The 115,343-nt window shown below is 69.6% G+C and carries 104 protein-coding genes and 1 tRNA gene (2 of these 105 cut by a window edge); 44 read left to right on the top strand and 61 right to left on the bottom strand.

The genetic code is table 11. The annotated features are described in order from the left end of the window. The 4 genes in view from INT51_RS07245 to INT51_RS07230 are tightly spaced (at most 37 nt apart) and all read left to right on the top strand, a layout consistent with a single transcriptional unit that may run on beyond the window. On the top strand, positions 1–25 hold the 3' end of the coding sequence (locus INT51_RS07245) for a hypothetical protein (protein WP_226832069.1). It extends 788 nt beyond the left edge of the window; 25 of the gene's 813 nt are visible here — the last part of the coding sequence; its start codon lies beyond the left edge, outside the window; it ends in the stop codon at positions 23–25. Beyond that, positions 22–1,635, top strand: a complete 1,614-nt coding sequence (lnt, locus tag INT51_RS07240) for an apolipoprotein N-acyltransferase (protein ID WP_193104535.1) — start codon at positions 22–24, stop codon at positions 1,633–1,635. Before INT51_RS07245 ends, lnt begins: the two co-directional genes overlap by 4 nt. A 2-nt stretch (positions 1,636–1,637) precedes the next feature. Next, entirely contained in the window at positions 1,638–2,393 is a 756-nt protein-coding gene (locus INT51_RS07235; protein ID WP_193104534.1) for a polyprenol monophosphomannose synthase, read from the top strand. A gap of 37 nt (positions 2,394–2,430) precedes the next feature. After that, entirely contained in the window at positions 2,431–2,988 is a 558-nt protein-coding gene (locus INT51_RS07230) for an FxsA family protein (RefSeq protein ID WP_193104533.1), read from the top strand. Between the two features lie 88 nt (positions 2,989–3,076). Here INT51_RS07230 and INT51_RS07225 read toward each other — a convergent pair whose 3' ends face one another. The 5 genes from INT51_RS07225 to INT51_RS07205 form a co-directional block, all read right to left on the bottom strand. Then, the gene (locus tag INT51_RS07225) at positions 3,077–3,427 is read right to left on the bottom strand and encodes an RNA polymerase-binding protein RbpA (protein WP_193104532.1); all 351 of its coding nucleotides are present in this window, start codon (positions 3,425–3,427) and stop codon (positions 3,077–3,079) included. A 146-nt stretch (positions 3,428–3,573) separates the two neighbouring features. Then, entirely contained in the window at positions 3,574–4,386 is an 813-nt protein-coding gene (locus tag INT51_RS07220; protein WP_193104531.1) for a glycerophosphodiester phosphodiesterase family protein, read from the bottom strand. Continuing rightward, positions 4,358–5,269, bottom strand: coding sequence for an SURF1 family protein (locus tag INT51_RS07215; RefSeq protein ID WP_193104530.1), 912 nt, complete (start codon positions 5,267–5,269; stop codon positions 4,358–4,360). The genes INT51_RS07220 and INT51_RS07215 overlap by 29 nt, the downstream gene beginning before the upstream one ends. Further along, the gene (locus tag INT51_RS07210) at positions 5,266–5,781 is read right to left on the bottom strand and encodes a hypothetical protein (RefSeq protein ID WP_193104529.1); all 516 of its coding nucleotides are present in this window, start codon (positions 5,779–5,781) and stop codon (positions 5,266–5,268) included. Before INT51_RS07210 ends, INT51_RS07215 begins: the two co-directional genes overlap by 4 nt. Then, positions 5,778–7,244, bottom strand: a complete 1,467-nt coding sequence (locus INT51_RS07205; RefSeq protein WP_193104528.1) for a hypothetical protein — start codon at positions 7,242–7,244, stop codon at positions 5,778–5,780. The genes INT51_RS07210 and INT51_RS07205 overlap by 4 nt, the downstream gene beginning before the upstream one ends. A gap of 128 nt (positions 7,245–7,372) precedes the next feature. On the opposite strand from INT51_RS07205, the gene INT51_RS07200 reads away from it, so the two are divergent. Continuing rightward, positions 7,373–8,098, top strand: a complete 726-nt coding sequence (locus INT51_RS07200; RefSeq protein WP_193104527.1) for a beta-ketoacyl-ACP reductase — start codon at positions 7,373–7,375, stop codon at positions 8,096–8,098. 54 nt (positions 8,099–8,152) lie between these two features. Beyond that, positions 8,153–8,680 (top strand): histidine phosphatase family protein, encoded by a 528-nt coding sequence (locus INT51_RS07195; protein WP_193104526.1) that lies wholly within the window; start codon positions 8,153–8,155, stop codon positions 8,678–8,680. Between the two features lie 4 nt (positions 8,681–8,684). On the opposite strand, the gene serB is transcribed toward INT51_RS07195, so the two are convergent. Next, complete coding sequence (serB, locus tag INT51_RS07190) at positions 8,685–9,347, bottom strand: phosphoserine phosphatase SerB (RefSeq protein ID WP_193104525.1); 663 nt, start codon at positions 9,345–9,347, stop codon at positions 8,685–8,687. Beyond that, the gene (gene glgC, locus INT51_RS07185; RefSeq protein WP_193104524.1) at positions 9,344–10,585 is read right to left on the bottom strand and encodes a glucose-1-phosphate adenylyltransferase; all 1,242 of its coding nucleotides are present in this window, start codon (positions 10,583–10,585) and stop codon (positions 9,344–9,346) included. Before glgC ends, serB begins: the two co-directional genes overlap by 4 nt. Positions 10,586–10,676: 91 nt before the next feature. Here glgC and glgA point away from each other — a divergent pair, with 91 nt between their 5' ends. Beyond that, complete coding sequence (gene glgA, locus INT51_RS07180; protein ID WP_193104523.1) at positions 10,677–11,870, top strand: glycogen synthase; 1,194 nt, start codon at positions 10,677–10,679, stop codon at positions 11,868–11,870. 2 nt (positions 11,871–11,872) lie between these two features. Here glgA and INT51_RS07175 read toward each other — a convergent pair whose 3' ends face one another. Both INT51_RS07175 and INT51_RS07170 read right to left on the bottom strand, forming a co-directional pair. Continuing rightward, a complete protein-coding gene (locus INT51_RS07175; RefSeq protein ID WP_193104522.1) occupies positions 11,873–12,658 on the bottom strand; it encodes a hypothetical protein in 786 nt (261 codons plus the stop codon). Then, complete coding sequence (locus INT51_RS07170) at positions 12,655–14,130, bottom strand: RNB domain-containing ribonuclease (protein ID WP_193104521.1); 1,476 nt, start codon at positions 14,128–14,130, stop codon at positions 12,655–12,657. Before INT51_RS07170 ends, INT51_RS07175 begins: the two co-directional genes overlap by 4 nt. A gap of 192 nt (positions 14,131–14,322) precedes the next feature. Between INT51_RS07170 and INT51_RS07165 the strand changes: the two genes are divergently transcribed. From INT51_RS07165 to INT51_RS07155, 3 genes are all read left to right on the top strand, one after another. After that, positions 14,323–16,506 (top strand): DUF6351 family protein, encoded by a 2,184-nt coding sequence (locus tag INT51_RS07165; RefSeq protein ID WP_226832067.1) that lies wholly within the window; start codon positions 14,323–14,325, stop codon positions 16,504–16,506. Between the two features lie 39 nt (positions 16,507–16,545). Further along, positions 16,546–17,340 (top strand): ABC transporter ATP-binding protein, encoded by a 795-nt coding sequence (locus INT51_RS07160; protein ID WP_193104520.1) that lies wholly within the window; start codon positions 16,546–16,548, stop codon positions 17,338–17,340. Positions 17,341–17,413: 73 nt separating this feature from the next. Then, on the top strand, positions 17,414–18,193 hold the full coding sequence (locus tag INT51_RS07155) for an RNA methyltransferase (protein ID WP_193104737.1): 780 nt from the start codon (positions 17,414–17,416) through the stop codon (positions 18,191–18,193). Positions 18,194–18,205: 12 nt separating this feature from the next. Here the strand turns inward: INT51_RS07155 and INT51_RS07150 are convergent, their stop codons facing one another. The 3 genes from INT51_RS07150 to INT51_RS07140 are packed head-to-tail and all read right to left on the bottom strand — an operon-like array spanning position 18,206 to position 19,089. Beyond that, the gene (locus INT51_RS07150) at positions 18,206–18,559 is read right to left on the bottom strand and encodes a DoxX family protein (RefSeq protein WP_193104519.1); all 354 of its coding nucleotides are present in this window, start codon (positions 18,557–18,559) and stop codon (positions 18,206–18,208) included. Positions 18,560–18,568: 9 nt separating this feature from the next. Further along, entirely contained in the window at positions 18,569–18,778 is a 210-nt protein-coding gene (locus INT51_RS07145) for a hypothetical protein (RefSeq protein ID WP_193104518.1), read from the bottom strand. An 8-nt stretch (positions 18,779–18,786) separates the two neighbouring features. Continuing rightward, the gene (locus INT51_RS07140; protein WP_193104517.1) at positions 18,787–19,089 is read right to left on the bottom strand and encodes an antibiotic biosynthesis monooxygenase; all 303 of its coding nucleotides are present in this window, start codon (positions 19,087–19,089) and stop codon (positions 18,787–18,789) included. Between the two features lie 144 nt (positions 19,090–19,233). On the opposite strand from INT51_RS07140, the gene INT51_RS22130 reads away from it, so the two are divergent. Both INT51_RS22130 and INT51_RS22125 read left to right on the top strand, forming a co-directional pair. Beyond that, positions 19,234–19,491 (top strand): sigma factor, encoded by a 258-nt coding sequence (locus INT51_RS22130; RefSeq protein WP_226832066.1) that lies wholly within the window; start codon positions 19,234–19,236, stop codon positions 19,489–19,491. 105 nt (positions 19,492–19,596) lie between these two features. Further along, positions 19,597–20,187, top strand: coding sequence for a sigma factor-like helix-turn-helix DNA-binding protein (locus INT51_RS22125; RefSeq protein ID WP_226832065.1), 591 nt, complete (start codon positions 19,597–19,599; stop codon positions 20,185–20,187). Here INT51_RS22125 and INT51_RS07130 read toward each other — a convergent pair. The 5 genes from INT51_RS07130 to INT51_RS07110 all read right to left on the bottom strand — a co-directional run bounded on the left by INT51_RS07130 (position 20,159) and on the right by INT51_RS07110 (position 24,801). Then, positions 20,159–20,905 carry a bifunctional 2-polyprenyl-6-hydroxyphenol methylase/3-demethylubiquinol 3-O-methyltransferase UbiG gene (locus INT51_RS07130; protein WP_193104516.1) on the bottom strand — a complete coding sequence of 249 codons (747 nt, stop codon included), beginning with the start codon at positions 20,903–20,905 and terminating at the stop codon, positions 20,159–20,161. The genes INT51_RS22125 and INT51_RS07130 overlap by 29 nt on opposite strands. Continuing rightward, on the bottom strand, positions 20,902–21,480 hold the full coding sequence (locus INT51_RS07125) for a 2'-5' RNA ligase family protein (protein WP_193104515.1): 579 nt from the start codon (positions 21,478–21,480) through the stop codon (positions 20,902–20,904). The genes INT51_RS07130 and INT51_RS07125 overlap by 4 nt, the downstream gene beginning before the upstream one ends. Positions 21,481–21,517: 37 nt before the next feature. Further along, positions 21,518–22,003 (bottom strand): histidine phosphatase family protein, encoded by a 486-nt coding sequence (locus INT51_RS07120; RefSeq protein ID WP_193104514.1) that lies wholly within the window; start codon positions 22,001–22,003, stop codon positions 21,518–21,520. Between the two features lie 65 nt (positions 22,004–22,068). Next, positions 22,069–23,100: an NAD(P)-dependent alcohol dehydrogenase gene (locus INT51_RS07115; RefSeq protein WP_193104513.1), complete on the bottom strand. Its 1,032-nt coding sequence runs from the start codon at positions 23,098–23,100 to the stop codon at positions 22,069–22,071. 87 nt (positions 23,101–23,187) lie between these two features. Then, positions 23,188–24,801, bottom strand: coding sequence for an HNH endonuclease signature motif containing protein (locus INT51_RS07110; RefSeq protein ID WP_193104512.1), 1,614 nt, complete (start codon positions 24,799–24,801; stop codon positions 23,188–23,190). A 999-nt stretch (positions 24,802–25,800) separates the two neighbouring features. Here INT51_RS07110 and INT51_RS07105 point away from each other — a divergent pair. The 3 genes from INT51_RS07105 to INT51_RS07095 are packed head-to-tail and all read left to right on the top strand — an operon-like array spanning position 25,801 to position 31,775. Then, the gene (locus INT51_RS07105; protein WP_226832064.1) at positions 25,801–26,619 is read left to right on the top strand and encodes a hypothetical protein; all 819 of its coding nucleotides are present in this window, start codon (positions 25,801–25,803) and stop codon (positions 26,617–26,619) included. Beyond that, positions 26,619–28,319: a DNA polymerase Y family protein gene (locus INT51_RS07100; protein ID WP_226832063.1), complete on the top strand. Its 1,701-nt coding sequence runs from the start codon at positions 26,619–26,621 to the stop codon at positions 28,317–28,319. Before INT51_RS07105 ends, INT51_RS07100 begins: the two co-directional genes overlap by 1 nt. Before the next feature lie 30 nt (positions 28,320–28,349). Beyond that, complete coding sequence (locus INT51_RS07095) at positions 28,350–31,775, top strand: error-prone DNA polymerase (protein ID WP_193104510.1); 3,426 nt, start codon at positions 28,350–28,352, stop codon at positions 31,773–31,775. A gap of 1 nt (position 31,776) precedes the next feature. On the opposite strand, the gene INT51_RS07090 is transcribed toward INT51_RS07095, so the two are convergent. Then, positions 31,777–34,602 (bottom strand): YhgE/Pip domain-containing protein, encoded by a 2,826-nt coding sequence (locus tag INT51_RS07090; protein ID WP_193104509.1) that lies wholly within the window; start codon positions 34,600–34,602, stop codon positions 31,777–31,779. Further along, positions 34,599–37,364, bottom strand: coding sequence for an MMPL family transporter (locus tag INT51_RS07085; RefSeq protein ID WP_193104508.1), 2,766 nt, complete (start codon positions 37,362–37,364; stop codon positions 34,599–34,601). The genes INT51_RS07090 and INT51_RS07085 overlap by 4 nt, the downstream gene beginning before the upstream one ends. Positions 37,365–37,573: 209 nt before the next feature. Between INT51_RS07085 and INT51_RS07080 the strand changes: the two genes are divergently transcribed. The 8 genes from INT51_RS07080 (at position 37,574) to INT51_RS07045 (ending at position 45,051) form a co-directional block, all read left to right on the top strand. Next, complete coding sequence (locus INT51_RS07080; RefSeq protein WP_193104507.1) at positions 37,574–38,245, top strand: TetR/AcrR family transcriptional regulator; 672 nt, start codon at positions 37,574–37,576, stop codon at positions 38,243–38,245. Positions 38,246–38,384: 139 nt separating this feature from the next. Beyond that, complete coding sequence (locus tag INT51_RS07075) at positions 38,385–39,185, top strand: GH25 family lysozyme (protein ID WP_193104506.1); 801 nt, start codon at positions 38,385–38,387, stop codon at positions 39,183–39,185. A gap of 82 nt (positions 39,186–39,267) precedes the next feature. Continuing rightward, on the top strand, positions 39,268–40,023 hold the full coding sequence (locus INT51_RS07070; RefSeq protein ID WP_193104505.1) for a queuosine precursor transporter: 756 nt from the start codon (positions 39,268–39,270) through the stop codon (positions 40,021–40,023). 97 nt (positions 40,024–40,120) lie between these two features. Next, positions 40,121–41,347, top strand: coding sequence for an acyltransferase family protein (locus INT51_RS07065; protein WP_226832062.1), 1,227 nt, complete (start codon positions 40,121–40,123; stop codon positions 41,345–41,347). 164 nt (positions 41,348–41,511) lie between these two features. After that, complete coding sequence (locus INT51_RS07060) at positions 41,512–42,903, top strand: multidrug effflux MFS transporter (RefSeq protein ID WP_304502104.1); 1,392 nt, start codon at positions 41,512–41,514, stop codon at positions 42,901–42,903. A gap of 32 nt (positions 42,904–42,935) precedes the next feature. Then, positions 42,936–43,868 carry a phosphotransferase family protein gene (locus INT51_RS07055; protein WP_193104504.1) on the top strand — a complete coding sequence of 311 codons (933 nt, stop codon included), beginning with the start codon at positions 42,936–42,938 and terminating at the stop codon, positions 43,866–43,868. A 123-nt stretch (positions 43,869–43,991) separates the two neighbouring features. Further along, the gene (locus INT51_RS07050) at positions 43,992–44,486 is read left to right on the top strand and encodes an HIT family protein (RefSeq protein ID WP_193104503.1); all 495 of its coding nucleotides are present in this window, start codon (positions 43,992–43,994) and stop codon (positions 44,484–44,486) included. Between the two features lie 271 nt (positions 44,487–44,757). Beyond that, complete coding sequence (locus INT51_RS07045; protein WP_226832061.1) at positions 44,758–45,051, top strand: hypothetical protein; 294 nt, start codon at positions 44,758–44,760, stop codon at positions 45,049–45,051. A gap of 14 nt (positions 45,052–45,065) precedes the next feature. Here the strand turns inward: INT51_RS07045 and INT51_RS07040 are convergent, their stop codons facing one another. The 5 genes from INT51_RS07040 to INT51_RS07020 form a co-directional block, all read right to left on the bottom strand. Next, complete coding sequence (locus INT51_RS07040; protein ID WP_193104502.1) at positions 45,066–45,893, bottom strand: hypothetical protein; 828 nt, start codon at positions 45,891–45,893, stop codon at positions 45,066–45,068. A gap of 145 nt (positions 45,894–46,038) precedes the next feature. Further along, entirely contained in the window at positions 46,039–46,608 is a 570-nt protein-coding gene (locus INT51_RS07035) for a hypothetical protein (RefSeq protein ID WP_193104501.1), read from the bottom strand. A 49-nt stretch (positions 46,609–46,657) separates the two neighbouring features. Then, on the bottom strand, positions 46,658–47,335 hold the full coding sequence (locus INT51_RS07030) for an ABC transporter ATP-binding protein (RefSeq protein ID WP_193104500.1): 678 nt from the start codon (positions 47,333–47,335) through the stop codon (positions 46,658–46,660). Next, the gene (locus tag INT51_RS07025; protein ID WP_193104499.1) at positions 47,332–49,710 is read right to left on the bottom strand and encodes an FtsX-like permease family protein; all 2,379 of its coding nucleotides are present in this window, start codon (positions 49,708–49,710) and stop codon (positions 47,332–47,334) included. The genes INT51_RS07030 and INT51_RS07025 overlap by 4 nt, the downstream gene beginning before the upstream one ends. Positions 49,711–49,899: 189 nt before the next feature. Then, on the bottom strand, positions 49,900–50,520 hold the full coding sequence (locus INT51_RS07020; RefSeq protein WP_193104498.1) for an HAD-IA family hydrolase: 621 nt from the start codon (positions 50,518–50,520) through the stop codon (positions 49,900–49,902). A 66-nt stretch (positions 50,521–50,586) separates the two neighbouring features. On the opposite strand from INT51_RS07020, the gene INT51_RS07015 reads away from it, so the two are divergent. Together INT51_RS07015 and INT51_RS07010 are read left to right on the top strand one after the other, a co-directional pair. Beyond that, a complete protein-coding gene (locus tag INT51_RS07015; protein ID WP_193104497.1) occupies positions 50,587–51,390 on the top strand; it encodes a TSUP family transporter in 804 nt (267 codons plus the stop codon). 97 nt (positions 51,391–51,487) lie between these two features. After that, complete coding sequence (locus tag INT51_RS07010; RefSeq protein WP_193104496.1) at positions 51,488–52,417, top strand: PAC2 family protein; 930 nt, start codon at positions 51,488–51,490, stop codon at positions 52,415–52,417. 4 nt (positions 52,418–52,421) lie between these two features. Here INT51_RS07010 and INT51_RS07005 read toward each other — a convergent pair whose 3' ends face one another. After that, complete coding sequence (locus tag INT51_RS07005; RefSeq protein ID WP_304502103.1) at positions 52,422–53,219, bottom strand: transglutaminase family protein; 798 nt, start codon at positions 53,217–53,219, stop codon at positions 52,422–52,424. 111 nt (positions 53,220–53,330) lie between these two features. On the opposite strand from INT51_RS07005, the gene INT51_RS07000 reads away from it, so the two are divergent. The 5 genes from INT51_RS07000 (at position 53,331) to INT51_RS06980 (ending at position 58,056) form a co-directional block, all read left to right on the top strand. Beyond that, on the top strand, positions 53,331–54,080 hold the full coding sequence (locus INT51_RS07000) for a sugar phosphate isomerase/epimerase (protein ID WP_193104495.1): 750 nt from the start codon (positions 53,331–53,333) through the stop codon (positions 54,078–54,080). Beyond that, positions 54,077–55,186: a Gfo/Idh/MocA family protein gene (locus tag INT51_RS06995; protein ID WP_193104494.1), complete on the top strand. Its 1,110-nt coding sequence runs from the start codon at positions 54,077–54,079 to the stop codon at positions 55,184–55,186. Before INT51_RS07000 ends, INT51_RS06995 begins: the two co-directional genes overlap by 4 nt. Before the next feature lie 74 nt (positions 55,187–55,260). After that, positions 55,261–56,379, top strand: coding sequence for a Gfo/Idh/MocA family protein (locus INT51_RS06990; protein WP_193104728.1), 1,119 nt, complete (start codon positions 55,261–55,263; stop codon positions 56,377–56,379). 38 nt (positions 56,380–56,417) lie between these two features. Then, positions 56,418–57,419: a sugar phosphate isomerase/epimerase gene (locus tag INT51_RS06985; RefSeq protein ID WP_193104493.1), complete on the top strand. Its 1,002-nt coding sequence runs from the start codon at positions 56,418–56,420 to the stop codon at positions 57,417–57,419. A gap of 7 nt (positions 57,420–57,426) precedes the next feature. Then, entirely contained in the window at positions 57,427–58,056 is a 630-nt protein-coding gene (locus INT51_RS06980; RefSeq protein ID WP_193104492.1) for a TIGR03085 family metal-binding protein, read from the top strand. A gap of 9 nt (positions 58,057–58,065) precedes the next feature. Here the strand turns inward: INT51_RS06980 and INT51_RS06975 are convergent, their stop codons facing one another. Next, positions 58,066–59,085: a methyltransferase gene (locus INT51_RS06975; protein WP_193104491.1), complete on the bottom strand. Its 1,020-nt coding sequence runs from the start codon at positions 59,083–59,085 to the stop codon at positions 58,066–58,068. A gap of 95 nt (positions 59,086–59,180) precedes the next feature. Here INT51_RS06975 and INT51_RS06970 point away from each other — a divergent pair, with 95 nt between their 5' ends. Further along, positions 59,181–59,972, top strand: a complete 792-nt coding sequence (locus INT51_RS06970) for a ParA family protein (protein WP_193104490.1) — start codon at positions 59,181–59,183, stop codon at positions 59,970–59,972. A gap of 108 nt (positions 59,973–60,080) precedes the next feature. Here INT51_RS06970 and INT51_RS06965 read toward each other — a convergent pair whose 3' ends face one another. The 6 genes from INT51_RS06965 to INT51_RS06940 all read right to left on the bottom strand — a co-directional run bounded on the left by INT51_RS06965 (position 60,081) and on the right by INT51_RS06940 (position 64,105). Continuing rightward, positions 60,081–60,665 carry a MerR family transcriptional regulator gene (locus INT51_RS06965; RefSeq protein WP_193104489.1) on the bottom strand — a complete coding sequence of 195 codons (585 nt, stop codon included), beginning with the start codon at positions 60,663–60,665 and terminating at the stop codon, positions 60,081–60,083. Between the two features lie 151 nt (positions 60,666–60,816). Next, entirely contained in the window at positions 60,817–61,446 is a 630-nt protein-coding gene (locus tag INT51_RS06960; RefSeq protein WP_304502102.1) for a MerR family transcriptional regulator, read from the bottom strand. Between the two features lie 67 nt (positions 61,447–61,513). Then, positions 61,514–61,957 carry an FHA domain-containing protein gene (locus tag INT51_RS06955; RefSeq protein WP_193104487.1) on the bottom strand — a complete coding sequence of 148 codons (444 nt, stop codon included), beginning with the start codon at positions 61,955–61,957 and terminating at the stop codon, positions 61,514–61,516. A 125-nt stretch (positions 61,958–62,082) separates the two neighbouring features. Further along, positions 62,083–62,835, bottom strand: coding sequence for a DUF881 domain-containing protein (locus INT51_RS06950; protein ID WP_193104486.1), 753 nt, complete (start codon positions 62,833–62,835; stop codon positions 62,083–62,085). Beyond that, positions 62,832–63,164 carry a small basic family protein gene (locus INT51_RS06945; protein WP_193104485.1) on the bottom strand — a complete coding sequence of 111 codons (333 nt, stop codon included), beginning with the start codon at positions 63,162–63,164 and terminating at the stop codon, positions 62,832–62,834. Before INT51_RS06945 ends, INT51_RS06950 begins: the two co-directional genes overlap by 4 nt. Next, positions 63,161–64,105 carry a DUF881 domain-containing protein gene (locus INT51_RS06940; RefSeq protein ID WP_193104484.1) on the bottom strand — a complete coding sequence of 315 codons (945 nt, stop codon included), beginning with the start codon at positions 64,103–64,105 and terminating at the stop codon, positions 63,161–63,163. Before INT51_RS06940 ends, INT51_RS06945 begins: the two co-directional genes overlap by 4 nt. Before the next feature lie 379 nt (positions 64,106–64,484). On the opposite strand from INT51_RS06940, the gene INT51_RS06935 reads away from it, so the two are divergent. Together INT51_RS06935 and INT51_RS06930 are read left to right on the top strand one after the other, a co-directional pair. After that, positions 64,485–64,558, top strand: a tRNA-Pro gene (locus tag INT51_RS06935). Between the two features lie 513 nt (positions 64,559–65,071). Then, positions 65,072–66,145: an LLM class flavin-dependent oxidoreductase gene (locus INT51_RS06930; protein WP_304502101.1), complete on the top strand. Its 1,074-nt coding sequence runs from the start codon at positions 65,072–65,074 to the stop codon at positions 66,143–66,145. A gap of 82 nt (positions 66,146–66,227) precedes the next feature. On the opposite strand, the gene INT51_RS06925 is transcribed toward INT51_RS06930, so the two are convergent. The 4 genes from INT51_RS06925 to INT51_RS06910 form a co-directional block, all read right to left on the bottom strand. Continuing rightward, positions 66,228–67,598, bottom strand: a complete 1,371-nt coding sequence (locus INT51_RS06925; RefSeq protein WP_193104483.1) for an NAD-dependent succinate-semialdehyde dehydrogenase — start codon at positions 67,596–67,598, stop codon at positions 66,228–66,230. Between the two features lie 18 nt (positions 67,599–67,616). Then, complete coding sequence (gene doeA, locus INT51_RS06920; RefSeq protein ID WP_193104482.1) at positions 67,617–68,825, bottom strand: ectoine hydrolase; 1,209 nt, start codon at positions 68,823–68,825, stop codon at positions 67,617–67,619. After that, entirely contained in the window at positions 68,825–70,084 is a 1,260-nt protein-coding gene (locus INT51_RS06915; RefSeq protein ID WP_193104481.1) for an aspartate aminotransferase family protein, read from the bottom strand. Before INT51_RS06915 ends, doeA begins: the two co-directional genes overlap by 1 nt. A 197-nt stretch (positions 70,085–70,281) precedes the next feature. Continuing rightward, entirely contained in the window at positions 70,282–71,277 is a 996-nt protein-coding gene (locus INT51_RS06910; RefSeq protein WP_226832059.1) for a LysR family transcriptional regulator, read from the bottom strand. 131 nt (positions 71,278–71,408) lie between these two features. On the opposite strand from INT51_RS06910, the gene INT51_RS06905 reads away from it, so the two are divergent. Further along, positions 71,409–72,488 carry an NADH:flavin oxidoreductase/NADH oxidase gene (locus tag INT51_RS06905; protein WP_193104480.1) on the top strand — a complete coding sequence of 360 codons (1,080 nt, stop codon included), beginning with the start codon at positions 71,409–71,411 and terminating at the stop codon, positions 72,486–72,488. A gap of 17 nt (positions 72,489–72,505) precedes the next feature. On the opposite strand, the gene INT51_RS06900 is transcribed toward INT51_RS06905, so the two are convergent. Next, a complete protein-coding gene (locus INT51_RS06900) occupies positions 72,506–73,105 on the bottom strand; it encodes a MarR family winged helix-turn-helix transcriptional regulator (protein ID WP_193104479.1) in 600 nt (199 codons plus the stop codon). A gap of 104 nt (positions 73,106–73,209) precedes the next feature. On the opposite strand from INT51_RS06900, the gene INT51_RS06895 reads away from it, so the two are divergent. Together INT51_RS06895 and INT51_RS06890 are read left to right on the top strand one after the other, a co-directional pair. After that, positions 73,210–75,405 carry an MMPL family transporter gene (locus tag INT51_RS06895; protein WP_193104478.1) on the top strand — a complete coding sequence of 732 codons (2,196 nt, stop codon included), beginning with the start codon at positions 73,210–73,212 and terminating at the stop codon, positions 75,403–75,405. Positions 75,406–75,519: 114 nt separating this feature from the next. Continuing rightward, a complete protein-coding gene (locus INT51_RS06890) occupies positions 75,520–76,404 on the top strand; it encodes a formyltetrahydrofolate deformylase (protein ID WP_193104477.1) in 885 nt (294 codons plus the stop codon). A gap of 27 nt (positions 76,405–76,431) precedes the next feature. On the opposite strand, the gene INT51_RS06885 is transcribed toward INT51_RS06890, so the two are convergent. From INT51_RS06885 to INT51_RS06875, 3 genes are all read right to left on the bottom strand, one after another. Then, positions 76,432–77,370 (bottom strand): SDR family oxidoreductase, encoded by a 939-nt coding sequence (locus INT51_RS06885; RefSeq protein WP_226832058.1) that lies wholly within the window; start codon positions 77,368–77,370, stop codon positions 76,432–76,434. An 80-nt stretch (positions 77,371–77,450) separates the two neighbouring features. After that, a complete protein-coding gene (locus INT51_RS06880) occupies positions 77,451–78,071 on the bottom strand; it encodes a response regulator transcription factor (protein ID WP_226832057.1) in 621 nt (206 codons plus the stop codon). After that, complete coding sequence (locus INT51_RS06875; protein ID WP_193104474.1) at positions 78,068–79,315, bottom strand: sensor histidine kinase; 1,248 nt, start codon at positions 79,313–79,315, stop codon at positions 78,068–78,070. Before INT51_RS06875 ends, INT51_RS06880 begins: the two co-directional genes overlap by 4 nt. A gap of 121 nt (positions 79,316–79,436) precedes the next feature. On the opposite strand from INT51_RS06875, the gene INT51_RS06870 reads away from it, so the two are divergent. After that, positions 79,437–80,672: an acyltransferase family protein gene (locus INT51_RS06870; protein WP_193104473.1), complete on the top strand. Its 1,236-nt coding sequence runs from the start codon at positions 79,437–79,439 to the stop codon at positions 80,670–80,672. 186 nt (positions 80,673–80,858) lie between these two features. Here INT51_RS06870 and INT51_RS06865 read toward each other — a convergent pair whose 3' ends face one another. The 12 genes from INT51_RS06865 to INT51_RS06810 all read right to left on the bottom strand — a co-directional run bounded on the left by INT51_RS06865 (position 80,859) and on the right by INT51_RS06810 (position 93,113). Next, entirely contained in the window at positions 80,859–81,773 is a 915-nt protein-coding gene (locus INT51_RS06865; protein ID WP_370540786.1) for a carbohydrate ABC transporter permease, read from the bottom strand. Further along, complete coding sequence (locus tag INT51_RS06860) at positions 81,770–82,711, bottom strand: carbohydrate ABC transporter permease (protein ID WP_193104472.1); 942 nt, start codon at positions 82,709–82,711, stop codon at positions 81,770–81,772. Before INT51_RS06860 ends, INT51_RS06865 begins: the two co-directional genes overlap by 4 nt. Then, positions 82,708–84,135: a substrate-binding domain-containing protein gene (locus tag INT51_RS06855; protein WP_370540785.1), complete on the bottom strand. Its 1,428-nt coding sequence runs from the start codon at positions 84,133–84,135 to the stop codon at positions 82,708–82,710. The genes INT51_RS06860 and INT51_RS06855 overlap by 4 nt, the downstream gene beginning before the upstream one ends. 74 nt (positions 84,136–84,209) lie before the next feature. Beyond that, on the bottom strand, positions 84,210–84,857 hold the full coding sequence (locus INT51_RS06850; protein WP_193104471.1) for a hypothetical protein: 648 nt from the start codon (positions 84,855–84,857) through the stop codon (positions 84,210–84,212). Beyond that, positions 84,854–85,327, bottom strand: a complete 474-nt coding sequence (locus INT51_RS06845; protein ID WP_193104470.1) for an NUDIX domain-containing protein — start codon at positions 85,325–85,327, stop codon at positions 84,854–84,856. The genes INT51_RS06850 and INT51_RS06845 overlap by 4 nt, the downstream gene beginning before the upstream one ends. A gap of 35 nt (positions 85,328–85,362) precedes the next feature. Continuing rightward, complete coding sequence (locus INT51_RS06840) at positions 85,363–85,692, bottom strand: hypothetical protein (protein ID WP_226832056.1); 330 nt, start codon at positions 85,690–85,692, stop codon at positions 85,363–85,365. A gap of 166 nt (positions 85,693–85,858) precedes the next feature. After that, positions 85,859–88,114 carry a bifunctional cytidylate kinase/GTPase Der gene (gene der / locus INT51_RS06835; protein ID WP_193104469.1) on the bottom strand — a complete coding sequence of 752 codons (2,256 nt, stop codon included), beginning with the start codon at positions 88,112–88,114 and terminating at the stop codon, positions 85,859–85,861. Between the two features lie 20 nt (positions 88,115–88,134). After that, positions 88,135–89,244 carry a prephenate dehydrogenase gene (locus INT51_RS06830; protein ID WP_193104468.1) on the bottom strand — a complete coding sequence of 370 codons (1,110 nt, stop codon included), beginning with the start codon at positions 89,242–89,244 and terminating at the stop codon, positions 88,135–88,137. Next, a complete protein-coding gene (locus tag INT51_RS06825; protein WP_193104467.1) occupies positions 89,241–90,119 on the bottom strand; it encodes a pseudouridine synthase in 879 nt (292 codons plus the stop codon). Before INT51_RS06825 ends, INT51_RS06830 begins: the two co-directional genes overlap by 4 nt. Continuing rightward, positions 90,119–90,991, bottom strand: a complete 873-nt coding sequence (locus INT51_RS06820; protein WP_193104466.1) for a ParA family protein — start codon at positions 90,989–90,991, stop codon at positions 90,119–90,121. Before INT51_RS06820 ends, INT51_RS06825 begins: the two co-directional genes overlap by 1 nt. A gap of 173 nt (positions 90,992–91,164) precedes the next feature. Next, entirely contained in the window at positions 91,165–92,154 is a 990-nt protein-coding gene (locus INT51_RS06815; protein WP_304502100.1) for a site-specific tyrosine recombinase XerD, read from the bottom strand. Further along, complete coding sequence (locus tag INT51_RS06810) at positions 92,151–93,113, bottom strand: heme o synthase (RefSeq protein WP_193104465.1); 963 nt, start codon at positions 93,111–93,113, stop codon at positions 92,151–92,153. The genes INT51_RS06815 and INT51_RS06810 overlap by 4 nt, the downstream gene beginning before the upstream one ends. A gap of 294 nt (positions 93,114–93,407) precedes the next feature. Between INT51_RS06810 and tkt the strand changes: the two genes are divergently transcribed. The 4 genes from tkt to pgl all read left to right on the top strand — a co-directional run bounded on the left by tkt (position 93,408) and on the right by pgl (position 100,143). Beyond that, entirely contained in the window at positions 93,408–95,513 is a 2,106-nt protein-coding gene (gene tkt / locus INT51_RS06805; RefSeq protein WP_193104464.1) for a transketolase, read from the top strand. A gap of 167 nt (positions 95,514–95,680) precedes the next feature. After that, positions 95,681–96,793 carry a transaldolase gene (tal, locus tag INT51_RS06800; protein ID WP_193104463.1) on the top strand — a complete coding sequence of 371 codons (1,113 nt, stop codon included), beginning with the start codon at positions 95,681–95,683 and terminating at the stop codon, positions 96,791–96,793. A 75-nt stretch (positions 96,794–96,868) separates the two neighbouring features. Further along, a complete protein-coding gene (gene zwf, locus INT51_RS06795; RefSeq protein WP_193104462.1) occupies positions 96,869–98,431 on the top strand; it encodes a glucose-6-phosphate dehydrogenase in 1,563 nt (520 codons plus the stop codon). Beyond that, the gene (gene pgl / locus INT51_RS06790; RefSeq protein ID WP_193104461.1) at positions 98,428–100,143 is read left to right on the top strand and encodes a 6-phosphogluconolactonase; all 1,716 of its coding nucleotides are present in this window, start codon (positions 98,428–98,430) and stop codon (positions 100,141–100,143) included. The genes zwf and pgl overlap by 4 nt, the downstream gene beginning before the upstream one ends. Positions 100,144–100,303: 160 nt before the next feature. On the opposite strand, the gene secG is transcribed toward pgl, so the two are convergent. The 9 genes from secG to uvrA form a co-directional block, all read right to left on the bottom strand. Next, positions 100,304–100,546, bottom strand: a complete 243-nt coding sequence (gene secG, locus INT51_RS06785) for a preprotein translocase subunit SecG (RefSeq protein ID WP_193104716.1) — start codon at positions 100,544–100,546, stop codon at positions 100,304–100,306. 134 nt (positions 100,547–100,680) lie between these two features. Continuing rightward, positions 100,681–101,454, bottom strand: a complete 774-nt coding sequence (tpiA, locus tag INT51_RS06780; RefSeq protein ID WP_193104460.1) for a triose-phosphate isomerase — start codon at positions 101,452–101,454, stop codon at positions 100,681–100,683. Next, positions 101,451–102,653: a phosphoglycerate kinase gene (pgk, locus tag INT51_RS06775; protein ID WP_304502099.1), complete on the bottom strand. Its 1,203-nt coding sequence runs from the start codon at positions 102,651–102,653 to the stop codon at positions 101,451–101,453. The genes tpiA and pgk overlap by 4 nt, the downstream gene beginning before the upstream one ends. 148 nt (positions 102,654–102,801) lie before the next feature. Beyond that, a complete protein-coding gene (gene gap, locus INT51_RS06770; protein ID WP_193104459.1) occupies positions 102,802–103,806 on the bottom strand; it encodes a type I glyceraldehyde-3-phosphate dehydrogenase in 1,005 nt (334 codons plus the stop codon). 135 nt (positions 103,807–103,941) lie between these two features. Next, positions 103,942–104,940: a DNA-binding protein WhiA gene (gene whiA, locus INT51_RS06765; protein ID WP_193104458.1), complete on the bottom strand. Its 999-nt coding sequence runs from the start codon at positions 104,938–104,940 to the stop codon at positions 103,942–103,944. Further along, positions 104,924–106,063: a gluconeogenesis factor YvcK family protein gene (yvcK, locus tag INT51_RS06760; protein ID WP_193104457.1), complete on the bottom strand. Its 1,140-nt coding sequence runs from the start codon at positions 106,061–106,063 to the stop codon at positions 104,924–104,926. The genes whiA and yvcK overlap by 17 nt, the downstream gene beginning before the upstream one ends. Then, the gene (gene rapZ / locus INT51_RS06755) at positions 106,060–106,956 is read right to left on the bottom strand and encodes an RNase adapter RapZ (protein ID WP_193104456.1); all 897 of its coding nucleotides are present in this window, start codon (positions 106,954–106,956) and stop codon (positions 106,060–106,062) included. The genes yvcK and rapZ overlap by 4 nt, the downstream gene beginning before the upstream one ends. A 41-nt stretch (positions 106,957–106,997) precedes the next feature. After that, positions 106,998–108,938, bottom strand: coding sequence for an excinuclease ABC subunit UvrC (gene uvrC, locus INT51_RS06750; RefSeq protein WP_193104455.1), 1,941 nt, complete (start codon positions 108,936–108,938; stop codon positions 106,998–107,000). 2 nt (positions 108,939–108,940) lie between these two features. Continuing rightward, positions 108,941–111,808 (bottom strand): excinuclease ABC subunit UvrA, encoded by a 2,868-nt coding sequence (gene uvrA, locus INT51_RS06745; protein ID WP_193104454.1) that lies wholly within the window; start codon positions 111,806–111,808, stop codon positions 108,941–108,943. A gap of 72 nt (positions 111,809–111,880) precedes the next feature. On the opposite strand from uvrA, the gene INT51_RS06740 reads away from it, so the two are divergent. The 3 genes from INT51_RS06740 to INT51_RS06730 all read left to right on the top strand — a co-directional run. Next, the gene (locus INT51_RS06740) at positions 111,881–112,585 is read left to right on the top strand and encodes an MBL fold metallo-hydrolase (RefSeq protein WP_193104453.1); all 705 of its coding nucleotides are present in this window, start codon (positions 111,881–111,883) and stop codon (positions 112,583–112,585) included. Continuing rightward, positions 112,582–114,318 carry a bifunctional 3'-5' exonuclease/DNA polymerase gene (locus INT51_RS06735; protein ID WP_193104452.1) on the top strand — a complete coding sequence of 579 codons (1,737 nt, stop codon included), beginning with the start codon at positions 112,582–112,584 and terminating at the stop codon, positions 114,316–114,318. The genes INT51_RS06740 and INT51_RS06735 overlap by 4 nt, the downstream gene beginning before the upstream one ends. A gap of 259 nt (positions 114,319–114,577) precedes the next feature. Then, positions 114,578–115,343: the 5' portion of an HNH endonuclease signature motif containing protein gene (locus INT51_RS06730; protein ID WP_193104451.1), read on the top strand. Its footprint extends 740 nt past the window's final position; 766 of the gene's 1,506 nt are visible here — the first part of the coding sequence; its start codon is at positions 114,578–114,580; its stop codon lies beyond the right edge, outside the window.

Here is a 115,343-nt window from a genome sequence, read left to right as displayed (position 1 = left end):
TCGGCTCGGGCGGGGCCACGGATGACGGCGGCCACCCGGCGGCGTCGCGACGAGTTCGACCCCACCGCCTGGCCCCTCGCGCTGCTGTGCGGCCTCGCCGGCGGGTTCACCGCGCTCCTCGCCTTCCCGCCCTACGGGATGTGGATGCTGCTGCCGGTCTCCCTCGCGCTCCTTCTGGCCGGGCTGCTCGCGCGCAACGTCTGGGTGTCGATCCTGGTGTCGCTGGCCTGGGGCGCGGCGTTCTTCATCCCCCTGACCGCCTGGGCGAACACCTACGCCGGCACCCTGCCGTGGCTCGCGCTGGGCGTCTTCGAGGCGCTGTACATCGTCCTGTTCGGGCTGCTGGCGCGCACCGTGATGCTCCGCCGCGGCCTGTGCCCCACCTCGACGCTCGTGGTCTCGGCGCTCTGGGTCGGGGTCGAGACGCTGCGCAGCCACGCCCCCTGGGGTGGCCTGCCCTGGGGTGCGACCGCCTTCGCCCTGGAAGACTCTCCGCTGCTGAACCTCGGCCCGTGGATCGGGATGGCCGGGCTCGCCTTCGTCGTCGCGCTGCTGGGCCAGATGCTCCTGCACGGCGCGCTCTCGCTCCTGGGGCGTCGTCATCGCGGGCTCATCGGCTTCGCCGGCGTCTGGCCGCTCGCGGTCGCGGTCGCCGCGATCCTGGCTACGGTGGTCGTCCCCTCGCCGGTCAACCGCGCTCCCGCCGATCGCCCGACGATGACCGTCGCCGGCATCCAGGGCTCGATGGAGAAGATCGACCCGGCCGCGCTCACCATGCCGGAGGGCGTGTTCGACAACCATCTCGACGTCACCCGGTCCACGATCGAGCAGGCCAGCAGCGAGGGCCGGCAGCTGGATCTGATCGTCTGGCCCGAGGACTCCACCGGCTACGACCCGCGCCAGGATCCCTGGTTGGCCCAACAGCTGACCGCGGCGTCCACGGACGCTGATGCACCGATCCTCATCGGTACCCAGATTGCGGTGGGGGAGACCCAGCGACTGAACCAGTCGGTGCTGTACACCCCCGACGGATCCACCCCATACGTCTATTCGAAGCGGCACCCGGTGCCCTTCGGCGAGTTCATCCCGTTCCGGGGCTTCTTCGGCGCGCTCAGCGACAAGGTCGACCTGATCTCACGGGACATGATCCCCGGCGAGGACGTCGGGGTGATGGACATGAACTCACTCGGGCAGGGCGAGGACTCCGTCGGCGTGCTGATCTGCTTCGAGATCGCGTACGACAATCTCGTCGGCGACGTCGTCCGGGACGGCGCCGAGGTGATCGTGGTGCAGTCCAACAATGCGCTGTTCGGGGATTCCGACGAGGCCATCCAGCAGCTCGCGGAGGCGAGAGTCATGGCCGTCGTCTCGGGTCGCAGCGTCGTGCACGTCTCGACGGTCGGCCATTCGGCGATCTTCACTCCCGAGGGTCGCCGGCTCGACTTCGTCGACCACTGGGAGCAGGGCTCGGTCCTCGCCGAGGTGCCGCTGCGCACCGGGATCACCCCGGCTGTCGCCGCGGGACCGTGGATCCCACTCGGCATCTCCGCCGTCGGCCTGGCAGGATTCCTCGCCGCCCTGGCCAGCAGCCGGCGCGCGCTCACCCCGACCCCGCGCCGTCGGAAGACGGACTGATCATGCATCCCTCCATCGCCCCGCTCCCGCCGACCCTCGTCGTGATCCCCACCTACGACGAACGAGAGGCGCTCCCGGGCACGCTTGCCCGGGTGCGAACCGCCGTCCCTGCGGCGCATGTCCTGGTGGTCGACGATTCCTCGCCGGATGGCACCGGGCAGTGGGCAGAGGCGGTCGCCGCGCGCGATCAGAACGTCCATGTCCTGCACCGTGCGGGCAAAGAAGGACTCGGCCCCGCCTACCTGGCGGGATTCGCGTGGGGACTCGCCCGCGACTACGAGCAGCTGGTGGAGATGGACGCCGACGCCTCCCATCGCCCCGAGCAGCTGCCCTCGCTGCTGGAGGCCGTGCGCCGCGGCGCTGATCTCGCGATCGGTTCTCGCTGGGTGCCAGGAGGTCGTGTGCACGACTGGCCGGTGACGCGTCAGGTCCTCTCCCGCGGCGCCAACCTCTACGTGCGCGCGCTGATGGGGCTCGGGGTGCAGGATGCGACGGCGGGCTACCGGGTCTTCCGTGCTGCTCTGCTGCGTCGACTGATCACCGGTGACATCGCCTCGCAGGGGTACTGCTTCCAAGTCGACATGACTCGGCGGGCCCGCGACGAGGGTGCCGTGATCACCGAGGTACCGATCGATTTCGACGAGCGCACGGAAGGGGTCAGCAAGATGTCCCCGCGCATCGTGCGAGAAGCACTCGTGCTGGTGACGCTCTGGGGACTCTCACGCCGCACCCAGCAGCTTCTCGACCGGCTGCGTTAGTCTGGCGACCTTCGAGGGCCACAGGAAGGGATCTCGCATGAGCACAGCACCGGGCACCGACCCGCGCCCCACCCCGGGCACCTCCTCACCGAAACAGTCGCCGTCGCGATGGGGCACGCTGATCCCGCTCGCGATCGTCGTCCTCGGCCTCCTCGAGCTCGCGATCCTCGTGCTCATCGGCGTCAACACCAGTCTGTGGTGGTCGGTGCTGATCATCGTCGTGGGCTGGATCATCGCCGTCGCCCTGGTCGTCACCGCCGGACAGCAGTCCTTCGTGCGGCTGCGCTCCCTGGTCCATGCCATGCGCGGTCGCGGAGACATCAAGGACCACCTCTCGCGTCCCGCCTTCACGCTGATGTCGGCCGTGCTCTTCTTCTTCCCGGGTCTGCTCACCGATCTCCTCGGGCTCGTCCTGCTGCTGACCCCCGTGCAGCGCAAGTCCGTGCAGGCGATGGGGCTGGGCGATGGATCGGCCGGTGCCCGTCGGGTCCTCTACCGCCGTACGAACAGCGGAGTCATCGACGGAGAGATCATCCTGGAGGCCGAGAAGCCCTCGCACGAGGGCAGGACTCCTCCCACCCTGTCCCAGGATTGAGAACCGGCGGCACCTGCCGCACCGACGAGAACGCCCCCGCTCCGCCGATCGGCGGGACGGGGGCGTTCTCGTCGGTGGACGCGTCGGATCAGAGGTTACGACGCTGGTGCAGCTTGCCCGCGCGCAGCAGCGCGAGACGCTGGTCGAGAAGGACCTGGAGATCCTCCTCGCTGCGACGCTCCAGGAGCATGTCCCAGTGGGTGCGCACCGGCTTGCCGGGCTTCATCTCCGGTCGCTCGTGGTCGCGCAGCAGCGCGGACGCGCCGCAACGGCACTCCCACACGGCCGGGACATCGGCCTCCACCGAGAAGGGGAGCACGATGTGGTGGCCGTTGGGGCAGTCGTAGATGGACTCTTGACGGGGTGCGGCGAGGACGCCTTCGTCGGTCTCCATGGAGAGGGAGCCCAATCGGGTGCCTCGCAGGCTTCGGCTGCTCATACGGTTCTCGCTTCCTGCCAGGGGATAGAGGGCGGGCGGAATCCCGCCCGGTGAGGTCTATGAGATGGCAACGCTCGGGGGACCGGATTTGTTCCGGACTCTCACGCCTCCGCCGTGTGCGGGCCGCGACAGCGCGTGAGGTCTTCTCATGCGCCGTCGAGCAGCTCGGAGAGCAGATCGACGCGATTGGTGATGATACCATCTGCGCCCTTGACCAGGAGATTCTGCATGGTCAGGGGGCTGTCGACAGTCCACACGTGCACTTCGCAGCCTGCGCGGTGCGCCGCGGCGATGTTCGCGTCGGTGACGACCGGGTAGCCCTGGTAGCTCTCGGGGACCTGGAGGGCGCCGTAGGGGGCGAGGAGCCTGCGGATCGCGGCGTCGGGCGCCTCGACCGCGCGCGCCGCCAGGAAAGCGGCCATCACGCCGCGCGAGGCGCTGCGCACCGGCAGGATGCCGGTCGCCGCGTGCACCGTCCGGACCGTCTTGCGCACGACGGCGCCGTCGAAGCCTCCCACGCAGACACGGTCGGCGCTGCGGGTACGGGCGATCGCCGCGACAGCCGGCCCGATCGCGGAGGGCGCCTTGACATCGATGTTGACCGGGACGTCTCGGAACGTGTCCAGGACGTCCTCCAGCATCGCCAAGGGCTCATCGCCGGCCAGCCGCACCGACCCGGCCTCTGCGGCCGTCAGCTCGCCGATCCGCCGGCGATCGCCGGCGAGACGCCACAGGTCCTCGTCGTGCACGGCGAGAGCCAACCCGTCGACGGTGGCGTGGGTGTCCGTCTCCAGCATGTCCGCCCCGGCGGTGATGGCCGCCTCGAAGGCGCGCATCGTGTTCTCGGCTCCGTCGAGCGCGAGCCCGCGGTGGGCGATACGGCGCGGGCGCGGCCCCGGCAGGAATCGGGACGTGGGGGCCCCGCTGCGGTCAGTGGCCCTGGTGATCGATGAGGGCATCCTCTTCCTCCTCGTCCTGGCTGCGACGCCGGGAATGGGTTGCCCGGCGCGGTCGATGTGCGGTGGTGTCATGCGAAGCGCTGCGGCGCTCCTCGTCGTCCGGGTCGTGGTACGGGTCGTCGTCCGTGTCGAGGTCCTGGAGAGTACGACGGGTGCGATATATCCAGGCGACCGGGAAGAACAGCGCGAAGACCCACCACTGGAAAGCGTAGGACAGGTGCGGGCCGAGCGAGGTGTCCGGTTCCGGCAGCGCCGCCGGGCGCGGCGAGGCGGGATCCTCCTCGGCGAGATCACCGTACGCGCCGTCGACCAGGACGGAGTCGTCCTCGGGCAGCAGCTCAGCGATCTGCGGGGGGTTCACGGAGTGGACCTGACCGGGCGGGTTCTCCCGATCGAGCATCGGCTCGGCAGGACGCAGCCGTACGGTGATCGCCAACTCCCCCTCGGGGACCGGAGGCGGATCCGCGGGGGCCGAGGTCGTGCCCTGCGAACCCACCCAGCCGCGCACCACGAGCACCGTGGTGCCCTCGTCGGCTCGGAAGGGCACCAACTGCCAGAAGCCGACCTGGCCGGAGACCTGTCGGTTGCGCACGTACAGCACGCACTCCGGATCGGTGCAGTACCTGCCGTCCAGCGCGACCGGGGTCCAGTCGTCGGTGGCGGCGAGGGGTGCGTCGGGGGAGGGGAGCACCTCCGAGAGAGCGACCGGAGGGGCATCGTGGTTCGCGTCGATCACGGCCGCGGAGTCCCGCCTGTCCTCGAAACGTCCGAACTGCCAGAAGCCCAGTCCGACGCAGAGGGCGAAGGCCAGCGTCACCCCGAGCAGGCCCAGAAGCGAGTCGCGGCCGAGCAGGGCACTCCGACGAGACGAACCAGCGGTCATGGAAGAACCGGCGCGGACGCCACGGGTGCTGCTCCCGCCGTCGGGACGCCGTGCACGGACCCGGCGGAGCCGGAGAGCATGCCGGGGAGGTCCTCCACGGCGAAGTCCACCAGCAGCACGAACGTCACGGCGGTCAGCGCTGCCAGGACGAAGCCGAGCACGGTGACGGTGATCGTCATCCCCAGTCGCAGCCGCGGGCGGTTCTTGACCGGCTTGGCGGGCGGGAATCCGTAGTCCTCGTCCTCCAGGTGGTTCTGGGACCACATGCCGGGGTTGAGCACGGCGACCGGGTACGACTCCACCCGCTTGCGCGGGCGAGCACCGCTGGCGGGTACGCCCTCGGAGTCCTGCAGCGGCGCTTCACCGCGACCGATGGGCTCCTGCGGCAACCACAGCCGCCACCCCGCCGGAACCGGCCCCCAGGAGTACTGGGGGCGGAGATCCGCCGGCGGGATCCAGCCGTCGTGCGGTGGCTCCGGCCAGTTCGGTGGAGGATTGAAACGCGTGGTCACGCAGGAACGTCCCAGGTGTACACGTCGACGTAGTTGTCGTACTGGAGCGTCATGCCCGCGGCACGCTTGGGTGCGAAGAGCTTCGTGATCGTGTAACTCTCGCCCTTCGTGAACTCGTAGGACGAGTCGTAGTCGAGCCCTGAATCGGCGAGTGCGTAGGTCTCGGTCGCGTCCTCGACCGCGCCGCCGTACGGCGTCATGACCTCGAAGTAGAAGGAGGGGAAGTCCATCTGGCCCTCGGTGACCGTCATCTCCGCGGTCATGACCAGGTACTCGCCGTTCGGACTGGGCTCGACGGTGCCGCCGTACATGCTGGGCAGCTCCTCGGCAGGAACCCAGGCCATGTGGACGGCGACCGTGCCGGCACCGTTCTCGCCGATGACGTCCTTCGCCTCGGCGGACGGGTCGATGGTCGGCAGCGCGGTGGTCGGGTCGGGGGACTCGGCTCCTTCGGTAGCTTCCTCCTCCTGCGTCGTCTCCTCCTCGTCGGCCGACTCCTCCTGGGTGGTGGTCTGGCCTTCTCCACCGGCAGTCTCGTCGTTGCCGCCGAAGAGGAGGATGCCACCGATCACAGCGATGACCAGCGCCCCGACGAGGAACAGCACGATGCAGCCGACCCACCAGAATCGCGCGATCACGCCCTTCTTCGGGGCCTCGCCCGGGGCCGTGGTCGCGGTCCACCCGTTCGCGGAATCCTGGCCGTATCCCGGAGGGGCCGGGTAGTCGGACGCCGAACCCTGGCCGTACCCCGGAGCCGGAGACTGCTGGCCGTACCCCGGAGCCGGGGACGCCTGGCCATACCCCTGATCGCCGGCGCTCACGGCACCGTACCCCGCAGCGCCTGCGGCACCAGCACCAGCCGCAGCTCCGTATCCCGCGTCCGGCTGGGGCGCCTCGGCGCCCGCGCCGCCGTAGGGGTCGGACTGCACAGGCTCGACCGTCTCATAGGGAGCCTGCTCGTAGGGGGCCTGCTGCGCGAGCCCTGCCTCGAGATCAGGGCCCTGGTACTCGGCGGTCTCGGAGGACGTCCCCTCGGAGACGTCACCATCGGTCGCGGACTCGCCGCTGCTCTGCGCCGGCTCGTTCTGCTCATCGGTATCGGCCACATGTGTGGAATCGTCGGCCCGGCCCTCGGTCACGTCCTCACCGCCGGCGGTGACGGGAGCGGCAGCACCCATGGCGCCCTGCTCGTCCGTCCTGCCGACCCGGGTCGCGTCGTCGTCGGAGGGCTGCTGCGGATCGGTCGGGACGAGTCGGGTGCCATCATCCGCGTCAGGCTCCTGCGGAGCCGCAGATTCCTCAGGTGCGGTGCTCTCCGCCGCAGCGGGCGCGTCGCCCTCGATCCAGAAGTTCCATCCTTCGGGAGCGGGGCCCCATGACGAATCCGGCTGCCAGCCGGGAGGCGGGCTCCAGTTCGGGTCATCGATCGGCCAGTTCGGCGGAGGGTTGAAGCGGTATGCCATCTCAGTAGCACCTTCCCGAGGCTGAAGTTCGTGGACGGGCTTCCCCCAAGAATCCCGACACTGTCTCGCCCCGTATCGTAGAGCACGCAGGTCCGTTGTCCCCACAGTCCCACCAGCAAGGAGCTCAGATGTCCGACGCCACCCCCGAGCCGCGCAGTGTCCTGATCACCGGAGGGAATCGCGGGATCGGTCGCTCCATCGCCGAGGAGTTCCTCCGTCGCGGAGACAAGGTGTCCGTGACCAGCAGGTCCGGCCAGGGAGGGCCCGAGGGCGCGCTCACCGTCGCCGCCGACGTCACCGACGGGGACAGCCTCGATGCCGCGATCAGGACGGCCGAGGAGGCGCACGGACCGATCGACGTCCTGGTGGCCAACGCCGGCGTCACCGATGACCAGCTGCTGCTGCGGATGAGCGACGACTCCTTCGAGACCGTCCTGGACACGAACCTCACCGGGTCCTTCCGCACCATCAAGCGCGTCATCAAGTCCATGATGCGCAAGAAGAAGGGCCGCATCGTGCTGATCAGCTCGGTGGTCGGTCTCTACGGCTCCCCCGGACAGGTCAACTACGCGGCCTCGAAGTCCGGCCTCATCGGCATCGCCCGCGCCATCACCCGCGAGCTCGGCTCGCGCGGCATCACCGCGAACGTCGTCGCCCCGGGGTACATCGACACCGAGATGACGCAGTCGCTGTCCGAGGATCTGCAGGCGAGCTACCGCAAGGCGATCCCTGCCGGGCGTTTCGCCGATCCCGAGGAGGTCGCTCGGGTGGTGGCGTTCGTCGCCAGCGACGACGCGGCCTACATCTCCGGCGCCGTCATCCCCGTCGACGGCGGCCTGGGCATGGGACACTGATCCGGATCCTGGATCGACGAGACCATCCCCGAACGAAGGCGTGAACGCAGCCCCATGTCATCTTCCGACCCCGACAGTCGCCTCCTGCTCCTGATGCGTCACGGCAAGGCGGACAGCGGCTCCGGACAGCCGGACCATGAGCGCCACCTCGCCGAGCGAGGAATCACGCAGGCCCGCCTGGTGGGCGAGTACCTCGACTCCCAGTCGGTGCACCCGGCCCGGGTGCTCGTCTCCGACGCGCTGAGGACCACTCAGACCTGGGACGCGGTGTCCTCCGCGATGCCGGGCTTCGACGGCGTGGTCACGTTCCACGAGGACATCTACAGCGGGGGGATCGGTGAGCTGATCACGGCGCTGCGCGAGGTCCAGGACGAGCACGCGGTGGTCATGGTCATCGGCCACGAGCCGACCATGGCGTCCATGTTGGCGCTGCTCGGGGACGACGAGTCGGATCCGGGCTCGATCGCGCAGGCTCGCCTCGGCCTGCCCACCGGCGCCATGGGCGTCCTGTCCGGGGGATTGGCGCACTGGGCGGACCTCCACGAGGACTCCCTGACGCTGCACACGATCGTGCGCCCGTAGCGTCTCAGCGGGCGGCGGCCGCCTGCAGGTGCGGCCAAGCCTCCAGCAGCGAGTCCCCGTCGAGGATCACGTCGGCCACCTCGCGCAGCGCCGGCTTGGCGTGGAAGGCGATCCCGGTCCCGGCGGCCCGCAGCATCTCCCGGTCGTTAGCGCCGTCGCCCATGGCGACGATCCTCGCAGCGGGCACCTCGTAGGTCTGCGCCAGCTCGTCGAGGGTGCGACGCTTCGCCGCCCCGTCGATGATCGGACCGGAGACCTTCCCGGTGAAGCGGCCCTCGCGGATCTCGAAGCGGTTGGCGAGCACGTGGTCGATGCCGGACTGCGCGGCCAGCTCGTCGATCACCTCATGGAAACCGCCGGAGACCAGGGCGACGATCCATCCGTCGGCCTTCGCGCGGCGCACCAGCTCGAGCACCCCGGGCGTCGGTGCCAGCACGGTGCGCACCTGCGCGAGGACGGACTCCGGAAGCCCCTCGAGCAGGGCCACCCGCGCGCGCAGGGACTGCGCGAAGTCGAGCTCCCCGCGCATCGCGGAGGTGGTGATCTCCTCGACCTCCTCGCGCACCCCGGCATGGTCGGCGACGAGCTCGATGACCTCCTGCGTCAGGAACGTCGAGTCGACATCGGAGATCAGCAACCCGGCAACCTGTCGTGCTGACGCGGTCACGGTTCGATGACCGTGCCCTTGCCGATCACCGTGATGCCGGATTCGGTGACGATCCACCCGCGAGCACGGTCCGCATCAGCATCCAGGCCGATCTGGGTGCGCGGCGGCACCACGACGTTCTTGTCGATGATCGCCCGGTGGATCTGGCAGTGACGGCCGACGGAGACGCCGTCCATCACCACCGAGTCCGAGATGCTCGACCACGAGTTCATGCGCACTCCGGGAGAGATCACCGAGTTCGAGACCTGGGCCCCGGAGATGACGACGCCCGGAGAGATGAGGGAATCCACCGCGGTGCCCACGCGGCCCGGACCGGCGTGCACGAACTTCGCCGGCGGCTCATTGCGATGCCCGGTGAAGGTGGGCCAGTCGTAGTTGTACAGGTTGAACACCGGGTGGATCGCGATGAGGTCCATGTGGGCGTCGTAGAAGGCGTCCAGGGTGCCGACGTCCCGCCAGTAGTCGCGGTCGCGATCCGTGGAGCCCGGCACCACGTTGTGGATGAAGTCGTAGACGCCGGCGGCGCCCTGGTCCACGAAGTAGGGCACGATGTCGCCGCCCATGTCGTGGTTGCTGGAGTCGTCCTGCGCATCGCGGGTGACCGCCTCGACGAGGGCGTCGGTGGTGAAGACGTAGTTGCCCATCGAAGCGAGGATCGATCCGGGATCGTCGGCGAGCCCCTGGGTGGTGCTCGGCTTCTCGACGAAGGCCTTGATCGTGGTGGGGTCCGCAGAATCCGTCTCGATGACGCCGAACTGGTCGGACTGGTCGAGGGGCTGGCGGATCGCCGCGACCGTGCAGTCCTTGCCGGACTCGACGTGCGCATCGACCATCTGGGAGAAGTCCATGCGGTAGACGTTGTCGGCGCCGACGACGACCACGTAGTCAGGCTTCTCCTCGTGGATGAGGTTCATGGACTGGTAGATCGCGTCCGAGGAGCCGCGGAACCAGTGCTTGCCCATGCGCTGCTGCGCGGGCACGGGTGCGACGTAGTTGCCCAGCAGGGAGCTCATGCGCCAGGTCTGCGCGATGTGCTTGTCCAGCGAATGGGACTTGTACTGCGTCAGCACGACCACGCGCAGGAAGCCGGAGTTCACGATGTTCGACAGCGCGAAGTCGATGAGGCGGTAGATACCGCCGAACGGGACGGCCGGCTTGGCCCGGTCGAGGGTCAGCGGCATCAGCCGCTTCCCCTCACCGCCGGCGAGGACGATGGCGAGGACCTTTTTCGAGGGCATAATGCGAGGATAGACCAGACGTGGCACTGGTCACGCCGAGTTCGGCCCATGTGGACGCACCGGATGAGCCGTAGTTGAGAAGGAGTCGCACATGCGCGTGGATCTGCTCACCAAGGAGTACCCGCCGGAGGTCTACGGAGGGGCCGGAGTGCACGTCGCCGAGCTCACCCGCGTGCTCCGCCCCCACATCGATGTCCAGGTCCGGGCATTCGGCGCCGAGCGCGACGAGGAAAGAACCTCCTCCTACAGCACCCCGGCCGAGCTCGAGGGCACCAACGCCGCCCTCAGCACGATGGGTACAGATCTGCTGATCGCCGCGGACTGCGCCGGCGCGGACCTCGTCCATTCCCACACCTGGTACGCCAATTTCGCCGGCCATATGGCCTCGCTGCTGCACGGCATCCCGCATGTGCTGTCCGCGCACTCGCTCGAACCGCTGCGCCCCTGGAAGGCCGAGCAGCTCGGCGGTGGGTATCGGGTCAGCTCCTTCGCCGAGCGCACGGCGTATGAGGGCGCGGCCGGGGTCATCGCCGTCTCCGCCGGGATGCGCGCGGACATACTGCGGGCCTACCCCTCCGTCGACCCCACGAAGGTCCACGTGGTCCACAACGGGATCGACATCGAGCAGTGGTCCCCGAACCCCGAGACCTCTGCGCTGACCGCCCGCGGCATCGATCCGGAGGCGCCGACGATCGTCTTCGTCGGCCGCATCACCCGCCAGAAGGGTCTGCCGTACTTCCTGCGCGCCGTGCGCGATCTGCCCGCCGACTACCAGGTGGTGCTGTGCGCCGGCGCCCCGGACACCCCGGAGATCGCCCACGAGGTCGACACGCTGGTGGGCGAGCTCGCTGCGGAGCGCGGCAACGTGCACCTGATCACCGAGATGCTGCCGCGCCACGAGCTCACCCAGATCCTCAGTCACGCCACCACCTTCGTGTGCCCGAGCGTGTACGAGCCGCTGGGCATCGTGAACCTCGAGGCGATGGCCTGCGGCATCCCGGTGGTGGCCTCCGCGACCGGCGGGATCCCCGAGGTCGTCGCCGATGGGGAGACCGGCTACCTGGTGCAGCTCGAGCAGCTCACCGATGGCACCGGCACCCCCGTCGACCCGGACCGCTACGTCGCGGACCTCACCGCGGCCCTGGTGCGGATGGTCTCCGATCCTCAGCGGGCGAAGGAGATGGGTGAGGCCTCCCGGCGCCGGGCCGCGGAGCACTTCTCCTGGACCTCGATCGCGGAGCGCACCCTCGAGGTGTACCGCAGGGTGATCGCGCAGGGCACCTGAGCTCAGCCGGTCTCGGCGGAGACGATCCGTTCGACGGCCTCGACGAGGGCGCCGCGGGCGACGTCGTGCAGCTCGTCGAGCAGCCCGCGCCTCGTGAGCGCTTCGGCGAGGTGGATGGTGTGGCCATGGCCCTCGTCGATCTCGGAGCGCGTCAGCAGCACGGTGCGCGCCGCCAGGACCAGCAGGTGCGCAGAACTGGCCTCGACATGCCGGGGCAGAGCGGTCGAGATCCAGGTGGAGGGGATCCGGGCTGGCTCGACGGGCTCGTCGGGCACCAGGTCCAGGTCGATGCTGCCGTCGGCCGCGCGACGCAGCGCCCGCAGCAGCTCCTCGCGCGCGTGCCCGGAGCTCGCCGCCGGAGGCACGTGAGTACCGAGCGGGGCATCGAGCCTGATCCAGCTCACGGCGTTCACGCCGCCGCTGGGATGCTCGACCGGGGTGATGACCGGGATCAGCGTGTGGTCGGCGATCCCGGCCGCGGTGACCACGATCGCCTGCTCCGCCTCGAGCGCCGCCGGCAGGGCCGCAGGGGGCCCGACCATGCCGGCGATACGGCCGGGCCGGGGCAGGACCAGGCGGAGCTGGGCCAAGGGCAGCCGGCGCAGCGCCGTCATCCACGAGAAGAGATCCTCGCCCTCACCGCTGGGGCCACTGCGGCCGACGCCGAAGCTCATCTCGGCGGCGTCGTCGGGACCGAGATCTCCCCGCAGATAGGTCGATGCCCACAGCATCAGCACGGCGGCGCGGGGGAGCGCGACGAGGTCCCGGCCGGCAGCGGCCTCGCTCACGCCGCCTCCTCGTTCGCCGGCACGAACACGGCTCGTCGCTGAACAGGATCCACGGACTCCAGGCGCACGTCGACGACGGCCCCGATCGCGGCATCCATCGGCACCCACGCCGTGACGGGCGGATCGGTCAGCTGGACCTCGACGCGGGTCCCCTCCTTCGACTCCCGGCGTTCGATCACGGTCGCGGCGAAGGTCTCGCCCTCCCAGGCGGCCAGTGCCGCCGTCTCCACGAGTTCGACCGCGCGCCGCTCCAGGTCCCCAGCTCTGGCGCCGGTGGACGTCATGGCGTCGGGGATCTCCCCGAGAGCGGCCAGCAGCTCCGGATCGGGGCGCCTGCCCTCGACGTGCGCGTGGCACACCAGCAGCACGAAGCGATCCACGAGGCGGCGCAACGGCGCCGTCGTGTGGGCGTACGGCGCGGCGATCGCGGCCTGCTCCGGGTCGCTCGGCACCTCCTCCGGGCTCGTGAACGACGCATAGGAGGCACCGCGGAAGAGCGCGGTGGCGTGGTTGAGCAGAGCCAGATGGGCCGGCTCGTGCCAATCCAGGGAGCGCAGGAACTCGCCATAGGCCTGCCCGCTCGGCCAGGGGATCCCGAGCACCTCGGCCTGCCGGCGGAAACGGTCGATCGCACGGTCCTGCGCCGGGGGCATGGTGCGCAGGATCCCGGCGCCGTGCTGGAGCATGAGCTGGGCGGCCGCCATCCCCGTCATCAGCGAGATCTGCGCGTTGGCGTCCTCTATCGGGTTGGGTCGCCGCCAGGTCAGACGAATCAGGTCACCATCCTCGACGACCTCCTGCTCCGGAACATTCAGGCTCGCCCCGCCGCGGGCGCTCTCGTGAGCGGCTCGCAGCGCACCGATCTCCTGCAGCAGGAGCATCATCGGATGCGCCCCGCCGTTGTCGAGATCCTCCTGCACCTGGTCGTAGCCGAGCTTCTCGATCGATCGCACCAGGGAGCGCTCCAGGCCGATCTCGCGGATCTCACCGGTGGAATCGAGATCCAGGACCCACACGAAGGCTGGCGTGGACTGTTCCGGCAGCAGGGAGGCGACGCCCTCGGACAGCACCTCCGGGTGCAGGGGGATCCGACGGTCGGGGAGGTACAGGGTCTCGCCGCGACGTCGTGCCTCGTGGTCCAGACTGCTGCCCAGGTCCACGAACCAGGGCACGTCGGCGATCGCGTAGAGCACGCGGAAACCGTCGTCGGTGCGCTCGAGGTGCATGGCCTGGTCGAGGTCCGTGGAGCTGGCGGGGTCCAGCGTCACGAAGGGCACCGTGGTGAGATCCGTGCGTTCGGCGGCTGCGACCCCACGCGCCGCGGCCTGCTGCGCTGCGGTGAGGACCTCGGCGGGGAACTGCAGGGGCATGTCCTTCGCGTACGTCACCAGGAGGGCATCGATGCCCTCGCGGATCACGTCGGCCGCGACCGATCCTCGGGGGGCGTGCAGGGAGACGGGACGGTGTGGCACATCGACCTCCTGGAACGGCGGTTCGGGCGCGCTCAGTCTAAAGGGGATCGGATCTCAGCGGCCGACGACGACGGGGAGGTTACGGCTGAGCAAAGACTGCGGATTTCCTGAGTCCCAGCTCAATGCGCCCGATAGCGTGCTCGCAGCGATCGCCCGAGCACCTCTGACCTCACCGCCCCGAAGGATTCCACGATGCCGACCGCACCCAGGTCCCGCGCCCGCATGCTCCTTTCCCTGGCCACAGCACTCTGGCTGCTGGTCGCCGGTCAGGCCCTGGCTGACGTCCCCGAGGCACGCGAGTCCAGCGGGCTGCGGTTGAGCACCGTCTCGAGCGCACCGGACCTGGTGACAGGGGGAGATGCGCTGGTCGAGATCTCCTCCGGGCACAATGTCCCGCACGACCGGGTGGAGGTGACGCTCAACGGTGTCGATGTCACGGATGCCTTCGACGGGGATCAGGAGCGCGAGGTGCTCGTCGGTCTGGTCGAGGGCATGGTGATCGGTGAGAACCGGATCGAGGCATCGTTGCCGGGGCAGGCGCGCGGCGACGCGGAGCTCATCGTGGTCAACCATGCGGACGAGGGCCCGCTGCTGAGCGGACCCCATCAGCAGCCCTTCTACTGCCAGACCCAGGACTTCCTCATCCCGGGCCTGGAGGAATCGCTCGGCCAGCCGCTCGATGAGAACTGCTCGATCGATGACCGCGTCGACCACGTCTATTACACGAGCGCGGGGGAGTGGGCCGCGTTCCCCGAGGACGCCTCGGACTACCCCGCCGACCTCGCGCACACCACCACGTCCGACGGGATCGAGGTGCCTTTCATCGTCCGTATCGCGCACGGCACCGCGAATCGTGGGATCTTCCAGCACACCGCGCTCCACGATCCGCTGACCGAAGCGCCCGTGAGCCCGGTCGACAGTCCGGCCGGCTGGAACGGCAAGGTGGTCTACACCCTCGGCGGAGGATGCACCGGCGGCTGGTATCGCCAGGGCTCGGGCACCGGCGGGGTGCTCGATGCGAACCTGCTCGGCACGGGCTACGCGATGGTCTCCTCCTCGCTGAACGTCTTCGGGAACAACTGCAACGACCTTCTGACCTCCGAGACCGCGCAGATGACGAAGGAGGAGTTCCTCGAGACCTACGGCAGGGACACCTTCACCATCGGTTTCGGCGCCTCAGGTGGCGCGTACCAGGCGCATCAGGCGGCTGACAACTATCCCGGGCTCTTCGACGGCATCGTCGTCGGCGCGTCGTTCCCGGAGGTCGGCTTCGGCACGATCGACTTCATCACCGATGCTCGGCTGCTCCAGCACTACTTCGCCGGCGTCCCCGACATGGAGTGGACCGAGGAGCAGAAGCGGCAGGTGACCGGGTTCGAGACCCTCGCGACCATGGACAACGTCGCCGTCGGCGCCCGGCGCATCGATCCGCGGGCCTTCTGCCCGGGCGTGCTGCCGCAGGCCGAACGCTATGACCCCGACACCAACCCGGCCGGGGTGCGCTGCGACGTCTACGACCACACCAAGAACATCTACGGCACCGATCCGGAGACCGGCTTCGCGCTGCGACCGCTCGACAACGTCGGGATCCAGTACGGGCTGGGGGCTCTGGCGGACGGGACCATCAGCCCCGAGCAGTTCCTCGACCTCAACGAGAACATCGGCGGCTACGACCACGACGCGAACTTCCGTGCCGAACGATCCGTGGCGGATCTCCCGGCGGTCGAGGCGGCCTACCGGACGGGTCGTCTGACCGACGGCGGCCAGGGCATGGCGAGCACGCCGATCATCGACTACCGCGCCTACGTCGACGACAAGGAGAACGGAGACATCCACGTCCGGTACCACACCACGTCCATGCGCGAGCGGTTGCGGGAGGCCAACGGCTCCGCCGTGAACCACGTGAGCCTGCTCGAGGACCACCGCTACGGAGGGCTGAGCACGAACAGCCCGCTGCTCATGCACGGCATCGACCAGATGGATGCGTGGCTGTCCACGCTGGAGCTGTCGGACGATCCTTCACGGCGGCCCACGCTCGAGCAGATCGGTGCCGCTCGACCCGAGGCGCTCGTCGAGGGGTGCATGACCCGGGGGGAGGACCCGGAGTTCCTGCCCATGGAGCTGGATCGCGGTCCGGAGTCCGACTGCGAGCGGCTCTACCCCTCGGCGAGCTTTCCGCGCGAGGTGGCGGGGGAGTCGGTGAGAGCCGATGTCATCGCCTGCACCACGACGGACCCGGAGCGCTCGCAGTACCCGGTGGAGTTCACCGATGCGCAGTGGCAGCGGCTGCGGGAGTCGTTCCCGCAGGGCGTGTGCGACTACGCGGTGCCGGGTCGAGGTCAGGTCGATCACGCCGGAGCCTGGCAGCGGTTCTGAGGCGTCCCGGCACGGCGGGGCGGACGATAGGCTCGGCTCATGGCCGTTGCAGCAGCTTCCCTGACCGATGTCGTCGTCCGCCGCAGCGGGCGCAACATTCTCGATTCCGTGTCCCTCGAGATCTCCGAGGGCGAGCGGTGGGCGGTCCTGGGACCGAACGGCGCCGGCAAGTCGACCCTGATGCGCCTGCTGTCGGCTCGGATGCACCCCACCAGCGGAACCGTCGAGATCATCGGCGAGCAGCTCGGCAAGGTCGACATCTTCGAACTGCGCCCCATGATCGGGCTGGCCAGCCAGGAGCTCGCTGAGACCATCCCCGTGCAGGAGACCGCCGAGAACGTCGTGGTCACCGCCGGGTACGGCGTCATCGGGCGGTGGCGCGAGAACTATGACGAGCTCGACCTCGACCGGGCGCGCACCCTGCTCGCAGCCTTCGGCGTCGGGGATCTGTCCGGCCGCATGTTCGGCACCCTGTCCACCGGTGAGCGCAAGCGCGTGCTCGCCGCCCGCGCCCTCATGACCGACCCCGAGTTGCTGCTGCTCGACGAGCCCGCCGCCGGCCTGGACCTGGGCGGCCGCGAGTCGCTCGTGCGCACACTGGGCCGTCTCGCGAAGGACCCCGCGACCCCGGTGACCGTGCTGGTCACCCACCATGTCGAGGAGATCCCGCCGGGCTACACCCACGTGGCTCTGCTGCGCGAAGGGGGACTCGTCGCGGCAGGCCCGATCGCGGAGACGCTCACCTCGCAGAACCTCACCCGCACCTTCGGGCTGCCCCTGGTGGCAGAGCAGCGCGGGGGCCGCTACACGGCGCGTTCCCTCTCGCTGGACTGATCCCGAGGTGGCCGACTCACAGCTGCACCGGATCACCGAGCTCTCGGACCCGGCGCTGGACGACTACCTGCGTATGACCGATGTGCGCCTGCGAGCGCGGGTCGAGGTCGAGCGCGGCCTGTTCATGGCCGAGAGCTACGAGGTCATCTCCCGGGCGGTCGACGCCGGGATGGCGCCGCGCTCCTTCCTCATGGCCGAGAAGTGGAAGGAGAAGTTCGCGCCGCTGTACGAGCAGTTCCCCGACGTTCCCGTGTACGTCGGGGAAGGGGAGCTCATCGAGCAGCTCACCGGCTTCCACCTCCACCGCGGCGCGCTGGCCGCGATGCAGCGCCCGGCGCTTCCCGAGGTGGCGGAGGTGCTGCGCGATACTGGCGTGCACGAGGCGGGCGCGGGCTCGCCACGCCGGTCCCGCATCGCGATCCTCGAGGATCTGGTCGATCACACCAACGTGGGTGCGTGCTTCCGATCAGCCGCGGCCATGGGAGTGGATGCCGTGCTGGTGACTCCGCGCTGCGCCGACCCGCTCTATCGACGTGCGATCCGGGTGTCCATGGGCACGGTCTTCCAGGTCCCCTGGACACGCGTCGAGTCGTGGCCGGCCGGTATCGACCTGCTCAGGGACGCCGGCTACGTCGTGGCCGGCATGACGCTGGGGGAGGGAGCGATCGGTCTCGACGAGCTCGTCGCCGAGGACCATCAGCACCTGGCGCTGGTCTTCGGGACCGAAGGCCATGGCCTGACGCCAGGCGCTGATCGACGACTCGACAGGCGCGTGACCATCCCGATGATGCACGGCGTCGACTCGCTGAACGTGGCCGCGTCCTCAGCGGTCGCGTTCTACGCGACGAGGTGACCTCTCGGCCCCTCAGCTCGCAGCGACGATCAGGCACAGGGATGCGATCGCGAGAGTGAGGTAGACCCCCGGGAATCCGATGTTGTGGAACACGCGGGCGCGGACGTGCGCGGCGTTCGCGACCAGGAAGAAGCACACCAGGCCCGCTGCCGCGAGCACGGGGAGCACGGTGACGTCGGCGAACCAGAGGAGCAGTCCGGCACCGCCCGTTCCTTTGAGCACCGCCAGCGGTGGCAGCCACCGTTCCGGCACGCCGACCTCGGCCGAGTTGGCCAGGACGAATTCGGCTCGCGCCAGGTCTGCGATCGCGATGGCGATGTTCGCCGCTGCCGTGACGACCAGGACGATCGAGGTTGCCGTCTCCATCAGCGTCGGTCACCGCATCTGGGCCGCGAGGGAGAGCACATCGGGAGCCGGGGGGCCGGTGGCCGCTGCCCGCGCGACATATCGCGCGATCTCCGGATCATCTCGGGTCCCGGCTGCGGAGTCGTCGGCCTCCCAGCCGGCGACGTCGCTCAGCCGACGGCCCGCCTGAGCACCGGAGAAGGAGAACCCGAGGAGGACGAAAGCGGTTGTCAGTCCCATCGGCGCCGTCACCGGATATCGGCGGCGAGGGAGAACACGCCGGGCACCGGGGAGCCGAGGGCCGCCGCCCGCGCGGAGTACGTCGCGGCGTCCGGATCGTCCCGGGTCGCGGCTGCGGCGTCGGCGGTCTCCCAGCGTGCGACGTTGATGATTCGCCGACCGTCCTGACTGGCGAAGAGGGAGATCCCGATGAAGCCGGGGCGGTGACGGATCACCTGGTCCGCCCCTTCCTGCAGGACGTCCAGGAGATCATGCTGTCGCTCGGGATCCACGTCGAAGACGGTGATGAAGGCTGTCGGCTGCGTGTCCATGGTGAGGCTCCTCCGCTCGGGCGGCACTCTCTGCCGCGCTCTGAGGGCTCGACGAGGTGGACGGCGCAGATGTCAGGGCGGGTCCGCAGCACGGCATGCACCTGACATCCTGGCGGCGTGACTCGTCGGAAAGGTGTGCATCAGATGAGCGGAACGTCAGAACCTCTCGTCGAGGAGGCCGTGCGCCGGCATCTCCTCGGCGCCGCCTATCGCCTGCTGGGTTCGGTCACGGAGGCGGAGGACGCCGTGCAGGAGGGCTACTCACGGTGGTTCGGGCAATCCCCGGCGCAACGGTCCGCCATCGACAACCCGACGGCGTGGTTGACGACGGTGGTCGGTCGCATCTGCCTGGACGTGCTGAAGTCGGCTCGCGTGCACCGCGAGAGCTACGTCGGTCCATGACTCCCGGAACCGCTGCCGCAGCACGCTCACCGCGATGACGGGGCGGCCCTGCGGGCCGCGACCGCCGATCCGCTCGATCGCATCTCCTGGGACGAATCGGTGAGCATGGCTGTGCTCGTCGTGCTCGAGCGGCTCACCCCGGCGCAGCGTGTCTCGCTCGTGCTCCACGACGTGTTCGGCTTCAGCTTCGCCGAGCTCGCGGACATGACGGGCCGGAGCGCCGGCGCCTGTCGCGAGCTCGCCTCCCAGGCGCGGCGCAAGGTCCGTTCGGGCCGCAGGACGCAGGCGTCGCGCGACGACCTCGCCCGCGCCGTCGCCGCGTTCAAGGTCGCCTGGGAGACCGGCGACGTCTCCGTGCTCGTCGGTCAGCTCAGCACCGCGGCCGTCGCGACCATCGACGGCGGGGGCAGGGTCAGTGCCTCGCTCGAGCCCCTGAACGGTGCTGTGGACGTGGCCCGTTTCCTTCTCACGGTGCACGAGCGCCAGCCGGACCTCATCCTCCGCGAGTCCCTGGTCAACGCCGCACCGGGGGTGATCGCCGTCGACGGAGCCGGCACGGTGCTGGCAACGATCAGCCTCGCTCTCGACGATGTCGGCATCAGCCGGCTGTGGGTCGTGCGCAATCCGGAGAAGCTCGTGACGTGGAACCCCTCGCCGGACCTCGCTCTCAGCCGCGACGACGCGCCAGCAGGCTGACCGCGTTCGGCAGGCGACCGTCCCAGGCGGCGGCGCGGTCGCCATCCTCCGGCTTCCAGAACGGGTCGGGGTGCTCCGCCAGGTGCAGCAGCTCGAACCCTGCCCCGAGCACGGTCATCACCATCTGGGCGAGGGTGCGCTGATGCTCCGTCGCCCCGCGTGCCGGGAAGGTGTCGTTGACGTGGTGTGCTGCGAAGTAGCTGCGGTCCTCCCGCACTCGGGCCTCGTCGTGGTCCCAGGCCCACAGCGCCACCAGCGGATGCCCTTCGTAGACGAACAGGTGCCCGCCCGGCCGCAGCAGCCGGTGCATCTCCGCCGCCCAGGCGTCGAGATCCGCCATCCAGCTCAAGGCACCCTTGCCGGTGTAGACCAGATCCGCCGTCTGCGCCGGCTGCCCGGTGGCGGGCAGCTCGGCCACCTCGTAGCGACACGGCACCGCCAAGTCGTCCGCCCGCCGCTGGGCGGCCGCGACCGCCGTCGGGCTGTAGTCGAGGCCGAGCACCGAGCGTGCCCCGAGCCGGATCAGGGCATGGTCGTCGAGGCCGTGACCGCTCTGGGGATGCAGCACCTTTGCACCCTCGATCAGCGGGCGCAGCAGCTCTTCCTCGACCGGCAGCAACTGTGCGGAACGGGCCTGCTCGAGGTGCTCATCGTACTCGCGCACGTGCTTGGAAGAGGCCTCGTCCCATGCCCGGCGAGTGTCGTCATAGCTGCTCATCGCCCGAGGCTATCCCCGGCCTCGAGCCGGTACGAGCGAATATGCCGCCACAGTCTCGGCGTCGTCCGCCCGGAGACCGCCGGGCCGCTCCACAGCTCGACATGGTCGATCAGGTCCTCGACGGGAAGGCTCGCCAGCACCTCCCGCTCCGCCTCACGGAGCGCGGGGAGCGGATGGTCGTGCCCGACGGTCAGATGCGGGAGGACATCTTCGTGCGCAATCGCGCCGGCGTAGGGCGGGTATCCGGGGTAGGCGGCGGCGACCTGCGCGGTGAGCGTCCGGACCGGTTCAGGCTTCTCGAGCTGCACGAACAGGACCCGGTCACCGAACCAGGAGGTACGCCTGCCGACAAGCGAGAACGGCTGTTGCTGAGCGAACAGCTCTTCAAGGCGAAGATGGTCCCCTTCGCGGAGATCATCGGCGGGGACGAAGGGGTAGAGCACTGTGACATGCGCGGGGATCCCGTCGGCCGCAGCGCTGTCGAGCCATCGCCGATGCTCCTCCACGGCGCGCTCGGCGCCCGGGACCCGCAGCAGCAGCGCGGTCTCGTGATCCACATCCTTCGTCGCCTCCATGACGGAAGCCTATGGACAGACGCGTCCGTGGTCGCCGTCAGGTCGGGATCTCGACGGTGATGAGCTGGGGGAAGGTCAGCGCCGACCAGTACGACTCGGCGGCCCGACCCGACTCCACCCGGCCGATGTCCACGAGCCACGCCACCAGGACCATGCCGTGCGTGGCGATGAGCACGTCGTCCTTCGGATGATCCTGCACTGACCGGCTGAACCGTCTCGCCGCCTGGGCAGGCGTCTCCCAGCCGTGATGCCGGTCATCGAGCTCCCCGCGTATCCACGCCCCGCGCCTCTCGGAGGAGAACTCGTCGAAGGGTTCACCCGGTCTGTCCACCTCGCGGAATCCGGCGTCGCATGCCGGCGCCCTCCCGGCCGCGAGATGGGCTGTCTCGATTGCCTTCTGCTCTGTGCTGCTGAGCAGGACGACCTCCCCGGGCAGCTTCTGACCCATGGAGAGTGCGGCAGAGCGTCCGTCGGAGCTCAGGATCCACTGCGAAGCCGGAAGGTGCGGGTCCGGGATGGGCATGGCATGACGCAACAGATGTATCTGCCGTACCCGTCCCGGGACCCGCTCGGCGCCGTACGCCATGGTCAGAGCGTGATCTGCAGCTTCACGTCCGTCGGGCGACCCTCGAGGAAGCGCTCGAAGGCCTGGACGGAACTGTCGAAGGTGAACGTCTCCGAGACGAAGCGGGAGAGGTCGACGGCGTCGCTCGCGGCGAGGTCGATGGCCTTCTGGTAGACGTTCGCGTAGCGGAACACGGTCTCGAGCGAGATGCCGCGGCTCTGCGCCGTGGCGATGTCGAAGGGCACCGGATCCACCGGCATGCCCACCAGGACGATCCGCCCGCCGGGTGCCGGCAGTGACCAGAGGTTCTTGTAGGCGGGAGCGGCACCGGTGGCTTCGAAGACCACCTGCGGGCCCCAGCCGCCGGTCTCCGCGCGCACCCGTTCGCCGAGGTCTTCCGTCGTGGCGTCGACCGGGACGATGCCCTCGAGTCCGTCCAGCAGGGCGAGCTTCTCCGGCAGGACGTCGCTGATGTAGACCGTGCTGGCGCCGCCTGCGCGGGCCGCGAGAGCGGTCATGATGCCGATGGTGCCGGAGCCGACGACGGCAGCGACGTCTCCGGGCTTGATGCCCGCCTTGGTCGCGGCGAACATGCCCACGGAGAACGGCTCGATGAGAGCGCCCTCGGCGAAGCTCAGGCTCTCGGGGAGCTTGAAGGTGTACGACGCAGGGTGGATGACTTCGTCGGTCAAGCAGCCGTGAACCGGCGGGGTGGCCCAGAACTGCACACCCGGGTCGACGTTGTAGTTGCCTTCGCGCACGGCGCGGGAGGTGGGGTCCGGGACGCCGGGCTCCATGGCGACGCGGTCGCCGGGGGAGAGGTCGGTGACACCTTCGCCGACCTCGACGACGGTGCCGGCACCCTCGTGGCCGAGGATCATCGGTTCCTCGACGACGAACGGGCCGATCTTCCCGTCGGTCCAGTAGTGCACATCGGAGGCGCAGATCCCGACCGTGTGCATGGCGATGCGAACCTGACCGGGGCCGGGGGAGCTCACAGGCTCGACCTCCTCGATGGTCATCCGGTTCTTCTCCTGCAGCACCAGTGCGCGCATGGGCATCCCTTCCGAGGCAATGTGTTCGAGACCTCATGATCGCAGAGCCCTGGCTTGTCGTGGCAGGACGTTCGAGGTGTGATCGGGTCAGAAGGGCGGCGGGTCATCGGGATCGTAGGTCGGTGGTGGAGTCGGGCCCGTGCGCCTGGGGCGGCGGGTGCGCTGGGCTCGTCGCTCTTCGAGGCGTTGATACTCGTGTCGGCGCTGCTCGATGACCCGGTCGCGAGCGGGCCGTGCGGCGTCCCCCTCGGCCAGGCGCACGGCATCGTCGTGAGCGCGCAGATGCGTGGCCCAGGCCTTGTCCAGGACGGCCGCGAGCACGGGGGTCAGCAGGTCGTGATCATCGCGCGTGGCAGTGCGCAGTTCCCCATCGATCGTCCAGCGGGTGGTGGTGGGTTTTACGGTCGGTCGGCGCGGTGACCGCGGCAGCGGTGGTGCTTTCGCCGGAGGATGAGGGGGCGGTTCCCCGAACGTTGCCCGCTCCACCGGCTCCAGATCAGGCTCGGTGTCAGGGTTGTCGCGTTCGGGGTCGATGAGGCCCTCGGTCTTGATCTTGTGGTGCAGCCAGCACAGTCGATGCAGATTGAACAGGCTGGTCGGGCCGCCGCTCTCAGGATCCTCGTGGTTGAACTCCTCGATGTGGTCATCCTCCGCGGCCAGCACCGTGGCCCGGGTGCAGCCCGGCGCGGCGCAGACGGGGTGACGCAGCCGGAGCTGGAGCCGCATCTGCGCGCTCGGGGTATAGGTCTCCGCGGTCACGGGGAGGTAAGCGCCGGAGACGGGGTCGGTGAGGATCCTCTGCCAGGTCGGCTGGCTGGCGGCCAGTGCTCGAGCCTGCTCGGCAGGGATCGGGACCACTCCATCGATCATCCCCGGGGCCCGTGAATCGCCCAGCAGTGTCATCGCGGGCACCGTGACCAGCATCTTGTAGGCAGACGCCGGCTCAGGAACGGGGTCGATGTCGAGCATCGAGTGGGTGATCACCGCATACCGCAGCGCCGCCAGCGACATGGCCCGGCCCCGCTCCCGCAGCGACGCGTCGATGTCGAACGGAATCGGCCCCTCCTCGCTGTCGAGGGCATGACGTTGAGCTTTCTGGACGGCGTGAGCGGCGGCATCGAGGCGGTGGGCGAGGGCTTTGAGCTCCAGGGTCGGGCCTGTGATCGTCAGCGTCGCGATCCCCCGCTGCGGATCGGAGACCTCCAGATCCACGCGCCGCTCCGACTCCGGCACCACGGGGATCGTGCCCGCCGTGACCAAAGTGATCAGGGAGTTCAGGTGCCGGGCGAACTGGTCACGTGAGATCGACGCCAGATCCCAGCCGGCAACATGCTCGTCGACCACCCGTGCCTGATCGTCAGGCAGGGAACGGACCTTGCGCAGCAGGAGCTGGTGGAAGTCCTCGGGTAGGTCCGCGGTGCGGAGCGCGGCGAATGTGCCGGGCATGAGGACCACCGAGCGATGCGCATCCCGGACCAGACACTCTGCTCTATGCAGACTGACGCGTAGCCCTGTGGCGACTTTCAGAGCGGTGATGTCTGCGGCATCGATGCATCCATCAGCGTCGGGGTCGCGGGTGAGGAAAGAGGTCAGCAACTCCTGCTCCCGGGCATAGAGCAGGGTGCGCTCACGCATATTCTCGTGGATCGCCATCACCCGTCGCGCCTGTTCGCTGTCGGGTTCCTCCTCACAGGCCTCCACGATCCGCTCCGCTGTCAACGCTCGACGCGCCCGGACCGGCCACGGTGCGATCTCCGGCACCATCACAGAGTCGGGCGCGGCACTCGGATCGGACGCGGTGCGTGCTGTGTCTCTGCTCCCGGCACGCTCTCGAGCGCGATCCGTCACAGGACCAAATGCGCTCTCCGACACGCCCTCGGGCCCACCACGGGGCGCGTCGTCGGGGGCGTCGCTGCGAGGGTCGCCAGAGTCAGGCTGGCCCTCAGGCTGCGAACCCGGCTCGAAATCCTCGCCCACGACGACACCTCCTCCCACGTCTGCAATCAATGAAAACCACCAGCAGAAGCGCCAGCGACTTCATCTCATTTTATACGCTCGAGCATCTCCGCGAAAGACCTTCGCGTCAATGGGGTGAATTTGTGGATAACTACCCTGTGTGGAGGAAAGAACCCTGCTGGGCCTGATGTCCATCGAGAGCAGATGCCGCAAGCGCGGGAGCGGGGCAGTACGCGCCGAGAGTGGTGGAGGCGCGCGAGGGTGACGGCCGAAAGGCACGAAAAGCCTGGTGGGATGCCCAGCGGGCATGGGCAGGGTCGCAGCCCCTACCGTCTCACCTGACGTCAGGATCACGCACTGACGACCGGATCGATAACCCGACCACCCCGTCGACGACGCGGCAGTCGACAGATTCTTCCCGGCATGAAAACACCTCCCGCACCACCACCAACTGTACATTGTTGATAACTATCAACTGGGGAGGAAAGATGGCTTGCGGACATCTCGCCGCAGGAAAGGGAGGCGAGGGATGCACCCACCCCCTTCGGCCCGCCCGACACGGGATTGCAAGAACGCTCCGACGGCCACATCCCGGCTGTCCCACCCCTCCCGCAGACTCCGTACGTACGTTCGAACCTGCCACCTGCACAGCTTGACTCCCCCTTCATGGCCAGGCGTAGAGTTCGAACAGTTGTTCGAGTCGAATGGCGTGCGGTCGGTCAGGACGGAGGTGGATCAATGGGCATGAACCTGCAGATGGCGACGCGCGAGACGGTCCACACGGACCACCCGGACCGCGACGATCGCCTGGCCCGGGCCCGAGCCACCCTGGGAGCGGCCGAACGCAGCGCCGCCCGGTGGGGCGGCCGCATCGACCGCACCGCCCTGCGCACCGTGGGGGAGGGGGAGCATCAGGATCCGTCCGACGACGGGCTGGGAACACGGCTCTCCGTGCCGGGCCCGCTGTCCGAGCTGTTCCCCCGCGGCAGTCTGCGGGCGGGCAGCTCCGTCGCGATCGAGGGTGCCGCGAGCACCTCGGTGCTGCTGTCCCTCGCGGTCGCCGCCGCCGGTGAGGACTCCTGGTGCGCCCTCGCCGGTATGCCCGATCTGGGTCTGCGCTCCGCCCTCGACGCGGGCCTGGACCCCTGCCGGCTCGCGCACGCACCCACGCACGGCGAGCAGCGCCCCCAGGTGCTCTCCGCTCTGGCCGACGGGGTCGGGGTGCTCGTGCTCGGGCCCGATCTGGACCTGGCCCCCGCGCTGTGGCGCAGCCTGCTGGGTCGCGCCCGCACCGCCGACACCCTGGTCCTCGCCGCCACGCCACCCGGCCGGGCCGACATCACCCTGCGCTCCACGACTCGCAGCTGGGCCGGGCTCGGCGCAGGATCAGGGAGGCTGCGCACCCGCCGCCTCGCGGTCTCCGCGACGGGTCGCGGGATCGCGGGGAACCGGGAGGTCGAGGTACTGCTTCCGCAGGTCGGAGGAATGATCGCGTCATCCTCGTCGGCACGGGACGCTTCGTCCGAGGTGCGCCTCCTGCAGCCGGTGCGGAAGGCTGGATGATGAGCGTCGGCACCCCAGCCACCCGCACCGTCGCCGTCACCGTCCCGGACTGGCCCCTGCTGGCCGCGCTGGACCGGCATCAGCGACGCGAGACCGAGGACGCCGCGGTCGCGATCGACCCGGCCACCGACCCCGTGATCCTGCTCGACCAGCACCGCGTCACCCATGCCGGCGCCGCGGCCCGCGAGGCCGGGGCGCTGCCGGGGATGAAGCGTCGTGCCGCCCGCGCCGCCTGCCCGGAGGCACTCGTGCTGGAGGCCGACACCGAGAGCGAGTCCTCCCTGTTCGAGCTGGTCGCCGCTGCGGTGGACACCATCGCGGCGGGCGTGGACGTGCTGCGCCCCGGGGTGCTGCTGATGTCGGCCCGGGGGCCTGCCCGCCACCAGGGCAGCGAGGAGGCCCTGGCCGAGCGCCTCCTGGACGCCATCGCCGAGCTCACCGGCTGGGATGCCGCCGTCGGGATCGCCGATGGACCCTTCGCCGCGCTCCTGGCCTCCCCGCGCGGGCGGATCGTCCGCGCCGAGCGCAGCGCCGACTATCTCGCCCCGCACCCGATCACCGCCCTGCGCAGCGCGCCCGTCGGCCCCGGCTGGGGCCATCGCGGCCAGCCGTCCGCGACCCGCCCCGAACGTCGACTGGACCTCGCCGAGACGGTCGACCTGCTGCAGCGCCTGGGCATCACCACCCTGGGAGACCTGGCCGCGCTCCCGTCGGCCGCAGTCGCCGACCGCTTCGGGCCCGATGTCGCGACCCTGCATCTGCTGGCCCGCGGCGAGGAGCCCGCCCCGCCCGCGGCCCACCACCCCACCCAGCCGATCCAGGCCGAGACCACCCTGGAGACCCCGCTGGTGCGCACCGACCAGGCGGCCTTCATCGCCCGCCCGCTGGCCGAGGAGCTGCACACGATGCTCGTCGAGCGGGGGCTGGTGTGCACCCGGCTGCGGATCGTCGCCCGCACCGAAGGGGGTGAGGAGATGGAGCGCACCTGGCGGCACGACGGCGCGCTCACCGTGGCCGACGTCGTCGACCGCATCCGCTGGCAGTGCGACGGCTGGATCACCCGCTCCCGGCTCGGCGGCCCGGCGACCGGCGCGATCACCCGGATCGGCCTGCACCCGCTGCAGCTCGCGCCGGCGGGGGAGAGCGCCCCGGCCCTGTGGGGCAGCGCCGGGGAGGCCGCCCAGCGGGCCTCGCGCGCCTTCGCCCGCGCGCAGGGACTGGCGGGGGAGGACGCGGTTCAGGTCCCCGCCCTCGTCGGCGGCAGACTGCTCGCCGACGAGGTGGCGCTGGTGCCCTGGCGCAGCGAGAAGCCGGCCCGTCGTGAGGGTCCCTGGCCGGGCTCCCTGCCGCGGCCGGTGCCCGCCACCGTGTTCCGGGAGCTGCCGCCGATCACCCTTCAGGATGCCGACGGCCGCCCTGTCGTGGTCACCGCCCGCGGCCTGCTCAGCGCGCCGCCCGCCCGTCTCCTGGTCACCGCTCCCGGCAGAGCGGCCCTGCAGCGGGCGGGGCTGCGGGCCGGCTCTGCGTACCCGGTGCTCGTCCACGGTGCCCCCACCGTGATCGACGAACGCTGGTGGGCCCCCGGCGGCGCCCGCTCCGCCCGCATGCAGCTGGTGGTGCGCGGGGCGAGCGACGAGGAGACCGCCGTGCTCGCCCTGTCCCGCACCGGGAGCTGGGCGCTGGAGGGTCTGTATGACTAGACATATGACTGGACAGAAGGAGGCCGCCTGATGGCCAGCTGGTTCCTGGGCCCGCCCGCGTGGAAGGACCTCGAGGCGATCCTCTCGGACCGTCCCGCGGAGCTCGTGTCACCGCCGATCGTGGTCGAGCACACCGGCACACCCATCGACGATGCGTACCGGCCCGCCCGCACCGTCGACTACGCCGAGCTGCACGCCCACTCGCACTTCAGCTTCCTCGACGGCGCCTCGAGCCCCGAGGACATGATCGAGCAGGCCGCCCGGCTGGGCCTGGGGGCGATCACCCTGGTCGACCACGACGGCCTGCCCGGTGCAGTGCGCTTCGCCCGCGCCGCCGGAGAGCAGGGCGTGGCCACCGTGTTCGGCGCCGAGCTCACCCTCGGTCTCGAGCCCGGGGCCGACGCCGCCAGCGCCACCCCCGTGACCTCCGCTGCCCGCACCGGCATCCCCGATCCTGCGGGGGAGCACCTGCTGGTGCTGGTGCGCGATGAGACGGGCTACCGACAGCTCTCGGCGACGATCGCCCGCGCCCATCTCGACAGCGGGGAGAAGGCCGCCCCGCGCTACCGGCTCACGGAGCTCTCCCGCCTGGCCCGCGAGGGGCACTGGCAGATCCTCACCGGCTGCCGCAAGGGCGCCGTGACCCGCGCCGTCGCGCCGCACCTGGAGGCGGGGGACCTGGAGGCCGCCGCCCACGCCGCGGCAGACGCCATCACTCGGCTGCTGGACCTCTTCGGTGCCGGGAACGTCGCCGTCGAGCTGATCGCCGGCGGTGGGGGAGTCGCCGACGAGCTCCACGACGCCCTCGCCCAGGGGACCCGCCTGGTGCGGGAGGCCCACGGGCTCGACGCGATCTCCCTGCCTCTGGTGGCCACGACCAACGCCCACTACGCGCGACCGGCCGACAAGCGCCTGGCCGACACCCACGCCGCCCTGCGTGCGGGGGTGTCGCTCGCGGACGCCGACCCGTATCTGTCCTCCCGTCCCGCCCACCTGCGCAGCGGCGAGGAGATGGGACAGCTGCTGCCCCGCTACCCCCGCGCGATCTCGGCGGCGGCGCGGCTGGGTCAGGACTGCGCCCTGGACCTGCGGCTGCTGGCTCCGGACCTGCCGCCGTTCCCGGTGCCCGCCGGGCACGACGAGGCCAGCTGGCTGGTGGAGCTGGTGGAGATCGAGGGGCGCGAGCGCTACGGGCCACGACCCACGGCCGGCGTCCCCGAGCGGATCCCCGGGGCGTGGGCGCAGATCGACCATGAGCTGCAGGTCATCATCGACCTGCACTTCCCCGGCTACTTCCTCATCGTCCACGAGATCGTCGACTTCTGCGCCGGCGAGGGGATCCTCGCCCAGGGCCGCGGCTCGGCCGCCAACAGCGCGGTCTGCTACGCGCTGGGCATCACGGCGGTCGAGCCCGTCGGCCACGAGCTGCTGTTCGAACGGTTCCTGGCCCCGGAACGGGACGGCCCGCCGGACATCGACATCGATATCGCCTCCGACCGCCGGGAGGAGGTCATCCAGCACGTCTATACCCGCTACGGGCGGGAGAACGCCGCGCAGGTCGCCAACGTCATCACCTACCGGGCGAAGCTCGCGGTGCGCGACGCCGCTCGTGCGCTCGGCTACGACCCCGGTGCGCAGGACGCCTTCTCGAAGCGGATCGAGCGCTCCTTCTCCTCATTGGCCGAGGCTGAGATCCCCGAGGACGTGGTCGACCTCGCGCGGAAGCTGCGCGATGCCCCGCGGCATCTGGGCATCCACTCCGGCGGCATGGTGCTGTGCGACCGCCCGGTGATCGAGGTGTGCCCGGTGCAGTGGGCGGCGATGGCGGACCGCAGCGTGCTGCAGTGGGACAAGGAGGACTGCGCCGACGCCGGTCTGGTCAAGTTCGACCTCCTGGGCCTGGGGATGCTCACGGCGCTGGACCACGCGCTGCGCCTGGTCGCCGAGCACCACGGTCAGCACTTCGAGCTGCGCACCCTGCCGCAGGAGGATCCCGCGGTCTACGACATGCTGTGCGCCGGAGACAGCGTCGGCGTGTTCCAGGTGGAGTCGCGGGCGCAGATCTCCACCCTGCCGCGGTTGAAGCCCCGGGTGTTCTACGACCTGGTGGTGGAGGTCGCCCTGATCCGGCCCGGCCCCATCCAGGGCGGCTCCGTGCACCCGTACATCCGCCGCCGGAACAAGGAGGAGGAGATCACCTACCTCCACCCGCGGCTGGAGAAGTCCCTGGGCCGCACCCTGGGTATCCCGCTGTTCCAGGAGCAGCTGATGCAGATGGTGGTCGACGTCGCCGACTTCACCGCGGCGCAGGCCGACCAGCTGCGCCGCGCCATGGGCTCCAAGCGCTCCACCCAGAAGATGCTCGAGCTCTCCGACGCGCTGTTCGCGGGGATGGCCAACCACGGCATCACCGGCGAGGACGCCGACGCCGTCCACCGCAAGCTGCTGGCCTTCGCCAACTACGGCTTCCCCGAGTCCCACGCCTACTCCTTCGCGTACCTGGTGTACGCGAGCTCGTACCTGAAGTGCCACTACCCGGCGGCGTTCACCGCGGCGCTGCTGCGTTCCCAGCCGATGGGCTTCTACTCGCCGCAGTCGCTGGTCGCGGATGCTCGTCGGCACGGCGTGCTCACCCGCGGGCCCGACGTCCTGCTCAGCCGCGCCTGCACCGACCTGGAGACCGATGAGGAGCACGCCGGCTACCGGGTGGATCCGCCGCGCGAACAGGTGCAGGGGGAGGCGGCGGCGCACGGCCCGGCGATCCGACTGGGTCTGGACCAGGTGCGCTCGATCAGCACCGACACGGCGAAGGCCATCGTTGCCGAGCGGGAGCGCGGCGGGCCCTTCGCCTCCGTCCCGGACCTGGCGCGACGGGTGCAGCTGACGGCCCGGCAGCTGGAGGCGCTGGCCACCGCGGGGGCGCTGGACGCACTCGCCTCCTCGCGGCGGCAGGCGCTGTGGTCCGCGGGGGCCGCCGCGCAGGAATCCCCGGGCACCCTGCCGCACCTCGCGGTGGGAGCGCAGGCTCCCATGCTGCCGGGCATGAGCGAGGCCGAGCTCGCGACCGCCGATGCCTGGGCCACCGGCATCACCCTGGACGACCACCCCATGGTGCTGGTGCGCGAGGAGCTGGCGGCCGCCGGCGTGCTCTCCATCCAGGGAACCCGCGAGGCGGAGGACTCCAGCCGGATCCGGGTGGGCGGCGTGATCACCCACCGTCAGCGGCCGGCGACTGCCGGGAACGTCACCTTCCTCAGCCTCGAGGACGAGACCGGGATCCTCAACGTGGTGTGCTCACAGGGGTTCTGGGTCCGGCACCGGGCCCTGCTGCGCACCGCCCGCGCGATCGTGCTGCGCGGCATCGTGGAGAACCGCAGCGGAGCGGTGAACCTGGTCGCCGACGATGTCACGGTCCTGGACCTGCCCGCCGCGGGCAGGTCCAGGGACTTCCAGTGACTCAGGCGGTCGCTGCCGCCGCGCCGATCGGGACCCGCTCGGAACGATCCGCCCGGCGCGCCGAACGAGCCATCACCATCGTCACCACCACCGAGATCGCGCCCCAGGCGAGGATCGCCAGCAGCGTGCTCGAGGTCGACACCAGCGACCCGCCGAGCGCGGCGTGCACGAGTCCCTGAGTGACGATCGGCAGGGGCAGCAGCGCACTGATCGACTGCAGCAGCGGGGGAGCGGTCGCCAGCGGCACGATGCCCACCAGGGTGACCACCTGCACCACCATCACCACGATCGAGGCGATGCGGCCGATGCGGTCGCCCAGCACAGTCATCAGCGCCTGGTGCAGGGCAGCGAACATGACGGCCCCGGCGAAGGCCACCACGCCCACCGTCAGCGGCGAGACGGGGGAGATGCCGACGGCCGTGAGCACGGCGAGGACCGCGACGGTCTGCACCACCGCGATCAGCAGCGCGGGCGCCAGCGAACGCAGCACCACCCGTCCCATCGGCACGGCTCGGTCCAGCAGACGTCGGGACAGCGCCGGCAGCAGCAGGAAGCTCGCGAACGCGCCCAGCCAGAGCGCGAGCGCCGTGACGAAGGGGAACGTCGCGGTCGACGCGCCGCTGGCCTCGTTCTGCCGCTCCGTCTGGGTCGCGACCGGTTTCGCTGCCATCTCGGCCATGCGGGTGCGTTCGGACTCGGTGTAGCTCGGGACCCCCTCGGCGCCGTCGCGCAGACCGGTCGCGAGCTCGTCGCTGCCCTCGGCCAGCTCCGTCGTGCCGTCGGCCAGCTCGTCGGTGCCATCCGCCAGTTCGCTCGAGCCGTCGGCCAACTGATCGCTGCCGTCGGCGAGCTGATCGGCGCCGGTGCCCAGCTCCCGGGCACCGTCGGCCAGCTGATCGCTGCCGTCGGCGAGCATGCCGGCACCATCGGCGGAGGTACGAGTGCCGGTGGCCAGCTCGTCGAGTCCGGTGGCGAGCTCTCCCGCGCCGTCCGCACTGGCGCGCGCACCGATGGCGAGCTGATCGGAGCCCTCCACGAGCTGGTCGACGCCGTCGGAGTACTGCTGGAGGCCGTCGCGCAGCCCGGTGACGCCGGAGACCAGGCCGGTGGCGCCGTCGGCGCTGTCGCGGGCTCCGGTGGCCAGCTGATCGGCGGCGGGGAACAGACCCGGATTCTCGGCGCTGCCGTCCCCGGCGAACGCGGTCTCGAGACCGTGGGCGTAGGTGAGCATGCCCTCGGTGCCCTGGACCAGGCCGGGCTGCTCCTGCGTGCCGTTGATCCCGTCGGCGATCTGCTGGATGCCGGGAGCGAGACCAGGATTCTCGGCCGTGCCGTCACCGTTCAGACCGGTATCCAGACCGCGGGTCCCGGCGACGAGGCCAGGATTGCCCTCGGTGCCATCGCCGTCCAGGCCGGTCTCGACGCCCTGGGCGTAGGCGAGCATGCCTTCAGCCTGCGCGAGAGAGGCCTCCGCGCGGGCGAGCCGCTCCGGATCCTCCTGCGCCGTCCCCTGCGCGGCATCTCGCTCCGTGGTGGCATCGGTGACCATCTGCTCGGCCAAGGGGACCATGCCCGGGTTCTGGGCCGAGCCGTCACCCTCGAGCTCGCCGGCCAGCTGCTGCGCGCCGTCGGCCACGAGAGTCGCCCCCGGGGCGACCTGGCCCACGCCGTCGGCCGCGTGCTGCGCGCCCTCGCCGAGCTCGGCCGTGCCGTCGGCCACGCCCTGCGCCGTCGTCACCAGGCCCGGGTTCTCGGCGGAGCCGTCGCCGGAGACGGCAGCCCCGGTCTCGGAGATCCCTGCCGCGAACTCCTCGACGCCGGATGCGAGTTGATCGGCGCCCGCGACGAGTCCGGGATTCTCGCCGGTCCCGTCACCCTCGACTCCCTCCGCCAGCTGGTTCGCGCCGTCGAGGAGCCCCGGCTCCGTATCGGTGCCGCTCATACCGGTCTGCAGCTCGGACACGCCGGCGGCGAGGTCCTCGCTGCCGGTGGCGAGCTCGTCGAGGCCGGCTGCGAGATCGGTACCGCCGCCGGCCGCCCCGTCGGCGCCGGCGGCCAGGTCATCGAGGCCGGCGGCGAGGTCGCCGGTGCCGTCGGCCGTCTGGCGGGAACCGTCCGCGAGGCTCCAGACGCCGCCGGAGAAGTCCTGTGCGCCGTCGGCGGCCTGCTCGGTGCCATCGGCCAGTTCGCGCGTGCCGTCGGCGAGCTCCTCGGTGCCGTCCTCCAGCTCGGAGGTCCCGTCGGCGAGCTGATCGGCGCCGTCCGCGGAGTCGGCGAATCCCTCCTTGAGGTCATGGAAGCCGAGGTAGAGCCCGTCGAGGTACTGCTCGGCCATCTGCCCGCCCATGGTGGAGGCCGATGCCTCGGCCACGGCAGTGCCGACCAGCGCGTTGAGCTGTCCATCGGCGTCGTTGGTGGTGACTTCGAGGATCGCCGAGGTGGCCTCCGGGGTGCCGATGGTCGTGAGCTGGGAGGAGAAGTCCTCCGGGATCACCACGACCGCGGAGTAGGTGCCCTCCTTCAGACCCTGCTCGGCGTCGTCCTGCGAGGTCAGCTGCCAGTCGAAGCCGGTGGTCCCGGGGGCGTCCTGCCCCTCGACGGTGCCGGGCTGGGTGAGGGATCCGGCCAGGAGCCGCCCGAAGGGCACCGTCTGGCTCTCACCGTCCGCATCGGTGACCTCCGCCCCGGTATCGAGGTTCACGACGGCGGCCGGCACCGCATCGAGCCGGTCCACGCGCCCGCTGAGCGCCCACAGCCCCACGCCCGCCACCAGCAGCGGCAGCAGCAGGACCACGATCAGCGTGCGAGGGTGCTGGAGGCGGGTCATACGAGAGCTCCTTCGGAGACGGAGGCGGTGGTGCGCTGGACGGAGAGGGCCAGGAGGCGACGCGGGTCGCGCAGGGTGCTTCGGAGATGGGTTTCGGCGTCGGTGGCACCGCTCGCGCGCGAGCCGACGACCACCGTGGCGCCCTTCGCCAGCAGGGCGTCGAGCCGTTCGACCAGGGTGTCGTCGACGGTCGTGGCGCCGTGGGCGAGATCCTCAAGTCGTTCGACGACGATCACGGCCGTCGCGAGCTGACGGCCGGGGATCTCCCGCAGTCGGGCGGCGACGTCGGCCCCCGCAGGGATCCAGTGGGCTCGGCCCTGGATCGCGCCGAGATCGTCGGGGGCGAGACGATCATGGACGGCGAGCAGTCCGGAGGAGGGGGCGAGCCGTCCTGCGGCGAGCGCCAGGAAGGAAGCCCGGGAGGCGTCGTCGCTCGCCCGCACGACCAGCAGGGTGCCCGGTGCGACCGCGCCGGTCAGCGGGCCGATCTGGCCCTTCTCGCCGAGCAGCGGAGCGACCATGTCCTGGAGGCGCAGGGCATGGACGCCGTGCTGATCGGTCCAATGCCGGTGCGCGAGGACGGCGTGCAGGCCCTCGCCCTCCACGTCGACCTTCGGCAGCAGCCGATCCAGCCACGTCGGCAGCCACCACGCGTGGTTGCCCAGCAGTGCGAGCACGGCGGGCACCAGAGTCATACGGACCACGAAGGCGTCGACCAGCACGCCGACGGCCAGGCCGACGGCGATCGGCTGCAGCATGAACCAGCCGGTGGTCACGAAGCCTGCGAACACGGCGACCATGATCAGGGCGGCGGCGATGACCACCGGGGCGCTCGCGGTGAAGCCCTTCTCGATCGCGCCCTTCGCGTCTCCGGTATGGGTGAACTCCTCCCGCATGCGGGAGACCAGGAAGACCTCGTAGTCCATGGCCAGGCCGAACAGCACACCCATCACCATGATCGGCATGAAGGCGACGACCGGTCCGTTGACGGAGACGAACAGCGGCTCGTTGAACCAGCCGTACTCGAACACCATCGCCGTGACTCCGAAGGCGGCGGCCACCGAGAGCAGGTAGCCCAGTGATGCCTTGATCGGCACCCACACGGAGCGGAAGACCATCGCCAGCAGGATGAGGGAGAGCCCGACGACGAAGATCGCGAAGGGCACCAGGGCGGTGGAGAGCTTGTCGGTCACGTCGATGCCCACGGCCGTGGCGCCGGTGACGGTGACATCGGAGATGGAGTACTCGTCCTCCCAGTCCGCAGCGCTGCCCCGCAGCTCGTGCACGAGGTCCTTGGTGCTCTGAGCGGTGGGCCCGCCCTCGGGGATGACGATGACCACGGCCATGTCGGCGCCCCGGTTCGGGGTCGCCATCTGGATCTCCTTGACGTGGTCGAGCTCGGCGACATCGGCCTCGAGATCCTCGACCACGCCGAGCGGATCGGTGGTGTTGATGATGTCGGCGGTGACCAGCAGGGGACCGTTGTGCCCGGGGCCGAACTCGTCGGCCACCAGATCGTAGGTGTCCCGCGCCGGGGTGCCGGGCTGCTCGGTGCCCAGATCGGGCAGGGCCAGTTCGAGGTCCTTGATCGGGATCGCGAGGGCGCCGACGCCGATCACCACCAGCAGGATCGTCAGGGCGGGGACCTTGGTGACCAGCCGGATCCACCCGGTGCCGAAGGGGCGCCTGCGCGCACGGTCCGGGTCCTCGGCGGGCAGCGCGCCGTCGTTCTGCGCCATCAGGCGGCGGATCTTCCGGGGTCGCAGCCGTTCACCGAGGATGCCCATGAGCGCGGGCAGCATCGTCAGCGCCACCACCACCGACAGCGCGACGGTCGCGGCGGCGGCGACGCCCATGATGGTGAGGAAGGGGATGCCGGTGACGAACAGGCCCACGAGGGCCACGATCACGGTGAGGCCGGCGAAGATCACGGCGCTGCCGGAGGTCGCGAGGGCCCGGCCGATCGACTCGCGGACGTCCTCGCCGGCGGTCAGCTGATCGCGATGCCGGGACAGGATGAACAGGGCGTAGTCGATGCCGACGGCGAGTCCGAGCATGGCACCGAGGGCCGTGGTCACCGAGGGGATGTCGACGCCGGCGGCCAGCGCCATCACGGCGAGCATGGAGACGCCCACGCCGACGATGGCGGTGATGATCGGGATGACCGCGGGCACGAAGGAGCGGAAGACGATCGCGAGGATGAGCAGCGCGATGATGATGCCGATGACCTCGCCGGCCCCGAAGGGGATCTCGGAGCTCTGGAGGACCTGCCCGCCGATGTTCGCGTCCAGTGACGGGGTGTCGGCCGAGTCCACCAGCGCGGCGAGCTCGTCGACGGACTCGGCGGGGTAGGTCCCCTGCTGTCCGTCCATCTGGAACTGGCCGATGATCGCGGTGTCGTCATCGGTGCGGGTGCCGGGGGAGATCTCGTCGAAGGGGGAGGGTGCTGCGGCGACGCCCTCGACCTCGGCGATCTGCGCCATGAGGTCGTCGATCTCCGCCTGGTGCGCGTCGACCGCGGAGCCGTCCTTCGTCACGAGGACGACCTGGCCGGAGGTCCCGCCCATCTCCGGGAACCGGTTGGCGAGGTCGTCGATGCCGCGCTGCGCCTCGGTGCCGGGGATCTCGATGTCGGAGGAGAACTCCCCGCCGAGGCCCACCGCGAGGCCGCCGAGCCCCACCAGCAGGACGGTCCAGAGCGCGACGATCTTCCATCGCAGGGAAGCCATGAGGAGGCCGAGGCGGTACAAGGACGAGGACACGTGACCTCCAGGACGGGCGCGGCGCAGCTGCGCGCAGAGCATCGGGACGCCCGGCGGAGGGAAGTGATGCACTCCCGCATCCAAGACGCGCTTGCATTCGATACGGAAGTGTATCGATGACATACTGTGGAGTCACGCGCAGTCGGCGACTCGAGGGCGAGGAGCCGTGAGACCTTGCGCACCATTGCCACCGGACGCCACGAGGAGCCATGACCGATCTGTTCGAGCCGCTGCCCGATTCCGCGGGCACCCGGCGCAAGGAGAACACGCGCACCAAGCTCGTGCGTGCGTCGCTGGATGTCTTCGTGGAGAAGGGCATCGACGGTGCGACCGTCGACGATCTCGTCCGCGCCGCCGGCTTCACGAGAGGCGCCTTCTACTCGAACTTCTCCACCAAGGAGGAGGTCTTCGCCGCCCTGTTCGCCTCGGTGACCCAGGAGATGCTCGAGATCGCCAACGCCTCGGTCGACTCGGCGATCGCCTCGGCCCGGGCCGAGGGGAGCACCCCGTGCAGCTTCTCCGAGATCGACGATGCGAACCTCATGGTCGCCGTGTTCGAGGGGATCCGGCCCTTCGGTCGCCAGTGGTACCTGCTCTACTCCGACGCCATCGCCCGCTCGCTGCGGGATGCGACCATGCGCGCCGAGCTCGCCGTGCAGCGGGAGCGCCTTCGCGACGAGATCGGCAAACTGCTGACCGCGCGCATGGAGGAGAAGGGGGACCGCCCCCTGCTCCCTCCCGAGGACCTCGCACAGCTCCTGGTCGGGGTGTTCGTCGATCTCATGGTGCGCGAGCAGATGGACGGGCGTGACGTCACCGAGCTCGCCGCCACCACGATCCTGGGGACCCTGCGCGCCTTCGTCGAGCCCCGCGAGAGCTGAGACCGGCAGCGGACTGTCCGTTTCGTCGCGACACGCCGTAATCGACACCTGTGGGTGGGAAGGATATGGGTCCCATGCGTACCGTGGGCGCGGTGTGGCGTCCGTCGCACTGTGCTTCCCTCTTCCCCAGGAGACACGTATGGCTACCTACCGTCCCCGACATCTCGCCCCTCCTCCTGAACTCGATCCCACCGACGGCGCCTCTCGTCGTTCCGTCCTGCGCGGCGGCGTGTTCGGGGCCGCGGCGCTCGGCACCGGCACCACCGCCCTGATGGCCCCGGCCGCGAACGCCGCCGGTCTCTACGGCCAGGATGTCTCCGGCTGGCAGGGAGAGGTCGACTGGGCCTCACAGGCCGCCGCGGGATCTCGCTTCGCGTACGTCAAGTCCACCGAGGGCCGCTCGTACCGCAGCCCCGCCTTCAACCACCAGTACACCGGCGCCGGCAACGCCGGCCTGGTGCGCGGCGGCTACCATTTCGCCCGCCCCGACTCAGGTGGTCCCGAGGAGCAGGCGGACTTCTTCCTCAACAACGGCGGCGGCTGGTCCGACGACGGCATCACCCTGCCCGGCATGGTCGACTTCGAGGGATACTCCGGGCTCCCACGCGACTACGGCCTGAGCCAGCAGGAGATGCGCGAGTGGATCATGGGCTTCTCCAACCGCTACACGGAGAGCACCGGTCGCCGCCCTGTGCTCTACACGAATCTCCACTGGTGGAACGACGTGGTGGGGGACTGGACTCCGGTCAACTCGCCGCTGTTCCTGGCCTCCTACAGCACCGATCAGCCCACGACTCTGCCGGGCCGCTGGTGGGCTTGGGAGATGTGGCAGTACTCCGACTCCGGTCCCTTCGCCGGAGATTCGAACCTCTGGCACGGCAGTGAGAGCCAGTTCGAGAGCTTCGTCAACGATGCGGACTACCGTTCGATCGGAATCTGAGCATGTGAGGTTCTCCGCCGCACCCAGCGGGCCGGGCCGCCGTCATCGGACGGTGACCCGGCCCGCTGTGTAATCTGCCCCGGTGACCACACACCACAGTTCCCCCCAGTCCACCGCGCCCTCTCCGTCTGGAAGCCCGGCCGGCGCCGTCTACGCCGACCGGGGCAGCTCACACTTCGACATCCTTCTCGCCGCCATGGTCACCGTGGTCGTGCTGTCCGGCATCGGCGCTGCCAAGGGCGTCAGCTTCGGCACCGTCCCCGGCACCGGCTTCGAGATCCTCACCGATGGTGGTTTCTTCCTCTTCCCGCTCGCCTACGTCCTCGGCGACATCGTCACCGAGCTGTACGGGCCCCGCGCCGCCCGCCGCGCGATCCTCACCTCCTTCGCGGTGAGCATCCTGGCCTCGATCTGCTACCAGGTGATCATCGCTCTGCCGCCGTTCCCCGACGAGTACGGCCTCGCCAAGCAGGCCGCCCTCGAGCTGGCCCTCGGACCGGTCTGGATCGTGGTGCTCGCGGGGCTGGCCGGCTTCCTCGCCGGGCAGAGCCTGAACTCCTTCGTCGTCAGCCGTATGAAGCGGCGCTCGGGGGAGAAGGGCCTGATCGGGCGATTGTTCACCTCGAGCGGCCTCGGCGAGCTGGTGGACACGATCATCTTCTGCTCGATCGCCGCGACCGCGATCGGCATCACCACGCTCGAACAGTGGGCGCAGTACACCGCGCTCGGGTTCGTCTACAAGGTCGCGGTGCAGTACGCGATGATCCCGGTGACCTCCGCCGTCATCCGTTGGCTCAAGCGCACTGACCCGACCTACCAGGCCCGGTTGGCTCGCTGACGCGGGATCCGGTCCGCCGCCCTCGGCAATCCGGTGGATCCCGGGTCCACTGATCTGCGGATGTGCTGGGGACAGAACGTTCCGTAGCGTCGCTGGCATGACCACCGTCTCACCTCCCGGCGCCCACGCCACCACCCGCCTGCATGGACTGGACACGCTGCGCGCGGCCGCCCTGGGACTGGGTGTCGTGCTGCATGCGCTGATGCCGTTCATCCCGGACGAGCCCTGGCTGGTGTCCGACTCGAGTTCGAGCGAGGCAACCGCTATCGCCACCTACTGGGGACGCCTGTTCCGGATGGTGCTGTTCATGCTCCTGGCCGGGTACTTCGGCCGGATGATGCTGCAACGACGCGGGGCCAGCTCCTATCTGCGAGACCGGTCGTGGCGTATCGGACTCCCCGTGGCCGCCTTCTGGCCCGTCGCCGTGGCGCCCTTGGCGGTACTGGGCCTTCTGAATGCGGTCCTTCGAGGCGACGAGGCCGTGCGACTACCGGAGCCGAATGCGCCTGCCTGGGTGCCGGAACTGCTGCTGATCCTCACGCCCGGGCATCTGTGGTTCCTGGTCGTGCTGCTTCAGTGCGTCGTCATCGTCGTCGCGGCCCGGGCCCTGGCTCTGCGCGGGCTGGGCCAGGAGCGCAGCAACCGCATCGCGCAACGCCTCGGGCACGTGCTCACCTCACCGGCCGGCGTCGGGCTGGCGGCGCTGCCCTATCTGATCTGTCTGCTGCTGCAGGGGACTGCTGTGGGGCTCATCCACGAGCCCACCACGATCCTGCCCTCGGCATCGGCCCTGTCCGTCTACCTCGGCGCCTTCCTCGTCGGCTGGTTCCTGCACGCACTCCCCGGAGCGCTGCACCGGATCACTGCGCAATGGCCTGCCCAGCTCGCCGCTGCTGTGGCGCTCTCCGTGGCCGGGCATCTGCTCTTCGACGTCTCCGAGGTCCCACTGGTGGTGCACGCCGCGGTGATCGGCCTTGCGGGCTGGACCTGGACGTTCGGCCTGCTCGGGCTGTGCTTGCGCTTCTTGCACCGGGAGAACTCCATGCTCCGGTACCTGGCGGACGCGTCCTACTGGATCTACCTGCTGCACCTTCCCCTGGTGCTGGGCCTCGGGATCGCGATGGCCGACCTCGAGTGGCCCATCCTGGTCAAGGTGGGCGCGACCTGCGCGATCACTGTCGGGGTCCTGCTGCTGAGCTACGACCTGTTCGTGCGCAGCACCTGGCTGGGGAAGTGGCTCAACGGCCGGCGTCGGCCCCGAGCGATCCCGTGGCCGGTCCGCGATCGGCGGGCGGAAGACGCCACCGTCCACCCCGCAGGTTGACGGTTCCCGCCGAGAAGGGCCTGATCGAAGGCCGATGACACGACTCGTCCCAGATGCGGAATGCCCCTATCGTGAACGCTCACGAACTCCTTAGGATGTTCTGATCGAACCCGGGCGGTCCCTGATCGGCTCGAATCGATCCGTGCCCGCCCGAAAGGACCTCCGTGGCTCACGCCGCTCCCGATCCCCGACGCGAGGACGCTCGCGACGAACCCCTGACCTCCACCGGTTCCGTCCCCACGCAGACCGGCTCCATTCCCACGATCACCGGTGCCATCCCGGTGATGGAGGACCCCGCGGACCACGACACCGCGCACCTTCCCAGCGAGGACGAGCTGCGCCGCACCCGCGGCAAGGTCACAGCCATGGTGATCGTGGTGCTCACCACCCTGAGTTCCATCGGTCCGCTTGCGACCGACATGTACATCCCGGCCTTCCCGGAGGTCGCCTCGGACCTCGCGACGACCGCCTCGAGCATGCAGCTGACGATCACCGCCTTCTTCCTGGGCACCGCGAGCGGTCAGATCGTGGCCGGGCCGCTGTCCGACCGAATGGGGAGGCGAGCACCGCTGATCGTCGGCATCGTCCTGTGCCTGCTCGCCTCCGTGGGCTGCGCCCTCGCCCCGAACGTGCAATTCCTGCTGGTGCTGCGCATCATCCAGGGCATCGGCGGCGGCTTCGGAATGGTGCTGGGGCGCGCCGTGCTGATCGACATGACCGATGGCCCCGAGCTGTTTCGGATCATGAACATCATGCAGGGCGTCGGCGGCGTCGCCCCGATCGTGGCCCCGCTGCTGGGCGGCATCATCCTGGTCTTCGGGCAGTGGCGCGAGATCTTCCTGGTGATCGCCGCGATGTCGCTGATCTCGCTGATCGGCGTGCTCTTCCTGATCCCCGAGTCGCTCCCGGTCTCGAGGCGGCACGCCGGAGGGTTCCGCACCTTCCTGCGCAACTGCCGCACCTTGTTGCGCCGACGCATCTTCGTGGCGTACATGCTGGTCAACGCGTTCTCGGCCTTCGCGTTGATGGCGTACGTCTCCGCGTCGTCGTTCGTCGTGCAGGAGATGCTCGGCTTCACCTCCACCGAGTACTCGGTGAGCTTCGCGATCAACTCCTGCGGCATGATGGCGCTGTCGCTGCTCTCGGCCCGCCTGACCCGCACCATCCACCCCCGCAGGCTGATCCGAGTGGGGCTGATCGTGGTGACCTCGGCGAGCTTCGCCCTCCTGATCGGCAGCCTGTTCCTGGACACGCCCGCGTGGATCGTGCTGCCGGCGTTCTTCTTCACGGTGGCCCCGCAGGGCTTGATCTTCGGCAACGGCGGCGCCTTGGCCTCCAGCCAGGCGCGCGAGTTCGCGGGCACCGGCTCGGCGATGCTCGGCCTGGGCTTCTCGTTCTCCGCCTCCATCGCGGCGCCACTGGTGGGCATCGCGGGAACCCATTCCTCGCTGCCCATGGCGATCACGATGGTGGTGGGCTGTCTGATCTCGGGCTCCTTCTTCATCGCCGCCGGGCGGGGGAGCGGTGCCGACAACCCGCACACCGCAGCGGCCTGAGCGCGCCCGCGATGGTCGATATTGTGGTCGCCATGAACGATCGAGCGCGAGACCTGCTGCGGCAGCACGGCTGGGAACCGGGAGCCGTTCTCGGGTCCGGGATGGAGGGCACGGTTCTCGGCCTGTCGACGAAAGCGGTCGCCAAGGTGTGGCACGGGAGGTCGCGCTCGGACGTCCACGCCCTGCGCCGCTTCGGGACAGCGCTGGGTGCGGCCTCCCTTGCTGTCGGCGTCCCGCAGGTCCTCGAACTCCTGGAGGACGGCGACCTGCTCATCACGATCGAATGCCGGGTACCGGGGGAGCCGTTGCGCTCCGATGGCATTCCTGCTCCGCCCCTCGTAGACTCCGAGGACGTGCGCCTCCTGGGCGACGCTCTGGACGTTCTTGCCAGCGCGACAGTGTCACCGGACCTGGCCTCCCTACCGATACTGCCCGGTGACCGGCCGTTCGACCCGGCGAAGCCGTTCGCGGTCTCCCTGGCGGAGTTGGCACACAGGCGCTTTCAGGTCCGACCCGAGCTGCTGCGACGGGAGGTCGAGGACATCGACGCCCTGGTGTCCGCCGTCCTCGCACGGTTGCGGGCCCTGCGCGAGGTGCCCTCGAGCCTCATCCATGGCGATCTGATCCCGGCGAACGTCCAGGTCCGTGACGCAGAGGTCTCGGGAGTCCTCGACTTCGGGTTCATGACGACCCTCGGGGATCCGCAGTTCGATGCGGCGATCGCGGCCAGCGTGTTCGACATGTACGGGCCGCGGGCGCGCCGATCCGAGGATCTGCTGACACAGGCGTTCCTGACGCGATTCGGACACGATCTGGAGCGGTACAACCTGTATCGCGCGGCGTACGCCCTGATCACCCATGCCGTCTACAGCCCCGACGGCGCGGACGGACACTTCGCCTGGTGTGCGCAGATGCTCCGGCGACCGGAGGTGAGATCCGCCGTCCTCGATCCGGCGAACTCTTAGCGTAATTAAGGCAACGCAGCAAGATCCTGAAAAGTGTGTCGGGCCATGACGCGGCGCTCCGCTTGTGGTGAACTGACCCTAAAATGCCATCATCACCGTTGGTGCGCCTGTAACGTCTCGCAGATGGATGACGAGCGGAACCGTGAGCTGTACCGCCGCCTTGATGCAACCGCACGGGGCCAAGCAACGAACCTACTCGCCGAACTGCGGACTGGCTTCGCTGTGTTTGGTGACAGTCAAAAGCTACCCGGCTACTGCGTCTTGCTTTACCGAAACCGCGTCGAGCATCTCGATGACCTCTCCGACCCAGAGCGAATGGACTTCCTCCGAGACTTGGCGTTACTGGGTCAATCGGTACGCATCGCATGCGAAGCACATGACTCCGCATTCAGCCGCGTCAACTACGAAGTCCTCGGGAATAGTTGGCCACAGCTGCATGGCCACGTACACGCCCGCTACAAATGGGAACCAGACGAGTACAAGGGCGACCCGGTTTGGTGCTATCCAGATCGCACCGACCCACAACATCAAACTGACGGTCGACACGACTCCCTGCGGCAGGCCATCACTCACGCGCTCAGAACCGCCTCGGACGGCGCCTACGCGGACGGGCAGTGACGCGCTGAAACCGGCAGTCACTCATCGCCCGGGAGATGTGGACCTGCTTCGCCGGACCGGTGTGCGTCGCCAGGCCTTAGAGACCCCTTAAAGGGGGTCGCAGCGTAACCTGGATCCTTGCCTTTCCTTCGAGTCTTGAGCTGCGCTTGAGGCATAGGCACCCCAATCTCTCGTACCTCAGAAACTCAACTAGCACCGCACCTTGAGACGACGCAATGGGTATACACACTGGTGGAGCCCATTGCGTGTCGGTTGATCGTGGACGTGGATTGTGCTGCCGGCGTTCTTCTTCACCGTCGCACCCCAGGGCATCATGATCTTCGGCAACGGCGGCGCCATGGCCTCCAGTCAGGCGCGCGAGTTCGCTGGCACGGGCTCAGCGATGCTGGGTCTGGGCTTCTCGTTCTCCGCCTCGATCGCAGCGCCGCTGGTCGGCATTGCGGGAACCCATTCCTCGTTGCCGATGGCGATCGCCATGGTGGTGGGCTGCCTGATCTCCGGCTCCTTCTTCATCGCCGCCGGGCGGGGGAGCAGCGCCGAGAATCCGCACACCGCGGCGGCCTGAGCGCAGGCTCAGAATCACCCGCGGCGGGACTCGAGGAGTTCGAGCACACCCTGCGCGTCATCGGCGGCGAACCGGATCTCATGCACCGTCTGCACTCGCGCGCGCCGACCGGAGGTCAACGCCACGGGACAGGGCTGAGAGAGTTCGACGGCGAGGGAGCAGCCGTCCAACGTGGCGAGGCGGGCAACACTCGTATCGATTGCTGGAGCGGTGACGGATCCGTCGCGCACGATCGCGACGGTGCTAATGGCATCCCAGGGCAGGTCCGCCACGACGTGGGAGCCGTTGCGCAGGACGAGCGACGCAGCTGTGACGTAGTGCGGATGGTCCCAGCGGGACGCGACCACGCCGAGCAGGAGGAGCAGAGCGTAGATGCTCAGCAGCGTCAGCGCAGCAGAGAGCTCGGGCCAGGGGAGCACCACGTGCAGAGCTGTCACTTCGACCAGGGTGAGGACCCCGAAGGCCACAGGGATCGCCACCGTTCCATGGCGCGAGCGGACAGGCGTGGCGTGATGGGGGACCTGTGGAGGGCGACGCAGGGCGACCCGGCCAAGCGACACCAGAGCTCTCACCTCCGTGAGAATCACTCGACGAACCGGCTCCGGGGTCACCGCCCGAGCGATGTCCCGCCATCCGGCCACGATGCGCACGTTGTGACGGTACAAATGCGCGCTGACGCCAAGAACGGCGATCCACACGACATCGAGCTCGAACAGACCGATCACCAGAGCGAATTGCTGCCGCCCGGATGCTGCCGCGACAGCTCCTGTGGCGGCGAGAGTCACCGCGAGTGCCAGCGCAGCGCGAACACACGTCGCTTCGAGATTTCGCGCCGGTGACATGCGACGACCGTACAGCGGCGCCACGGCGAGTTTCGGTGCTTCGTCGGCCTCTCTCACCCCTTATGGCGTCACGCCGATAATGTACGTTATGTAAAGTAGAAGTGGAGCGACGCCAGGAAGCGGCTCTGCGAGCGCTCCCCTGAGGTCAGTACGCGGCGATGACGCCGTGGCCGTCGGCCCACGTGGCGAGCAGTCGCACCGTGCCGTCCAGGCCGCCGACCGTGCGGGCCACGGTGAACGGCTCACCGTCGAGCAGCTCATCGGCGGTCGGCAGATCTGCGCCCTCGTCGACCTCGAGGCTCAGCGTCACACTCTGCGGCCGGGTGTCGACCCGGTCGCCGCCCGCCGAGTAGATCTCGAGCTCGGCCTGCTCCTGCTCGCCGCAGATGGCACGCCGGAAGCAGTCCAGTGCCACCTCGTCGCCGAGCCCGTCGTAGACGAAGCGCTCCCCGAGCACCGAATGCTGCATCGTGCCGATGAAGTGCTCGCCGGCGTCGACGAGCGCGGCGGAGTGATAGGTCAGCGGAAGATGGAAGATCGTCTCACCGACGCGCACCAGATGGCATTCGATGCCGACCTCGCCCTCGGGATCATCGAAACGGTAGGCGCCGAGCACGGTCAGCTCCCCCGCCTCGCCCCACGAGCGCGCCTCGAGGAAGCTGCGCAGGATCTCGGACTTGGACGGGCTGAGCTCTGCCTGGTAGATCATCGCCATGGCGCCAACCTATCGCGGCTATCGCGGTGGTCGGTTCAGGCCGTGCCGGTCAGGCGGCGACCGGCGGGGCGATTCTCCCGTCGAACAGGTCGATGACGCGGTCTGCGCCGGCTGCCATGCGCGGATCGTGGGTCACCATGATCACTGCGGTGCCCTCGGCAGCGATGCTCTGCAGCAGCGTCAGCACCTCGTGGGCAGCACGGGAGTCCAGGGCTCCGGTGGGTTCGTCGGCGATCACGATCTCGGGATCGTTGATCAGGGCTCGGCAGATGCCCACCCGTTGCGCCTGGCCTCCCGAGACCTCCCCCGGGAAACGATCCGCGAGGCCGGCGACGTCCATCTGCTCCAGCAGCGCACGAGCTCGTGCCGCGATCTGGGCGCGGGGAACGCGCCGGGCCAGCCTCCCGGGAAGCACCACGTTCTCCAGCATCGTGAGGTCGCGCAGCAGTTCTGCCTGTTGGAACACGAAACCGATCGCACTCAGGCGGCGTGCGGCGAGCTGCTCCTGGGTCAGCACGGTGAGCTCCTCTCCCCCGAGCTCGATGCTGCCGGCGGTGGGGCGCGACATGCCGCTGAGGGTCTGCAGCAGCGTCGACTTGCCGCTGCCGGAGGGGCCTCTGACAGCGACCATCTCCCCCGCCTCGACCTTCAGATCGATCTCCTGGAGCAGCGCGGTGGTACCGATGTGCTGGCTGATCCCTCGGGCTTGCAGGACGACTGCGCTCATGATGGGCCTCTTCTCGCGGTGTGTCGGGTGGTGGCCAGGCTGGTCGCGACGGTCACGGCCACCCCGAGCAGGAGCGGCACGGCGACGGCCATGATCAGCGGTGCGCTGTGCAGGGTCAGCCTGCTGGTGCCCTGACCGAGGGTGGCCAGTCCTCCGGTCATGGCCTCGATCATCAGGTTCATGCCGCCTTGTCCCACCACCTGAGCCAGGAGCAGACCCACCGGCAGGGCCAGCAGCAGCACGGCGAGCATGCGCACGAGGTACGGGCCGCGCCGCAGGCCCCGCGGCATGCCGAGGGCGCGCTGGGTGGCGAGCTGGCGGGCATCCTCGGCCAGGAGCATGCGGGTCACCAGCAGCGAGATCAGTCCGGCGAGCATCGCAGCGACAGCGGCTGTGGCCACCGCTGCGCGCGTCATGCCGGTGGCCATCCCGCCCAGCAGCTGTTCCTGATACCTGCTGACATCGCCCACCGTGGTCTCCGGCAGCTCGGCAGCGAGCTCAGCGATCAGCGCCTCGCGATCGGCACCTGGCACGAGACGCGCGGTGAGGACGGACCACTGCACTTCCTCCTGCTCAGTGGGCAGCTGCGCCTTGGCGGTCAGCCCTCCCTGGGTGACGTCCTGGTAGGCACCGACGATGCGCAGCGGACGGGTCCCGGTGGTCGTCTGCACAGGCAGTGTGTCGCCCAGGGACATACCGGTCTCGGCCAGTGCGACCAGGCTCAGGGCGATCTCGTCCTCCGCCGTGGGCGCCCGGCCCTCCGCGTACTCGAGGGGAAGTGCCGTGTGGTCGCCGGACTCGATGGGGAGGCTGATCGGAGGACTGCCCTCGACCTCGACCAGATGGCGCGTGCTCACGCGTGCGGCATACGCCTCGATGCGGGAGTCCTCCGCGACGGCGGCGACGGCACGGTCGTGCACGGCGGTGTCGACCTCCCCGGCGAGCGGTACGTCGATGCGCACGTCGAACTGTCCGATCCCCATCGCTGTCACGATCCGCGGGGAGCTGAGCGTGGCGGCCACGCCGGCCGGGACCGCAGCCAGCACCGTGCACAGCGCGAAGACCGCCAACAGCATGAACGACGAGCCGGGCCGCCGCACGAGGGTGCGCAAACCCAGGAGGAGGGAGATCGGAAGGGAGGAGTCTTGCAGCCGGAAAAGGCTGGACGGGCTCCCTCCCCGCCGCGGCCCCGTGTGGCCCGACCCTTCTCCCCCGTCGCCGCGCAGCACCTCCACAGGGTCGATCCTGCGCAGTCGGCGCAGCATCAGGGCGACGCCGGTCAGGACGACGACCAGCAGCGCGCATGCCGCGGCCACCGGAGCCACCAGCACCGCGGCTCCACCGGTCGGACCCGAGTACGCGGTGAGATCCGCGGCGAGTGCGGACCCCAGAGGGATACCGCCCGCCAGTCCGATGATCGTCGCGGCCAGCGCCATCACGCCATAGCGCGCCAGGTATGCGCCGCGCAGATCCGCCCGGCGGATACCGAGGGCGCGCAGGACACCGATCTCACGACGTTCCCGTGCCAGGGCGGTCACCAGTGCCAGGCGTACGCAGACCAGCGCGATCACCAGGACCAGCAGAGCTGCGCCCAGCACGGCGGCGGCGACCAGACCGTCGCCCAGGATCGCGAACAGCACGAAGGCCTGGCGGTCGACCATCGGGCCGTTCTCGGGAAGATCCGACTGCTGATAGGCAGTGCGCACCGCGGAGACCTGCGTCTGCGGGTCCTGCAGCCAGAAGCTGATCAGATACTCGGTGCTCCCGGTGTGGTCGGCGACCGCGGCCAGGTCCTGCTCACTGACCAGCAGACGCTTGGAGCTGGCGAGCGGAGTGTTCATGAGCGAGTCCCGGATGAAACCGGCTACTTCGAACTCATGGGAGAACCCGTCAGGACCCGTGATGCTCACCGACGAACCGACCCTCAGACCGTCCTCGATCCGATACATGACCGGCAGCCAGATCATCCCGGGCCGCACATCGGTCACCGGCTGCCCCTCGAGATCCAGCATCAGGTCCCCGTCTGCGGATGGCACCGTGAGCGAGTTCTGCTGGATGCTGCTGTCCTGCCCGACGCCGTCGAAGGCGAGCTGAGAGCCGTCCAGTCCCAACAACTGCTGGGTCCGATGGGCGGTCACCTCCGGGCGCTCTTGCGCGAAAGCCCCCACAGCAGCGGCGTCGAGCTCCCCGGCGTGCATCTGCGCGAGATGCGGGGCGTCGGCCTGGTCGAGCAAAGTGGTGGAGGCACCGGCCAGTCGCGCCATCAGACCGGCCGAGGCGGCGGCGCACAGCACGGCGAGGGCGAGCAGGACGGTGAGGGTCGCGGTGACCGCGGCGTCGCGACGAAGACGGCGGATGGTGACGAGGCCCAGCATGAGCCGGTCCTTCCGTTGGTCCGCCCTGCTGGACGCTCGGCGGCTGCCGTCAGGCTAGGCGCGGCCCTCTCCCCGGGGAACAGCTCGCAGAGGGATCGACGGAGATTTACGGTGACCCCCCGCACGTCCCCGGGGGAATACCCGCGCATCGCATCGGAAGACGGCTGATTGCGCCGGACGCGATCGGCGTCAGAGGCCGAGCAGCCCGAGCAGCTCCCTCACATGACGGATGCGTTCGGCCCCGCCGGCTGCCAGGGGGACGCCACGGGTCTCCAGCAGCACGCCCCGGACCCGGACGGCGCCGGCCGCCTCGAGGTCGGTGGGCCGGTCGCCGACGGCGAGGCACTCCGCCGGGTCTCGGTCATGGCGCCTCAGCAGCTCCTGGATCATGGCCGGATCCGGCTTGCGCTCGAATCCGTCCGGCGCGCAGACCATGTCGTCGATCCGCAGTTCCAGGGCGTCCAGGAGGCATTGAGCGCTCGAACGTTCACGGTGCGTGGCGACGAGGTTCACTCCCCCGGCACGGCGAACCGCCTCGATGACCTCTCGGGCACCGTCCATCACTGCCGGGGGATGCTCACGCCAGTGCTGCTTCGTCGCCTCGTACGCCACGCGCAGCCGCCGCTCGGAGACGCCATGGCGCTCGGCGAGGGTGCTGATGGCATGCGTACTGGAGACTCTGGTCAGCTGGGCGACCTCGTGCAGCCGCGCCTCATCGCTGGCGGAGTCGATGGCGGACGCCAGGGCGCGGTCGACATCGGGGTACGTGTCGACCAGCGTCCCACCGAGGTCCCAGATCACTGCGCTCATGTCGCCATTGTGCCAGGGAACGGGCACGATTCGCGGACGCCGAGGGGCGGGTGTTCACTGGTCCCCGTGCCTCTGCTCGACCAGCTCCTCCAGCTCTCCGTGCTGACGGTGGTTCTCCTGATCGGTGCCTCATTCCTCGCCGGCTGGGTCGACGCCGTCGTGGGAGGGGGCGGACTGATCCAACTGCCGGCGCTGGTGACCTCGTTGCCTGCGGACACCTCGACCGCCACCGTGCTGGGCACCAACAAGCTCGCCTCCGCCGCCGGGACCGCGGTGTCCTCGTGGACCTACGTGCGTCGGGTGCTGCCGGTGGCCGCGACCACGATCCCGCTGGTCCTCTGTGCTCTGCTGGGCAGCGCGGTCGGCGCCGGGATGGCCTCGTCCATCCCCAAGGCGTGGCTCTCCCCCATCGTGCTCGGGGCGCTGATCGTCGTCGGGGTCTACACCCTGGTGCGACCGGCGATGGGACTGAAGCACGAGCCCCGGCACCGCGGGCGCGCGCAGGTGCTGCGCTCCGGGGGCATCGGCGGCGCGGTCGGCCTCTACGACGGGATCCTCGGGCCGGGCACCGGCAGCTTCTTCATCATTGCTCTGGTCGCGGTGCTCGGTTACGGCTTCCTCGAGGCGAGCGTGCACGCGAAGCTCGCGAACCTCACCACCAACATCGGTGCCCTGCTGGTGTTCGGCCTGCAGGGTGAGGTGTGGTGGCTGCTCGGGGCGATCATGGCCGTGACAAATGTGCTCGGCGGCTACCTCGGCGCGCGCCTGGCGATCCGGTTCGGCTCCGGCTTCGTGCGCATCGTGTTCCTGGTGGTGACCGGCGCCCTCGCGATCCGCCTTGCGATCGATACCGTGTCGCTGGTCACGTGAACCCGGTCGCCGCGCTGGAATAGTGCGGTGGGAGCGGTCGTTGAAGAATGAGTCACCCTCACCGCCTCGCCCGGCGGCCGATTGCCTGGAGGTCATCATGGATCCGACGACTCTGTTCAGCTACGAGCGCCACGTCGACTCGCGTTCTCTGCGCGGCCGCACGCTCCTGGTCACCCTCGGCGCATACACCGACGCCGGCAATGCGCAGGACCTCATCGACGACCACCTGCTCAACACCCTGCCCAGCCGTGTCGTCGGCCGCTTGGACATGGACCAGGTGTTCGACTACGCCGGGCGGCGACCCGAGGTCACCCTCCAGCTCGACCACTTCGACGACTACGAGAAGCCGGAGATCATCCTTCACGAGGTCACAGACCCCGATGGCGAGGTCTTCTTCCTGCTCACCGGCCCTGAGCCGTCCTTCCAGTGGGAGCGGGTGGCCAACGCGCTGCGGGTCGTCGTCGACCAGCTCGGCATCGAGCGCACCCTGTTGGTGCAGGGCTTCCCGGCGCCGGTCCCCCACACCCGCGAACTGCCGGTGACCCGCTTCGCGGGCGACCCCGACTCGATCGAAGTGCGTCGCACCATGCCGGGCACCTTCCGCATGCGCGCCCCCTTCACGGCGCTGCTCACGCTGCGCCTGGCCGATGCCGGCCATGACGTCGTCGGGCTGGTCGTGCACGTGCCGCAGTACCTCCACGAGATGTCCTATCCCGACGCTGCGATCGCACTGCTGAGCGCGATCGGCCAGGAGAAGGGCCCCCACGTCCCGATCGACGCCCTCGAGGCTCAGGCCGGTCCCGTCCGCGAGGCGGTCGCCGCCCAGATCGAGGCGCAGTCGCAGCTGGAGGAGATGGTCTCCGGGCTCGAGCAGCGCTACGACCGGATGCTCATCGCCGGCGCGGGCGCCGAGGTCCCCAGGGCGGACGACATCGCCGCCGAGGTCGAGGAGTACCTGGCTGGATTCACCGAGGAGACTTCTCCCGAGGGCAAGGACGACGAAGGAGCCCCCGGCTCCGAGAGCTGATCGCTCAGCGCAGGACGACCACGTCCCGCGGGGCCTCCGCAGGCAGCTCCGGATCCGCGATCGCGGTCACCTGGATCCCGGTCAGGGTCACATTCCCGGCGAGGGTGGTCATGAAGGCGGTGTCCGCGGCGTCCTGCCCGGTGGCGATGCGCGCCATCGACGCGCGCGGCGCCAGATGGGTGGAATCCACCGCCAACCAGGACCCGTCGACCAGCGCCTCCACCACCAGGTGGAAATCCATCGGGCTCAGACCCGGGGCATAGACCGAGGAGCAGCGGGCCGGCACCCCGCTCGCCCGCAGCAGCGTCGCGGTCAGGTGCGCGTAGTCACGGCACACACCCTGTCGGGACAGGTAAGTGGTGCGTGCGGAGTCGGTGATGGTGCTCGCCCCCGGCACGTAGTCGAGGTGATCGTGCACCCACCGGGCGACGGCGTCGACGGCCTCGGCCCCGGTGCGCTCGCCGACGATCTCCTCGGCGATCTTCATGAACTCGTCGACCTCGCAGTACCGGGAGGGCCGCAGGTGCAGCACGGCGTCCGCGTCGCTGGCGCCCGGGACCGGAGCCTCGGCCACGCCACGAGCGGTGTAGACGATCTCCACCGGACCCAGCGGGAGGCCCGTGATCAGGTGCAGCCGACTGCCGAAGCGGTCACGCGTCTCGGTGACCGGGTGCTCGTGGCCCCCGGCCAGCACCGTCAGCGATTCCTGTGCCACCGGGGCATCCGACACCGCGACCAGCAGGGCGATATCGGTACCGTCGGCGACCTCGGCCGTCATCCACGCGCGCACATGTCTCTCCACTCCCCCAGTGTGTGGCATCGACGTGCCCACCGGGGGCGGGACCCCTTTGCCGCCCGGTGATCGCCGACATAGGGTTGTGACTCAGTCGTCACCGAAGCCGAGGAACACTCCGTGCAGATCTCCGTCCAGCTCTACAGCGTCAGGGAAGCGTTCTCCGCGGATCCTGATGCCACTCTCCGTCGTCTGTCCGAGATCGGGTTCACGACGGTGGAGCCCTTCGGGCTGATGGAGAACGCCGAGACGCTGCGGGAGCTGCTGCCGCGTTACGGCCTCGCCGCGACATCGACCCATGCCTCGCTGCTGACCGCAGAGGATCCGAGCCGCATCTTCGCCACCGCAGCCGGTCTCGGGGTGCGCACCGTCATCGACCCGCACTGGGATCGTGCGCACTGGACCCGCGAGGACGACATCAAGGCCACTGCGGAGAGACTCAATGCTCTCGCCCCGATCGCCACCGAGAACGGCGTGCGGGTCGGCTACCACAACCACGACTTCGAGGCCCGACCGCTGTTCGAGGGGCGCTGCGGCTTGGAGGTTCTCGCGGACCACCTCGATCCGCGCGTCGTGCTCGAGCTCGACACCTTCTGGTCCGCCGTCGGCGGGACGGACCCGTCGGCCCTGCTCGGGGCTCTCGGCCAGCGCGTGCAGCTCGCCCACCTCAAGGACGGCCCGCTCCAGGGCGATGTGAAGGACCAGCTTCCGCTCGGGCAGGGAGAGATGGACGTGCCCGCCATCCTCGCGGCGGCTCCCTGGCTCGAGACCGGCGTCCTCGAGTTCGACGGCTACTCCGGGGACATCTTCGAGGCCGTCAGCCGCTCCCTCACCCAGTTGAACCAGTACCTCCAGGAGGACCAGGCATGACCCGCACCTCAGGGCCCGTCGGCGTCGGCATCATCGGTGCCGGCGTCATCGCCGCGCAGTATCTCGACCAGCTCACCACCTATCCGGATATCGAGGTGCGCGCGATCGGTGACCTGCGACCGGAGGCGGCCGCCACCCGCGCCGAGGAGTACGGCGTGCCGCGGCACGGGCCGGTGGACGTCGTGCTGGAGGATCCCGAGATCGAGATCGTCGTGAATCTGACGATTCCCGCGGCCCACTACGCGGTCTCCCGCAGCATCCTCGACGTCGGGAAGCACGTCTGGACCGAGAAGCCCCTGGTGACGACCCGAGCCGACGCGAGCTCACTGCTCGACGCCGCCCGCGAACAGGGTCTGCGCATCGGCGGCGCCCCGGACACCGTCCTCGGCGCCGGGGTCCAGACCGCCCTGCGCGCGCTGCGCGGCGGCGAGATCGGCGAGCCCCGCTCGGCGCTCGCCCAGTTCCGCTCCCCCGGTCCCGAGTCGTGGCACCCCAACCCGGATTTCCTGTTCCAGCTCGGAGCCGGGCCGCTCTACGACATGGGCCCGTACTACCTGAACAGCCTGGTCCTCGCCTACGGCCCCGTGGCCTCGGTCTCCGCAGTCGGCTCGCGATCGGTCACCACCCGGACCATCGGCTCCGGTCCGCGCGCCGGCCAGACCTTCGAGGTCGAGGTCCCCACTCGCGTGCAGGGACTGCTGCGCTTCGACGACGGCACGAGCGCCGCCGTCGAGTTCTCCTTCGACGACGCGCTCGGCCAGCCGCACGTGCTGGAGCTCTCCGGCGCGACGGGCACCCTCGCCCTGCCGGACCCCAACCAGTTCGCTGGGGAGACCAGCATCGCGGCGCGCGGCGAGGAGGTCTGGACCGAGCGTGAACCGGTCGGCGCCGTCGGCGGGCGCGGGCTCGGCACCCTCGAGATGGCGCGCGCCCTTCGTGCGGGCCGCCCCCACCGCCTCACCGGCGATCTCGCCGGCCACGTGCTGGACATCATGATCAGCCTCGACGAGGCCACCCGCGCTGACGGTTCCGTGCCCGTGGCCTCCACGGTCACAGCTCCCGAGCTGCTGCCCGAGGACTTCGACCCGCTGACCGCAACCCTGTGACCCTGGACCTCGTGAAGGAGACCCTGTTGCCCTCGACATCCCACCTCCCCGACGGCCGCCCGCTCGGCGTCGCCATGATCGGCTATTCGTTCATGGGACGCGCGCATTCCCAGGCCTGGCGCACCGTCGCCGCCGCCTTCGACGTGCCCGAGGTCGCGCGCCGCGTCATCGTCGGCCGTGACGAGGAGGCCGTCGCCGAGGCGGCCGAACGGCTCGACTGGGAGGAGCACGCCACCGATTGGCGCGAGGTCATCACCCGCGACGACATCGACATCGTCGACATCTGCACCCCCGGGTTCCTCCACGCCGAGATCGCGATCGCGGCGCTGGAGGCCGGCAAGCACGTCCTGTGCGAGAAGCCGCTGGCCAATGACACCGCCGAGGCGGAGGCCATGGTGGACGCCGCCCGCACCGCGACGGAGCGCGGCCAGATCGCGGCGCTCGGCTTCACCTACCGTCGGATCCCGGCCCTCGCGCTCGCCCGGCAGTTCGTGGCCGACGAGAAGCTCGGCACGATCCGGCAGGCCAAGGCCGCCTACCTCCAGGACTGGCTGGTCGACGAGGACGCCGGCATGTCCTGGCGGCTGCGCAAGGAGACCGCCGGCTCCGGCGCTCTCGGCGATATCGGCTCCCACGCGATCGACCAGATCCAGCACCTCACCGGCCAGCGGACCGCCGCCGTGCGCGGACGGCTCGCCACCCTGGTCCCGCAGCGGCCCGGGAAGGAGGGGCTCGAGGACGTCACCGTGGACGACGCCGCCTGGGCCACCCTCGAGCTCGACGGCGGCGCAGTCGCCTCCGTCGAGGTCTCCCGCATGGCGACCGGCGCCAAGAACCGCCTGACGGTCGAGCTCTACGGCACGAAAGGTGCCCTGCGGTTCGACCTCGAGAACCCCAATGAGCTCTGGTTCCTCGACGCCACCGCACCGATCGCCGAGCAGGGCTACACCCGGGTACTCGTCACCGAACCGGAGCACCCCTATCTCGCCGCCTGGTGGCCCCAGGGCCACGTGCTGGGATGGGAGAACGCCTTCACCAACCAGGCCCGTGACCTGCTGATCGCGATTCGGGACGGCGACACGGCCGATGCCCCCGGGTTCTCTCCAGATTTCGGGGACGGCCTCGCCCTGCAGCGCGTCCTGGACGCGGTCATCGCCTCCGATGCCGCCGATGGCGCCACCGTCACCCTCTGATCCGCCGCACCCCTCACCGCTGAAGGAGCATCATCACCATGGCTCATCCACACACCCTGTTCACCGGCCAGTGGGCCGATCTCACCCTTGACGAGGTCGCCGAGCTCGCGGCCGGCTGGGGCTACGACGGCCTCGAGATCGCCGTCTCCGGCGAGCACCTCGACGCGTCGCGCTGGGACGACGAGGCCTACGTGGCCGAGCGTCTCGGGATCCTCGACAAGCATGGTCTGAGCTGCTGGGCGATCTCGAACCACCTCAAGGGCCAGGCGATCTGCGACGACCCGATCGACTTCCGCCATGAGGCGATCGTCGGATCCGCAGTATGGGGCGATGGCGACCCCGAGGGCGTGCGCCGGCGCGCTGCGGAGGATATGAAGAACACGGCCCGCCTGGCGCAGAAGCTGGGGGTCAAGACCGTGATCGGCTTCACCGGATCCAAGATCTGGAAGTACGTGGCCATGTTCCCGCCGGTCCCCCAGGAGGTCATCGACGAGGGATACCAGGATTTCGCCGACCGCTGGAACCCGATCCTCGACGTCTTCGAGGAGTGCGGGGTCCGCTTCGCCCACGAGGTCCACCCCTCGGAGATCGCCTACGACTACTGGACCACGCAGCGCACGCTCGAGGCGATCGGCCACCGCGAATCCTTCGGCCTGAACTGGGACCCCTCGCACTTCATGTGGCAGGAGATCGACCCGGTCTCCTTCATCACCGACTTCGCCGACCGCATCTACCACGTGGACTGCAAGGACATCCGCGTCCGGATCACCGGCCGCAACACCCGGCTGGGCTCGCACCTGCCGTGGGGCGACCCCCGTCGCGGCTGGGACTTCGTCTCCTTCGGTCGCGGTGACGTGCCCTGGGACGCGGCCTTCCGTGCCCTGCGGTCGATCGACTACGACGGCCCGATCTCGATCGAGTGGGAGGACGCCGGCATGGACCGCCTGCACGGCGCGAAGGAGGCTCTCGAGCTGCTGCGGAGCCTCGACTACCCCATCTCCGAAGTGTCCTTCGACGCCGCTTTCAGCAACCAGGGGTGAGCGTGCGATGACGAGCACGCCGACCCCTGAACGCGAGGCGATCGCCGCGACCTTCGAGGACCTGGGACCGACGGCGCCGACGATCCTGCCGGGCTGGGACGCTCCGGAGCTGCTCGAGCACCTGCTGCTGCGCGAGCGCTACCCCCACCTCATGGTGGGCCCGAAGCTCCCCGGCCCCGTGGGTCGCCGCGCCGTCGGTGCCCTCGACGCTCTGCGCGCCACCGGGTGGGTGCGGCGCGTGGAGCTCCTGCGCGAGGGGCCCGGGCCCCTGTCACCGGTTCGGGCCATGGACACGCTCAGCGGGCAGGGCGAGCTGCTCATCCATCACGAGGACCTGCGGCGCGCCCAGGACGGCTGGGAGCCGCGACGACTGTCGCCAGACGCCTCGGTGCAGGCCTGGCGCGCCGTCTCGCTCCTGTCGCGGGTGAGCCTGCACGTGAACGCCGATGTCACGCTGGTCTCCCCGCTCGGTGGGCGGCGGCTGCCCTCGCGGCATTCCGCAGGGAGCCTGCGAGTCCACGGCGAGCCGCTCGAACTGCTGCTGTGGGCGAGCGGACGCGATGAAGTGGCCAGGGTACGGATCCACGGCGAGGAGGGCGCGCTGCAGGCCCTGCGCGAGGGCCGACGGCGGCTGTGAACCCGCGTCTCAACCGCGGTCGAACAGGAACAACCGCGGATGGTGCCCCTTCTGGAAGAAGCGGTGCTCCCCGAGCAGCCGCCATGTGCTCCCGGGCCGTTCCAGCACGCGGTGCATTCGCGTGATCTCATGGGTGAGCACGCCCAGGCGGGCATGCGGCGCGGCGAGTTCGGCGGCGCGGTCCAGCAGATCCGCGAGCAGCTGCTCATTGGACTCGTGCTCCCCGTGCAGGGTGCCCCAGGGCGGATTCGTGACGATCCGGGTGAAGCCCGGCTCGATCGCGGTGCTCAGCACGTCCCCGGTGATCCAGTCGACGCGACCCTTGCGCCGGGCGGCGCGCTGGTGCTGCTCGGCGGCATCGATCGCCGCCGGTTCCCGGTCGACTCCGACCGACCGAGCGGGGGCCACCTCGTGCAGCTGCTCGACGAGAAAGGTGCCGGAGCCGCAGGTCATGTCCAGCACAGTGTCCTTCGCGCTGACCTCGAGCTGATCGAGGACAGTGGCGGCGATGGTCGCGTTCACCGCGCCCGGGTAGTCGACGGTGCGCCAGGCCCGGGTCGACAGCGGTCGAGGTGTGGTGCGCAGCAGCATCTCCCAGGTGTGTGCGGGAGCGCCCCGGCGCACCCGCACCACGAGATCACCCTCCGCATCCACCTCGAGGCCGGCGTGCTGGGCCAGGGCCTCGGCAAGGCGTCGCATGTCCGGGGTCTCCGCCCCGGCCGCCTCGAGCCGCAGCCCCTGGAAGCGCTGACGCGGACGCTGCCGGTCCAGATCCTCGAGCAGGCCGGCGAAGCGCTGCTGCACCGACGTCTCGAGGAGCTCCCGGGGGCGACGGGCGACGACGGTGAGGGAGATGGAAGCGGCGACCACCCGACGCAGATCACGCACCGCGTCCAGGTCATCCGTGGTCAGGGACAGCTCCGTGGGTGTGACCTGACGCACCGTCCCGAGGCGACCGGCCTCGCGCAGTGCACTGGCCCCGCAGCCATCGAGCACCTCCAGCACGAGCTCATGCGTGATCTGCGACATCGTCTACCCCCTCTTCACCGGCTCCGAACACGATTCACGCAGGTTACAGGCCGTGGCGGTGCTGCTGATCAGGCTCAGGTCGGTAGACTTCCCTCGTGTTCATCGTGAGTGTGTGTTCCCTGAAGGGCGGCGTCGGCAAGACGTCCGTGACCCTGGGCCTGGCTTCTGCTGCCCTCCACCAGGGGGTGAATACGCTCGTCATCGATCTCGATCCACAGGGCGATTCGACGCTCGGGCTGCTGGGTGAGCCGGCCAGCACCGTCGACATCGCCGAGGTCCTCTCCTCCCCGCGCACGGAGACCATCGATCGGTCGATCCTCTCGGCGCCGTGGTCGGCAGACGCCACCTCGCACCTGGACGTGATCCCCGGCTCCAGCCGCTCCTCGCTCATGGACTCCCCCACGCCCAACCCCAAGGACGTGCGCCGGCTCCGCGATGCGCTGGACAAGCGTACCCACCAGTACGACCTGGTGCTCATCGACTGCCCGCCGTCGCTGAACGGACTCACGCAGATGGCCCTCGCCGCCTCGGACCGCGCCCTGGTGGTCGCCGAGCCCGGTTTCTTCGCGGTCACTGCGGCCGATCGCGCTCTGAAGCTCGCCACGGAGATGCATGAGGACGGCATTGCGCCACGTCTGCTCCCTCTGGGCCTGGTCGTGAACCGCTATCGACCGCGGTCCGTCGAGCATCAGTACCGGTTGGCCGAGCTGCGCGATCTCTTCGGGGATGCGGTGCTGGATCCCGTCATCGAGGAACGCGTGGGCCTGCAGCAGGCTCAAGGCGGTGCGGTCCCGCTGCACCGGTACGAAGGCGCCTCCGGCAAACGACTCACCGCTGACTTCGACGCCCTGCTCCAGACCGTCCTGGATTCGCGCCAGCACTCCTGATCGGGCCTGCCCCGAGGGCGCTCAAGAACCTGAGCACACACAGACACACAGAAACGGCGAGTCCCTTCCCGGGACTCGCCGTTGTCGTGCGTGCAGTGAGCTCGCGGCTCAGCCGGCCTGGCGGGAGCGCCGGCGAGCAGCCAGCTCGTCCTGCAGGGCAAGAGCCGCATCATCGGCGGGATTGACGCCGGGAAGCACGGCCAGCTCGTTCTCGACCTCGCGCCAGACCCGGCCGACGGCGATGCCGAACACGCCCTGCCCGCCCTGGACCAGGTCGAAGACATCCTCCGCAGACGTGCACTCGTAGACCGAGGCCCCGTCGCTCATCAGAGTGATGCCGGCGAGATCATCGCTGCCGCGCTCACGCAGGGCGGTCACGGCGATGCGGATCTGCTGCAGGGAGACGCCGGTGTCCAGAAGTCGCTTGACGACCTTGAGCACCAGGATATCGCGGAAGCCGTAGAGGCGCTGGCTGCCGGAGCCCGAGGCCGCTCGCACCCCAGGCTCGACCAGGCCGGTACGGGCCCAGTAATCGAGCTGGCGATAGGTGATTCCGGCGGCCTTGCACGCGGCAGGGCCCCGATAGCCGAGCTCGCCGGGGGTGTCCACGACATCGTCGAACAGGACACCCTGTGCGGGCTCTGCGGGCACAGTGGACTGCTCAGTGCGATCCTCACCGCGAGTGTCGTTCACAGCTACCTCCGGGTTCCGGCTCTCCGAGGGGGAAGGGTGAGAGCTCCCGTTCAGAGTAGCGCCTCCTACCCGTGGACCGACAGCAACTCGCCGACCGAAGGTCACGGATGGGTAGCGTTCGGGCTGCCGGACGCCGTGCGGCAGCCGTGGTTCAGGAGTCCCGCAGCTTCGTGCGGAGCACCGCGCTGTGCAGGGAAATCATCGATTCTCCCAGATCACGGGCGAAGTCCTCCGCCTCGCCGCGGGCCGCGGAGTCCCCGGTGCGCGAGCGCGGCCGGGCCACGGATCGGATCATGTGGGCCTCCCGCTCCGCCGAGGTGCGCAGCATGACCAGGTGGCGCGGATGCAGCCCCTGGTCGGCCAGGTCTCGCGCGGAGGTGACGATCTCCAGTTCTGCGGACCCGTAGAACAGCGGCCCTTCCGCGAGCATTCCGTACTGCTCGAGCTCGGTGAGGAACTCCTCGTCGACGGCGGCTCGGCGGGCCAGCCCGCGTCGGTCCAGGCGCACTGCCTGGATCGCGGAGGTCGGGCCGGGCCGGGAAGCGATCGAGGTGACCTCGGAATCGACGCCATGCTCGAGCAGGTGCTCCTTGATGACCTTGAGGGGCCAGAAGCGGTCCCGCTGCGCTCGCAGCACGAACAGCAGGCGGTCGACGTCCTCGCGCGTGTACTTGCGGTACCCCGCCGGGGTGCGTTCAGGAGCGATCAGGCCCTCGGACTCGAGGTAGTGCAGTTTGGAGTGCGCCAGATCGGGGAACTCGTCGCACAAGGTGGCGAGCACCTGCCCGATGCTCAGACGTGCGGCCCCGGACGAGCTCGGCCTGCGCGCAGCGGAGGCCGGCATCTGGTCAGACCGTCCCGTGGAAGGGATGGTAGGTCAGGCGGTACTTGCCGATCTGCACGTCCTGGCCGGGCTGCAGACGCACTTCGTCGACCCGGTCCTTGCCCACGTAGGTGCCGTTCAAGGAGCCCAGGTCGCGCACCAGGAAGTCGTCGCCGTCACGGACGAATGCCGCGTGCTTGCGCGAGACCGTCACGTCATCGAGGAAGATCTCGCTGTTGGGGTGCCGCCCTGCGATGGTGGTCTCGGAGTCGAGCAGGAAGCGTGCCCCGAGGTTGGGGCCCTTCCGCACGATCAGCAGAGCGCTGCGCGGAGGCAAGTTCTCGATCGCTCGGCGATCCTGGGACGAGAGGCCGGGCTCGGCGTCCTCGCCCGGATCGCTGGGCGAGATCGCACTCAGCTTCGACGTGTGATCGAGATTCTCGTCGTTCCACTCGGTGTTCCCGGACACTCCGCACCCCTTCCTGGCCAGCGGCGAACCCAGCTTCAAGCGCGAAGCCGATTCGACCTGTCCATCTTCGCACGATGACGGCGCCGGACGCGCCGTTCCACGCACCCCAGGTCAGGATTTGACGATCACTTGACCACTCGCGAGTGCTCCGGTTCAACGATCTCGACCGTCGCCTGAATCTGCACGTCTTCTTCGGTCGCGATCGCGAGCGTGCCGCCGTCGGCGGCGATGGAGTCCGCAGCCCCGCCGGGTATCCGCAGCGCGGGCTCCATCACCGTCGGGTCTCCGATCACCCGGAGCGTGTATGGAGCCGGCACGACGGTGCCGTCCACGAGGATCTGCCCGTCGGCCGCCGAGGTCACCGAGGTCGAGGCGACCACCCGCACGTCCCCGATCTGGATGACTTCGGCGCCGGCATTGCGAAGCTCCTGGACGACACCGAGCAGGGTCGAGGAGCGCACGCCGTCGCTCGGGTCGGCGATGGACACCACGATCCCGCGCCCATGGGCCGGGGCGGTGCCGGCGACGATCTCGAGGTTCGCGAGCCGCTCCTCGGCCGCGCTCTGGGCGGCGACGTCTCCCTCCCGGCCGGAGCGCAGAGCGTCGAGAGTGCGATCGAGTTCGGCATTCTCCACCTCCAGGCCGGCGGAGTGCCGGCCCGACTCGTCCAGCAGCCGCACCAGCTCCTGCTGGGAGGCGCCCTCAAGGGAGTCGTCGCTCTGGCGCAGCTGGGCGGCGAGAGCCAGTCCCAGGAGCACGCACAGCAGGCCCACGATCAGCTGCGACCAGGTGGCCCGTGGGCGCAGCGTGCCGGCCAGCCGCGACCAGACCCGCTTCTGCTGCGCCGGGGTCTCGGGGGTGCGGGTGCCGTCGCTCATGACCGGAACAGGAGGCGGCGGATCGCCGCCGCGTTGGAGAAGATGCGGATCCCGAGCACCACGATCACTGCGGTCGACAGCTGGGCGCCGACTCCCAGCTGATCACCGAGGAACACCAGGAATGCCGCGATCCCGACGTTGAACAGGAACGACGTGATGAACACATGGGCGTCGAAGGCACCGTCGAGACTCGCTCGCAGACCGCCTGCGAGAGTATCCAGCGCGGCGACCACGGCGATCGGGAGGTAGGGCTGCAGCACCGCGGGCACGTCGGGCTGGACCACGATTCCCAGGGCGACTCCCAGGACCAGGCCGATGATGGCGATCATTCGGATTCCTTCCGGGTCTCGTCCTCGGGGACGGGACCAGTTGCGGGCTCGGCGGTCGGCAGTGCCTCCGGGGCGCCCTCTCGCTCGGGCTCGAGCACCGAGGCCTCGCGCAAGGTACCGACCGCCCGGGCCGGAACCGTGAGTTCCTCCCCCGCGTCCCACGAGGTGCGGATGCCGAACCGGGCGGAGATCTCCGAGAGGTAGTCACCGGTCTCTCCGGCATCGACCGCGGAGCGCAGGGTCTCGGGATCACCGAGCGCGGTGATCCCATACGGAGGCGAGAGGGGGCGGAAGTCGACGAGCACCGCCGACCCGGCGGTGCGGATCGCGCTGCTCGTGCTCAGGCGCTGGCCGTTCACCGCGATCGCCTCGGCGCCCGCGGCCCACAGGCCGTTCACTGCGCGCTGCAGATCGCCGTCGGTGACCCGATTGACGGTGCCTTCGTCCACCCCCGGGCTGGAGGGCAGAGGGACGGAGTCATCCAGCGAGAGCACGACACCGGGACCGGACATGGCCACCCCGGCACCAGCGCTCTCATAGGCCGCCAACCGCTCGGAGGCACCGGAATCGGCCTTGTCCAGAACCTCTCCCTGGGCGTCACCGATCTCGCCCTCGAGGACCTCCTGACGGTTCTCGAGGTCGTCGATCTCCTCGCGGGAGTCGAGCACCTCCTGCTCCAGCAGGGCCCGGGGACTGTCCTCGGCGACGGCATCGGCCCGGAGATCCGCCACCGCGACGGCCACCGCAAAACCGAGCAGGATCGCGAGCACCAGGGTGATGCTGCGAGTGGCCCGGTTGTCCGGAGGTGCGGCTTCCGCGCGGGGGTCCTCATGCTCGCGCAGGGCGTCGACACCATAGGGGTCCGCGGTGAGGGCGCGCAGCAGCGACGTCGGCGAGTACGGAGTCTCGCCGTGGGGTGTCGACCGCTGAGGACCACGCATATCAGCAGACTAGCGCCGATATCAGGGCGAAGCGGTCAGACCCGCGGGACCTCGAGGTCGTACCGTGCACGTCCGGCGAAGTCGGTGCGGCCCGACTCCGGCGTACCGGGAGCGCGGGCGGGGAGTCCCGGCCCGTGGGCCCTCCGTCAGCGCCTCGCGCCAGCGTCGGAGCTCCTGCTCGTCCGTCATCGGCCTGCCCCCTCTCGCTCGTGCCCCACCGTGGCACGTGGTGCGCATCGCGAGCCGCCTCGTCAGTGCTGTCTCGGACCCCCAGAGCGGACCCCAGATCGTAGGGTGCCGCAGGTCACGCCGCTCTCGATTCGCTCCGGGAGCCACTGCGGGGTACTGTGTTCCTCGGCCCTCCGGTGACGGAGGGGTTCGGGCTGTGGCGCAGCTTGGTAGCGCACCTGACTGGGGGTCAGGGGGTCGCAGGTTCAAATCCTGTCAGCCCGACCGAAGAGCCCCGATGAGATCGATCGATCTCATCGGGGCTCTGTTGTTCTCACTTTCTCCTCCTGAAGTCCTCCTCTGCTGTCGATCTCGACCGTCACGGAACGCGCCGTCGACGCTGCCGCGCATCCTCCGACAGCGGCGCGGGCAGAGCTGAGGCGACGGTCGTTCCGGTGCGGGTACCTGCGGACGGTTGCCAATGAGACATGCCCGCGGGTGTCCTGGAGCACGTGCCGAGGTCCGTGACAGGCCGGATCCGGCGAGCCTCGCGCCCACCTGCCGAAGTCGAGCAAGTGCATGGATACATCCGTTCCCGTCGGTGACGCTCAGGGGTCAATGCGGAGGGGAACCCGGTCAGTGCCCGGGATCGCCGCGCGCATCCCTGCCTGCGACTCCGTACGCCACGACTCGGTGCTGACCTACGTGACGTCCACCGACGCGAAGCACCCTCCCTCGATGCGAGCCTGACGGCACGGGATCAGGCAATCGCCTCGACGTTCTTCACCTGTCGGCCCCGTGGAACACACCGTGGAAAAGGTCCACGAGAACGGAAACGGCATGCAGCTCGGCGTCTTGAGCTTCGGCGACATCGGTCGCGATGAATACGGAGCACCCCTGTCGGTCGCCACGATGCTCGACCAGACCCTCGAGCGCATCCGCCTGGCCGAGGAGGTGGGGCTGGGCTTCTACGGTCTCGGGGAACACCACATCGACACCTACGCGATCTCGAACCCCGGCACAGTGCTGGCCGCAGCCGCATCCGTGACGTCGACGATCACTCTCAGCACCGCGGTGACCGTGCTGAGCACGGAGGACCCGGTGCGCTTGTTCCAGCAGTTCACCACGCTCGATCAGCTCAGCCACGGTCGAGCCGAGCTGCTGGCAGGGCGCGGCTCTTTCACCGAGTCCTTCCCCCTGTTCGGTGCCGACCTTGGCGACTACGACGACCTCTATGAGGAGAAACTCGACCTGCTGCTCGCGCTCGACCGTTCTGACCCGGTCACCTGGTCGGGCCGATTCCGCTCCCCGCTCGAGGCTGCCCGCGTACTGCCTCGACCGTACGGCGAGCACCTGCGCATCTCGGTCGGTACCGGCGGCAACCTGGACTCGTCCGCTCGCGCCGGAATGCTCGGTCTGCCCATCGTGTACGCGATCATCGGCGGCGCGCCGGAGAGGTTCGCGCCCCTGGTCGACCTCTACCGGCGGGCGAACGTCGCCAGCGGTCACGACCCGCAGACGCAGCACGTGACCATGACCGGCGTCGGGATGATCGCGCAGAACTCGCAGAGCGCGAAGGACGGCTTCTACCCCTACTGGAACCGGATGATGGAGTACGGGGCCACGGCCCGTGGGTGGACCGTGCCCAGCAGGGCCGACTACGACCACTACACGGCCGGCGCCCGATCGCTCCTGGTCGGAAGCCCGGCCGAGATCGCTGAGCGCCTCATCACCATCGGAGCAGCGGTCGGCGCGGACCGGTATGGACTGCAGCTCGACTGGTCGGGGGTTCCGCACGCGATCGTCATGAACGCCATCGAGCTCCTCGGCACTGAGGTGCGGCCGCTCGTCGACGCTGCTCTGCCCGTGTGAGGACTGACATCATCGAGAAGCCCTGGCGAGAGTCCACCTCCCGCCAGGGCTTCTTCGTCCCCGGATGCGTCGTCCCGACCACCTACGTCGTGGCCGGCCCCACCCATACCTGCTGCGCGTTGACGAACTCGCGGATGCCGTGCGGGCCGAGCTCGCGGCCGTACCCGGAGCGCTTGATCCCTCCGGAGGGCAGCCGGGGATCCGTCTTGACGATGCCGTTGACGCTGACCTGGCCGGCCTCGATGCGACCGGCCATCTCCACGCCGCGCGCGGTCGTGGTCCAGATGCTCGCTCCCAGCCCGTACGGGGTGTCGTTGGCGATCGCCAGAGCGTCCTCGGCGTCGTCGGCCGCGATCACCACCGCCACCGGGCCGAAGGTCTCCTCCGTGCAGGCAGGCATCCCGGGAGTGACCCCGGTGAGCAGGGTGACCGGGTAGAAGTACCCGTCGCCCTCGGGCATCTGGCCGCCGAGCACGCAGGTGGCGCCGGCCTCGACGGATGTCTGCACCTGGCGGTGCAGGTTCTCCCGCAGCTCCTGACGGGCGATCGGGCCGACCTGCGTGGACTCCTCGCGCGGATCCCCCATCACCAGCCCTCCCAGCTGCTCGGTGAGCAGCTGGACGAACTCGTCATGGACGGACCGCTCGACGATCACGCGCTTCGCGGCGATGCAGGACTGGCCGGCATTGGTGACCCGCGACAGCGCCGAGATCTTCGCCGCCTGCTCCAGGTCCGCGTCGGCCAGGACCACGCAGGGGTCCGAGCCGCCGAGCTCGAGCACGGCGGGCTTGATCTCGGAGGCGGCGATGGAGGCGACCGCGGAGCCGGCGCGATCGGATCCGGTGAAGGAGACCGCTCGGATCCTCGGGTCCCGGATCATCTGCTCCACATCGGGGGTCGCGGCCTGTACGGCCTGGAAGAGCCCTGGCGGGGCCCCGACCGCGGTGAACGCGTCCTCGATCGCTGCGGCGCATCCGGGCACATGCGGGTCGTGCTTCATCACGCAGGTGTTGCCGGCCATGAGCGCCGGGGCGCAGAAGCGGAACGCGATCCAGAACGGCGCGTTCCAGGGCAGGATCCCGAGCACCGGGCCCAGTGGCAGGTACTGGACGTAGGAGGCGGTGGCATCGGCGGCGATGTGCTCGGTCGCCAGATAGTCCTCGGCATGCTGCGCGTAATGCTCCGCGGCCCAGGCGGCCTTGCCCACCTCCCCCCGCGCCTCGCTGATGGGTTTGCCCATCTCCTGCGTCATCAGCGGGGCGAGCTCCTCGGTGTGCTCGCGCAGATGGGCCGCGACGCGCTGCAGCACCTGGGCGCGCTCCGCCAGGGGGGTGTCCTTCCAGGAGACGTATGCGCTCTGGGCGCGGTCGATGATGGCGGTGATCTCCGCCGGAGTCGCGGCTGGCACCTCGCGCACGATGGTGCCCGTGGTCGGGTCGATAGCAGTCAGCATGGTCACGTGCTGCTCCTCTCAGAGGGTCGAGGTGATGGGAGCGACGACCGGGAACGCCCGGGCCGAGCTCTCGTGGACGGTGAAGTCCTCAGGCAGGGTGAAGAACGACGTGCAGCCGTCCTCGGTGATGCGGATGGTGTCGGAGATGCCCACTGTCTTGTTCCCGTCCACCCCCCACATCCAGGGGATGAGGTGGAAGGTCATGCCCTCCTCGAGGGGGCGGGGATCTCCGTCGTTCAGGGAGAGGATGTAGCCCTCGTCCCAGGACGGCGGGAAGGCGATCCCGATCGAATACCCGGCACGGGTGACCAGGCTCGCCCCGACGTCGTTGCTCTCGATGATGGAGCGGGTGAGCTGGTCGACCTCGGCCACGCTGACCCCGGGCTTCATGAAGCTCCGCAGCTCCGCGAGCGCATGCTTCATGAGCTCCTGCGCGGAGTGCATCGAGTCCGACAGCGCCCCGTTGACCACGGTGCGCATCATGGCCGTGTGGTACCTGCGATAGCAGCCGCCGACCTCGAGGAACACATGCTCCCCCGGGCGGATCATGCGGCCCTCCCAGGTGGAATGTCCGATCATCGAGCGGGGCCCGGAGGCGACGTACGGCATCACCGCCGGGAACTCCCCGCCGGCCCGGAACATCGCCGCCGAGATCGCGGCGGCCACATCGTTCTCGGTGGCCCCGGACATCGCTGCCCGCTGCCCCGCCGCCATCCCGGCCTCGCCGGCATAGGCGGCGAGCTGCATCACTGCGATCTCATCGGGAGATTTGCGAACTCGCCCCTCCTCGACGATCCCGAAGCAGTCCACCAGTCCCTCGCCGAAGGCATCGTGGAAACGATCCTGCTGATAGGCAGGGAAGTAGTAGCTGTTGCGCTCGTACCCCACCGCTGCGTCACCGAGGCGCAGATCTCGCAGGGTGCTGACCAGTTCGAGGATCGCGTCCCCGGTATCCGGGTACGCCCGGGAATGCTCCAACCAGGTGCGTGCGATGACGTTGGACTCCTCGAGCGCACGCGTGATCATCACCGCGTCCGAGGCGAGCGGGACGATCAGCGCCTGGAAGAACGAGTACCCGGTGGTCTGGAAGTCCGTGAGATACAGGAGGTTCTCGGGGTCGGTGATGATCACCGCGTCCAGTCCCCGCTCCACCATCCGCTCCCGCAGCTCCCGCAGCCGGCGCTCGTACTCCTCCGGGGAGAACGTCATATCGGACCGGCGCCGCATCAGACGCTGTCCATCGCAGCGTCGAGGGCCTGCTCGAGCAGGTCGAGCCCCTCGGCGAGCTCGTCCTCCGGGATCGTCAGCGGCGGGATCAGCTTGATGACCCGGCCCTCCGTCCCGCACGGGCCGATCAGCAGGCCACGCTCGAAGCACTCCTGCTGGACCCGCTTGGCGTAGGCTCCGTCCCCGGTGTCCAGCCCCTGCATCATTCCGCGACCACGCACCGTCCAGCCGCGGTCGGGATGGGCCGACGCGATCCGCTCCAGCCGTTCACGCATCACCTCCCCCTTGGCCAGGACCCCGGCGAGGAAGGCCTCGTCGGTGAAGTAGTCCAGCGCCACGGTGCCCGCGACGAAGGACAGGCCCTGCCCGCGGAAGGTGCCGGTGTGGGCACCCGGTGACCAGTGGTCGTCGACCTCGGGCTTGTTGAGGTTCATCGCGATCGGGGTGCCGAAGCCGCCGAGCCCCTTCGCGAGGGTGATGATGTCCGGATCCAGGTCCATCCCGTCGAAGGAGAAGTAGCTCCCGGTACGGCCGACAGCGGCCTGGATGTCGTCGATGATGAACAGCGCGCCGACCTCCCGCGCCAGATCCTGCACCTCGTGCAGCCATTCCCGGCTCGCGACGTTGACGCCGCCCTCGGCCTGGATCGGTTCGATCAGGAACGCCGCCGGGGCGGTCACGCCGCTGGAAGCATCACGCAGAGCGGCCGCGTACTCGGCGACCCCCGTGGCGCCGCCGGGGGCGGTCTCGAAAGGCAGGCGCACCACGTCCGTCAGCGGGACGCCGGCCCACTGCCGGAAGGCATGATTCGCGGTCGCGGCGAGGGAGCCCAGGGTCATGCCGTGGAAGCCGTGGCTGAACGCCACGATCTCCCGCCGTCCGGTGGCGCGACGGGCCAGCTTCAGTGCTGCCTCCACCGCGTTGGATCCGGTGGGGCCCATGAATTGCATGCGGTGGTTCATCCCGCGCGGCGCGAGCACGACCTCCTGGAACCGAGCGATGAAGTCTCGCTTCGTGGTGGTGTAGGTGTCCAGGCTGTGCGCGACCCCGTCCGCCTGCAGGAAGGCGATCAGCGCGTCCTTCATGCGGGGGTTGTTGTGCCCGAAATTCAACACACCGGCGCCCGCGAAGAAGTCGAGGTACGACTTCCCGTCCTCGTCGACCTGACGCGCGTTCGACGCCGAGGCGAAGACTGTGGGGTAATTGCGGCAGTAGCCGCGGATGATGGACTCGTGCTCTTCGAAAACGGTGGTGTCCACAGGAGACCTCTCTTCACGGGAGGAGGCGACCTCGATCTCCATGCCCGGCCCTCATAGCGAAGATCGCCCCATCTGGCAAGCATGGACCGGTGTGCTGACTTTCACCTGTCGCGTCGCACCCCGTCAAGCCCCACCTCGCGGCGTCGCCAGCCCTCCCATCCCGATGCAGGTCACCGAGCCGACCAGGCGGTAGGTCGTCACTGCTTGAGGGTCGGGAGCGGGGTATCCCAGCACAGGGCATCGGTGCGCAGCGCCTCGCGCACGCGCGCGGTGGCCGGATTGGACCCGGCACCCGGTCGCTGCACCAGGAAGAGTGTGTTCAACGGCCCGTCGCACGGATCATCGAGTGCGATCAGCCGCCCGGTGGCGAGATGCTCCATGCACAGGGAGCGCGGGACGACGCTGTAGCCGGCGCCGCGAGCGACGGCCGCGACGACGTCATGCAGGTTCGGCACCGTGAGTGCGGGCCCGATCGGCGGGTGCTGGCGGCCGAACACCGACCGCCAGTAGCGGCGCACGATCGGCATGTCGTCGGCGTAGCTGACCAGGGGCACATCGCGCAGGCCCTGGCACAGCTCCTGGTCACCCCGCTCCTCATGCAGCCAGTCGGCCCACCTCGGAGAGGCGACCAGCAGGTACTCCTCATCCGCGAGCGGGAATGACTCCAAGCTGCCCCCGCGGGGCCGGCGGGTCGTGATTACGAGGTCGTGCTGACCCTCGCGCAGCCCGTCGAGCAGTTGCTCGGTCACTCCCTCCTGGATGCGGACCTGAACACCATCGGCCACCAAGGGCGCGATCGCGGGCAGGACTCTCGTGCACATCAGTTCCGACGGCCCGGCGAGGTGCACGGGGGCGGGCCGCCCGCCCGCCGAGCAGCTCTCGTCGTCGATCGCTGCGAGAGAGTCCAGGGCCTCGGCGACCCGCACCGCAAGCCCCCGGGCGTAGGTCGTCGGTTCGACCCCGCGTGCGCGGCGCTCGAACAGCCGACGACCGGTGTGCTTCTCGAGAGCCCTGATCTGCGCGGTCACCGTGGGCTGCGACAGTCCGAGAGCCGGGGCCGCGGCGGTGAACGTCCCGGCACGGTAGACGGCCAGGAAGGTACGCAGCAGGTTGAGATCAGCGCCGGCGCTGCTGCGAGGGACGGGAGCGGCATCCGCCACCATCTCGCGGGAAGGAGTGCGAGTTGTGCTCATCGCCCGATAATACTCCGCCCTCCCATCGGCAACCTGATGATGCCGATCGGTCCTGCTATTGGTTCTCCGATATCTCTTCCGCGTAGATTCGGGGCATCGCACGACGCCGCAGCTCGAGAGGAAACACCCGCATGACGCACGCACTCTTCACCCCGATCACCTTGCGAGACCTCGAGGTCCGCAACCGGATCTGGGCGCCGCCGATGTGCCAGTACTCGGTCCACGACCGAGATGGCATCGCGACGTCCTGGCACCTCATGCACTACGGGTCCCTCGCCCGTGGCGGGGCCGGCGCGATCATCGTCGAGGCGACCGGGGTCGTCCCCGAAGGCCGCATCGCCCCGCAGGACCTGGGCCTATGGAACGACGCCCAGCGCGACGCACTCGCTCCGATCGTCGAGCTCGCCCACAGCCAGGGCGCCGCGATGGGCATCCAGCTCGCCCACGCCGGCCGCAAGGCTTCCACCCATCCGGAATGGGGCACCGGCGGCTCCGGCAGTCTCACCGCGGACGAAGGCGGCTGGGAGACCGCCGGCCCCTCCGCCCTCGCCTTCCCGGGGCTGGATGTGCCCCGAGCATTGGACGCTGCGGGGCTCGACGAAGTCGTCACCGCCTTCACCGACTCCGCACGCCGCGCGGTCGAGGCCGGTTTCGACCTGGTCGAGATTCATGGCGCCCACGGCTACCTGCTGCACGAGTTCCTCTCACCCCTGTCGAACCAGCGTGAGGACGAATACGGCGGTTCGCTCGAGAACCGCGCCCGGTTGCTGCTGCGCGTCGTGGACGCGGTCCGGGCCGAGATCGGCGACGCGATGCCGATGCTGGTGCGCCTGTCCGGAACCGACTGGCTCGAAGACGGTCTGACCGTTCAGGAAGTGGGGCAGGTCGGAGCGTGGCTGCGTGAGCACGGCGTCGATATGCTCGACATCTCCAGCGGAGGGAACTACACCCCTGCGCCGATCCCCGTCGGGCCCGGGTACCAGGTGCCGCTCGCGACTGCGGTCCGTACGGCAAGTGGCGTACCCACCGGCGCCGTGGGCATGATCGACGAGCCGTTCCAGGCTGAGCAGATCGTCGCGACCGGACTGGCAGACGTCGTGCTCGTCGGGCGCGAGTTGCTGCGCGACCCCAACTTCCCGCTGCGGGCCGCACGCGCCGTCCGGTACGCCGAGCCGCACATCCCGTCCCAGTACGCCCGCGCGCACCGCTGAGGCGGGCGCCGCAGGGCTCAGCCGGTGCCGGCGTCCTCCGTCGGCCCGTCGAACCACTCGATCCCCTCGACCGAGATCTCAGCGGTCATGTCCTCGAGGAACGCGGTCACGGTGCCGCGCTCCTCGAGGGTGAGGCGGCGCGCGGCGTGGACGCGGCGTGCCTGCTGAGCGCCGACGGTCCGCATGGCGACGGAACGGGTGGAGGGCTCGATGACGATCGCGAGCGCCCGGCGGTCCGAGGGGTGCTGCTCACGGTGGATATGCCCCCCGCTCTCGAGCCGATCCAGCAGCTTGGTGGTGGACGCGCTGGAGATCCCGAGATGCTGGGCGATGGCGCTCGGAGTGGCAAGGGTTCCGGTGTTCTCGCAGACGATGAGGAAGTGCAGGGCCCGCATATCGGTCTCGCCCAGCTTCATGTACCGCAGTGACGCCTCGGAGAGCTCCTTCTCCGCTGCCCGCAGGTGCACGAGGGCCGCCATCAGCTCGTCGATCGAAGCGATGTCCGCCGCACTCATTCCGGTTCGGTCCACCAGCTCGGAGTGCGGATCGCTGCCCGCGACGGTGTACACGGAGGGGAGGGCTCGAGGCTCCGCATCGTCGCGCTCGGGACTGGTCATAGGCTCAATGGTATCCCCGAAGTGCTTTACCTCCCAGGTATCTAGTTAGGCTAGCGAGGGATGCGATACTGCTCGCGGCCCACTCTGCTCCCGAAGGAACCGCCATGACCGCCTCGCCCTCGTCGTCGAATCCCACACACCGACGCTCCGCGCCACGCGTGCCACGACTGCTGCGGGCCCTGCTGCCTGCTGTCCTGATCCTGGTGTGGCTGGCTGCGGCAGGCATCGGCGGGCCCTATTTCGGACGGGTCGATGAGGTCTCCTCCAACGATCGCACCGCGTACCTCCCCGAGTCGGCGGAGGCCACGCAGGTGCAGGAGGTCGCCGCAGAGTTCACCGGATCCGAGGCGATCCCCGCGATCGTCGTGATCAGCTCCGACAGCGAGCTCACCGAGGACGAGCTGGCCGCGCTGACCGATGCCACCGAGGCGCTCGCCGGTCTCGAGGGTGTGGTCGAGGAGATCTCCCCGCCGATCCCCTCCGAGGACGGCCTGGCGGTCCAGGTGTTCGTTCCGGTCGACGCCGACGCGGACATCGGCGAGGTCGTCGGTCAGCTCGATGCCGAGCTCGCGAACGACCTGCCCCAGGGCCTGACCGCGTATGTCACCGGTCCCGCCGGGTTCTCCGCGGACCTCGGCGCGGCCTTCGCCGGCATCGACGGTCTCCTGCTGGGCGTGGCCCTCGCCGCGGTACTGGTCATCCTCGTCGTCGTCTACCGCTCCCTGCTGCTTCCCGTCATCGTGCTGTGCACGAGCATGTTCGCCCTGTGCGCGGCGCTGCTGGTGATCTGGCATCTCGCGGCAGCGGACCTTCTTCTGCTGAGCGGACAGACCCAGGGCATCCTGTTCATCCTGGTCATCGGCGCCGCCACGGACTACTCCCTGCTCTATGTAGCCCGATATCGGGACGAGCTGCGACACCGTGAGGGCAGGTGGCCTGCCACCGTCGCCGCACTGCGCGGCACCATCGAACCGGTGGCCGCCTCCGGCGGTACCGTCATCGCAGGACTGCTGTGCCTGCTGCTGTCCGACCTGAAGTCCAACAGCACCCTCGGACCTGTCGCCGCGATCGGGATCGTCTTCGCGATGCTCGCCGCCCTGACGTTCCTGCCCGCCCTTCTGTACGTAGCCGGGCGCGCCGCCTTCTGGCCGCGCCGCCCGCGGTTCGACCCCTCGGCCGGGGACGCCGCTTCCACCGTGGGCGATCACGGTGTGTGGGGGAAGGTCGCGGCAGTGGTCGCCCGTAGGCCCCGCCGGCTCTGGATTCTCACCGCGCTGATCCTCGCTGTGGGCTGCGTGGGCACTCTCCAGCTGAAGGCCGACGGCATCCCGCAATCCGACCTCGTGCTCGGCGCGTCCTCCGCCCGCGAGGGACAGGCCGAGCTCGGGGAGCACTTCCCGGCCGGCGCCGGCAGCCCCGTGCAGATCATCGTCGGCGAGGAGGGCCTGCAGGACGCGGCGGACGTGCTGCTCGCCGAGGACGGCATCGACTCTGTCGCGGTGACCGCCGCGGACTCCCCCAGCGGCTCGGCATCCGTGACGGCGGAGGGCATCGGGGCCCAGGGTCCTCCCGGGCCCCCGGCACCGGAACCGACAGTCGTCGACGGGGACGTGCTCGTCCAGGGCACCCTGACCGCCGCCCCCGACTCAGCTGCCGCCGAGCAGACTGTGCGCGAGCTGCGCGCCGCGCTGGATCAGGCGGAGGTCGAGGGGATCGTGGGGGGCGTGACCGCTACGTCGATCGACACCAATGACGCGAGCGCCCATGACCGGGCCCTGATCATCCCCGTGGTGCTCGTGGTCATCGCGCTGATCCTCATGGCGCTGCTGCGCTCGGTCCTGGCCCCGGTGCTCCTGATCGCGACCACGGTGCTGTCCTTCGGCACCGCGATCGGCGTCTCCGCCCTCGTGTTCACCTATCTCTTCGACTTCCCCGGCGCGGACCCGGCGGTGCCGCTGTACGGTTTCGTGTTCCTGGTCGCTCTCGGGATCGACTACAACATCTTCCTGATGACCCGCGTGCGTGAGGAATCCCGGCTCCACGGCACGCGGGAGGGCATCGTGCGAGGTCTGGCGGTCACCGGCGGGGTCATCACCTCGGCCGGACTGGTCCTCGCCGCGACGTTCGCAGCGCTCGCGGTCATCCCGATCCTGTTCCTCGCCCAGATCGCCTTCATCGTCGCCTTCGGTGTGCTGCTGGATACCTTCGTGGTGCGCACCCTCCTGGTGCCCGCTCTGGCGCTGGACCTCGGGAAGGTCATCTGGTGGCCCTCCAAGCTGTGGCGTGACGGGCAGAGGTGATGGCTCGCCCGTCACGTCTCAGGGTGACGAACGCCGTGATGTGAGCCCCATTCCAGGGCCCCGCGCTGCGGTCGCGAGCACCACTGCGAGGGCCACCCTCCTAGACTTCCCGACATGAGCAGTCCGATCGCCGCCCCGAGCGCCCCCGCACCAGCCGTCGAGTACGTCCTCACCTTCGTGTGCGAGGACCGACCCGGCATCGTCCACGCGGTCACCGGGGCGATCGTCGAGGTGGGTGGCAACATCACGGAGAGCCGCCAGTTCGAGAGCGGCAGCTCCCACCGCTTCTACATGCGCTTGCAGCTGTCCACCACCGCGACGGCTGACGAGGTCACCGCCGCACTGGCACCGGTCCTGGCACGCTTCGGCATCGAGCACCGACTCGATCTCGTGGGACGACCGCTGCGCACGCTGGTGCTCGGATCCCGGGCGAAGCACTGCGTGAACGATCTGCTGTTCCAGATCGATTCCGGGCACCTGCCGATCGAGGTGCCGCTGATCCTCGCCAACCACCCCACGCTCGAGCCGCTGGCCGACTTCCATCAGGTGCCCTTCGAGCACCTGCCCACGAAGACTGCCGGCGAGAAGGCCGCCTTCGAGGAGCGCGTGCGCGAGGCGATCGCCGAGCACGACATCGAGCTCGTGGTGCTGGCCCGCTACATGCAGATCCTCTCGCCGCAGTTGTGCGCGGAGCTCGCCGGGCGCTGCATCAACATCCACCATTCGTTCCTGCCGGGATTCATGGGCGCCAACCCCTACCGCCAGGCGCATGCCCGCGGCGTGAAGCAGATCGGCGCAACCGCCCACTTCGTCACCAGCGATCTGGACGAGGGCCCGATCATCGAACAGGACGTGATCCGGGTGGACCACACCCGCTCCCCGCAGGAACTGATGGCGATCGGTCAGGACGCCGAGGTGCGGACCCTGCGCCAGGCGGTCACCTGGTTCGCGCAGTCCCGGGTCCTGCTGGACGGCACGCGCACGATCATCTTCCGCTGAAGGCCCTGGCGGGTCGGACTCCGGGCGTCAGAAGACGGGGCGCCCCCCGGTGACGCCCAGCACGGTGCCCGAGACATAGCTCGCCTCGGCGGGGCTGGCCAGGAACACGAACGCCCCTGCGCATTCGGCGGGTTGACCGGCCCGCCCCAGCGGCGTGTTGCCACCGAACTCGACGTAGTCGTCGCTGACCCGGGTCGCCACGTTCAGCGGGGTCCAGATCGGCCCCGGAGCCACCGCATTGACGCGAATCCCCTGCGGGCCGAGGTCCGCGCCGAGGTTCACGGTGACGTTGTTGATCGCGGACTTGGTGGCCGCGTAGTCCATGAGCGGCACGGAGGGATCGTAGGACTGGATCGAGGAGCAGTTGATCACCGAGGAGCCCGGCCGCAAGTGCCCAGCGGCCTCCTGAGTGATCCAGAACAGCGCCTCGAGGTTCGTCGTCAGCGTGCGGTGCAGGCGCTGTGAATCGATGCCTGCCAGGCCCTTGGGCTCCGCCCGGCCCCACTGGAACGCCGCGTTGTTGACCAGGATATCGAGGCGGTCGAGCTCCTCGACGGTACGGGTGACCAAGGAACGCGCGGTCTGCTCCTCACGGATGTCGCCGGGGAGCAGGAGCGCCCGCCGGCCGGCGTCCTGGATCCACCGCCCGGTCTCCTCGGCGTCCTCCTGCTCCTCGGGGAGGTACGAGATCGCCACATCGGCACCCTCGCGGGCGAAGGCGATCGCGACCGCGCGCCCGATCCCGGAGTCTCCGCCTGTGATCAGCGCCGTCAGCCCGTCCAGACGTCCGTGGCCGACATAGCTGTGCTCACCGTGATCGGGAACAGGGCGCATGGGTGCGGTGAGGCCGGGAGGCTGTTGATCCTGGGCGGGGAACGATGGCTCCCCGTCACGTGTGGCCAGGTCGCGGGCACGCTGCGCGACGGGCGGTGACAGGGTGCTCTCGGCAGCGGCGGACTTCGTCATCGTGGCTCCTTCGTCGTCGGACGGCATCGTCGCCCACCGTAGCCCTCCCGCCTCCCGCCGTCTCCGAGACGCTCGGACCCTCAGACGAGGCCGAGCTCCCAGGCGGTGCGTACCGCCGCGGCCCGATCACCGACGCCGAGCTTCTCGTACACGTGCATCAGGTGGGTCTTCACGGTCGCCTCCCCGATCCCGAGCCGGGAAGCGACCGCCCGGTTCGTGCATCCGTCGGCCACCAGTCGCAGCACTTCGGCCTCGCGCGCACTGAGCTCCGCCCGGACGCCGCGCGCCCCCGTGAGCGCCGCGAGAGCGGCCGGAGCGAGCACTGAGCGGCCCCCGGCGAGATCATGCACGGCTCGGATCACATCGTCGCGGCGGGTGTCCTTGAGCAGGTAGCCGTCGGCGCCCGCCTCCAGCGCGCTGCGGATGTCCCGGTCCGTGTCGTAGGTGGTCAGCACCAGGATCCGCGGTGTCGTGCGGCCGTTCGCGCGCAGGGCGCGGATCGCCTCGGTGCCACTGGTGCCGGGCATCCTCAGGTCCATCAGAACTACGTCCGGGCCTGCGGCATCGATCACCGTGAGCGCCTCAGCACCCTCCTGGGCCGTGCCGACGACCTCGAGGCCGCTGTCGGCTCCGAGCATCGCGACCAGTCCGTCGCGGACCACCGGGTGGTCGTCGACGACGACGACGCGCACCGGGCTCATGTCGGCACCGCCGCGGTCACGGTGCATCCGCGCCCGGGAGCGGAACGCACCCCGAGGTCGCCGCCGGCACTCCGGGCCCGTTCGGTCATGTTCGCCAGGCCGTGTCCGCGCACAACGGTCACCGGGTCATAGCCGCCACCATCATCGGTGATCTGCAGGATCCGGTGCCGCTCGTTCCCGGAGAGGGTCACGGTCACCGTGCGGGCCCCGGAGTGCCGAGCCACGTTCGCGAGGGCCTCCTGGGCGATGCGTACCAGCACGTCGCCGTGGCGACCATCCCGAGGCGCCGTATCGGCGTCGAAGGTCGCCACCACACGGTGGGCCCGGGCCCAGCGTGCCACCAGGTCCGAGAGTGCATCGACCGCGTTCATGCCGTGCAGCTGGTGCGGGCCGAGCGCCTCGACCGCGCGGCGTGCCTCCAACAGGCAGTCCCGCGCCGCTTCCTCGGCGATCGTGATTCGCTGCCGCGACCCGGGATCGATGTCCGCTCCGACAGCCTCGAGCTGTCGGATCACGCCGACCAGGCCCTGGGCGACGGTGTCGTGGATCTCGCGGGACAGCCGTGCCCGTTCCTCGCCGGCCCCTGCGGTGCGCGCGCCGATCATCAGCTGCTCGTGCAGCTGATGATTCTCCCGATTCACCCGGTCCGCCTCCCGCTGAGCCCGCTCCCGCTGGTCGAGGATGCGCTCGCGCTCCCCCGCCACGAACATCATCGCCAGGGCCAGCAGGAGGTTGACGACGGCGAGCCCGACGAAGAACCACGGCTCCGCCAGCGCGACCTGGGGTCCCCCCACCTGGCCGACCGCGCACAGCAGCGCCGTGGTCATGACGGCGACATGCACCCATGCACCCCGCAGGAACCTCGGCGCATCGATATATCCGATGAACGCGTAGATGCAGGTCAGCGGATTCAGCAGGATACCGAACGCCACCAGTACCAGGTGCAGGCCATAGAGCAGCAGGAGGGGGCGTCCGCCGGGCCCGGCGCGGCGCAGGGTGATCTCGAGCAGGCCGCGCAGGAGCAGGAGCAGACCCGTCGGAAGCAACGCCCATCGCAGCTGCTCGTGGGCGAGCCACGGGCCGGCCGCGCTCCACCCCACCGTCCAGGCCACCAGCAGCAGAACAGGAGGGAGCCACACCTCCAGGATCGCGCCCAGAGGGCCCTGCCTCGTCGGCTCGCGCGCGTCGAGGGGATCGCTCTCGTGCTCGACCTGCGCCGGGGCAGGCGCAGGGAGTACCGCCATGGCGACCAGTGTTCCCCGAGACGCCCTCATGCACCAGGGCCGGGGCATCCACCGATCGGCGGATGCTGCCGTCCCCGATCGGGCGAGGTGAGCGCGCACCTGGGCCCCTAGCCTCGATGCCATGTCCCAGAACTCCTCCCCCGTGCCGTCGACCGCGTCCCCTCCGAGCGCTTCTCCTGCGCGCGGGTCGTCGGCCCGTCTCCATCACCTCGATGCGCTGCGTGGTGCAGCGCTCCTGCTCGGCGTGCTGCTGCACGCTCTCATGCCCTTCGCTCCCGGTGACTACTGGCTGGTCAACGACCGCCACGGGTCCTGGCCGGCGATCATCATCGTCTCCGTCATCCATCTGTTCCGGATGACACTGTTCATGCTGCTCGCCGGGTACTTCGGGCACATGGTGCTGCACCGCCGCGGAGCCGCGTCGTACCTCCGCGACCGCCTCACGCGGATCGGCCTACCCCTGGTGGCGTTCTGGCCGGGGCTGTTCGCGCTCATGATCGGCGCGATGATGCTCAATGGTGCGCTGCGGGACAGTGGACCGCCGACCGCGCCGGAGCTGGCCCAGGGCGCGCCGACGGGCTTCCTCGCGCTGCCGACGATGCACCTGTGGTTCCTGCTGCTGCTGCTGGAGATCGTGCTCGTCGTGGTCGCGATGCGGGCCGTCGCGATCCGGCTGCTGGGAGCGGAGCGGGCCGTCCGCGTGTCTCGCCGGATCGCCTCCGTGCTCGCCTCCCCGGCCGGCGTCGTCGTGGTCGCGGTGCCCTACGCCGCTGGACTGATGGTCCAGGAGGGCCCCGTCGCGTCCCTCACCGAGCCTTTGACCCTGGTGCCCGTGGCGGGAGCGAGCATCGCCTATGGCGGCGCGTTCCTGGCCGGCTGGTTCCTGCGGTCACACCCCGACGCGCTGGCTCGTGTGGAACAGCAGTGGAAGCTGCAGCTCGTGCTCGCCGCGGTGCTGACCGCACTGGGACTGCTCGCTCCACCGGCCACCCCGTCCCTCCTGCTCGCCTCCCTGACTGCGCTCGCCGGGTGGTCGTGGGTGTACGGGCTGCTGGGTCTGACCGGCCGTCTCGTACGTCGTGAGATCCCCTGGGTGCGATACCTGGCCGACGCCTCCTACTGGGTCTACCTCCTGCACTTCCCCCTGCTGCTGCTGGTCGCGGTGCCCGTGGCGGATCTCGGGGCGCCGATCCTGGTCAAGCTCGCCCTCGCACTCGTGATCGTGATGGCCGTCCTGCTGCTGAGCTACGACCTGATGGTGCGTTCCACCTGGATCGGGAAGTGGCTGAACGGGCATCGCCGCCCCCGAGCCATCGTCCTGCGAAAGCGAGCGGCGCACCCGGCAGACCGCGCCTGACCGCCGGACACCACCGCAACACCCCGCCGCCCCGCACCACCACCGGCGGCCATTGACCCACCGCAGAAATGCGTGATTCCCTGCCACATTCACGTCGAAAGTGGCAGGGAATCACGCATTATCGCCCGCACCCTCGGCCGCACGGCCGGGCCCGGCCGTCCGGCTGTGGGATGGGGCCCGTCCTGGTCAGCCCTTGACGCCTCCCGCGGCGGCGAAGCCCTTGCCCAGGGTGCGACCCAGGAAGAGGTACAGCGCCACCACCGGCAACGAGTAGAAGATCGAGAAGGCGGCGAGCTGTCCATAGGCGACCTGGCCGTACTGCGAGGAGAACGTGTACAGCGTCACCGCTGCAGGCAGGTTCTCCGGGCTGAGCAGCAGCATGAACGGGACGAAGAAGTTGCCCCACATGCTCACGAAGGTGAAGATCGTCGCTACGGCGAGGCCGGAGCGCATCAGGGGAATCACCACCGACCAGAGCGCTCGGAACACCCCGGCGCCCTCCGTCCAGGCGGATTCCTCGATCTCGATAGGCACGCCGTCCATGAAGCCCTTGGTCAGGAAGATCGCGTACGGCAGGGAGCTGGCACCGAGGAACAGGATCGCGCCGAACATCGAGTCGATCAGGTTGACCTGCACGAACAGCGAGTAGACAGGGATCATGATCGCGGTGATCGGCAGGCCGGTCGAGAAGATGATCGTCAGCAACAGCGGACGCTTCGCCTTGAACCGGAACCGGGACATCGGATAGGCGCACAGGATCGCCGTCACCATCGTCACCACCGTCGCGCCGCCGCACAGGATCAGCGAGTTCAGCAGCGGCCGGAACGTCGTCTCGGCGTTCCAGATGGCGGAGAAGTTGCCCAGGCTCCACGTGTCCGGCCAGGCCACGGACAGGGAGGCCTCGGTGTCGAAGGAGGCCAGGACGACCCACAGCAGCGGCACCAGGAAGGCCAGGCCGATGACGATCATCGTCACGGAGCTGGCGATCGAGGCGCCGCGGGCGCGAGATCTCTTCTTCGGTGCCTTGGGAACCAGCGGCCCCGTGCGACCGGTGTCGGTCGCCCCGGAGCCCTGGGGGCTGGTCTCGGTGGTCGCGCTCATCGCTTGTCCTCCTCGGGCAGCAGGCGCAGGTACACCAGCGAGGCGACGGCCCCGATCAGGAGCAGCAGCAGGGCCACGGCCGTGCCGTAGCCGAGCTGACCGTAGGAGAACGCCTGCTCGTACATGTACAGGGGCAGGGTCTGGCTCTGACGAGCCGGACCGCCGCCGGTCATGATGAAGATCAGTCCGAACACCGAGAGGGTCTGCAGGGTGGTCAGCATCAGGTTGGTCGCAATGGCCGGGCGCATCAGCGGCAGCGTCACGGACCGGAAGCGGCGCACGGGACCGGCACCATCGAGCGCCGCGGACTCGTACACGTCCCCGGGCACGGAGCTCAGGGCCGCCGAGTACACAAGCATGGAGAATGCCGTGCCGCGCCAGATGTTGGCGAACGAGACCGCAAGGATCGGGGCGGTGAACAGCATGTCCTGAGCCGGCAGCCCGATCGAGGTGAGGATCGTGTTCAGGCTGCCCTCTCCCGAGAAGAAGGTGTACAGCAGGTAGCCGGCCACCACCTCCGGCAGGATCCAGGCTGCGATGACGAGTGAGGTGACCAGGAACGAGATCACCCGGTTCGCACGCTCCATGAGCAGCGCCAGCATCATGCCCATGACGTTCTGACCGATCACTGCGGAGATGACCGTGAAGACCAACGTCAGCGCGACGGAGTTCCAGAAATCTGCATCGGTGAAAGCGTCGATGAAGTTGTCGAAGCCGACGAAGCTGGTGTCCTCGGCCCCGTCACCGCGGATCGCGCTGTCGGTGAATGCCAGGTACAGCGAGTAGAGGATCGGGCCCAGCATGAATCCGACCAGCAGGAACGCGGCCGGGACCATGGGCAGGGCCCGCGAGAGGGTCAGCCGGTCGCCGAGCTTGGAGTGCCGGCGCCGGGGCGCCGGGGCGTCCTGTGCGGGAGCAGGGGGTGCGGTGGTGGTCATGCGGTGGCCTCCTGCACGTTCTCCGGGCCGACGATGTCCGTGACGCTGGCGTCGTACGCGGCGGCGGCGTTCTCGGCACTGGTGCCGGTCATGACTGCCTCCATCGCTTCCTGGATCGCGGAGGAGACCTCCGGGTAGGCCGGCAGCGCCGGCCGGTAGTAGGCGGTCTCCAGGAGGGTCGTGAAGTAGTCGACGGCCGGCGAATAGGTGCGGTACTCCTCGACCTCGGAGACGTCGGCCCGCACCGTGATGTGGTTGTCCGCGATCGCGTAGTCCACGAGCGTCTCGGTGGAGACCAGCTTCTGCAGGAACTGGAAGGCCACGTCACGGTTGGTGGCGTACTCGGGGATCGAGAGTCCCCACCCACCGGCCAACGTGACCGTGCCGGTGCCGCCGCCATCCTGGGTGGGCATATCGGCGAGTCCGATCACGTCCGGCCATTCGGGCCAGGGTCTCGCCGCGGACTCGGTCCAGTTCTGCGAGATCCAGGAGCCGTCGATGAGGATCCCGAGCTTCCCCTCCGGCATCAGGGAGGTGTAGATCGTCTCGGAGATGTTGGGGTCCAGGTGCTGTCCGAGCGTAGCGGTCAGCTCCTCCTCGAAGAGCGTCTGCAGGAAGCCCAGGGAGTCCACGAAGCCGGGGCTGCCCAGGATCCACTTCTCGCTGTCGCGGTCGTAGAGGCCTGTGCCGTCTCCGGTCCCGTACATGAGCATCTCGAAACCCTGCATGGATGCCTTCTCCCCCTGCGGGGTGCCGGCGAACAGGAAGAAGGGGATCGCCTCGCTGTCGGAGTCGCGGATCGCGCGAGCCGCCTCGAGGATCTCCTCCCAGCTCCCGGGCTGCCAGTCCTCAGGCAGGCCTGCCTGGGCGAACACGTCCCGGTGGAACCACAGGGCGCGGGTGTCGGTGGTGATGGGGACGCCGTAGATCTCGCCGTCCTCGCTGGTGACGGCGTCCTTGGAGGCCTCCGCGATGTCGTCCCAGTGCTCCAGGCCCTCCACCAGGTCGGTGATCGGCTGCAGATAGCCTGCGCCGACATCCGAGAGCAGGATGAAGGAATCCTCGTACACCAGGTCGGGGCTGGTGCGCGGCGAGCTCATGAGCAGCTCGTTCTTGGTGAAGTAGTCATTCTCCGAGGCGACGATCGGGACCAGCTCGACCACCAGGTCCGGGTTCTCCTCGGAGAACTCCTGAGCGGCGGTGGTGATCCATTTCTGCTTGATCGTGCCGGAGCCGAACTGCTGGAAGGCGATCCGGATCAGGTTCGGGTCACGGCCGGAGCCGGAGCATCCGGCCAGGGCTGTCAGCGGCAGCACTGCGGCAGCGCCCGCGCTCAGGCGCAGGAAGCTGCGGCGGTCCGCCGGCAACAGGTGGAGCGGTCGTTCGGGCACGAAGACCTCCTCGTCATCGTTAGCGTCGGTCACGGTGGTAGACACTAGCCTCTGCGGCGCACGTCACAGACCACTGCGCTCGGCGCGCCGGGCACGGAACCGGTCGCTCAGGGGCGCGAACCGGCGCGGCCGACGCCCTGCTCCCGCTCCGCGTCCGCGTACCGCAAGCCCGACGGGACCTGCGCGAGCTCGAACCAGCGGGCTGCGCGCGACAGCAGACGGACGTCATGCCACGGGACGTCGAAGTCACGGTCGCGCCACAGGGTCAGCCCGACCTCGTCGCGGCGACCCCCGGCGACCAGGGTGAGGCGTCGCAGTCGCGAGAGCGGATGGGGGTCCGCGCGGCTCGCGGACGGGATCGCCACCACACCCCCGAGGTCGAGCGGCCAGACGGTCTCGCCCCAGTGCAGCTCGGCCTGCTCGGAGGTGCCGGCGATGACGGCGGGCGGACGCAGGTCCGCCGCGGCCACCGTGGTCGGGGCGATCGCGGTGCCCCGCTCGAGAACCTCCCGTTGCACCCATGCTCCGGGGAGCAGTACCCGGTCCTCGACGGTCACGTCGACCAGGAGGGACTGCGCGAAGGGCCGTAACGGGCGACTGAGGACGCCGGCCCGGACCATGTCCCGTCGGGGCGCGGCGATCACGCGCACCACGGCGAGATCGCCGGGATGGTCCGTGAGCGCGATCGTGACCTGGGTGCCGGGCAGCGGCTCGGACGCGTCGGCACTCCGTCGCTGCAGACCTGGGACACTCATGGACGGAACCGGGCCTCGGGCCGGTCCTCGAGGGCGATCTGCAGCTGTTCGCGGAAGCGCTCGTTCATCGGCGGCGGCTGGTCGAGCGGGAACCAGCGCGCCTCCGTGTTCTCCTCGTCGGCCGGATACGGCTCACCTCCGGTGTGCTCGCACAGGAAGCACAGATCGAGGTACTGCGCGCGGTCGCCGTTGGCGTGGGTGATGGGCGCGAGCGTGCGCACGTCGATCAGCCGCAGCGCCGTGCACTCCACCCCGGCCTCTTCGGCGACCTCGCGGATCGCAGCGGTCGCCGGCTGCTCCCCCGGGTCGATGATCCCGGTGACGGGCGTCCAGGCGCCGCTGTCGGCGCGACGCACGGCCAGCATGCGGGTGCGTTCGCGATCCAGCACCACCGCCGTGATGCCGGACATCCACAACAGATCGTGTCCGACACGCTCTCGCAGCGCGAGCACGAACTCCGGGGTCGCCATGGTCCTCCTCAGTGCCGGTGGTGCGGGGTTGTCGGTCAGACGCCGACGAGTGCCGGCATCATGACGGCGAGGGCACCCAGGATCAGCCCACCGATCACGAAGTAGGCGATGACGAAGAGGATGATCAGCCCGAGGATGACCCAGAAGGAGATCCATCCGATCTTGTTCATCCGCCGGGCGGAGTGCAGATCGGTGTCCATCGTCACCAGGGCGATGATCCCGAAGATCGCAGGGAGCGTCCCTCCGCACAGGAAACCGACCACGATCAGCAGGATCGCGCTGGTCTGCACCGATTCCCGATCCGGGGACGGCTGACCGGGCGCGCCGGGGTAGGACATCGGCGGTCCTGCGGGGGGAAGGCTCATGGCTTCTCCTGGTGGTGACTGCTCTCGGGCGGTCAGCGGGCCGTGGGCATCGGGCTCGAAGGAGGGGGAAGGAGGGGAATGTGGCGGACACCATCATGCCCTCGATGCCCTCGATCGCACTCCGTCGACACCCCGGGGGCTCACGCTCGGGGTGCCGGCTCCCGCGTCAGAGTCGTCGCTTCTCGCGGATGCGCACGCCGATCACGATCGGCGAGCCCGTGAAGTCGAAATCCTCTCGCAGACGACGTTCGATGAAGCGGCGGTAGCCGTGCTCGAGGAAACCGCTGGCGAAGATGACGAAGCGGGGCGGACGCGTGCGAGCCTGCGTCGCGAACAGGATGCGGGACTGCTTTCCGCCCCGCAGCGGGTGCGGGTGCGAGGCGACCAGGGTGCCCAGGAAGGCATTGAGGCGACCGGTGGGGATGCGCATGTCCCAGGAAGCCAGGGACGCTTCGAGGGCAGGGACCAGGCGATCGGCATGCCGGCCCGTCTGGGCGGAGATGTTCACCCGCGGCGCCCAGGCGACATGCGCGAGGTCTCGTTCGATCTCACGCTCGAGCTGCTTGTGACGCTCCTCGTCCAGCAGATCCCACTTGTTGAAGGCCAGCACCAGGGCGCGACCGGATTCGAGGACCATGTCGATGATCTTGAGGTCCTGGGTGGAGACGGGCTCGGAGGCCTCGAGGAGCACCACCGCCACCTCGGCCCGGTCCAGGGCCGCGCGGGTCCGCAGCGAAGCGTAGTAGTCCGCGCCCTGCGACTGCAGGACGCGGCGGCGGATGCCCGCCGTGTCCACGAAGGTCCAGTCCTTGCCGCCCAGGGATATCTTCTCGTCCACCGGGTCACGGGTGGTGCCGCCGACCTCGTCCACGACCACGCGCTGTTCCTTGGCGAGGCGGTTCAGCAGGGAGGACTTGCCGACGTTCGGGCGGCCCACCAGGGCGACCCGTCGCGGTCCGCGATCCACGGGGGCGCCGCGACCCTCCTCCGGAAGTTCCGCGAGAACGGCATCCAGCAGGTCACCGGAGCCTCGACCATGCAGCGCGGAGACAGGGTAGGGCTCGCCGAGCCCGAGATTCCACAAGGCTGCGGCTTCGAGCTCGCCGCGAGGATCGTCGACCTTGTTGGCGACCAGGACCACCGGGTTCTTCGCCTTGCGCAGCACTCTGAGCAGCTGCTCGTCCGTCGTGGTGATGCCGACGTTCGCATCGACGATGAACAGCACGACGTCGGCCAGGGTGATGGCGACCTCGGCCTGCTCGGCGACGCGGTACGCGATGCCCTGGACGCGGTCCTCCCAGCCGCCGGTGTCGACCAGCCAGAAGTCCTTGCCCGACCATTCGGCCTCGTAGAACACGCGGTCACGGGTCACGCCCGGGCGGTCCTCGACGACCGCCTCACGGCGGCCGAGGATACGGTTGACGAGCGTGGATTTGCCGACGTTGGGGCGTCCGACGACCGCCACGACAGGCAGGTTGCGCTGCGTGGTCGGGAGGGGGGTCTCGCCGTCCTCACCGACCAGGAGGGCCATGTCCTCCTCGTCCAGGGAATAGTCGGACAGTCCTGCCCGCAGCGCGGATTCGATGTCCTCGTCGCTGGGGCCGTCGGCGTTGGTCCTGGTGTCCGCCCGGTTCGGGACGGGGGGCGCGGGCGCGGGCTCCGGCGCCCCGTGCAGGGCGTCCTCCTGCTCGGATTCCGCGGCCGCCACCAGCATCAGTACGCGCTCGACGACGTCCTCGACCTCCAGGCCGGTGGTGTCGACCGGGTCGACGCCCTCGGCAGCGGTCAGGAAGTCCGAGACGGTGGAGTCGTCACGGTCCCGACGCAGCACCTGGTCTGCCATGCGGGCCCGGGTGTCCTCGGAGTCCTCGAGGTCGAGCTCGTCGGCGCGCCGACGCATGCGTTCCTCGTCGGAGGCGGTGAGCAGCACCCGCACGTGGGCGTCGGGGGCGACGACGGTGGTGATGTCGCGGCCTTCGGCGACGCAGAAGCCTCGCTGGTCGGCTGTGGCGAAGAGCAGCTCTCGCTGGCGGCGCTGCAGGATGGCGCGCACCAGCGTATTGGTGGCGACGGCGCTGACCTGCTGGGAGATCCGCTCGCTGCGGATCTGCGCAGTGATGTCGATGCCGCCGACGACGACGGTCGCTCCTGCGGGGTCGGTGCCGAGCTCCAGGTCGAGGGATTCGGCGACCGCGGCGACGGCCTCCCGATCCGTGAGATCGAGGTCCTGCTCGAGGCAGAGCCAGGTCACGGCCCGGTACATGGCGCCGGTGTCGAGCATCCCGCCGTCCAACGCGTCGGCGACGAGGCGGGAGACCGTGGACTTGCCGGAACCGGCCGGACCGTCGATCGCGATGGTGATGCCGGACCCGGATCCCGGGGTCGCGAGGGCGGAGGGGTCGTGCGGCGCGCTGGTGTGCATCCCAGAAGGATACGTGCCGCTCACGCCTCGACGACGGTCCAGCCGCGTTCCGTGAGCGATCTCGTGAGCAGGTCCTCACGGGTGGCGTCGATGGCGATGTGCGCCAGGCCCACCGCGCGGCCCAGTTCGTGCTCCAGTCGCAGGTCCTCGAGGTTGACCCCGATCTGTCCGATCTCGGTCAGCAGCCGGGCCAGCTCACCGGGCCGGTCCGGGACCAGCACGACGACGGTCGCGAAGGCGTCCGTGCCGCCGCCGTGCTTGCCGGGGATCCGGCGCACTCCGCGGTTGCCGTCCACGACCAGATTCGCGAGGGCGCGGCGGGACCCGATCGCGGGATCCGGGGAACCGCGCAGCGAGTCGAGTGCCTCGAGGACGTCGCTGAGACGTTCCTGCACCCCACCGAGCACGTCCCCGACGGCTGCGGCGTTGGCCCCGAGGATCTCGACCCACAGACGTGGATCGGAGTCGGCGATGCGGGTCGTATCGCGCAGGCCCTGCCCCGCGAGACCGAGGGCGGCTTCGGTGGGCTCCAGCAGGGTGCCGGCGACCAGGCTCGACATCACCTGCGGGACATGGGAGACGTGGGCGACCGCCGTGTCGTGCGCCGCGGCGTCCATCGTCACCGGCACGGAGCCGATCTCGGTGGCCAGGCCCTTCAGCGCCGTCACCGCCTCGGGGAGCGTGTCCGCATGCGGGACGACCACGAAGGGGCGGCCCTGGAACAGGTCGCCACGGGCGGCGACCACGCCGGAGACCTCCCGGCCGGCCATGGGATGGGCACCGATGTAGCGGGGCAGATCCGCGGGGCGGGCGTGCGTCCGCACACCTTCCAGCACAGTGGCCTTCACGCTCGCCACATCGGCCACGATCGCGCGCGGCCAGACCCGCAGCGCACGGGCGACGATCTGGGCGGCGACATCGGGCGGGGCGGCCACCAGGACCAGAGCGGGGTCCGGGTCCTCAGGGCCGGGCAGCGTGCCCACGCCGAGCTCGACAGCCAGCGCTGTCGTACCCGGGGAGACGTCCTCGACCTGCGCCGACTCCCCGGCGCGGGCCAGGGCCATGCCCAGCGAGCCGCCGATCAGGCCGGTGCCGATGATCCGCACGGGGAACGGCACGAGCGTCGTCACAAGCCGACCTCCGCCATCAGCGTGCCGAGCTCGCGCCCGGTCAGCTCACGGGTCTCGCCCTCGCCGAGATCTCCGAGCACCACGGGGCCGATGCGGGTGCGCATGAGAGCGGTCAGCTCGAACCCCTGGGAGGCGAACATGCGTCGCACGATGCGGTTGCGCCCTTCATGGAGAGTCACCTCGACGACGGCCTCGCGGCCGTCCTGGGCGAGCACGCGGGCCTTGTCGGCGCGGGCCGGCCCGTCGTCGAGCTCCACTCCCTCGCGCAGGATCTTCACCAGTCCGCGGGGCGGTCCGCCCGGTGCGTCGAAGCGGCACACATAGGTCTTGTCGACCTCGAAGCTGGGATGGGTCAGCCGGTGCGCGAGCTCCCCGTCATTGGTCAGGAGCAGCAGTCCCTCGGTCTCGAAGTCCAGTCGACCCACGTGGTAGAGCCGGTGCGAGTAGCGTGCGGCGAACTCGGTGAGGTCCCGTCGACCCTCAGGATCGCTCATGGCCGAGACCACGCGCCGCGGCTTGTTCAGCACCACGGTCACCTTCGCGTCGTCGAGCTGGAGGCGCCGGCCGTCCACATGGAGCACCTGGACCGCGGGGTCGACCCGCACGCCCTGTTCGCGCACGGTCACCCCGTCGACCATCACCCGTCCTGTCGAGATCAGCGTCTCGCAGGCACGGCGGGACCCGAAACCCGCACGGGCGAGCACCTTCTGGAGCCGCTCACCGTCGTCATGATGCAGGTCGGGGCCATAGCCGTCCTCGTCCGCAGGCTTCGGAAGGGGGGCACCCTCGCCATCGCGCAGGCGCACCTTCCGCGGAGCGGTGAAGGCACTGCGACGCCGTGGTCCCCGTCCCGGCGAGCCCTTGTCGGCGCCCATCAGGCTGCCGCGCCGCGGGAGATGAGCTCCCGGGCGAGCTGCCGATACGCGTCGGCGCCCTTGGTGGACGTCGCGAAGGAGATGATCGGTTCAGCGGCCACGGAGGCGTCGGGGAACTTCACCGTGCGGTTGATGGTGGAGTGGAAGACCTTGTCCGGGAATGCCTCCACCACGCGCTGGCACACCTCGCGGGCGTGCAGCGTGCGCGGATCGAACATGGTGATCAGGATGCCGTCCAGCTCCAGTCGCGGGTTGATGCGGTCCTGGACCTTCTCGATGGTCTCGACCAGCAGGGCCACACCGCGCAGGGCGAAGTACTCCGCTTCGAGCGGGATGATCACGCCGTGGCTCGCCGCCAGAGCGTTGACCGTGAGCAGGCCCAGGGAGGGCTGGCAGTCGATGATGATCACGTCGTAGTCGTCGGCCACGGGTCGCAGCACCCGTGCGAGCGCCATCTCCCGGGCGACCTCGTTGACCAGGGTGACCTCCGCGGCCGAGAGGTCGATGTTCGCCGGGAGCACGTCCAGATCCGGGGTGGAGGTGGAGCGGATGACCTCGCGCACGTCGTGACCGCGTTCCATCAGGAGGTTGTAGACCGTGACGTCGAGCTCGTACGGGTTCACGCCGGTGCCGGCGCTCAGCGCGCCCTGCGGGTCGAGGTCCACGAGCAGGACCTTGCGGCCCAGCTCTGCGAGGGCGGCGCCCAGGTTGATGACGCTGGTGGTCTTGCCCACGCCACCCTTCTGGTTCACCATCGAGATGATCCTGGCCGGTCCGTGACCGTCGAGCGGGGCTGGCTCCGGCAGCTCCGGCATCGGACGGCCGGTGGGGCCGAGGTCGATGTCCAGCTGTTGATTGGAGGTCGAGCTCACGTCGTTGTCCTGTCGTCGGCGTCGTGGTCTGGTGCGGGGGCGCGGGGAGGCGCCGAGGGATCGGTCCGGGACCGACCCCAGCCCGGGCAGAGACGGCTGGGCACAGCCGTCTGCGGCAGAGGGGCGACAACCCGATCGGAGGGAGCCGTGCGGTGTCGTCGTGCCGGGCAAGTCTAAGCCCCCCGCCGGGCCCGGGGGTGGGCACTGGCGTGCGTCTCTCGCAGAGAGTCCACCGTGACCTGCGTGTAGAGCTGGGTCGTGGTGACCGAGGCATGCCCCAGCAGCTCCTGCACGCTGCGCACATCCGCTCCCCCGTGCAGCAGGTGCGTCGCGTAGGAATGACGCAGGGTGTGGGGGCTGATCTGCTCCGGCAGCTCTGCGTCCGCCGCTGCCCGCTGGACCACCTGCCAGGCGGCCTGTCGGGTGAGCCGGGTGCCGCGTGAACCCAGGAACACGGCTGGGGTGCCCGAGCCGCGCGTGGCGAGCGTGGGGCGTCCGCGGGTGAGGTAAGCATCCACGGCCTCGAGCGCGTATCGGCCCACCGGCACGACCCGGTGCTTGTCCCCCTTGCCCCGCAGGATCGCCGAGCGCTGCGGGCGATCGACATCATCGAGATCCAGGCCCGTCGCCTCGGAGATCCGGGCGCCGATCCCGTAGAGCAGCTCGAGGAGGGCGCGGTCACGCAGGGCGCGCTCGGCGGCGTCCCGACCCGTTCCCGGTCGCCCGGCCGCCTCCAGCAATGCTTCGACCTGATCGATCGCGAGCGGATGCGGGAGCCGCCTGGGAAGGGAGGGAGTCGGGACCAGCCGAGTGGGATCACCCGTGGTGGAGACGCGCTCGGCATCGAGGAAGGCGTGCACGCCGCGCACGGCGGCCAGCGAGCGGGCCGCGGAGGCGGCGGACAGGGCAGTGCCGCCGTCGGCCCCGGTGCGCAGTGCCTGCAACCAGATCGCCAGCCGCTGCGGATCCACCGCGGCGGGATCGATCTCCTCGCGGGCGAGGTGGGCGAGGTAGCGCACCAGGTCGCGGCGGTAAGCGGCAAGGGTGTTCGCGGCCAGCCCGCGCTCGATGCGCAGGTGACTCAGGTACTGCTCGAGGATCCGACGGTCGCCGGGGCGCAGCGTCGGCTCCCCGGTGGGAGGCGGACCGCCGCGCTCGTTCACAGCTGGACGAAGGGATCGATCGCGAGAGCGACGAACAGCAGCGTGAGGTAGGTGATCGACCCGTGGAAGACGGTCATGGGGCCCAGCGCCTTGCCGGTGAGGCCCTTGCCCACGCGGACCGCGTACCGGATCACGAGCCAGGTGAACCAGGCTCCGACCGCGATGGCGCTGACGGCGTACACCCAACCGGTGTGGCCCAGCGGGATGATCGCCAGGCTGGAGGCGACCATCAGCACGGTGTGCATGATCATCTGCTTGGCGACGCTCATCCGCGTCGCGACGACGGGGAGCATGGGCACGCCGGCGTCCGCATAGTCCTGGCTGAACTTCTCGGCCAGCGGCCAGTAGTGCGGAGGGGTCCAGAAGAAGATCACCAGGAACAGCAGCACAGCCGTCCAGGAGACGGTGCCGGTCACGGCGGACCAGCCGATCAGCACCGGCATGCAGCCGGCGATCCCGCCCCACACGATGTTCTGGCTCGTGCGGCGCTTGAGGATCATCGTGTAGAAGACGACGTAGAGCAGGATGGCGCCGAGCGCGAGGGCGGCGGAGACCCAGTTGACCAGCAGGCCCAGCCAGAGCGAGGAGATGATCGACAGGGCGATGCCGAAGATCAGGGCTGCGCGCGCGGAGATCTCGCCGGTGACCAGGGGTCGGTTCTTGGTCCGCTTCATCTTCGCGTCGATGTCCCGGTCCAGGTACATGTTCAGCGTGTTGGCGCCGCCGGCGGCGAGATAGCCGCCGATCATGGTCGCGACGATCAACCACCAGGAGGGGAAGCCACCCGCCGCCAGGAACATGGTCGGGATCGTGGTGATGAGCAGCAGCTCGATGATGCGCGGTTTGGTCAGCGCCACGTACGCCCGGATCACGGACCCTGCGGTCCGTTCAGCCCGTCGCGGATTGCGGTCACCGCCCTGGCCCACGTCCCGGATCGAAGCTCCCTGGGTGGCGCTCACCGCCCACCATCCTTCCTCCTGAGCGCGACGCTGCCGCCGCGAGAACCACCCCAGTCTAGGCGGTCTCCCCCACCACCGCGGTCAGGTCGGAGGTGAGTCCCGGCACCGTGCGCGCTCGCCTCGGCGGCAACGGGCTGGACGGAAGCTGTACTCGGCCGCCGCCAGCATTAAGGTAGAGGTATCGCTTCGCGCACGATCTCCCCACGTCGAACGATGCACGTCGGGGTCCGTTCGCGGAAGCTGTCGATCCGAGCGGCCGCAGCGGCCGCACTCCGGCGAAAGGAAGCATTCGACGTGACCGATAAGTTCAAGGCCCCAGAGGGCTGGACCGAGCTCGACAAGCGCGCGGTGGACACCGCGCGCATCCTCGCCGCGGACGCCGTGGAGAAGGTCGGAAACGGCCACCCGGGCACCGCCGTGAGCCTGGCTCCCGCCGCGTACCTGCTCTACCAGGACGTCATGCGCCACGACCCCTCCGACCCCGACTGGCTCGGGCGCGACCGCTTCGTGCTGTCGGCCGGACACTCCAGCCTGACCCAGTACATCCAGCTCTTCCTCGGCGGCTTCGGCCTCGAGGTCGAGGACATCGAGGGCCTGCGCACCTGGGGTTCGAAGACCCCCGGCCATCCCGAGAACTTCCACACCAAGGGCGTGGAGGTCACCACCGGCCCCCTCGGCCAGGGCATCTCCTCCGCCGTCGGCATGGCCATGGCTCAGCGCCGCGAGCGCGGCCTGCTCGACCCCGAGGCCGCAGCGGGCACCAGCCCCTTCGACCACTTCACCTACGTGATCGCCTCGGACGGCGACCTCCAGGAAGGTGTCAGCAGCGAGTCCAGCTCGCTCGCCGGCACCCAGAAGCTGGGCAACCTCATCGTCCTGTGGGACGACAACGAGATCTCCATCGAGGGCGACACCTCGATCGCCTTCAGCGAGGACACCGCGGCCCGCTACGCGGCCTACGGCTGGGACGTCCGCACCGTTGATTGGCGCAACGGCGGCACTGCCGATTCCGTGTACGGCGAGGACGTGGCCGCACTGAAGGCCGAGATCCTCGAGGCGCAGAAGGTCACCGACAAGCCGACCTTCATCCAGCTGCGCACCGTCATCGGCTGGCCGATCCCCGAGCTCGCCGGCAGCCATGCCGTCCACGGCGCCAAGCTCGGAACCGACGCCGTCGCCGGCCTGAAGGAGGTCCTCGGTTTCGATCCGGAGCAGCAGTTCCAGGTCGACGAGGACGTCCTCGCCCACACCCGCGGCCTCGCCGAGCGCGCGGCCACCGCCAAGTCCGAGTGGGACCAGGGATACCAGGCCTGGCGTTCCGCGAACGCCGAGGCCGCAACGCTCCTGGACCGCCTCCAGGCGCGCGAGCTCCCCACCGGCTTCGCCGAGGCGTTCCCGACCTTCGAGGCCGACGAGAAGGGCATCGCGACCCGCGCCGCCTCCGGCAAGGTCCTGGAGTCCCTCGCCCCGGTGCTGCCCGAGCTGTGGGGCGGCTCCGCCGACCTCGCCGGCTCGAACAACACCACCATGAAGGGCGAGCCCTCCTTCCTGCCGAAGGAGTACAGCTCGGAGCAGTTCGCCGGGGACGAGTACGGTCGCACGCTGCACTTCGGCATCCGCGAGCACGCCATGGGGGCGATCCTCTCCGGCATCTCGCTGCACGGCCTGACGCGCCCCTACGGCGGCACGTTCTTCCAGTTCGCCGACTACATGCGCGGCGCCGTGCGCCTCGCCTCGCTGATGAAGGTCCCGGCCACCTACGTGTGGACCCACGACTCCGTCGGCCTCGGCGAGGACGGGCCCACCCACCAGCCGGTCGAGCACCTGGCCGCCTACCGGGCGATCCCGAATCTGTCGATCGTGCGCCCGGCCGACGCCAACGAGACCGCGCAGGCATGGAAGGTGCTCCTGGAGCGCGACAACGGTCCCGTCGGACTGATCCTCAGCCGCCAGGCGATGCCGACCTTCGACCGCACCGAGTACGCCGGTGCCGAGAATCTGGCCAAGGGCGGCTACGTGATGAAGGAGGCCTCGGCGCAGCCGGAGCTCATCCTCATCGCCACCGGCTCCGAGGTGCAGTACGCCGCGCAGGCGCAGAAGCAGCTCGAAGCGGAGGGCGTGCCAACCCGCCTGGTGTCCATGCCGTCGGTCGAATGGTTCGACGAGCAGGACGAGCAGTACAAGGAATCCGTGCTGCCCGCCTCCGTCACCGCCCGGGTCTCCGTCGAGGCGGGTATCGCCATGCCGTGGTACCGCTTCCTCGGCACCCACGGTCGTGCCGTGTCCCTGGAGCACTACGGTGCCTCGGCCGACGCCAAGACGCTGTTCCGCGAGTACGGCTTCACTCCGGACGCCGTGGTCGCCGCCGCGAAGGATTCCCTCGAGGCGTCCCGCGCCTGACCACCCGCGGGGCGGGGCCTGCTGGCCCCGCCCCGCTCCCCTTCTTGCCCGTGACCAGGCCCGATCGGGTTCCGTCCGCCACACGATGGAAGAAAACGACCCGGGCCCTCGTTGACCCGGACGACCGCAGTTCGACACAGGGCGCGCCGCGCCCGGAAGGAACGCATATGACTCAGAATCCCCGCACCCAGACCCTGTCCGACGCCGGTGTCTCGATCTGGCTCGACGACCTCTCCCGCCAGCGGATGTCCTCCGGGAACCTCCAGGAGCTCATCGATACCCGCAACGTGGTGGGCGTGACGACCAACCCCTCGATCTTCCAGGCCGCGATCTCCGGCCGCTCGGAGTACGACGAGGACATTGCGCGCCTGGCCGGTGAGGGCAAGGACGTCGATGCTGTCGTCGAGGTGCTCACCACCGACGACGTGCGCGACGCCGCGGACCTGTTCGCGGATCTCTACGCCTCCTCCCACGGCTTCGACGGCCGCGTCAGCATCGAGGTCGACCCGCGCCTGGCCCATGAGACCGAGAAGACCATCGAGCAGGCCAAGCACCTCCACGAGGTCGTCGGCCGCGAGAACGTCATGGTCAAGATCCCCGCCACCGAGGCGGGACTGCCGGCCATCACAGCGACCATCGCCGCGGGCATCAGCGTGAACGTCACCCTGATCTTCTCCGTCGCCCGGTACCTCGAGGTCATCGAGGCGTACCTGGACGGTCTCGAGCAGGCAGCCGCGGCTGGCCAGGACCTCGCCAAGATCCACTCCGTCGCCTCCTTCTTCGTCTCCCGCGTGGACGCCGAGATCGACAAGCGGCTGGAGGTCCTCGGAGGCGAGGCCGAGACCCTGCGCGGGAGCGCCGGCGTGGCCAACGCTCAGGCCGCCTTCGGCGAGTACCTGGAGGCCTTCGGTTCGGAGCGCTTCACGGCGCTCAGCGCACAGGGCGCGAACGTGCAGCGTCCGCTGTGGGCATCGACCGGCGTGAAGAACCCGGACTACCCGGACACGATGTATGTCGACAACCTGGTGGGCGATCCGAGCGTGAACACCATGCCCGAGAAGACCCTCGAGGCGACCGCGGAGCACTCGGAGCTCGCGGCATCGCTCTCCGCCGAGACCGCCACCTCGGCCGAGAGCGTCCTCGAGCGCGTCGCAGGCGCCGGCGTGGACCTTGCCGACGTCTTCGCCCTCCTCGAGCGTGAGGGCGTCGAGAAGTTCGAGAAGGCCTGGGAGGAGCTCCTCGCGACCGTGTCGTCCTCCATCGACGCCGCCCGCGTCTGAGTTCCCCGACGAGCACGGTCCCGCCCTCCGGGGCGGACCGTGCTCGCGCAAGTCCGTGTCCGAGAAAGGACGATCGTGACCGATACCAGCACTCCCCCGGCCGGAGCCGATGCAGAGGAACTCCTCAATCCGCTGCGCGATCCCCGCGACCGCAGGCTGCCCCTCATCGCCGGGCCAAGCTCCATGGTGATGTTCGGCGTGACCGGCGACCTCGCCCGCAAGAAGCTTCTGCCGGCGATCTACGACCTCACCCATCGCGGTCTGCTGCCCCCCAGTTTCGGACTGGTCGGCTTCGGCCGTCGTGACTGGTCCGACGACGATTTCGCCGACTACGTGCGCAAGTCCGTCTCCGAGCACTCGCGCACCGGATTCTCCGAGAGCGTCTTCGAGCAGCTGCGCGGTGGTCTCCGATTCGTCACCGGCACCTTCGACGACTCCGCAGCCTTCGAGAAGCTCACCGAGGTCGTCGGGGAGCTGGACCGCACCCGCGGCACCGGCGGCAACCACGCCTTCTACCTGTCGATCCCGCCGGACGCCTTCCCGAAGGTCCTCACCCAGCTCGCGAACTCGGGCCTGAACACGCCCCGGGACGGCTCCTGGCGCCGAGCGGTGATCGAGAAGCCCTTCGGCCACGACCTCGCGTCCGCGCGTGAGCTCAACGACGTGGTCGAGAAGGTCTTCCGTCCCGAGGACGTCTTCCGCATCGACCACTACCTGGGCAAGGAGACGGTGCAGAACATCCTGGCACTGCGCTTCGCCAACCAGCTGTACGAGCCGGTGTGGAACGCGGGGTACGTCGACCACGTGCAGATCACCATGGCCGAGGACATCGGCATCGGGTCCCGCGCCGGGTACTACGACGGCATCGGCACTGCCCGGGACGTCATCCAGAACCACCTGCTGCAGCTGCTCGCCCTGACCGCGATGGAGGAGCCGGTCTCCTTCCGCGCCTCGGATCTGCGCGCAGAGAAGGAGAAGGTGCTCTCCGCGATCGAGCTGCCCGAGGATCTCGGTGCGCACACCGCCCGCGGTCAGTACGTGGGCGGCTGGCAGGGCGGCGAGGAGGTCCGTCCCTATCTCGAGGAGGACGGGATCCCCGCCGACTCGACCACCGAGACCTTCGCCGCCATGCGGTTGGACATCGCGACCCGCCGCTGGGCGGGAGTGCCGTTCTATCTGCGCGCCGGCAAGCGCCTGGGTCGCCGCGTCACCGAGATCGCGCTGGTGTTCAAGCGTGCGCCGTTCCTGCCCTTCCGCTCCACCGATACCGCGGACCTCGGCCAGAACGCGATCGTCATCCGTGTCCAGCCGGACGAAGGCGTGACGATCCGCTTCGGCTCCAAGGTCCCCGGCACCCAGATGGAGGTGCGGGACGTGACGATGGACTTCGCCTACGGCATGAACTTCACCGAGGAGTCCCCCGAGGCGTACGAGCGACTGATCCTCGACATGCTGCTCGGAGATCCGCCGCTGTTCCCCCGGCAGAAGGAGGTCGAGCTCTCCTGGAAGATCCTGGATCCCATCACCGACTATTGGGCGCAGAACCTGAAGCCGGCACCGTACCGCCCCGGTACCTGGGGCCCCGACACCGCCCACGAGATGCTCGCCCGTGACGGACGTACCTGGAGGCGACCATGATCACCACCCTGACCGACACCACCGCCTCGGCCATCGACAAGAAGATGATCGAGATGCGGGAGACCTTCGGCGCCAACACCATCGGTCGCGTGCTGACCCTGATCATCATCGCCACCGGTGATATCGAGGAGCCCCTCGAGGCCGCTGTCAGCGCGAGCCATGAGCATCCCGCACGGGTGCTCGTGGTCGATGCGGAGCCGGGTGCCGAGGAATCCGGGCTGGATGCCGAGATCCGGGTGGGCCGCGACGCGGGCGCCGGCGAGATCGTCATCCTGCGGGCCCGCGGCGAGATCATGGCTTCGCTGGACACGCTGGTCATGGCGCTGCTCCTGCCGGACGCCCCGATCGTGACCTGGTGGCCGGAGAGCGCACCGTCGTCCCCGATCCATGACGTGCTGGGGTCCATGTCCCAGCGCCGCATCACCGATGCGGCCGCCTGCTCCGGCCCGATCGCCACCCTCAAGCGGCTGCGTCGCGGCTACTCCAACGGCGACTCCGACCTCGCCTGGTCACGCCTGACCCGGTGGCGGGGACTGGTTGCGAGCGCCTACGAGGTGCCGCCGGTCACTGCCCCGAAGCAGGTCCAGGTCTCCGGATCGGCCGAGAACCCCTCGGTGGCGCTCATGGCCGCATGGCTCTCGCACAGCCTCGGAGTCGACGCCGAGATCGTCGAACCCACGGGCGAGGCCTCGGACATCGCGGGCGTCCATGGGGTCCGGCTGATCCGCGAGGACGGCACCATCGACCTCACCCGGGTCAGCGACGACGCCATCGTCCTGACGCTCCCGGGCGATGACTCCGGCCAGCACGTCACGATGCCGCGCCGCTCCCTGAACGAGCTCCTCGCCGAGGAGCTGCGACGGCTGGATCCCGACGAGGTCTACGGCGAAGTCCTCGCCAGCGCCTTCAGCGGGATCGACGACTTCGGGACCTACGCCAGCGGGAAGCCCGTGGCGACCGACCAGGTGCTCCCCGATGCCGACGCGGTGGCGCTCGCAGCCGCCGAGACCGCCGCGTCCCAGCTCGCCGCCGCTCTTGCACAGCGCTCCGCCGCCCACCTCGTGGTCACCGGTGGCACGGTCGGCACGAAGACGGCGCAGGCTCTGCCCGAGGCCCTGGCTGCGGCAGGCGTGGACACCGCGCGCCTGCACATCTGGTGGGGCGACGAGCGCTTCGTGGATCGGGAGTCGAGCGACCGCAATGAGGTCGGCGTGCGCGCCTCGCTGCTCGAGCCCCTCCAGGAAGCAGGCATGCCCGCCCGGAACATCCATGTCGTGCCCTCTCCGGCTGACGGCATGTCCCTGGACGAGGCAGCGGCCTGGTACGGGCAGCAGCTCGACATCGCCGGTGGCGACGAGCCCTTCCGGACCCGAGGGCGCGCGTTCTTCGACGTGCTGATGCTGGGCGTCGGTCCCGACGGGCATGTGGCCTCGCTCTTCCCGGAGCACCGGGATCAGCGTCAGGTCGGTGCCAGCGCGGTGGCCGTGACCAACTCGCCCAAGCCCCCGGCGGAGCGGATCTCGCTGACCTGGCCGGTCCTGAACTCGGCGCGCCACGTCGCGCTGCTGGTCGCGGGCGCGGAGAAGGCCGAGGCCGTCGCCGCGGCCCATGGGGACATCGACCCCTGGCCGGTGCCGGCTTCCGCTGTGCGCGGCCTGGAGTCGACCACCTGGTTCCTGGATACCGATGCGGCGTCGCAGCTGAGCCGCTGAACCACCGGACCGGCCGTCGGGGATCTTCGCTCCTCGGCGGCCGGTCCTCGTCCGTCCGGCGCAGCGGCGCCGGCGCTCGGAGCAACCCTCGCTGAACAGAGGGAAGGGCCGGTCACCATGTTGGTGACCGGCCCTTCCCGAAGGTTTCAGGGGTGAGCGCTCAGAGGAAGCGCTCCAGGACGCCGAGGCCGACGCAGCTTGCGCCCCACAGCACGGCGACCGTCACGGTCAACCGGTTCAAGTTGCGCTCGGCCACGCCGGACGCACTCGCCGAGGAGGAGACACCGCCGCCGAACATATCGGACAGGCCGCCACCACGTCCCTTGTGCAGGAGCACGAGCATGATGGCCAGCAGGCTGAACACGGCCAGCAGAATCTGAAGGATGAGCTTCAGGAGGGGCAGATCCACGAGGGCAGGCACCTTCCACGGAGACGGACGGACCGATCCAGCATACGCCACGGGCCGGGCCCCTCAGGGCACCGGCCCGCGTGGCACGGCTCTCGCTCAGCAGTGCAGACCTGCAGAGCTCCTGCTGCTCAGCCCTGGTAGCCCGCGATCTTGGCGAACTCCTCGGCCTTGAGCGAGGCTCCGCCGACGAGGGCGCCGTCGACATCGGCCTTGCCCATCAGCTCGACGACGTTGGAGGACTTCACGCTGCCGCCGTACAGAACCCGCACGGCGTCGGCGACGACGTCGCCGTGGAGCTCGCGCAGCGCCTCGCGGATGGCCTGGCAGACCTCCTGCGCGTCATCCGCGCCGGCGACCTCACCGGTTCCGATGGCCCAGACGGGCTCATAGGCGATGACGACCTGCTTCGCCTGCTCGGCGTCCAGGCCCTCCAGGCCGCCCGTGAGCTGAGCCAGGGTGTAGGCGACGTGGTTGCCGGCCTGACGCTCCTCGAGGGGCTCGCCGACGCACAGGATCGGGGTCAAGCCCGCGGCGAAGGCGGCCTTCACCTTGGCGTTCGTGACCTGCTCGTCCTCGCCGTGGTATTGGCGGCGCTCGGAGTGGCCCACCGCGACGTACGTCGCGCCGAGAGCCTTCAGCATGGAGCCGGAGACCTCACCGGTGTAGGCACCGGACTCATGGGCGGAGATGTCCTGCGCGCCGTAGGCGATCGGCAGCTTGCCGGCGTCGACGGCGAACTGGACGGTGCGCAGATCGACGAACGGAGGCAGCACGACGGTCTCGACCGCGTCCGTGTCGAAGCCCTTCAGCTGGTCGCCCAGCTCCTCGACGAGGGCCAGGCCCTGCTTCCAGTCGAGGTTCATCTTCCAGTTGCCCGCCATCAGCGGGGTACGGGTGCTCACTTGGTGCCCTCCTCGAGGATTGAAATGCCCGGCAGTTCCTTGCCCTCGATGAGTTCGAGGCTCGCGCCACCGCCGGTGGAGATGTGCGAGAAGAGTGATTCGTCGAATCCGAGAGTGCGGACCGCGGCAGCGGAGTCGCCACCGCCGACCACGGTGTAGCCGTCGGCCGTGGAGAGGACCTCGGCGACGGACGTGGTGCCCTTCGCGAAGGCCTCGAACTCGAACACGCCCATGGGGCCGTTCCAGAACACGGTCGCCGCATCAGCGATCTTCTCACCGAACAGCTTCGCGGTCTCCGGTCCGATGTCCATGCCTTCCTGGTCGGCCGGCATGGCGTCGGCCGCGACCACGGTCGCCGTGGCATCCGCGGAGAACTCCGCGGCCACGACCGTGTCGACCGGAAGGACCAGCTCCACGCCGTCCCTCTCGGCTCGCTCCATGTACTCGCGCACGACGTCGAGCTTGCTCTCGTCCAGCAGGGAGTCGCCGACCTCGTAGCCCTTCGCCTTCTGGAAGGTGTAGGCCATGCCGCCGCCGATGAGGATGCGGTCCGCCTTGCCCAGCAGGGCGTCGATGACGCCGAGCTTGTCGGCGATCTTGGCGCCGCCGAGCGCGACGACGAAGGGGCGGGCCGGATCATCCGTGACCTTGCGCAGGGACTCGACCTCGCGCAGCACGAGCTCGCCGGCGGCCGAGGGCAGCAGGCTCGCCAGCTCGTAGACGGACGCCTGCTTGCGGTGGACGACCCCGAAGCCGTCGGAGACGAAGGCGTCACCGAGCGCGGCGAGGGCCTGTGCGAAGACGAGGCGCTCCCCGTCCTGCTTGGCGGTCTCGCCCGGGTTGAAGCGGAGGTTCTCCAGGACGGCGACCTGGCCGTCCTGCAGGCCCGCGACGACCGTGCGCGCGGACTCGCCGATGGTGTCGGTCGAGAAGGCGACCTCCTGGCCGAGCAGCTCGCCGAGACGGCCGACGACCGGCTTCAGGGAGTACTTGTCCTCCGGGGCACCCTTGGGGCGGCCGAGGTGGGAGACGATGACGACCCGTGCGCCCGCGTCGACGAGGCGGGTCAGGGTGGGCAGGGCCGCGCGGATGCGGCCGTCATCGGTGATGGTGGTGCCGTCCAGCGGGACGTTGAGGTCTGCTCGGACGATCACGCGCTTGCCGCGCAGTTCTCCGAGCGAGTCGATGGTTTTCAGCACTGTGGTGGTTCCTTCGTGTCGTGGCCGTGACGGCGCGTAGCGCACGTCAGGGGGCAGGGACGAACGGAGCCCGCCGGCAGCCGACCTTGCGGGGCGGCGACCGGCGGGCTCCGTGGCGATCGTGGTCGTCAGAGCGACGAACCGGTGATCAGAGGGACTTGCCCACGAGCTGCGAGAGCTCGACGAGGCGGTTCGAGAAGCCCCACTCGTTGTCGTACCAGGAGAAGATCTTCACCAGGTTGCCGTTGACCTTGGTCAACTGCGCGTCGAAGATCGCCGAGTGCGGGTCGCCCTCGATGTCCTTGGACACGATGGGATCCTCGGTGTAGCGCAGAACGCCCTTGAGGGGACCCTCGGCAGCCTTCTTCACCGCGGAGTTGACCTCTTCGGCGGTGACCTCGCGGGAGGCCTCGAAGGTGAGGTCGGTGATCGAGCCGGTGGGAACCGGCACGCGCAGCGAGTAGCCGTCGAGCTTGCCCTTGAGCTCCGGGAGCACCAGCGCCACGGCCTTGGCCGCACCGGTGGTGGTCGGGATGATGTTCAGCGCGGCCGCACGGGCACGACGCGGGTCGCTGTGGGGACCATCCTGCAGCACCTGGTCGGAGGTGTAGGCGTGGATGGTCGTCATCAGGCCCTTGACGATCCCGAACTCATCGTTCAGCACCTTGGCCACGGGCGCGAGGCTGTTGGTGGTGCAGGACGCGTTGGAGACGATGTGGTGCTTCTCCGGGTCGTAGTCGCCCTCGTTCACGCCGATGACGAAGGTCGCGTCCTCGTTCTTCGCCGGAGCGGAGATGATGACCTTCTTGGCGCCGGCCTCGAGGTGGGCCTTGGCCTTCTCGGCATCCGTGAAGATACCGGTGGACTCGATGACGACGTCCGCGCCGATCGTGCCCCACGGGATGTTCTTGGGATCGCGCTCGGCGAACGCCTTGAACGTGATGTCGCCGACGGTGATCGAGTCCTCGTCGAAGGAGACCTCGTAGGGCAGCACGCCACCGATCGAGTCGTACTTGATGAGATTCGCGAGCGTGGCGTTATCGGTGAGGTCGTTGACCCCGACGATCTGGATGTCAGCCTTCTGCTCGAGCGCGGCGCGCAGGTAGTTGCGCCCAATACGACCGAATCCGTTGATTCCGACCTTAATGGTCACGGTTCCTCCTAGATTCACAGGGGATCTGCGAAATATGGACAGTGGCGCGCACGCCCTCGTACGCTCGGACGGCGCCGGCTGTGACCGACGACCGAGACGATCCTATCAATGCCGCGGACCACTCCAGCAGGACGTTCACGGCGCGGGATCAGGTGAGGGCGGCAGTTGCTCCTCATCCACCCCTTCGTCCGTGCCTGGCAGGCCCAGATCCGCCGCGCGTTTGTCGGCCATCGCCAGCAGCCGCCGGATGCGTCCTGCCACGGCGTCCTTGGTCAGCGGAGGATCCGCGAGGCGCCCGAGCTCCTCGAGGCTCGCCTGCCGGTGCTCCAATCGCAGCTGACCCGCCACCTGCAGATGCTCGGGGACCTCATCAGCAAGGATCTCCAGCGCCCGCTGCACCCGCTGACCGGCCGCGACCGCGGCCCGCGCCGAACGACGCAGGTTCGCATCATCGAAGTTCGCCAAGCGGTGCGCAGTCGCCTTCACCTCGCGTCTGGTGCGACGGTCCTCCCACGTCAGCACCGTCTGATGCGCCCCCATGCGGGTCAGCAGCGCCGAGATCGCATCCCCGTCACGCAGCACCACCCGATCTGCGCCACGAGCCTCACGGGCCTTGGAGGCCACCCCGAGACGCCGCGCGGCGCCGACCATCGCCAGTGCCACCTCCGGTCCCGGGCAGGACAGCTCCAGGGCTGCGGAGCGCCCCGGTTCGGTGAGGCTGCCGCGGGCGAGGAATGCCCCACGCCAGGCGGCCTCGGCGTCGACTGCGGCTCCGCCGACGACGAACGGCGGCATGCCCCGGACGGGGCGGCCGCGTGCGTCGAGCAGACCCGTCTGCCGGGCGAGCATCCCGCCTTCGCGGTCCACCCGCACGACATACCGGGTGGTCCGGCGGATCCCGGAGGGAGCGAGCACCGCGAAATCGGCCCGATGGCCGTACATATCACCGATGATCGCGTGCAGTCGGCGGGCCACGGCTGCGGAGTCCAGCTCGGCCTCGACCACGACCCGTCCGGCGACCAGGTGCAGTCCGCCCGCGAAGCGCAGCATCGCGGCCGCCTCCGCCTTGCGGGCCGAGGGCCGAGTCACCTGGAGGTGGCTCAACTCCTCCTTGGCATCACCTGTCAGCGCCATGCAGGTCCTCCTCGTCATCTGGGGCGTCGGCCGTCGACGCACCGTGCTTCGTCCCCGGTGCCGGATCGTCCCGGGGGCCCGGGCCCGGCTCGACGTCGCCGTAGGCGTCGTCGAAGAGATCACGGTACGCGGCGGCCAGGCGCACCGGATCATGATGCGGTCTCCCGTCGCCCACACTGACCTGTCGCAGCAGGGTGCGGATCCCACGCGCCTCGGCCGCCTGGGAGAGCACGAGAGCGTCGTCGAGGGTGGTGGGATCGGCGACCAGTGCATCGAAGCGGCAGTCGCCGGCCTGCTCCAGCAGCACGTCCAGCATGTCCAGGCTCGTCATGCCTTCAGCCTCCTGCGACCCCACCGACAGGTTCGTGGTGATGCAGCGCCGTGCAGGGCTGGTACGGATCGCCTCGGCGATCTCCGGGATCATCAGGTGCGGCAGCACCGAGGTGTACCAGGAGCCGGGGCCCACGATGATCCAGTCGGCGCGGCCGATCGCCTCGATCACGGCGTCGGGCACCCGTGGACGCGGCGGGTCCAGGCGCACCTGCTCGACGCGACCCTCCGCCGTCGCGACCTGCCACTGCCCGGCGACGGTGCGCAGCTGACCGTCCGCGCCGCGCACGTCGGCCTCGATGTCGAGGGGTTCCAGGGCCATCGGCAGCACGCGACCGCGCGCACCGAGCAGCTCGGCCATCTGGTCCAGTCCTTCGATGGGGTCATCGAGGATCTGCCACAGCGACACGATCAGGAGGTTTCCGAGCGCGTGACCGTCGAGCTCCCCCTCCGTCTCGAAGCGGTGCTGGATCACATCACCCCAGATGGAGCCCCAGTCCGAGTCCTCGCACAGCGCAGCCAGAGCCATGCGCAGGTCGCCCGGTGGCAGCACCGGCATCTCGGTGCGGATCCGACCGGAGGAGCCGCCGTTGTCGGCGACGGTGACGATCGCCGTGAGGTCGTCGGCCAGCAGGCGCAGTGCACGCAGGTTCGCCGCCAGGCCGTGACCGCCGCCGAGGGCGACCACCCGCAGCGGGCGCTGAGGGTCGCCGCGGCGACCCCGCCGAGCGCTGCTGGAACGGTCGGCGGTGCGCAGACGGTGGCCTCCGGAGCGGGGCGCGATGCTGCTCATTCCCGCCCCAGATCGCGGTGACGGATCCGCACGGCGTTGCCGGAGCTGCGCAGCCTGTCGCCGATCCGCTCCGCCACGGCGACCGAGCGGTGCTTGCCGCCGGTGCAGCCGATCGCCAGCGTGGTGAAATGCTTGTTCTCCGCGCTGTACCCGCGCAGCACCGGGATGATCATCTCGAGGTACTTGTCGACGAACTCCGCGGCGTTGGCGTCCCCCAGGACGAACTCGGCGACCTCCCGGTCGGTGCCGCGCTTCGGCTTCAGCTCGGGCACCCAGTACGGATTGGGGATGAATCGCACGTCACTGACGTGGTCCGCCTCGAGCGGGATGCCGTACTTGAACCCGAAGGACAGCATGGTCACCGTCAGTCTCTGCTCCTCGCTGGTGCCGAAGACGGTGCGCATCTTCATCGTCAGCTGGTGCACGTTCAGCGGTGAGGTGTCGATGACCAGATCAGCCATGGGGCGGTACGGGGCGAGCATCTCGCGCTCACGGCGAATTCCCTCGAGAACACCCTCCTCCCCCTGCAGCGGGTGGGGGCGGCGCACGGAGTCGAAGCGGCGCACCAGGGTGGATTCGTCAGCGGTGAGGAACAGCAGGCGCAGGCGAAGATCCGCGCGGCGCAGCTGCGCCACCACGTCGAAGAGCTCGGAGAAGAACGGCCCGGACCGTGGATCGACCACGACGGCGAACCGGTTCTCACGGCCCACCGCCGAGGCACGCAGCTCGTACAGGGTGCCGATCAGCTGCGGGGCGATGTTGTAGACGACATACCACCCCATGTCCTCGAGGGCGTGGGCCGCGGTCTCGCGGCCGGCGCCGGCGAGGCCGGTGATGATGACGACGTCGCCGGTCGTGTCGGAGCTGGGCGCCAGCGGGGACTCGTCGTGCACGAGGGGCTCCTTCCAGGGTCGGGGCTGCGGCCGTGACCGGTTCAGCGGTCGAGGATCTCGCCGGTGGCCATGTCCACCGCGACGTCGAGCGAGTCCTCGCCCGCGGCGTCGTCCGTTGCGGTGTCGGTGTCCGTCGCCTGGTCGGATCGTAGCGCGACCAGGATCTGCGCGGCCAATGCAGGCCCGATCCCGTCGACCTCCTGGAGCTCCTCGTCGCTCGCCTCACGAATCGCGGAGACCGTCACGAAGCGGTCCAGCAGCGAGCGTCTGCGCGCCGGCCCGAGGCCCGCGATGCCGTCCAGGGCACTGGCCTGCATCGCGCGCCCGCGCTTGGAACGGTGGTAGGTGATCGCGAAGCGATGCGCCTCGTCGCGCAGACGCTGCACGAGGAACAGTGCCTCGCTGGTGCGGGGCAGGATCACCGGGTACTCGTCGCCGGGCAGCCAGATCTCCTCGAGGCGCTTGGCGATGCCCGCCAGGGCGATGTCGGTGATGCCGAGATCGTCGAAGGCACGCTGGGCGGCGGCGACCTGTGGGGCACCGCCGTCGACCAGGATCAGCGAGGGCGGGTACGCGAAGCGGCGGGACTCCTCCTCGGTCTTCTCCGGTGGGTTCAGATGGTGCTTGAGGCGACGCGAGATGACGTCGTACATGGAGGCGGTGTCGTCGCGGGCGGCCTCGCCGGTCACCGAGTAGCGGCGGTATTCGCTCTTCTTGGGCAGCCCGTCCTCGAAGACGACCTGGGAGCCGACGACGTTGGTGCCGTGCGAATGGGAGATATCGAAGCACTCGATGCGCAGCGGCGGTTCGGACAGCTCGAGGGCGCCGCCGAGGTCCTCGAGGGCCTTGGTGCGAGCGGTGAGATCCCCGGTGCGCTTGAGCCGGTGCAGCCGCAGCGCCTCGATGGCGTTCTCCGTCACGGTCCCGAGCAGGTCCTTCTTCTCACCGCGCTGCGGGATGCGCAGGTCCACCGGCTTCCCGATGAGCTCCAGCACCTGGTCGCGATTGGTGGGCTGGACCGGGATCAGCACCTCCTTGGGCGCCTCACCCTCGGTGTACAGCGTGGTCAGGGCCCGCTCGACGAGGTCGGGTGCGGTCGAGGTGTCGAGGATCTCTGCGGTCCACCCGCGCTGCCCCCGGATCCGGCCGCCGCGCACATGGAAGACCTGCACCGAGGCCTCGAGCTCGTCCTGGGCGAGAGCGATGAGATCCGCGTCGGTGGCGTCGGAGAGCACCACCGAGTTCTTCTCCATGACCTTCTTCAGAGCGGCGAGGTCGTCGCGCAGCCCGGCGGCGGTCTCATAGTCCATGGCCACCGCGGCGTCACGCATCTGCTTCTCGATGCGGCGGGTGTAGGTCGCCGTGTTCCCGGCCATGAAGTCGGCGAACTGATCGGCGAGCCGGCGATGCTCGTCCACCGAGATGTCGCCGACGCAGGGCGCGGCGCACTTCCCGATGAAGCCGAGCAGGCAGGGCCGTCCGGAGCGCTCCGCCCGCCGGTACACGCCCGCAGTGCAGGAGCGGATGGGGAAGACACGCAGCATCAGATCGAGGGTCTCGCGGATCGCCCACACCTGGGCGTACGGCCCGAAGGTGCGGTCTCCTTTGGCGCGCGGCCGACGGGTGATGTGCACCCGCGGCACCTTCTCCCCCATCGTCAGCACCAGGTACGGGTAGGACTTGTCGTCGCGGAACTTGACGTTGAACCGCGGGTCGAACTCCTTGATCCACGTGTATTCGAGGGTGAGCGCCTCCACCTCGGTGCCCACCACGGTCCATTCCACGCTCGCGGCGGTGGTGACCATGCGCCGAGTGCGCTCGTGCAGCACCGCAAGGTCCTGGAAGTAGTTGGACAGGCGCTGGCGGAGGTTCTTCGCCTTGCCGACATAGATGACACGGCCGTGCTCGTCCCGGAACCGGTACACCCCCGGCCTGGTCGGGATGGTCCCGGCCGCAGGACGGTAGGTTGCAGGATCTGCCATGGTCAGCGCCTCCCGGTGTGGCCCGATCGTCCGGACTCCAGCAGCGGGGCCAGGAAGTTCCCGGTATAGGACCTCGTGACCTTCGCGACCTGCTCCGGGGTGCCGGAGGCGACGATCTCACCGCCCCCGGCGCCGCCCTCGGGGCCGAGGTCGATGACATGGTCGGCGGTCTTGATGACGTCGAGGTTGTGCTCGATGACGATCACGGTGTTGCCCTTGTCGACCAGCCCGCCGAGCACCTCGAGCAGTTTGCGCACGTCCTCGAAGTGCAGTCCCGTGGTGGGCTCGTCGAGCACGTAGATGCTGCGCCCGTTGGAGCGCTTGTGCAGCTCGGAGGAGAGCTTCACCCGCTGCGCCTCGCCACCGGACAGGGTGGTCGCGGACTGGCCGAGCCTCACGTATCCGAGCCCGACATCGACCAGGGTCTGCATCTGACGGCGGATCGGGGGGACCGCGTCGAAGAACTCCAGGGCGTCCGCGATCGACATGCTCAGCACCTCGGCGACGTTCTTGTCCTTGAACTTCACCTCGAGGGTCTCGCGGTTGTACCGCTGCCCGTGGCACACCTCGCACTGGACGTACACGTCGGGCAGGAAGTTCATCTCGATCTTCAAGGTGCCGTCGCCGGAGCAGGCCTCGCAGCGCCCGCCCTTGACGTTGAAGGAGAAACGACCGGCGGTGTACCCGCGGATCTTCGCCTCGTTGGTCTGCGCGAACAGGGTGCGCACACGGTCCCAGACCCCGGTGTACGTGGCCGGGTTGGAGCGGGGGGTGCGCCCGATGGGCGACTGGTCGACGTGGACGACCTTGTCGAGGTGCTCGAGCCCGGTGACCCGCTTATGACGACCGGGCACGATGCGGGCGCGATTGAGCTCCTTGGCGAGCACCGCGTACAGGATGTCGTTGACCAGGGAGGATTTGCCGGAACCGGAGACCCCGGTGATAGCCGTCAGCACACCGAGCGGGAAGCTGGCGTCCTGACCCTTGAGGTTGTTGGCGCGAGGGCCGACGACCTTGACCATGCGCTGCTTGTCGATCGGACGACGGGTCAGAGGCAGCGGGATCTCGAGATCACCGGAGAGGTAACGGCCGGTGAGGCTCTCCTGATTCTTCTTGAGGTCCTCGATGCTGCCGGAGTGGACCACGCGACCGCCGTGCTCGCCGGCCAGGGGTCCGATGTCCACGATCCAGTCGGCGGCGTTGAGGGTGTCCTCGTCGTGCTCGACCACGATGAGGGTGTTGCCGAGATCCCGCAGGCGGTTCAGAGTCCCGATGAGGCGCTCGTTGTCACGCTGGTGCAGGCCGATCGACGGCTCATCGAGCACGTACAGCACGCCGACCAGGCCGGAGCCGATCTGGGTGGCCAGGCGGATGCGCTGGGCCTCACCTCCGGACAGGGTGGCTGCGGCGCGGGCGAGGCTGAGGTAATCCAGCCCCACGTCCAGCAGGAAGCCGAGTCGGGCGCGGATCTCCCGCAGCACCTCGTCGGCGATCGCGGCCTCGCGCACACCGAGCACCAGGCCCTGGTGGAACTCGAGGGCGTCACGCAGCGACATCTCGCAGACCTCGGCGATGGAGCGACCGCCCACGGTGACGGCGAGCACCTCCGGACGCAGCCGGGCCCCCTGACAGGCGGGGCAGGGCACCTCGCGCATGAACTGCTCGTAGCGCTCCTTGGCCCAGTCCGACTCGGTGTCGGAGTGGCGGCGCTCGAGGAAGTGCATGATGCCCTCGAAGCCGGTGGAGTAGGTGCGCTCGCGCCCGAAACGGTTGCGGTACTTCACATGGACCTTGAAGTCCTTGCCGTGCAGGAGCGACTCCCGGGCCCGCTCGGGCAGGGCGCGCCACGGGACGTCCATCGAGAAGCTGAGCTCCTCGGCGAGCGCGGCCATCACTTCCTGGTGGTGGTCCGAGGACCCCATCGCCCACGGGGCGATGGCGCCCTGGGCCAGGCTCAGGTCGTCATCGGGGATCACGAGCTCGGGATCCACCTCGAGGCGCATGCCGAGGCCGGTGCACTCGGGGCAGGCACCATAGGGGGCGTTGAAGGAGAAGGTGCGCGGCTCGATGTCATCGATCGCCAGGGGGTGGTCATTGGGGCACGCGCGCTTCTCGGAGAAGCGGCGGGTGCGCTCCTCGGCGTCTTCCTCCAGGTCCACGAAATCGACCAGCACGGTGCCCTCGGCCAGGCGCAGAGCGGTCTCGACGGAGTCGGTGAGGCGACGTCGCGAATCCGGTTTGGCGGCCAGGCGGTCGATGACGACCTCGATGGTGTGCTTGAACTTCTTGTCGAGCGTGATCTCCTCGTCCAGACGGCGGGTCTTCCCGTCGATCCGGGCACGGGCGTAGCCCTGCGAGCGCAGGGAGCTGAGCAGATCGACATGCTCGCCCTTGCGGCCCTGCACGACGGGTGCCAGCAGCTGGAAGCGGGTGCCCTCGCTCTGCTCGAGCAGCGTGTCGACGATCTGTTCGGCCGAGGAGGAGCTGACCGGCTCGCCGCAGATCGGGCAATGCTGCACACCGGTGCGGGAGAACAGCAGGCGCAGGTAGTCGTAGATCTCGGTGATCGTGCCGACCGTCGAGCGCGGGTTGCGGTTGGTCGACTTCTGATCGATCGACACCGCTGGGGAGAGCCCCTCGATGAGATCGACCGAGGGCTTGTCCATCTGTCCCAGGAACTGCCGGGCATAGGCCGACAGCGATTCCACGTACCGGCGCTGGCCTTCGGCGAAGATGGTGTCGAACGCCAGGGAGCTCTTCCCGGATCCGGAGAGCCCGGAGAACACCACCAGTTTGTTCCTGGGGATGTCGATGTCGATGTTCTTGAGGTTGTGCTCGCGCGCACCGCGGACGACGAGAGAATCAGTCACCGGGTCATCCTACGAGCGGGACACGACGTTCGAACAGCTGTTCGTCGGAGACGAACGCGACATACTGGTGCCATGGTTGATTCTGAATACACAGGACATGTCGAACCCCATGGTCACAGCTCCGTGCGCCGCTTCCCCGGGCTGGAGATCCGCAAAGCGTCCGTGGGTCCGATGGACAACAACGCCTATCTGCTGACCTGTCGGTCGACGGGATCGCAGCTCTTGATCGACGCCGCCGCCGAGCCTGATCGGCTCCTGCGCCTGGTCGCGGAGGGCACGAGGAGCACCGGTGCCGAAGAGGCGCAGCTGGATCTCCTGGTCACCACCCACAGTCACCACGACCATGTCGGCGCGCTCACCGAGGTGGCCGTGGCCACCGGTGCCCGGACCGCCGCAGGCGCCGCGGACATCGCGGCGATCGAGGCCCCGATCGACGTGCCGCTGACACACGGTGACGTGCTGGAGTTCGGCGAGCAGCAGGTGCAGATCATCGCCCTGCGCGGTCACACCCCGGGCTCCGTCGCCGTGCTGTGGCACGACGCCGCGCAGGCCGAGGGCGGCGGCCCCCACCTCTTCACCGGCGATTCCCTGTTCCCCGGTGGCGTGGGCAATACGGACCAGGATCCGGCGCGCTTCGCCCAGCTGCTCGACGATGTCGAGCAGCGTGTGTTCGACGTGCTGCCGGACTCGACCTGGGTGTATCCGGGACATGGCGACGACACCACGCTCGGTGCCCAGCGGGCCTCGCTCCCGCTGTGGCACGAGCGGGGCTGGTGACGAGCAGCACGCACCCCGCCTGGTGTGTCGTCGGCCGGGGCGCGGAGGGTCGCACCGCACTCGTCGACCTCGACGCGCGCGGCGAGCGCCTGAGCTCGCTCGAGGTCGGGCCCGCGGAGCTCGCCTCCGTCGTGTCCCGTCGTGAGGCCGAAGCCCGCCCCCGCTGGGTGTGGAGCGACACCCCGACCTGGTACGCGCGGTTGCTCGCCGCGGGAGTCACCGTCTCCCGCTGCCATGATCTGCGCCTGATCCACGCGATCCTGCGCCACTCCCAGCTGGTGCGCGATGGGGGTGCGATCCGCGACGCCTGGGACACCCCGATCGACCAGCCACCGGAGGATCGCAGCGCAGGAGCGACACTCTTCGACCTCGATGCCTCCTCGGCGCGGACTGGCGGCGTCCCCCACGACATCGAGGCGGCGCTGGCGGAGCTCGCGCACCATCGCGTCGCCATCGACGGGGCCGAGGACCGGGGACGGCTGCGTCTGCTGGTCGCTGCGGAATCCGCGGGGGCACTGATCGCGGCCGAGCTGCACGCCGCAGGGATCCCCTGGGACGTCGCCGAGCACGACCGGATCCTCGCCGCCTCTCTGGGCCCGCGGCCCTCCCCCGGGCAGACTCCCCCGCAGATGGCGCAGACTGCCGCCGAGGTGCGCACGGCCCTCGGGGACCCGCAGCTGAGCATCGACTCCCCACCGCGGCTGCTGCGGGCCCTGCACCGGGCGGAGATCGACGTCGAATCCACCTCGCAGTGGGAGCTGGCCTCGTACGATCATCCGGCGATCGAACCGCTGCTGCGCTACAAGAAGCAGTCCCGCCTGCTCACGGCGAACGGATGGGCATGGATCGACGAGTGGGTCCACGAGGGACGGTATCGACCCGTCTACGTTCCCGGCGGTGTGGTCACCGGTCGCTGGGCCTCCAGCGGCGGCGGCGCGCTGCAGATCCCCCGCCAGTTGCGCCCGGCTCTGCGCGCCGACGACGGCTGGCGACTGGTGAGCGCCGATGTCGCCCAGCTGGAACCGCGGGTGCTCGCCGCGATGTCCGGCGACCGTGCGATGGCCACGGCCGGGGCCGGCAAGGACCTCTATTCCGGGATCGTCGATGCCGGGATCGTGGCGACGCGGCAGGAGGCGAAGGTGGGAGTGCTCGGGGCGCTGTACGGCGGGACCACCGGCGACAGCGGACGCGTCGTGCCGCGACTGCGACAGAACTTCCCGGACGCCATGCGTCTGGTGGACGGCGCCGCCGCGACCGGCGAGCGCGGCGGGACCGTCTCGACCTGGCTGGGCCGCTCCTCCCCCGCTCCCGAGGCGGCCTGGACGCAGAACCAGACCAGCGCCAACCTCCCCGACGCGGTGCCCGGTGAGCAGGAGCGGGCCCGGCGCTCCGCTCGGGACCGTGGACGTTTCACCCGGAACTTCGTCGTGCAGGGCACAGCCGCGGAGTGGGCGCTGTCGTGGCTCGCCGCGCTGCGGCTCGCGCTCGCGGGTTTCGATCCGGTGCCCGGGACGGACGCCGCACACGCCTCCGGGCCGGTGTTCGCCCGCCGCGCGCATCTCGCCTTCTTCCTGCACGACGAGGTGATCGTGCACGCGCCCGCCGCCCAGGCCGATGCCGCGGCCGACGCGATCCGGGCCGCCGCCGAGGCTGCCGGCAGCCTGCTGTTCCCCGGAAGCCCTGTGGACTTCCCGCTGGACCTCACGATCACCGAGCGCTCGCCTGCCAAGTGAGGCCCCTCCTGGCAGGCCTCACCTGCCTTGCCCCGTCACGCTCCTCTTTCCGTGTTTCTGCCCGGGCGGCTCCGCGGCCCCTCCCCTGACGGTCCCCTCCTCCCGGGCTTCCTTCTCCCCCTCTCTACGGAGCCCCTTCTGCAGAGACTCTTCCTCCACAGTCCGCCCTCGTCCACAAAACGCGGGCCGTTCTCTCGGAGTCGGATCTCGGCAGGTTGACTGGAGCGGAGTCCAGAGCACCTGCTGGTTGGAGACTGCCATGACCCTCATCCCGCTGACACCGGGCCCCGACGCGCCCGAGCCGCGCCGCTCCCGCCTCGATCGACCGGAGGCCGAGGCGCTCGGCGAGCGCATCCAGCAGCAGGCAGCCGTGATCGCCGAGGCCACCTGCGAGCTGCTGCTGTCGGTCGCAGACTTCGACGCCCGCGGTGGAGTCGGGTGGTACGTCGGTCTGAAGTCGACGGCCCACTGGCTTTCCTGGGCCTGCTCGATGACATCGGGCACCGCTCGAGAGCATGTGCGGGTGGCGCGGGCCCTGCCGGAGATGCCCCTGACCGTGGCGGAGTTCCGCGCCGGGCGCCTGTCCTACTCGAAGGTCCGGGAGATCTCCCGAGTCGCAGACCGGGTCGAGGAGTCCATGCTGGTGGAGATGGCCCGGGCGATGACCGCCGCACAGCTGGCGCGGACCATCTCCTCGTTCCGCGCCGTCGAGGGCAGCCGTCTTGCCCAGGATGCCGTGCGCCAGGCACGCTGGCAGACCCGGGAGGATGGGCTGGTCGAGATCCGGGCGGTGCTCCCGGCAGAGATCGGCGCCGAGGTGATCACTGCGCTGGACCTCGCCCTGGACCGCGACGGACACGACCCCGAAAGGGTCGACCCCGACGCGCCCTGCGCCGCCGCCGTTACTGACACCGATGATCCGACTGCGCAGAGGGCCGCCGCCTCCACCACGCCGACCCTCGAGCAGCGCAAGGCCGACGCCCTGCACAGCCTCGCCCGGACGTTCCTCCACGCCGAACCGGACG

Source organism: Brachybacterium sp. FME24, assembly GCF_014897705.1.
Lineage (GTDB): Bacteria > Actinomycetota > Actinomycetes > Actinomycetales > Dermabacteraceae > Brachybacterium.
This window is presented reverse-complemented; position numbering and strand designations above follow the sequence as displayed.

Bases quoted from the DNA above. Each gene is read 5' to 3' on its own strand.
- INT51_RS06845 (WP_193104470.1), bottom strand. From the start codon at position 85,327: ATGGCGACCCCGGAGTTCGTGCTCGCGCTGCGAGAGCGTGTCGGACAC.
- INT51_RS07035 (WP_193104501.1), bottom strand. From the start codon at position 46,608: ATGGCGATGATCTACCAGGCAGAGCTCAGCCCGTCCAAGTCCGAGATC.
- INT51_RS06840 (WP_226832056.1), bottom strand. From the start codon at position 85,692: ATGAGCCTTCCCCCCGCAGGACCGCCGATGTCCTACCCCGGCGCGCCC.
- INT51_RS06900 (WP_193104479.1), bottom strand. From the start codon at position 73,105: ATGACCAGTCCCGAGCGCGACGATGCGGAGCCTCGAGCCCTCCCCTCC.
- glgA (WP_193104523.1), top strand. From the start codon at position 10,677: ATGCGCGTGGATCTGCTCACCAAGGAGTACCCGCCGGAGGTCTACGGA.
- INT51_RS07040 (WP_193104502.1), bottom strand. From the start codon at position 45,893: ATGTCACCGGCGCGAAATCTCGAAGCGACGTGTGTTCGCGCTGCGCTG.
- INT51_RS06950 (WP_193104486.1), bottom strand. From the start codon at position 62,835: ATGAGCGACGGCACCCGCACCCCCGAGACCCCGGCGCAGCAGAAGCGG.
- INT51_RS07235 (WP_193104534.1), top strand. From the start codon at position 1,638: ATGCATCCCTCCATCGCCCCGCTCCCGCCGACCCTCGTCGTGATCCCC.
- glgC (WP_193104524.1), bottom strand. From the start codon at position 10,585: ATGCCCTCGAAAAAGGTCCTCGCCATCGTCCTCGCCGGCGGTGAGGGG.
- INT51_RS06985 (WP_193104493.1), top strand. From the start codon at position 56,418: ATGGCTCATCCACACACCCTGTTCACCGGCCAGTGGGCCGATCTCACC.
- pgl (WP_193104461.1), top strand. From the start codon at position 98,428: ATGATCACCACCCTGACCGACACCACCGCCTCGGCCATCGACAAGAAG.
- INT51_RS06825 (WP_193104467.1), bottom strand. From the start codon at position 90,119: ATGGGCGCCGACAAGGGCTCGCCGGGACGGGGACCACGGCGTCGCAGT.
- INT51_RS06890 (WP_193104477.1), top strand. From the start codon at position 75,520: ATGAGCAGTCCGATCGCCGCCCCGAGCGCCCCCGCACCAGCCGTCGAG.
- INT51_RS07120 (WP_193104514.1), bottom strand. From the start codon at position 22,003: ATGCCCATCCCGGACCCGCACCTTCCGGCTTCGCAGTGGATCCTGAGC.
- INT51_RS06865 (WP_370540786.1), bottom strand. From the start codon at position 81,773: ATGAGCGCGACCACCGAGACCAGCCCCCAGGGCTCCGGGGCGACCGAC.
- INT51_RS06860 (WP_193104472.1), bottom strand. From the start codon at position 82,711: ATGACCACCACCGCACCCCCTGCTCCCGCACAGGACGCCCCGGCGCCC.
- INT51_RS07080 (WP_193104507.1), top strand. From the start codon at position 37,574: ATGACCGATCTGTTCGAGCCGCTGCCCGATTCCGCGGGCACCCGGCGC.
- INT51_RS06870 (WP_193104473.1), top strand. From the start codon at position 79,437: ATGTCCCAGAACTCCTCCCCCGTGCCGTCGACCGCGTCCCCTCCGAGC.
- INT51_RS06980 (WP_193104492.1), top strand. From the start codon at position 57,427: ATGACGAGCACGCCGACCCCTGAACGCGAGGCGATCGCCGCGACCTTC.
- INT51_RS06850 (WP_193104471.1), bottom strand. From the start codon at position 84,857: ATGAGTGTCCCAGGTCTGCAGCGACGGAGTGCCGACGCGTCCGAGCCG.
- INT51_RS07205 (WP_193104528.1), bottom strand. From the start codon at position 7,244: ATGGCATACCGCTTCAACCCTCCGCCGAACTGGCCGATCGATGACCCG.
- INT51_RS07125 (WP_193104515.1), bottom strand. From the start codon at position 21,480: ATGGAGGCGACGAAGGATGTGGATCACGAGACCGCGCTGCTGCTGCGG.
- INT51_RS06990 (WP_193104728.1), top strand. From the start codon at position 55,261: ATGATCGGCTATTCGTTCATGGGACGCGCGCATTCCCAGGCCTGGCGC.
- lnt (WP_193104535.1), top strand. From the start codon at position 22: ATGACGGCGGCCACCCGGCGGCGTCGCGACGAGTTCGACCCCACCGCC.
- whiA (WP_193104458.1), bottom strand. From the start codon at position 104,940: ATGGCGCTGACAGGTGATGCCAAGGAGGAGTTGAGCCACCTCCAGGTG.
- INT51_RS06940 (WP_193104484.1), bottom strand. From the start codon at position 64,105: ATGCGTGGTCCTCAGCGGTCGACACCCCACGGCGAGACTCCGTACTCG.
- INT51_RS07165 (WP_226832067.1), top strand. From the start codon at position 14,323: ATGCCGACCGCACCCAGGTCCCGCGCCCGCATGCTCCTTTCCCTGGCC.
- doeA (WP_193104482.1), bottom strand. From the start codon at position 68,825: ATGCGGCGCCGGTCCGATATGACGTTCTCCCCGGAGGAGTACGAGCGC.
- INT51_RS07020 (WP_193104498.1), bottom strand. From the start codon at position 50,520: ATGAGCGCAGTGATCTGGGACCTCGGTGGGACGCTGGTCGACACGTAC.
- INT51_RS07140 (WP_193104517.1), bottom strand. From the start codon at position 19,089: ATGGACACGCAGCCGACAGCCTTCATCACCGTCTTCGACGTGGATCCC.
- INT51_RS07150 (WP_193104519.1), bottom strand. From the start codon at position 18,559: ATGGAGACGGCAACCTCGATCGTCCTGGTCGTCACGGCAGCGGCGAAC.
- INT51_RS07145 (WP_193104518.1), bottom strand. From the start codon at position 18,778: ATGGGACTGACAACCGCTTTCGTCCTCCTCGGGTTCTCCTTCTCCGGT.
- INT51_RS07055 (WP_193104504.1), top strand. From the start codon at position 42,936: ATGAACGATCGAGCGCGAGACCTGCTGCGGCAGCACGGCTGGGAACCG.
- INT51_RS06880 (WP_226832057.1), bottom strand. From the start codon at position 78,071: ATGAGCCCGGTGCGCGTCGTCGTCGTCGACGACCACCCGGTGGTCCGC.
- INT51_RS07050 (WP_193104503.1), top strand. From the start codon at position 43,992: ATGGATGACGAGCGGAACCGTGAGCTGTACCGCCGCCTTGATGCAACC.
- INT51_RS07030 (WP_193104500.1), bottom strand. From the start codon at position 47,335: ATGAGCGCAGTCGTCCTGCAAGCCCGAGGGATCAGCCAGCACATCGGT.
- INT51_RS07115 (WP_193104513.1), bottom strand. From the start codon at position 23,100: ATGCGCGCACTGGTGCTGCAGGAGAAGAACCGGATGACCATCGAGGAG.
- der (WP_193104469.1), bottom strand. From the start codon at position 88,114: ATGCACACCAGCGCGCCGCACGACCCCTCCGCCCTCGCGACCCCGGGA.
- INT51_RS06975 (WP_193104491.1), bottom strand. From the start codon at position 59,085: ATGTCGCAGATCACGCATGAGCTCGTGCTGGAGGTGCTCGATGGCTGC.
- INT51_RS07215 (WP_193104530.1), bottom strand. From the start codon at position 5,269: ATGACCGCTGGTTCGTCTCGTCGGAGTGCCCTGCTCGGCCGCGACTCG.
- INT51_RS06905 (WP_193104480.1), top strand. From the start codon at position 71,409: ATGACGCACGCACTCTTCACCCCGATCACCTTGCGAGACCTCGAGGTC.
- INT51_RS07155 (WP_193104737.1), top strand. From the start codon at position 17,414: ATGACCGATGTGCGCCTGCGAGCGCGGGTCGAGGTCGAGCGCGGCCTG.
- INT51_RS07100 (WP_226832063.1), top strand. From the start codon at position 26,619: ATGAGCGTCGGCACCCCAGCCACCCGCACCGTCGCCGTCACCGTCCCG.
- INT51_RS06895 (WP_193104478.1), top strand. From the start codon at position 73,210: ATGACCGCCTCGCCCTCGTCGTCGAATCCCACACACCGACGCTCCGCG.
- INT51_RS07195 (WP_193104526.1), top strand. From the start codon at position 8,153: ATGTCATCTTCCGACCCCGACAGTCGCCTCCTGCTCCTGATGCGTCAC.
- INT51_RS07220 (WP_193104531.1), bottom strand. From the start codon at position 4,386: ATGCCCTCATCGATCACCAGGGCCACTGACCGCAGCGGGGCCCCCACG.
- INT51_RS07075 (WP_193104506.1), top strand. From the start codon at position 38,385: ATGGCTACCTACCGTCCCCGACATCTCGCCCCTCCTCCTGAACTCGAT.
- yvcK (WP_193104457.1), bottom strand. From the start codon at position 106,063: ATGAGCAGCATCGCGCCCCGCTCCGGAGGCCACCGTCTGCGCACCGCC.
- INT51_RS07230 (WP_193104533.1), top strand. From the start codon at position 2,431: ATGAGCACAGCACCGGGCACCGACCCGCGCCCCACCCCGGGCACCTCC.
- uvrC (WP_193104455.1), bottom strand. From the start codon at position 108,938: ATGGCAGATCCTGCAACCTACCGTCCTGCGGCCGGGACCATCCCGACC.
- INT51_RS06885 (WP_226832058.1), bottom strand. From the start codon at position 77,370: ATGACGAAGTCCGCCGCTGCCGAGAGCACCCTGTCACCGCCCGTCGCG.
- INT51_RS07025 (WP_193104499.1), bottom strand. From the start codon at position 49,710: ATGCTGGGCCTCGTCACCATCCGCCGTCTTCGTCGCGACGCCGCGGTC.
- INT51_RS06910 (WP_226832059.1), bottom strand. From the start codon at position 71,277: ATGAGCACAACTCGCACTCCTTCCCGCGAGATGGTGGCGGATGCCGCT.
- INT51_RS07065 (WP_226832062.1), top strand. From the start codon at position 40,121: ATGACCACCGTCTCACCTCCCGGCGCCCACGCCACCACCCGCCTGCAT.
- INT51_RS07225 (WP_193104532.1), bottom strand. From the start codon at position 3,427: ATGAGCAGCCGAAGCCTGCGAGGCACCCGATTGGGCTCCCTCTCCATG.
- INT51_RS07130 (WP_193104516.1), bottom strand. From the start codon at position 20,905: ATGAGCAGCTATGACGACACTCGCCGGGCATGGGACGAGGCCTCTTCC.
- INT51_RS07200 (WP_193104527.1), top strand. From the start codon at position 7,373: ATGTCCGACGCCACCCCCGAGCCGCGCAGTGTCCTGATCACCGGAGGG.
- INT51_RS07090 (WP_193104509.1), bottom strand. From the start codon at position 34,602: ATGACCCGCCTCCAGCACCCTCGCACGCTGATCGTGGTCCTGCTGCTG.
- INT51_RS07095 (WP_193104510.1), top strand. From the start codon at position 28,350: ATGGCCAGCTGGTTCCTGGGCCCGCCCGCGTGGAAGGACCTCGAGGCG.
- INT51_RS06925 (WP_193104483.1), bottom strand. From the start codon at position 67,598: ATGCTGACTGCTATCGACCCGACCACGGGCACCATCGTGCGCGAGGTG.
- INT51_RS07160 (WP_193104520.1), top strand. From the start codon at position 16,546: ATGGCCGTTGCAGCAGCTTCCCTGACCGATGTCGTCGTCCGCCGCAGC.
- INT51_RS22125 (WP_226832065.1), top strand. From the start codon at position 19,597: ATGGCTGTGCTCGTCGTGCTCGAGCGGCTCACCCCGGCGCAGCGTGTC.
- INT51_RS07105 (WP_226832064.1), top strand. From the start codon at position 25,801: ATGAACCTGCAGATGGCGACGCGCGAGACGGTCCACACGGACCACCCG.
- tal (WP_193104463.1), top strand. From the start codon at position 95,681: ATGACTCAGAATCCCCGCACCCAGACCCTGTCCGACGCCGGTGTCTCG.
- INT51_RS07010 (WP_193104496.1), top strand. From the start codon at position 51,488: ATGGATCCGACGACTCTGTTCAGCTACGAGCGCCACGTCGACTCGCGT.
- INT51_RS06875 (WP_193104474.1), bottom strand. From the start codon at position 79,315: ATGGCGGTACTCCCTGCGCCTGCCCCGGCGCAGGTCGAGCACGAGAGC.
- INT51_RS06740 (WP_193104453.1), top strand. From the start codon at position 111,881: ATGGTTGATTCTGAATACACAGGACATGTCGAACCCCATGGTCACAGC.
- INT51_RS06945 (WP_193104485.1), bottom strand. From the start codon at position 63,164: ATGATCGCCATCATCGGCCTGGTCCTGGGAGTCGCCCTGGGAATCGTG.
- INT51_RS06995 (WP_193104494.1), top strand. From the start codon at position 54,077: ATGACCCGCACCTCAGGGCCCGTCGGCGTCGGCATCATCGGTGCCGGC.
- INT51_RS22130 (WP_226832066.1), top strand. From the start codon at position 19,234: ATGAGCGGAACGTCAGAACCTCTCGTCGAGGAGGCCGTGCGCCGGCAT.